Here is a 113,552-nt window from a genome sequence, read left to right on the forward strand (position 1 = left end):
CCGTTGCCGAGCCGTTGCGGCGCCACGAAGGCGTTCGACAGCGGCGACATGCCGAGATCGCAAAAGCTGGTGTGCAGCGTCGCTCCGCAGGAGCGGCAGGAGTAGCCTATCATTGCGTGACGATGTCCTGGTACCGGTCGATTTGCGCTTCGCTCAATGTGCGGGCGGTCTCACCGCGATGGTGGCCTTGATACCACTCGACCACCCAGTCGAGCGCCTGTGAAAGCGGCAGCTTCGGGGTCCATTTCAACACCTGCCGCGCCTTGCTGCAGTCGAGCCGGAGCTGGTTGGCCTCGTGAGGATTGGCGGCGTTGTCGAGGGTCCAGGCCGCGCCGTTGCCCCAGCGCGTGCGCATGTGCTCGACGATGGCGCGGACAGGCTGGGCGTCGGTCTCCTCCGGCCCGAAATTGAAGGTGGGATCGGCTTGCAGACGCTGCTTCACGATCGCCTCGGCGATCACCAGATAGCCGTGCAGCGGTTCCAGCACGTGTTGCCACGGCCGCACCGCGTCGGGATACCGGATCACGACCTGCTGCCCCGCCATGAAGCCGCGGACGATATCCGGGATCAGCCGGTCGCGCGCCCAGTCACCGCCGCCGATCACATTCCCGGCGCGCGCGCTGCCGACGACCAGCTTCTGCGCGTCGAAGAACGAACGGCGATAGGCGTCGATCGCCAGTTCGCAGCACGCCTTACTGTTGGAGTAGGGATCGAACCCGCCGAGCCTGTCGGTTTCGCGATAGCCCCAGGCCCATTCCTTGTTGTCGTACACCTTGTCGGTGGTGATCATCACCGCGGCTTCGATGCTCGGGGTGTGCCGGATCGCTTCGAGGACGTTGACGGTGCCCATCAGATTGGTCGCGTAAGTCTCGACCGGGTCGGCATAGGATTGCCGGACGATCGCCTGCGCGGCCAGATGAAACACGATTTGGGGCCGAGACGTCTCGAACACCCGGCGGAGCGCGGCGAGATCGCGGATGTCGGCCTCATGATGCGCGACGACGCTGCCGATCTCCGCCTGAGCGAACAGGCTGGGCGTGGTCGGAGGCGCGAGCGCGTAGCCGGTCACCTCGGCGCCGAGCCGCGACAGCCACAGCGTCAGCCAGCTTCCCTTGAAGCCGGTGTGGCCGGTGACGAGGATGCGCCGTCCTTTCCAGAATGCGGCGTCCATCACCAGATCTTCCAGGGGGCCTTCGTTTCCCACATGCGCTCGAGATTGATCTTGTCGCGCAGCGTGTCCATCGGCTGCCAGAAGTCGCGATGGACGAAGGCGGACAAATTACGCTCGCGCGCGAGGCGCTCCATCGGCTCGCGTTCCCAGATGGTGGCGTCGTCCTCGATGTAGTCGATCACCTTGGGCGACAGCACGAAGTATCCGCCGTTCACCCAGCCGCCTTCGCCGGCCGGCTTCTCCTGAAAGCCGATGATTCGATCGCTCTCCATGTCGAGGACGCCAAAACGTCCGGGCGGCTGCACCGCCGTCACCGTCGCGAGGCAGCCCTCCGCCTTGTGGAACGCGATCAGCGCATTGACGTCGACATTGGAGAGACCGTCGCCATAGGTGAAGCAGAACGCGTCGCCACGAATGTGGCTGCGGACGCGCTTCAACCGGCCGCCGGTCTGGGTCTCTTCACCGGTGTCGATGAAGGTGACGCGCCATGGCTCGGCGTGAACTTGGTGGACCTCGATCTTGTTGTTGGCGATGTCGAGTGTCACGTCCGACATGTGCAGGAAATAATTGGCGAAGTATTCCTTGAACATGTACCCCTTGTAGCCGAGGCAGACGATGAAGTCGTTCAGACCGAAGCAAGAGTAATATTTCATAATATGCCAAATGATCGGTCTGTTTCCGATCTCGACCATCGGCTTGGGACGTGCCGAAGTCTCCTCGGCAATGCGCGTGCCCTTACCGCCCGCAAGGATAACGACCTGCATGTTCTCTCGCCAAGCTCGGGAAGTTGCCAATAAGACACAGATTTTCGGCTTCTATCGCATCAATTCCGGCATCCTGCAATTGGATTGCCCCGATTGTCGAGCGTGCTCCACACCTCCGACCGTGCTTGGCTTCGTCGGTCTCTTGAAGGCATTTCGGCTTTAACGTAATAAAGCAGCGCGGTGGTGACATGCTGCGCCGGGACATCTCCAGACTGTCGTCGTTGGCAATCCTGAAAGGCAGATCGCTTGGAACGTATTCCGGTTTTTGCGCCGTATATCGGCGTCGACACGCTTAAGCATCTCACCGATGCGCTCGATGTCGGCTGGTTGGGCATGGGTGCCACCACCAAGGACTTCGAAGAGCGGATACAGACTTTTCTGGAGACGGATCGGATCGTCGTCGCGACCAATACGGGAACTTCGGCCCTGCATATCGCGCTGTTGGCAGCTGGTTTGCAGCCGGGCGACGAGGTGATCGTTCCCTCGTTCGATTATGTCGCCGACCATCAGGCCATCCGGCTGGCGGGCGGTGTCCCGGTGATGTGTGACATCCGCGACGACAATCTCGGAATCGATGTCGAAAAGGCGGCGAGCCTGGTGACCGACCGGACCCGCGCGATCATTCCGCTGCACTTCGCCGGCATCCCCTGCGACCAGGCGGGCGTCTATGCGCTGGCGAACAAGCATGGGCTGCGCGTCATCGAGGACGCGATGCACGGCTTCGGCACCCGGATCGACGGACGGCGGATCGGCTCCTACGGCGACATCTGCACCTACAGCTTCGATCCGGTGAAGATCGTCACCAGCATCGACGGCGGCTGCGTCGTGCTGAAAAGCGAGCAGGAGGCCGAGCACCTGCAGCGGATGCGGTTTCTCGGGGTCAACAAGGAGACCTCGCTGCGCTACAAGAACAAGCGTGCCTGGGATTATGACGTTCACTGCGACGGCTTCCGCTATCACCTGACCAACATCATGGCCAGCGTCGGCGTCTCGCAGATCAAGCGCGCGGAAGAATTCATCTCGACCCGCCAGGCGGTTTGCCGCGCCTACAGCAACGCTTTTCGGACGCTCGACGGGGTGCGTGTCCCGGCCACCGATTTCACCGACGTTTCACCGTTCATCTATTCGCTGCGCGTGCTCGACGGGCGTCGCGAGGCGCTGATCGCCCATATGGACGCGTGCGGGATCGACGTCGGCATCCACTTCATCCCGGTGCACAAGCACACGCATTTCGCGAACTGTCGCCGCAGCGACATGAGCGTCACCGACAAGGTGGTCGAGGAGGTGCTGACGCTGCCGCTGCACTCGCGCATGGCGCCGGAAGCCGTCGAGCGGGTGATCGACGGCGTCACCAGCTTCTTCGGCGCGTCGGCTGCGGTCCCGGCCTATTCCCGGCGAACCGCGGCGGTCTGATCGAATGTCGACCCTGTTACGCAAGATCAAGGCGCTGTTTCGGCCCGTCGTCGAAGAGGTGCGCGTTGCCAAGGGCACCCAGAAGCGTAGCGGCGAACTACCGGACTGGGCCGCAATCATCGCGACCAATCCGACATTGTGGGCCGATGCCAAGAAGCGCGCGGAGACCGGTCCGCGCGTGCTGATGGCGACGGCGGTCGGCGGCCATCCGCAGTTCACCGTTCTGGAAAGCGCGCTCAACATCGCCCTGACGTTGCGCGGCGTGAAAGTCGACACTCTGATCTGCGATGCGGCGTTGCCCGCCTGCCTGCGTTCCAAGATCAGCGGCATCGATCCGCAGCGGCTGGTCCGGGGCGAGTTGTCCCAGGTGTTCTGCGAAGGCTGCTACGAGCGCGGGAAGGCGGTTTTCGGCAAGACCGATCTGGAGCGCATCGAACTCGGACGTCTGCTGACCGATGAAGATCGCCAGCGCGCCCAGGAATTGTCGCGCACCGTTCCGACCGCCGAGATCGCCGACTTCCAGTTCGACGGATTGCCGGTCGGCGAGCACTGCAGCGCGGGTGCGCTTCGCTATTACGGCATCGGCGATCTTTCCGGCGAGCCGGAAGGTGACGAGGTGCTGCGCCGCTATCTCGAATCCGGACTGCTCGTAGTGCTGGCGATGCGTCGCCTGCTGCAGACGAACCGCTACGACGCCATCGTCACCAATCACGGGATCTATACCCCGCACGGCATCATCAACGCGGTGGCGCGGTCCGCGAACATTCACACCGTGGCCTGGAATCTGGCCTATCGCGCGCAATGCGCGATCTTCAGCCACAACGACACCTATCATCACACCCTGATGAACGAGCCGGTGTCGGCCTGGGAAAACATGGCGTGGTCGCCGAAGCACGAGAAGGACATCCTGACCTATCTCGACAGCCGGCGCGGCGGCAGTCGCGACTGGATCTGGTTCAATCGCGACGCCGACGAGGATATGGCGCGCTTCGCCGCGGAGGTCGGGCTCGATCTCAAGAAGCCGATCATCGGGATGCTGACCAATGTCGTCTGGGACGCGCAGCTGCATTATCCGGCGAATGCCTTCTCGGGCATGCTCGATTGGGTCGAGCAGACCGTGAAGTACTTCGCCGGCCGCCCCGATTTGCAACTGGTTGTTCGGGTGCATCCCGGCGAGCTGGCGCCGCCCGGTGGTCAGACGGTGTCGCGCCAGCCGGTCGCCGAGGCGATCATGAGCTATTGCGGCGGCAACCTGCCGCCGAATATCTTCATCATCCCTCCGGAGAGCAAGACCAGCACCTACGCCGTCGCCGACCGCTGCAATGCGGTCATCATCTACGGCACCAAGACCGGCGTCGAGCTGACCGCGCGGGGCATTCCGGTAATCGTCGCCGGCGAGGCGTGGATCCGCAACAAGGGGCTCACGATGGATGTCGAGAGCTCGGCGGCGTATTTCAGCCTGCTCGACACGTTGCCGCTGGCGAGCCGGCTGGACGAGGCGCAGACGGTGCGTGCGCGTAAATACGCGTATCACTTCTTCTTCCGACGAATGGTCCCGGTGCCGTTCCTGGTGTCGGTTCCGGATTCGTGGCCGCCGTACCGGATCGAGCTGTCGCGGCTCGACGAATTGCTGCCGACGCGGTTTCCGGGGCTGGACGTGCTCTGCGACGGCATCGTCTCGGGTGCGCCGTTCATCTACGAAGCCGAACGGCTGACTCCGCACGATCTGCACTGAACCACATGGCCGGCGATGATCGCCGCCGGCAGGAGAGGGGCACATCGTCTCTGCGGGTCCGCCGCGATCGGCGGCTAGGCCAGCATTTCCTTCAGCAGCGCAGCCTGCCTGTCGTTGAGCGGCCGTCCGGCCGCGTGCCGATACACCGTCATGAACATGTCGGCGAGTTTTGCGGGGTCGGGAAAGGCTTCCTCGACTCGGCGTGTGCCGCGCGCGGCGAGATCCCGAAGCAATTCGGGCGATTGTTCGGCCTTGGCGATCGCGTCGGCAATGCTGCGCTCGTCGAGCGCGTCGAACAGAATCGCGGCGTCGCCGACGACCTCGGGCTTGCAGGTCGCGGTCGAGGACAGCACCGGCAGGCCGTACTGGAACGCTTCGATCAGTGGAAGGCCGAGGCCTTCGAAGGTCGAGGGATGCACCAGATAGCTGGCCTTCTTGAACAGCGCGATCAGCTGCGGCAGCGGAATCGATCCAGGGAACAGGACCTGGTCCTGCAGCTTCAGCCGCTCCCATTCGGCCTTGATCTCCGGCCAGTTGGTCGTCTTGGTGCGGCCGGGACAGACCAGGTTGACGCGAAGACCGCGCTCGTCGCGCAGCAATGCGACTGCCCGCAACAGCCGAATGTGATTCTTGGTCGGCCACGTGGTCGACGGAAACAGGCCGAACCGCTCCGGCGTTCCGGGAGGAAGTTCAACCAGGGACGTATCTTCCTTGAACAGCGGCGGCTTGCGGGGAATGACGGCGATCTTGTCGGGGTCCAGGCCGTAGTGCCGGGCGAGGTCCTGTTTCACCCAGCGCGTCGCCGTCACCACCATCTTCGCCTTGCGGCAACCGTCGCCGAACAGCTCGTCCATCCATTCCGCCTCGCCCTCCGAGAACAGCTCCTTCTCGTGCAGGTGCGGCAGACCCCAGGGTTCGAACACGAACGGGACCGACGTGTCGAAGTGATGCGGATAGGGGAAGTGGATGACGTCGACACCCTGGTCTTTCAGGATTCGATCGCCGTTGCCGGGCGGAAGACTCGCAGCGCCGTAGCGTAGCCCGGCGTAGACGCGCCAGACAATCGGGGTCCAGTGTCGGAAAACGCGGTACTTCCTGGCGAGCGCGGTTACGCGGGGACTCATCGGCCGTTCCATGAAACGCCGATGGAATTGCGCGATGGTCTCTTCACCGAGCGGCAGCGCCGCTGCCAGTTTCTGGAAGCGAGGGCTGTAGCGCTTCGCCTGTGCTTCTTGCGCCACGTACCAGGTGTAGCTGACCGGCCATGGAATCGAGCGCATGCTGGGCCCAAGGAACGGGTCCAGTTCGTGCGTGCTCTTCGTCAGCCCGATCACCAAAACGGGGTCGTCCGGGCGCGTGTCCCGCAACGCCTCCAGCAGAGTGAACAGCGCAGTTTCCGTGCCGCCGGTGACCTTGGTCGACACCTGCGCGTCGATCGCAACCAGAAACGGCCGAGGGCTGGGAACGTTCAATGCGGCTTCCGAAGATCGAGGCACACGACGGCGCGCGCAGCCGCGGGCATATCTGGGTCGCGTTCCGGCTGCTTGACGAAATTATAGTAGCGAAGCCCGGCGGCGGCCTCCGGGGTGGTGACCTGCCAGCCGTTCGGCGAGGTGCTGTAGATCGTTCGGTTGGCGACTTCGCCGCCGAAGCTCTGAACGACATCGTCGACCCCGGCGCTGTCGAAGATCTGCAGCCAGTCCTGATCTTCCTTGTATCCGTAGGGCAGCGTCAGCAGCAACTGGCCACCGGGAATGAGAAGGTCGCGGAACGTCGCCAGAGCGGACCGATAGCCGAACAGATCCTTGGCCGGCTGAGGTTTGGCCAGATTCTCCGCGAACGGCGGAGACGGAATTGGCCACATCCCGACGTGCTCGAGAGTCGAAATGCACACGATCGAGTCGAACGTGCCGGATCGCAGCAGCGGCTTGCGGAAGTCGCCGTGGACGAAGGACAGATTGCGTCGCATCGGAAACTGATCGATGATCAGCGACCAGATCACCAGCTCGCGCTTGGTGAGCTTGTCGTGAGCGAGGATCCACGGCTCGTTCAGCACCGAGCCGGCGTCGATCATCGGTCTATCGGACGCTTTGAGATTGGCCAGCGACCACGGAATTTCCACGCATCGCTCGTCGATATGCGGGCCGTAGCCGTCCGGCAAAGGCGCCTGTTCGGCGAACCGCCGCATCATGTCGGCGCTGGCGATCGTGTCGATCATCAGCTGATTCTTGAACTTGGCGTATCCCGGGGACCACGGAATCCGGCCGCCCCGGATGTACTGGTCGAGAAAGCTCAATTTGCCCGACGTGGCCGCGGCGATGGTCGCCGGCGGTGCGACCTTCGAGGCGAGGCGGCGGAGAATTCGATTGAACATTGTCTGGAGTCCGTCGCTGCCGGGATGGCACTATCGTGCCGTTCGGTCGTCTGGGCACGTCTGCGAAAGGCTTGATTTGTCGTCGAGAACCGCGTCGCACGGGAAATCGGGACCGGACCGCTGCGCTTGTCGCCGGTGCTGTTAGCACACTCCATTTTGCACCGACAACCCATATTATCCGGGCGGCCCGATCTGTGGATTGTGATTGCGTGCGGCGACGTCTCGGCGGTCCGGCCAACCGTGAAATCTGCGGGCGCGGACATCGTCGGGAAGAGACTCGCCCGGCCTTGAATCCGCGCCGTTGGTTGATCGGCGCACGGCGGCGGGAGCCGTGCCGACTCGCCCGATTTCCCCGATTGTGGCCGCGGTTCCGCTCTCGCGGGAATTTGGGAGGGGGGCGTCTTTGGGGTAGATTTCCGGCCTGCAAATCCGTATCGGAGGGAGGGCGAAGCCGGGTCCGGGCGGGCGCGGCCGAGCCTGTTGGGCTGCCGTTTCGAACGGCGGCGCCGGCCTTCAAAGTGCCCGAACAGATGGCTTTCATGACAGCAAATTCGAACAGGCAGGACGACGACGGCGGCATGCAGTCGGCCGGCGGCACGATCCTGATCCGGCCGCACAGCGGATTGACCCGGCTGGGCATCCCGCAGGTGTTCGAATACAGCTATCTGCTGAAGTTCTTCGTGCTGCGCAATCTACGTGCACGCTATCGTCCGACGCTTCTCGGCTACGGCTGGATCGTGCTGCGGCCCGCGCTGCTCTGCCTGGTCTACGCCCTCGTGTTCGGCCATCTACTCGGGGTGCAGAGCCCCGGCGTACCGATGGTGCTGTTCGTGTTCTTCGGCGTGGTCGTATATCTGTTCTTCGCTTCGGCGCTGACCGAGGTCGCTAACTCGCTGTCCGGCGCCGCCGGCATCATGAGCAAGGTGTACTACCCACGGCTGATCACGCCGCTTTCGGCGCTGACCACCAATCTGGTCGATCTGGCGTCGTCGATGCTGATCATCTTCGCGATGATGGCGTTCTACGGCGTGATCCCGCCGATCCACGTGTTCTACTTTCCGTTGTTTCTCGCCGGCTTCGTGCTGGTCACGTTCGGTTTCGGCCTGATCCTCGCGTCGTACTCGGTCGAGCGTCGCGACATCATGATCGCGCTTCCTGTGGCGATGCGGGTGCTGATCTACGCGATGCCGGCGGTGTATCCGATCAGCCTGGTCTCCGAGCGCCACCAGGTGTTCTACTATCTCAATCCGCTCGCGGTGTATCTGCAGGGCATGCGGTGGTCGTTGATGAACGATCAGGCGGTGCCGCTGTGGTCGATCGCGCTCGCCGTCGTGGTGACGGTCGCCAGCGTGCTGTACGGATTGGTCCTGTTCAACCGTGTCGAACGCACCATGGTCGACAGGCTTTAGGAAAACGGTTCCCGAGATGTCGAAACCGGTCATCAGCATTGAAAAGCTGGGCAAGCAGTACAAGGTCGGCGGCAAGCCGTTCTGGGCTCTGCGCGACATCACGCTGGACGTGAAGCGCGGCGAGGTGCTCGGCATCGTCGGTCGCAACGGCGCCGGCAAGACGACGCTGCTGCGGATCCTGTCCCGGATCACCGATCCGACCCACGGCAAGGCCGTCATCCGCGGCCGGGTCAGCACGCTGCTCGAAACCGGCACCGGCTTTCACCCCGACCTCAGCGGCCGCGAAAACATCTACCTCAACGGCGCGATCCTCGGCATGAGGCCGCAGGAGGTGAAGCGGCGGATGGAGGAGATCGTCGAGTTCTCGGGCGTCGGCAAGTTCATCGACGCGGCGCTGAAGTCGTATTCCTCCGGGATGCGGTCGCGACTGACCTTCGCGGTCGCGGCCCATCTGGAAACCGAAGTGCTGATGATCGACGAAGTGCTCGCCGTCGGCGACATCGCGTTTCAGGAGAAGTGTCTCGCCAAGATCAACGATCTGACGCGCGAGGATCATCGCACGGTTCTGTTCGTCAGCCACAGCATGGGCGCCATCCAGTCGCTGTGCTCCAGTGCAATCCTGATCGAGGACGGCACCATCGTGGCAAAGGGCGAAACCGAGCACGTGGTGGCGAAGTACAACTCCCTGCTTCTCGGTCCGAAGGGCAGCACGGAGATGACCAATACGGCCGGCAGGCCCGGGTCCGGCACCGTCCGTCTGACCGGCATGCAACTCGAAGACCTCGACGGCAAACCGATCACCAGCGTCCCTGCCGGTTCGGGCGCGCGCCTGGTGTTCGATTATGTGAGCGTGCTCGACCAGGAGGTACGCGACGTCATCGTCACCGTCGTGATCGTCGGCAGCAAGGGCTTTCGGCTGTTCGGCATGCCCAGCGACATCATTCGCTCGAAACTGACGCTGAGCGCCAAGTCCGGCCAGTTCGTATGCACCTTGCCGCAGCTGCCGTTGCTGCCGGGGCACTACGACATCGTGGCCAGCGTGCTGGTGAATCGCGAGCTCGCCGACAAGATCCAGAACATGTGCCATCTGCCCGTTTCACATAATGATTATTACGGCACCGGTCGCATTCAGCAGGGCGCCATGGGCGACGGCCTGATCGATTTTTCCTGGGACGTGCGCAATGGTGGGCCGGAGCCGAGTTCATCGTCGGTGGCGTCGCGTGAATCCGCGGTCTGAGACCGCCTCGAAATTGCTGATCGAAGGATGGCGATAGCCGTGAGCACCGATCCGATGCCCGTCGACTCCTGCCCCCGCATTACCGTCGGTTTGCCAGTCTACAACGGAGCGCAATATCTGCGGCGGGCGATCGACTCGATCCTCGCTTCGCGATTTACGGACTTCGAACTGATCATCTCTGACAACGGGTCGACCGACGAGACACCGCAAATTTGCCGCGAGTATGCGGCGCGGGACAACCGGATCAAGATCATCACACAGCCGAAGAACCGGGGTGCGGTGGCCAATTTCCAAGCAGTGGTCGCGCCCGCGCGCGGAAAGTATTTCATGTGGGCCGCCGACGACGACGTCTGGCTGCCGGATTTCATGTCCCTCACGTCGGCTGAACTCGATGCTCATCCGGACGCCGCCGTCGCCATGTGCGCCGTGAAGCGGCGGGAGGGGGCTGAAGGAGATGTGATCGACGTACTCCGGTTTCCGTACGTCAATAAGGAAATGGGCGGGACCCGGTTTGGAAATTTCCGCCTGATGACCTCGTCCAGCAAGATTTCGCTGTTCGTTTATGGCCTGTTTCGCACCGAACTCATGAAAAAGTCGATCTTGCTGTTTCCCCATACCCTCGGGGGCGATCGGCAATTCATGTGCCAGTTCACCTTGAGTGGGGATTTTCGTTTTGTCGATTCCGTGCAATATGTCCGATCGATCCAGAGTTCCCACGAGTGGTCGTATCGTCGGAATTCGTCGCGACCGTCGGTGCTGCTGAAGCAGATGGCGTCATTCATCTCGCTGATGGTGAGATCGCCGATCGTCCCGGCTGCGCAGAAGGTCAAACTTCCGCTACTGGCCTATCGCTACGCGGTTTTCATAGGCCTGCACGCGGCCTCGAATCTGCGGAAGCTCATTCAAGCCGAGCTCTCGGGAGACGCGGCCGGGCGGCGAAATGGAAAGGCTTTGATGGTGGTCCAGTTGTACGTGCGTCTGAGGCAACTCGTCGCGAAGAATTTGAAGCTCGTGATGCTCGGCCTCGTCGGCGGCGGGGCGGCGCTGCTGGGCTGCGCAGTGATTCTGCTGCTGGCCGGAGAGGTCACCGTTGCTCTGCTGCTCCTGCTCGCAGGCGGCATAGCTGGCCTGGTTGCGGGCGAGATCCTGATCGCCCGGCTGGTGCGCGAGACCTTCAAGCTGGTGAAGTGGCGCGGGACGCAACAGTCCGATGCGCGAAAGAGTCTGGACGACATCCGCAACGAGGTCCGGCGTCTCACCGATCTGCAACTGGTCCAGCGCGTGGCCGATGTGGGCGTTGACGTCGCGGTCCCGACCAGCAGGTACGCGCAGAACAGGCTCGCGCTCATTCGGAAGGAAGTGACGTTCGCCCATCAGGTGGAGACGAGCCGAATCCGGGAGTTGTACCTCGGTGAGATCATGCCGGAGGCGCTGAAGGTGCCGGTGCCGCTGGGCGCGATGAACGAATTGACCGGCCATCCGAACAAGGCCGATATGATGATGGTCTGCGCGATCGCGGGCGCGATCAAAGCCAAGCGGATCTTCGAGTTCGGCACCCATGTGGGCCGCACGACGTTCCACCTCACCGCCGTGAACGAAGAGGCCGAGGTCACCACCCTCGACATCGGCGATGCGGCGGTGAACGAATACGCCCCGTATATCGGAAACTTTTTCAAGAACACCGGCAAGGACGGTCGAATTCGCCAGATCTTCGCCAACTCGTTCGAATTCGACCCGACGCCGTATCGCCAGCAGTTCGACTTCGTCTTCGTCGACGCCGATCACAGCTACGAGGCGGTGAAGAACGATACGCTCAAGGCCTTCGAGTTGCTCCGACCGGGCGGCGTTGTGATGTGGCACGATTATGCGCCCAAGAGCGCCGGCCTCGTGCAATTCATCAAAGAATATACGCTCGCTGAGCGGCCACTGTTCCGAATTCGCAACACCTGCCTGCTCTTGCATATCGACGGGGTCGACCCGCTGACCTTCCGGCCTTACCCGATGCTGTCGTCGCTCGATCTCGACGCGAAGCAGAAGGATCCTCACAAGATGGATGAGATCTACCACACCTGATCGATGGTCCGGCGCGCTCTGAATCGCGCCGACGCGAACAGGAGCGTTCAGGCAAGACGCCCCCCGTGTGCGACACGGAGGGCGAGGTTCCTCGTCTGACGTTTCGAGAGTGAGCGGCTTTACACGCGGAGCAGAAAGCCGCTGGGAGCCACAGTGATCAGCAATTGATTCTCGATCTGCTTGTCGATCTCGAACTTCATCGGAGCGCCATCCAGCGATTTCGCCTCGCTCGTCTCGAGCTGTTTGATGAAATCGTGAACCGCAATCTTAGGATTGTTCGATTTGCCCCAGGGACGATCCGGATACAGGCTCTCCGGCAGGTCGTCGATGATCGTGTCGAAAACCACGCAATAGCTGCCCTTGCTCACGAGCGGGGCGTACAGCCGCAGTTCTTCTTCGACGTGATCGCGGGTGTGATTGCTGTCGAGGCAAACCATCACCTTCTTGCGGCCCCGTGCCGCGTCCCGAGCGGCATCAGCGGTCGCCTGAGCGATGCTCGAGCCCTGGATCAGGTCGATTCGCTTCGACATCGGATGTGCGACAATCGCCGCGCGATTGTGCTCGCGAATGTCGATATCGATGCCGAGGACACGCGCATCGGCGTTGCCGCCGCACGCGGCAATCAACTCGAGGATGCTGGCGTAAAAGATCAGCGAGCCACCGCGCGCAACGCCGGTCTCGATGATGAGATCAGGCTGCACGTTCCACAACAATTGCTGCATGCCGATGACATCCTGAGGATGCTGGATGATCGGTCGACCGAGCCATTCGAAATGGTAGGAGTACTTGTGCTTAGCAGCCGTGGTCACCCATTCGAGCGTCAGCTCTTTGAGTTTCTCATCGTCCCCTTGCTGCTGAATCTCGCCGATGCACTCTCGCTTGAAGTTCGCGTGATCGTCCATATCCGTCCTTATCTGCTTCTTACGCGCTCGAAGCGGACGTGCTTTCGAGCTTCGCCCCAGCAGTGCGCGTCAAGGTGTTTGGGATGGTCGGGAAAGTGTGTCGGTCTCGCTCGTACCCGTTTGAAACTAAACGGTTATCATAGATTGACTCATCTGCCCATGCCGGGCAACCGAAAATCAGGGCTGTGCACGGCTGCGGGTCTCGATCAGCAGTGCTGTCGCCGCCGCAGCCAGCTTGTCGCGGCCGCGTGCGTTGAGGTGCTCGGTGGCGAGGTTGTTCTTGAAGAAGAACTCGCGGCCGAGTGCGGCGGAGAAGTCGACGAACCGATGTCCGCCGGTGCCGAGCGCGGGCGCCAATGCACGCGCAATCTGGTCGGCGAGAGCGGCGGCGACGTCGGGAAAGCGTCGGCCGTGGACGTCGCGTCCGGCCTCGACGTTGATCGGTGTGAGGTAACACAGCGCGGTGGCGTTCATCCGGCCGATCAACGTGATCGCATCGCGTAGCGCCAGCAGCTTGGGGTGCGATTCGTCGAACGTGTAGGCGTAGTGCCACGCGAACAATTCGCGATAGCGCACCTTCTGCTCCGCGGGATTGTCCGTCGGCATCAGCGAGATTGCGCGCAGATCTCCGTTGCGGGTCAGCGACGACAGTTGCAATCGGACCCGTGTGCGGTCGAACTGATCGAAGAACCCTTCGCCGGCTTCGACGTCGGCGATCGCCGGGATCGGGCGGCCGGGATCAGCGAGCCAGGCGCGGATCGCGGCGTGTTCCTGCTCGAGTGCCCACAAGGGGCTGCCGTGCCATTGCGGTGAAAACGCGCGCGGGTTGATCGGGAGCATCACCACGCGGGGGGATGCCGGCAGCCGTGCGAGCACCTCCATCAGGTCGCGGTAGATCGCCGGCTGATACGCCGTGTGCGAGATCGCCAGGCAGCTTTGCGCAGACCCGACCCGGTCGATCATCATCTGGTGAAGCGTGCGCCGGTCGGTGTCCTCGTTGGCGATCCGCTCGGAGACCGAGTCCCCGAGCAGCAGCAGTTCGGGAGCCGCGCCGCCGCTGCCATATTGCGCGATCAGCGCCGCCAGCGCCGGAAACGGCTGTCCGGCCGAGCCGGGAAAGATCTGCCGCAGCGTCTTGGCCTTGCCGGCAGCGATCAGGCGTCGGCGGGTGAAGTAACTGGCGAACATTTTGGCTTCTGTGAAGGACCCGGACGAGGGGAAGAGCTGCGCCGGCTTTGTATCGGCATCGGGCAGGTTGCTCAAGGCAGGCGGGCCGTCAGCGGAGCGCGCGGATGGTTCGCGCGAGGCCGGCCTCGCTGTCCTCCGGCGGTCGCCAGCCGGTTTTCGCCAGGCGGCGGCAGGAAAGCTCGAGCCGGCCGGTCAAGGTCTCCCATCGGTCGCGCTGGCCGATCGCGCCGCTCAACAGCGACATCATCCGCGGCGCCCCGATCAGCATTGCCGGTCGGCCGATCGCCCGCCGGAAGATACCGATCATCTCGCTGACATTGAGCGGTCGCGGGTCCGCGACCAGCGCGGTGAACATGTCGGTATTGCCCAACGTCAGGGCATGGCGCACCGCGGCGGCGACGTTGCGATCGCTGATGATCGAGCGGCGCGCGGTCAGCCCGTCGAGCGGTAACGGGACCGGCAGCGCCGCTAGTCGGGCGAGGGCCCGCATGTTGGCGCGTACGCCCGCGCCATGGACGACGGGCAGCCGCAGGATCACACCGCTGAGCCCGGCCCCGAGAGTCGCCGCTTCGGCGGCGAGCTTGGAACGGCCATAGGCGTTGGTCGGCACCGGGGTGTGGTCTTCTTCGACCAGCCGGTCGCAACTGCTGCCGACGATGGCGCGCAGCGACGACACATGCACCACGCGAGCAGTGCCGGCCCGCGCGGCCGCCCGCATCAGCCGCTCGGTCGCCGTCGCATTGACGGCGAACAGCCGCTGTTCCGAAACGTCCTTGCCCTGGTGGGCGAGACCGGCCACGTGAACCAGACCATCCACCCCCTCGAGCGGTTGCATCCAGTCGATCGGATCCTCCAGATCGCCGATCTGCACCCGTTCGACGCCCGGGATTGCCGTTTGATCGGGACGCCGCAGCGTCAGCCGAACCTGATGCCCCGCCGCGAGCAGCTCGTTCACCACCACCCGACCGACAAAACCCGAGCCGCCTGTGACCAGAACCTTCATCGCGCGGAAAATGGCGCGGGGGCGCCGGGAATGCAACCGAGCGTCGCGCCGTGATCAGCCCGGGCGACCGATTTCCGTATCGGGCGAAATAGCTTGTTCGGGATGGGAGTGGCGGTTAAGACCGCCCGACGCGCAATCCGGACGGGTCTCCGGGTCGGAAGCCGGTGCGCACGATCCGATGGCGGGAGCAAACGGTGGTTCGGCGATGACTGGCATCGACAAGCTCGCTGTGCGGCTTCGCCTGCGCCTACCTGCGAACATCCGCCATCTGGCCCGGGTCGCGCGATTCGCCGTGCAGTCCGGCCGGCAATCGCCGGCGCTGCCGCAAGCCCTGCTCGAGAATTGTCGGTTCTGCGCCGACCGGCTGGTGATGGTGGAACGGCTGCCGCACGGCGGGGTGGTCGCCGAGATCGGATGTCTGCGTGGTGAATTCTCGCGCGACATCCTCCGCCTCGCGTCGCCGAAACGGCTGCATCTGTTCGATATCGACTTCAGTCCGCTCGCCGCGGACGTGCGGGCCGATCATCGCGTCTCGATTCAGGAAGGCCCTTCGCCCGAAAGTCTCGCGGTGCTTCCGGACGGCTCGCTCGATTGGGCCTATATCGACGCCGACCACAGCTACGCCGCGGTGGTGCGCGATGCCGCGGCCGCGGCGCGCAAGGTCAAGCCCGGCGGCTACCTGGTGTTCAACGATTTCGCCCATGTCGATCCGTTCCTGGGGCGTTACGGCGTGCACCGGGCGGTGGTGGAGTTCGCGGTTCAGCATCGCTGGGAGGTCGCGTTCTTCGCCTACGAGACCAACGCGGTCTACGACATCGCATTGCGGCGTCCGGACGCCGCGGTGGATCCGCGGTCGTGAGCGGATCGGCGATCGGCCGCCTGCGCGGCTGGGCGGCCGCGCGTCTGCCGGCGCGCCTGATCCATCGTTACCGGATCGTCCGCCATGTCCAGTTGATGCCGTTCGAGCCGGAGCTGACGGTGCTGCCGCGGTTTCTGAACGTCGGCGAGGTCGCCATCGATGTCGGCGCTAATGTCGGCGTGTACTCCGATTGCCTCGCGCGCGGTGCCAAGCGGGTCGTCGCGCTGGAGCCGCATCCGGGCTGCGCCGCATTCCTGCGCCGGCTGGCGCTCGACCGTGTCGACCTGATCGAGGCCGCTGTGTCGGATCGCGAAGGTCGTGCCGATCTGCGCATTCCTATCGACGACAGCGGCGAAGCCTATGCGCTGTCCTCGCTGTCGGTCGCCAACGATTTCGGCGCCGCCGAACGCGCGGTGCGCATCGCTCCGGTCCGGACCGTCACGCTCGATGGTATCGCCGAGCAGCGGGTAGGGCCGCAGGAGCGGGTCGGCTTCGTCAAGATCGACGTTGAAGGCCACGAGCTGAAAGTGTTGCTCGGCGCCCGGGCGCTGCTCGCCGAGCACCGTCCGGTAATTTTGGTGGAAACCGAGTTCCGCCACGGCGGCGATCCCGAAGGCGTGCTCCGGTTCGCTGCCGAGGCGGGCTACCGCGCCAGCGCACTGGTCGACGGCGTCAACCTCGCGCCGATCGACGCCGACACGCTGCGGATGCGGCAGTCAGATTCGTTGCAGCGGGCCGGCCGGCGGGGAGGCTACCTCAACAACGTGTTTCTCCTGCCGGTGACGCACTGAACGGCGTCGGGTCTGTCGTCGGCACGCTCAGTACGCGAACCGGTCCCACAGCCGCGTCGCCCGCCGCTCTTCGAGCAGCGCCGAGCAGCCCCGCGACAGCGCCTGCAACTGCTCCGGCTGCTCCAGCACGCGCAGGATGACGGCGCGAAAGGCCGCCGCCGTCGCGGCCTTTGCCACCAGTCCGGCGCGGCCGTCGCCGACCTGATCGGGCAGCGCGCCGTTCGGCATCACCAGGCTGGGCAGGCCGAAGGTCAGGGCTTCCGCGACCACGCCCGACTGGCTCGCCTCGACGTAAGGGCAGAGCAGCGCATCGTTCGCAGTCAGCGCCTCGTCGAAGTCGGATGCGGTCAGCCAGCCGATCCTGAGCGTCACCTGCGGCCAGCCGGCGAACAGCCGGCGCACCTCCGCGGCGAGCGGCCCGTCGCCGGCGATGGTCAGCGACCAGTCGGAGCGGTCGCGCAACGGCGCCAGCGCCTCTGCCAGCGTATCGAGGCCCTTGTATTGAATCAGGCGGCCGATGAACAACAAACGCACCGGGCCAGCGCCGCGCGCGCCGCCGCCGGCGCGGCGCTGCGGCAGGAAGCTCTCCAGCGGAATCCGCCGCAACCGCGCGGCACGGCGCGGCCAGCGCCTGGCGAGCACGTCGTGGACCGCGCCCGACAGCGTCACGATCCGGTCGGCGAAGCCCAGCAGCAGCGTCTGGGTGGCGCGCTGCCAGCTCCTGGCATAGTCGCCGGGATGCGGGTCGGCGTCGTGGGCGACGAACACCACCGCGATCCCGCGCCGCTGCAGCAGGTGGATGAACGGCCAGGCCAGCGGGAAATTCATAGTGAAGACCGCGAAGTCCGGGCGGGTCTGCGCCAACTCCTCGGCGTGGCGGTCGAGGTCGCGCAGAACGCCGATCGGATTGGTCAGCAGCCTGCGGTAACTCGGGATGTCCACCAGCCGGAGCGGCAATCCGGATCGTTCGAAGTCGTCGAGCTCGGCGTTGCTGCGGCGCAACGACAGCGTGACCCGGTCGTCGCCGATCTCCTCGGCGAGCTTTGTGGCAAGCCGCAGCGTGACCAGCGAGCCGCCGCCGCGGGAGCCCCAATACACCAGCACGGTCCGGCGAATGGTAGACAGATCGGGCCGTTCTGACTCGGAAGCGGGCTGCACGATCACTCCTGCGGCGTCCGGCCGTTGCTAAGGCAGGACTACTCGTCCTCGTAGGCCGGCGGCGTGCCCCGGATGTCGCCGATCAGATCACAGATCTCGCGCACCGCGCCTTTGCCGCCCGGGCGGGTCGTGATGTAGCAGGCGAGGTCGCGGACGTGATCGTGCGCGTCGGCGACCACGATCGGCAGGCCGGCGTGCTTCAGGCAGGGCTTGTCGTTGATATCGTTGCCGACATAGCCGGTCTCGGCCAGCGACACGCCGAACCGTGCGGCCACACGGCGCAGCGCCTCGAGCTTTCGTTCGACGCCGTGCAGGCATTCCATCTGCAGCTTCTTGGCCCGCGCCGCGACGACGCCGTTGACCTCGGTCGAAATGATGAACGGCGTGATGCCGGCGCGCTCCAACCGTCTTATTCCGATACCATCAAACCGGCTGCAGCATACCGCCTCCCGGCCGTCCTCGAACACGTAGACCGAGTTGTCGGTGAAAACCCCGTCGAAATCGAACACCATCAGGCGAAGCTTGCGAATGCGGTCGGCCAGATCGTCGTCGCTCAGCAGCATCCAGTCCCTCGTCCGCAAGCCCGCCCCTTCGGTCGGATCGACCTCTCGTATCGCCCGGCCCCAGCCGCCGCAAGCGCGCCGTGCCGCGGGTCGCGAACTGGCTTGACCACCCGGCCCAAGTTGGGTAGCCCCAGCCGTCCCGCTGGCAGGGATGCGGCAAGGGTTCCACTTCGATGTCCAGGGCTCCCTCCATAGTTGCGCTGATTCCTGCGCGCTCGGGATCGAAGCGGCTCGCTCACAAGAACGTCCGGCTGCTCGGCGGCCATCCGGCGCTGGCCTATACGATCTGCGCGGCGCGCGCCTCCCAGGTGTTCGACGCCGTCGTCGTCTCCACCGATTCCGAGGTCTATGCGGACATCGCCCGTCACTACGGCGCCGAGGTCCCTTTCCTGCGTCCCGACGAAGCGTCGGGTGATCGATCGCCCGACATCGACTGGGTCGACCTCACCCTGCAGCGGCTGGACGCGGCGGGCCGCCGTTACGACGCCTTCTCGTTGCTGCGGCCGACCTCGCCGTTCCGCAAGCCCGAGACCATCGCGCGGGCATGGAAGCAATTCGTTGCGGCGGATGGGGTGGACTCGCTGCGGGCCGTCGAGCCGGTGGAGCAGCATCCCGGCAAGATGTGGGTCGTGCGCGGTCAGCGCATGACGCCGCTGCTGCCGCTGTCGCCCGCGGAAGCGCCGTGGCACAGCCAGCAGATGGCGGCACTGCCGCTGGTGCACGTTCAGAACGCCAGCCTTGAAATCGCCTGGACCCGCGTGGTCCGCGACAGCCGCACCATCGCCGGCACCGTGCTGATGCCTTTCCTGACCGAGGGCGACGAAGGCATCGACATCAATCGTCACAAGGACTGGCTCTGGGCCGAGCATCTGATCGCGTCCGGCGAGGCCAGACTTCCGGAGATCGACCGTCCGGCCTATCCGCGCGAGCGGCTGCCGGCCGGGGTGTTCTGAACCTTGGATTTCATTCTTTCATTTGCAGGAGCGCGTCTTGGGTGACCTGATCGGCGACGTTGTCGAATCCGAATTGTACTACGTGCCGGCCAGAGAGTTCGACCGGGTCCGCCAGCTCAACGCGCCGCGTCCGAAGCTGGTGTCGCTCTACGCCGACATGGCCCGGCTGAACGCGCTGTACATGATCGCGCGCGCCGGGTCGGGACATATCGGTTCGTCATTCTCGTCGCTCGATATCCTGTCGCATCTGTATCTGACCGAAATGAATCGCGACGCCGGCGACATCTTCTTTTCCTCCAAGGGCCACGACGCGCCCGCGCTGTACGCGGTGCTGATCGCCCAGGGTGTGCTGCCGGAGCAGAAGCTGCACGGGCTGCGCCGGCTCGGCGGACTGCCCGGCCATCCCGATATCGGCACGCCGGGCCTCGTCACCAACACCGGCTCGCTCGGCATGGGGATTTCGAAGGCGAAGGGGATGCTGTTCGCCAACCGCGTCACCGGAAAGGGCGGGCGGGTGTTCGTGCTCACCGGCGACGGTGAATTGCAGGAAGGCCAGATCTGGGAATCGCTGGTGTCGGCCGCCAACCACCGCGTCGGCAACCTCACGGTGATCGTCGACCACAACAAGTTCCAGTCGGACTTCTCGGTCGAGCGGACCTCGAGCCTGGGCGACCTCGACGCCAAGTTTCGCGCGTTCGGCTGGCACGTCGCGCGGATCGACGGCCACGACACCGAGCTGCTGGCCGAGACCTTCAAGGCGCTGGAGAAGATCACCGACCAGCCCAAGGTGGTGATCGCCGACACCGTCAAGGGCAAGGGCGTGTCCTTCATGGAAGGCACCTCGATCGACTCCGACGTCGAGATGTTCCGGTTTCACTCGGGTGCGCCGAAGGCCGACGAATATCTGCGCGCGGTCGAAGAGATCGAAGCGCGGATTTCCAGTCAGCTCGCCGGGCTGCACGCGACCGCGGTCGAAGTCGTTCGCGTCGACAAGCCGGTGGTGGCGCCGGCGCCGGCCGGACAGGTCAAGCTGTTCCCGGCCTATACCGAGGCGCTGCTCGTCGAAGCCGAGAAGCGCCCCGAGCTGGTCGCGCTCGATGCCGACCTCGCGCTCGACATGGGGCTGCTGCCGTTCGGCGAGAAATTCCCCGACCGCTATCTCGAATGCGGCATCGCCGAGCAGGACATGGTGAGTCAAGCCGGCGGCATGGCGCTGCGCGGCCTGCTGCCGGTGGTGCATTCGTTCTCGTGCTTCCTGTCGACGCGTCCGAACGAGCAGATCTACAACAACGCCACCGAAGACAGCCGCATCGTCTATGTCGGCGGCCTGTCCGGCGTGCTGCCGGCGGGGCCGGGGCATTCGCACCAGAGCGTGCGCGAGATTTCCGCGCTCGGCGGCATTCCAAATCTGGTGATGGTCGAACCGTGCTGTCCCGAGGAAGTGGCGCCGCTGCTGCGCTGGTGCCTCGACTATCAGGGGCCGAGCTTCCTGCGGATGATCTCGATCCCCTACGTCACCAGCGCCAAGCTGCCGGCGGACTACGTGCCACAATCCGGCCGCGGCGTGACCCTGCGCAGCGGCGGCGATGCGACCATCGTCACGTCGGGACTGCTGATGACGGCGGAAGCGTTGCGGGCTGCCGAGCTGCTGGCGCAGCGCGGCATCGCGGCGGGCGTCGTCGCGCATCCGTGGCTCAACCGCGCCGATCCGGAATTCGTGCTGGATTTGGCAGCGCGTGCGCCGGTGCTGATCACGCTCGACAATCACTTCAGGATCGGCGGGCAGGGCCAGCATCTGATCGCCGCGCTGGCCGGCTCCAATCCGCCGCGGATGCCGCGATGCCTGTCGCTCGGCCTCGAACAATGTCCGCCGTCGGGCCGCAACGATGAGGTGCTCGACGTGGTCGGACTCGACGCCGACCGGATCGCCCAGCGCATCGCCGAGTTCCTGGGGTCCGGCACCCGCAAATTATGATCGCGCCGCTTCGGTCCCTGGTACGGCGCGCTCCGGCGCTCAGATGGCTCCGGCTTCTGCGCCTGAACCGGTTTGCGCGAAAACGCGCCCACCAGGACTGGACCGGGCTGATCGAGCCGGACGGCGAGCGCTGGCGCGCGGCGCTGGCAGCGGCCGATAACGGGCCGCGCGTCGTCATCGCCACCAACTCCGGCGGCCATTTCGGCCTCGCGGCGGTCGACCGGCTGATCGCGGTCGCGCTCACCTTGCGCGGCGCCCGGGCGTCGGTCGCGTTGTGCGACGGCGTGCTGCCGGCCTGCCTGATGTGCGAATACAACATCCAGCCGACCGCGGCGCTGATCGCGCGTGGCCCCGACCGGCGGATCTGCAGTTTCTGCTATCCGCCCGCCGCCAGCGCGGTGGAGCGGCTGTGCCTGCCGCTGGAGCGACTGGGCTCGGAGATCACGCCCGCCGACATCGAGGCGGCGGAGCAGTTCGCCGCCTCCGTGCCGTTCGAGCGGATCGGCAGCGCAGTCTGGCACGACGTCGCGGTCGGACAACACGCGCTGGCCGGCGCGCTGCGCTATTTCGCCTGCGGCACGCTGGATCGCGAACCGCTCGGCGAGCCGGTGGCGCGGCGCTATCTGGCCGCGACGGTGGTGACGGCGATCGCCTATCAGCGGATGTTCGAGCGGCTGCGGCCCGAGGTCGTGGTGGTCCATCACGGCATCTACGCGCCGCAAGGCATCGTCGTCGAAGTCGCCCGCCAGCGCCGGATCAGGGTGGTGACGTGGAATCCGGCCTATCGCCGGCATTGCTTCATCTTCAGTCACGACGAGACTTATCATCATTCGCTGATGACCGAGCCCATCGGCCGATGGGCCGATCGGCCGCTGACCGCGGCGGAGAGGGCGCAGATCAGCGACTACCTCGCCAGCCGACGCGAGGCGCGCAACGACTGGATCAGCTTCCACAAGCCGCCCGACGTCGCCGTCGCCGAGCGGCTGGCGGCGGCCGGCTTCGATGCGTCGAAGCCGATCATCGTCGCTTACACCAACGTGTTCTGGGACGCGCAGCTGCACTATCCGCAGAACGCGTTCCGCAGTCAGATCGATTGGCTGACGCAGACGATCGGATACTTCGCGACGCGGCCCGATCTGCAACTGGTGATCCGCGTGCATCCTGCGGAAGTCAGCGGCGTTCCGACCTCGCGCCAGTTCGCGATCGACGAAATCGCCAAGGTGTTTCCCGAACTGCCCGCCAACGTGCTGCTGATCGCGCCGTCCGACGCGCTGTCGTCCTACGGGCTCGCGGATGTCGCCGACACGGTGCTGATCTACGCCACCAAGATGGGGGTCGAACTGACCGCGACCGGCATTCCGGTGGTGGTGGCCGGCGAGGCCTGGGTGCGGAACAAGGGATTCACCGCGGACGTCCGGTCGCCTGAACACTATCGCGAACTGCTCGATGCGTTGCCGGCCCGCAACAGGATGGCGCCCGAAGCCCGCGAGCGGGCGCTGGCCTACGCGTATCACTTCTTCTTCCGGCGGATGATTCCGCTCACGATGGTGGATTCGGTCGCCAACAGCCGGCTGTTTTCGGTGTCCGCAGGCAGCGTCGAGGAATTGGCCGGCGGCCGGAATCACGGCCTCGATGTGGTCTGCCAGGGCATCCTCGCAGGAGCGCCATTCGAGGCTTGATCGCGCCTATCCAACTTGTGTATCCACACCCCGAGCCATCCAGACCATCCCGTGTTCTCGCGGAAGGACCAGCAAATGCCTCGTATGTTCACGTTTGGTACCAAGGTCGTCACAGACGATAGTCCATCATTCGTGATCGCGGAGGTCGGGCACAATCATCAAGGCGACATGGAGAAGTGCAAGGCGATCTTCAAGGCTGCGAAGGAAGCCGGCGCCGATGCGGTCAAGATCCAGAAACGCGACAACCGCGCGCTGTTTACCGCCGAGATGTACGACTCCCACTACGACAGTGAGAACGCCTACGCGCCGACCTACGGCACGCATCGCGAGCATCTGGAGTTCAACCGCGAGCAGTATCTGGAGCTGAAAGAGTACTGCAAGCAGCTCGACATCATCTTCTTCTCGACCGCCTTCGACGAGCCGTCGGCCGATCTACTCGAGAGCATCGACATGCCCGGCTACAAGATCGCCTCCGGAGATCTGGTCAACACGCCGTTGCTGAAGAAGGTGGCTTCGTTCGGCAAGCCGATCATCGTATCCACCGGCGGCGGCACGCTGGCCGACGCCCGGATCGCCTACGAGACGATCATGCCGATCAACCGCAATCTCTGCATCATGCAGTGCACCTCGGGCTATCCGCCGCCGCACGAAGAACTCAACCTGCGGGTGATCGAGACCTTCCGGAAGGAGTTCCCCGACATCGTGATCGGGTTCTCGTCGCACGACTCGGGTGTGGCGATGCCGCTGATCGGCTATATGCTCGGGGCGCGCGTGTTCGAAAAGCACTTCACGCTGAACCGGACCTGGAAGGGCACCGATCAGGCATTCTCCCTCGAACCCGCCGGCCTTCGCCGCGTCGTGCGCGATCTCGAACGCAGCCGCGTCGCCCTGGGAGACGGCGTCAAGACTCCGTACGCGTCCGAGACCTCGCCGCTCAACAAGATGGTCAAGCGCGTGGTCGCGTCGCGGGCGCTGCCGAAGGGCCACGTCCTGACGCTCGACGACGTCGCGTTCCGGATCCCGACCGGCGCGCGCATCACGCCGCAGACGCTGCGTCCGTTCGAGGCCGAGCAGCTCGTCGGCCACGCGCTGACGCGCGATCTCGCGTTCGAAGAACCGATCACCCGCGCGGACGTCGGAATCAACTGATCATGGCCGATGTATTCGATCTCTCCGGTCGCGTCGTCGTCGTCACCGGGGGATTGGGCCAGCTCGGTCGCCGCTTCAGCGCCGATCTGATCGGCCGCGGCGCGCGCGTGGCGATTGTCGATCAGTTTCCGTGCCGCGACCGGACGCTGGGCGGGCTGGTGCCGGCCGATCACGGCGACCGGCTGATGACGTTCGTTGCCGATATCACCAGCCGCAGCGATCTCGAGGCGGCGCTCCGTGCGATCGAGACGCAATGGGGCGCGCCGTACGGGCTCGTCAACAACGCCGCGCTGGACAGCCCGCCGGATGCGCCTGCATCCGAGAACGGCCCGTTCGAGGACTATCCCGAGGATTCTTTCGATCGCATCGTCGCGGTGAATCTCAAGGGCACCTTCCTGTGCTGCCAGGTGTTCGGCGGAGCGATGGCGCGTGCCGGCCGCGGATCGATCGTCAATGTCGGATCGATCTACGGCGTCGTCGCGCCCGATCAGAATCTGTACGAGTACCGCCGCCAGGACGGCGGGACTTTCTTCAAACCGGTCGCCTATTCGGCGGCGAAGTCTGGCGTCTACAATCTGACGCGCTACCTCGCCGCGTATTGGGGCAAGCAGCAGGTGCGGGTGAACACCGTCACCTTCGCGGGCGTCTTCAATAACCAGGATCCGCGCTTCCTCGAGAAGTATCTGCCGAAGGTGCCGCTCGGGCGGATGGCGGAGCCCGCCGACTACAGCGGCGCGATGGTCTATCTGCTGTCGGATGCGTCGCGCTACATGACCGGGTCCAACATGGTGATCGACGGCGGCTTTACGTCGATCTAGAGCTCTTCCGGTTCTGATGGAATTAGAACCGGACCTCTAGTTTCTTTGTTTGACGCGTTTTCTAGACGCGATCCGGTTTCCACTTCGCTCGAAAACGTTCGAGGGGCGACAGACCGATCATGATCCTGCATCCAAGCCTCGTGCCGAACCAGATCGGCCACGACATTCCGGCTACCGCCGACACGATCGCCGTGTTCGATCCGCATACGGCGCGGGAGATCGCGAGGATTCCGCGATCCGGCAAGGCGGAGATCGATGCCGCTGTCGCCGCGGCGCGGGCGGCGCAGCCGGACTGGGACGCGACGCCCGGGGTTCGGCGCGGCGAGATCCTGCATCACATCGCCAATCTGATCGAGGCGCGCTCGGACGAGTTGTCGCGGATCGTCGCCGCCGAAGCCGGCAAGCGGCTCGCGGATGCGCGCGGCGAAACCGCCGCGGCGGTGCAATGCGCCCGGTTCTTCGCCGGCGAGGGGCAGCGGATGTTCGGCCGGACCATGCCGAGCGGCATGGCCGGACGCTGGGCGATGACGATCCGCCGGCCATGCGGAGTCGCGGGCCTGATCATCGCTGCCAATACCCCCGCGCCGAATTTCGCCTGGAAGGTGTTCCCGGCGCTGATCTGCGGCAACGGCGTCGTGCTGAAAACCGCGGAGGACACCCCAATCTCGTCGTGGCTGCTGGGCCGGCTGTGCGAAGAGGCCGGGTTGCCGAAGGGCGTCCTCAATATCGTCCACGGGCTCGGTGCCGAGGCCGGGCAGGCGTTGGTCGAGCATCCCGACGTCGATATGATCAGCTTCACCGGCTCCACCCGGGTCGGCCGTCTCATCGCCGAGACCGCCGGCCGCCAGCTCAAGAAGGTGTCGCTGGAACTCGGCGGCAAGAACGCGCTGGTGGTCTGCGACGACGCCGATCTCGATCTCGCGGTGAAGTGGACGCTGCTCGCGGCGTTCTCGAATGCCGGGCAGCGCTGCGCCGCGGGCAGCCGGATCGTGGTGTTCGACAAGGTGTATGACGCCTTCGTCGACAGGCTGCTGACCGCCACGCGGGCGCTGAAGCTCGGCACTGCGGATGATTGCGATCTCGGTCCGGTCATCAACCAGCGCCAACTCGACAACATGGTCGGCGCGATCGAGCGCGCGGTGGCGGGCGGCGCGGCGCTGCTGTGCGGCGGCGCGCCCGCGACCAGCGCCGATCTACCGGGATATTATCTGCAGCCCACCCTCATGACCGACCCCGACCCGGATTCGGAGCTCGCGCGCACCGAATTGTTCGGGCCGATCACGGCCCTGTACAGGGTGCCGGATTTCGACCACGCGGTGTCGTTGGTCAACCGTTCGCCCTACGGATTGACCGCCTCCGTCCACACCCGCGACATCGACCGCGCGCTCACCTTCGCGCGCAAGGCGCATGTCGGCGTCGCCGTCGTCAATGGCGGCACGCACGGATCGGAAGCGCATATGCCGTTCGGCGGCCTCAACGCCTCGGGCAACGGCACGCGCGAACCGGGCACCGAAGCGCTCGACGTCTACAGTGAGCTGCGTGTGGTCTATCTCAACAGCCAGCCGCCGCACTGAGTCCGGATCAACCGGTCGCGGTCGTCGTCGGCGTAGCGCCGGCGGCCTCGTCGTACAGCCGCAGAAACCGCGCCGCGACGCTGCCGATGTCGTAGCCGCCCTGCGTGACTTTCCGAAACGCGGCGTCGCCGAGTTGCCGGCGCAGGCCCGGATCGGTGATCAGCGATCCGATCGCGTCGGCGATGGTGTGAGCGTCGATGCGGGGCAGCAGCAGGCCCGTGACGCGGTCCGCAATGAAGGCGCGCACGCCGTCGACATCCCCCGCGATCAGCGCCGCCCGCGTCCCTGCGGCCTCCAGCAGGACCCTCGGCAGGCCTTCCGGATAGCGCGTCGGCAGCACGAAAATATCCGCCGACGCCATCAGTTCCGGCATCCGCTCCATCGGGACCGCGCCGAGATAGCTGACCGCGTCGCTTTGCTCCAGCATGCGTCTTTCGGTCTGGTCGAGTCCGTCCGGATCGCCATTGGTGTGCGGGCCGGCGACCAGCATGCGCACTTGCGTTCCGAACCGCTCCCGCAGCAGATCCGCTGCGGCGATGAACTCCAATACGCCTTTCGCGCGCAGCAGCCGGCCGGCGAACAGCACCGTGACCACGCTCGGATCGCGCGGGCGAGGGACGAACAGGTCGAGGTCGATGCCGGCTCCGGGCAGGACGTGCGTCCTGGCGGTGTCGATGATGCCGCTTGCGACGAAGAAGTCGCGATCGCCGGGATTTTCGAAGGTCAGGGCGGAGGCGGTGCGCCCCAGTCCGAGCGCCAGTCCATGGCGGAGCGCGGCGGATTTCCAGCCGGCGACGTCAGCGGCGAAGCCGCGGCCGATGCCGGCGACGGTGCCGATCACGCCCGACCGGTGCGGCCCGTGGATCAGTCCGGCGATCCGCGCGGCGAGGCCGCCGATCAGCAGCGGCTTCATCGTGAACAGATGTGCGGCCGCGAAACGCCGCGCATTCAGCAGCGGCACCAGTGCGGCCAGCAATCGCAGATCGTCGCGTGGCCGGAGCTGGAAACGGTCGATCGGCAGTTCCAGATGATGCAGGCCCAACTGCGCCAATTCGCTCGCGGCTGGATGCGGCGCGGTCGCGATCGTGACCTCCCAGCCGGCATCGCGCGCATAGAGCGCCACGGCCCGGCGATGGGCATTCCAATAGGGCAGGTCGTTGCAGACGTGGAGCAGGGCGCGAGGCATCACACGAGACTGATAGGTTGAGCCTGGTTCAGCCCGGCGGGCGAAGGCGTTCCGTCGCGAACAGTTGCGCGCCGCCGCTCGGCATCATAGTCGCGTGCCCTTCGCTTTGCATTATGAAAACGCCCGGCGGCGCTCCAGCCCGCCGCGGTCGGCAGGCGTCCGGTGGCTCATGCGAGCGCGACCCGTCCGCGCCACCAGAGCGGTCACAACCACCGCTTCCTCCTTTTGAAGCTCTTCAAATTCTTGAAGCTCTTCCGCTGATCCCCCGCGCCGCCGAGGTAGAATTCCTTGACGTCCTCGTTGTCGCGGAGCTCGTCGGCGGTGCCGTCGAGCACGACTTTGCCTTGCTCCATGATGTAGCCGTGGCTGGCGACCGAGAGGGCGGCGCGGGCGTTCTGTTCGACCAGCAGAATGGTAACGCCGAGGTCGCGGTTGATCTTCTGGATGATCGAGAACACCTCTTTGACCAGCAGCGGCGACAGGCCCATCGAGGGCTCGTCCATCAGGATCATCTTCGGCCGGGCCATCAGGGCTCGGCCGATCGCCAGCATCTGCTGTTCGCCGCCGGAGAGGTAACCGGCGAGGCCGGTGCGCTCCTTCAGCCGCGGGAAATAACTGTAGACCATCTCGATGTCGCGGCCGACCTCGCGGTCGCTGCGAGTGAAGGCGCCGAGCCGCAGATTCTCCAGCGACGTCATATCGGAGACGATGCGGCGGCCTTCCATCACCTGGAAGATGCCGCGGCGGACGATGCGGTCGGGGTCGACGCCGTCGATCCGCTCCCCATCGAACACGATCTCGCCGCGGGTGACTTCGCCGTCCTCGGTCTTTAAGAGGCCGGAGATCGCCTTCAGCGTGGTCGACTTGCCGGCGCCGTTGGCCCCGAGCAGAGCCACGATCGCGCCCTGCGGCACCTCGAGGCTGAGGCCGCGCAGAACGAGGATGACGTCGTCATAGACCACCTCGATGTTGCGGACGCTGAGCAGCGGGGCGGGGGCTGACGAGGCGCCGGGCTGCGGACGATGGAGTTCGGCGGCTTCGGTCATGGAGCATCCTGACGTTGTCGAACATGCTGCGTCCGGCGGGGGGACGACATCGCCCCGCACCGACGTCATCACCCGCGTATGCGGGTGATCCAGTGTTCCAGTGCACCAGACCTCGATCCCGACGCCGCGGCGTACTGGATCCCCGCCTGCGCGGGGATGACGGCCTTTGGAGCGGAGGCGTCGCGGCTCAAAGCGGATGCGGCGCCTCCAATCGCTCGCGGCTGAGAGGAGCCGCGTGCGGTTTCAGTTCACCAGCCGAACCATTCCGGCTTGCGCGGCAGGTCGACGGTCTTGACCTTTTCGAGCTTGATGGTGCCCTTGGCGATCAGGTCTTTGAGATCGCCGTCGGTCGGGCCCGACACTTTGGCGCGGTACAGGTCGATCTTCATCGTGCCGCGATGGTCCTTGGCGGTCCAGGTCGACGGGTTGCAGACGCCCTCCATCCCGGCCGGCACCCAGTCCTTCTTCTGGTAGAAGCCCTTGGCTACGTTCTCGCCGGTGGCGCCGCCGTTCTTGGCGGCCCAGTCGAGCGCCTCCTTCATGTACATCGCCGAGCACACCGCGGCGACGTAGTGCACCGGCCGATATACGTTGCCCGACGGATCGGACATCTTGGAGATCTCCTCCACGGTCTTCATGCCGGGCGCGCTGCCGCCCCAGGCCACCGCGGTGCGCAGCGGGAAGATCACGCCGTCGGCGGCGTCGCCGGCGGTCTTGGCGGCGTTCTCGTCCATGCCCCAGACGTTGCTCATGAACTGCACGTCGACGCTGGCCGCCTTGCAGGCCTTCATCACCGAGATGTTGGAGGCGGCGGTGTTGCCGAGATAGGCGTAATTGGCGCCCGAGCTCTTGAGTGACAGGCATTGCGCGCTGTAGTCACCCGGAGCCAGCGCGAACACCAAGGGTGGCAGCACCTCGAAGCCGAGGTCCTTGGCCATCGCCTCGCCGGCGGCCTTCGGTGCGTTGGGGTAGGGGTGGTTGGCGCCCATATGGACGAATTTCGGCTTGCCCGGCTTTCCCTTGGCCTTCCAGTCTTCCGCCGCCCACATCAATTCGGCGCGCACCGCGTCCGAATAGGATGGGCCGTAGAAGAAATTATAGGGCGCCGGCTTGGCTTTGCCGCTGCTGCCTTCGGGATCGGTCAGCGCCGCGGCGTAGGAGCCGGAGATGTCCGGGATCTTGTCGTTGGCGAGGAAGCCGGTCAGCGCCTCGGTGTCGGCGGTGCCCCAGCCCATGATCGCCGCGACCTTGTTGCCGCTCGACCATTTCTTGTACAGCGCGATCGCGCGCGGCACCTGGTAGCCGTAGTCGTTGGTGTCGACTTCGAGCTTCTTGCCGTCGATGCCGCCGTTCTTGTTGACCCAGGCGAAAGTGTCGGCGACCGCCTGGCCGTACGGGGTGCCGACGTCCGAGGTGCCGCCCGAATAGTCGGCGAGATGCCCGATCGCGATCTGCGCCTGTGCGCTCGCCGACGCTCCGGCGATCATCAGCGCCAGCGAGGCGGTGCCGAGCAGTGTTTTGATAGTCATCGTGTTGTCCTCCGATTCGTTTGGGCGAGGTCTTGTTGTTGCTCCCCTGCGCCAACCTCAATGCGAGAAGGGGTAGAGTTTCCAGTACGCCTTGATCTGCCGCCAGCGATGCGCCAGCCCGTCCGGTTCGAACACCAGGAAGGCGATGATGATCAGGCCGATCGCGATCTCGCGCAGGAAGGTCAGGTTGTTATTGAGCGCCAGCGCGCGGTCGATCACGCCGCCCCGCAGCGCTTCGCTCAGCCACTCCATCACCTCCGGCAGTAGCACCACGAAGGCGGTCCCCATCAGCGTGCCCGAGATCGAGCCAATGCCGCCGATGATGATCATCGCCAGGAACAGGATCGAGCGCTCGATGCCGAAGCCTTCGTTGGAGACGACGAGCTGGTAGTGGGCGTACAGCGCGCCGGCGATGCCGGCGAAGAACGCCGCCAGCGCGAACGACAGCGTGCGATATTTGGTGAGATTGATGCCCATGATCTCGGCGGAGAGATAGTGGTCGCGCACCGCCACCAGCGCCCGGCCGTCGCGGGTCCGCATCAGGTTGGTGACCAGGATGTAGCTGACCAGCACATAGGCCAGCACCACGTAGAAATATTGCTTGTCGCCCTGCAGCACCCAGCCGAACAGCGAGAACGGATTGGCCATCGCCGGCACCGAACCGCCGGAGAACCACTCGGCGCGCGAGAAGAAGTCGATCAGGATGTACTGCGCCGCCAGCGTGGCGATCACGAGGTAAAGCCCCTTCAGCCGCGCCGCCGGCAGGCCGAACAATAACCCGACCAGCGCGGTGACCAGGCCGGCGAGCGGAATCGCGAAGAACACCGGGATCGGATAGTGGTTGTTGAGATAGGCCGAGGTGTAGGCGCCGAGCAGGAAGAACGCCGCATGGCCGATCGAGATCTGGCCGGTGAAGCCGACCAGGATGTTCAGCCCGAGCGCGGCGATGCCGAAGATGCCGATCTGGATCAGGATGCTCAGCCAATAGCCCGACAGCAAATATGGCGCGAAGCAGACCGCGACGATGCCGAGGATCGCCGCATTGCGGCTGGTCCGGGTCGGAAAGATCGTGGTGTCGGCGGCGTAGGAAGTGCGGAAATCGCCGGCAGGGATCAGGGAGGTGTTGGCCATCAGATGCGCTCGATGTCCTTGGTGCCGAACAGGCCGTAGGGCTTGATCATCAGGATGATGATCAGCACGTAGAACGGCGCGATTTCGTAGAGATTGCCCCAGTGCAGATATTCGCTGTCGATGTACTGGGCGATGTTCTCCAGCAGGCCGATGATGATGCCGCCGAGCACCGCGCCGCCGATCGAATCCAGCCCGCCGAGGATCGCGGCCGGAAACACCTTGATGCCGTAGGCGGACAGGCCCGACGATACGCCGTTGACCACGGCGACGACCACGCCGGCGACCGCCGACACCGTCGCCGAGATCGCCCAGGCCATCGCGAACACGCTCTTTACCGAGATGCCGAGCGATTGCGCGACCTGCTGGTTGAACGCGGTGGCGCGCATCGCGAGGCCGTATTTCGACACTTTGAAGAACCACGCCATCCCGACCATCATCGCGACCGAAACCACCAGGCTCATCACATAGACGGTCTGGATCTGCAGCCCGCCGATCGAGATCGACTGGGTGGCGAAGATCTGCGGGAACGGCTGCGGGCTGACGCCGAAGATCCATTTCAACGCTGCCTGGAACACCGTCGACAGCGCGATCGTCACCATGATCACCGAGATGATCGGCTCGCCGATCATCGGCCGCAGCACCACGATCTGCACTGCGATGCCGAACACGAACATGAACACCAGCGTCAGCGGCATGCCGAGCCAGAACGGCACCTGATATTTCGCCAGCAGCGCCCAGCACACCCAGGCGCCGATCAGCAGCAATTCGCCCTGGGCGAAATTGACGACCTGGGTGGCCTTGTAGATCAGCACGAAACTCATCGCCACCACGCCGTACAGCGTGCCGACCACGAGGCCGTTGACGAGAAGCTGGATCAGGAGGTGCGTGTTCATGCTGATTCTCACCGCGTCATTGCCGGGCTCGACCCGGCAATCCATCCTCTTCGAACGATGGATGCGCGGGTCAAGCCCGCGCATGACGCCTTTACGAGTTGAGCTGGTGTGCGCCAGGCCGCGGCGCATGCGTTGGCTTCTCGGCTCCGCCTCTCCACGTCATGCCCGGGCTCGTCCCGGGCATCCGCGTCTCGCTGTGCTGGCGGTCGGCCGAAGGCGTAGATGACCGGGACGAGCCCGGCCATGATGACGGCGGAGAGGGCGCGTCTCATTCCGCCGCCTCCGCGTGCGCCGGTGCGTGGCCCAGATCCACCACCTTCAGCGTCGTGCGGATCCGCTGGGTGGTGCCGTCCTGGAACTGGATGGTGGTGTCGACCGGAATGTCGCGCTGGCCGTCATAGATGCCGTCGATAATCTCGGCATATTTGTCGTTGATCACGCTGCGGCGGACCTTGCGGGTGCGGGTGAGCTCGCCGTCGTCGGCGTCGAGCTCCTTGTAGAGCAGCAGGAAGCGGGCGATGCGCTGCGCCGGCGGCAGCGTGGCGTTGACGGTCTCGACCTCGCGGCGCAACAGCTCGTAGACTTCGGGGCGGGAGGCGAGGTCCGAATAGGTGGTGAAGGCGATCCGCTTCTTCTCCGCCCATTTGGAGATGATCGAGTAGCGGATGCAGATCATCGCCGCCAGCATGTCGCGGCCGGCGCCGAGAATCACCGCCTCGGCGACGTAGGGCGAGAATTTCAGCTTGTTCTCGATGTATTGCGGTGAGAACCGCTCGCCGTGCGACAGCTCGGCGAGATCCTTGATGCGGTCGATGATAACAAGCTGGCCGTTCGCGTTGAAATAGCCGGCGTCGCCGGAATGCATCCAGCCGTCCTTCATGTCGGCCTTGGACGCCTCTTCGTTCTTGTAGTAGCCGAGATACATGTTGGGGTGACGGACCACGATCTCGCCTATGCCCTGCACGTCGGGATTCAGGACCTTGATCTCGATCTCGGCGCCCATCGGCACGCCGGTGGTGTCGGGATCGACCGCATCGGCTTGGTGCAGCGTGTAGGCGCCGAGCAGTTCGGTCTGGCCGTACAGCGTACGCAGCGGCACGCCCATGGCGCGGAAGAACCGGAAGGTGTCCGGCCCGAGCGCGGCGCCGCCGGTCGCGGCCGAGCGCAGCCGGGTGAAGCCGAGCCGATCGCGCAGCGCGCGGAACAGCAGGACATCGGCGACAGCCGAATGCTGGCCGCGGTCGAGCGCCGCGAGGCCGGCTTTCATACCAAGATCGTACAGCCGCTGCTTCAGCGGCGAGGCGTCCATCACCCGCGCCCGGACGTCGGCGGCGATGCCTTCCCAGACCCGCGGCGCGAACAGCACGAAGGTCGGGGCGATCTCGCGGAAGTCGTTCATCATGGTGTCGGGCTCTTCGACGAAGTTGACCTTCATCCGGCACAGCAGCCCTTTGCCGAGCGCGTAGACCTGCTCCATGATCCACGGCAGCGGCAGCACGGAAACGTATTCGTCCTCCGGCCCTTTGGGGTCGAACGAAAGATAGGTCGCGCAGTGTTTCAGCACCCGGCCCGCCGCCAGCATCGCCAGCTTGGGATGCGCGGTGGTGCCCGAAGTGGTGCACAGGATCGCGACGTCCTCGCCCTGGGTGGCGTCGACCAGCCGGTCATACAGCCCGGGTTCGCGCCTGGCCCGGTCGCGGCCCAGCTCGGCGAGCTTGTCGGCCGGCAGCAGCCGCGGGTCATCGTATTTCCGCATCCCGCGCGGATCGGAATAGACGATGTGCTGCAGATGCGGTGCGCGATCGGCGAGCGCCAGCAGCTTGTCGACCTGCTCCTCGTCCTCGGCGAACACCAGCTTGGCTTCACCATAGTTCAGCAGGTACTCGGCCTCTTCATCCAGCACGTCGCGATAAAGGCCCAGGCTCATCGCCCCGATCGCGTGGGCGGCGACCTCGGCGGCGACCCAGTCGGGGCGATTGTCGCCGATAATGCCGATCACGTCACCGCGGCCGAGGCCGAGTTCGACCATGCCGAGTGCGAAGTCGTGGACGCGGGCCTGATAATCCGACCAGGTGAACACGCGCCATAGCCCGAGATCCTTCTCGCGCAGCGCGATCTCATCGCCGAATTGTTGTGCGTTGAGCCGCAGCAGCTTCGGAAAGGTGTCGGCTGTCGCGACGCGGCCGGCATAGTCTATCATGCCACGCGCTCCGAAGCCGCCGGCGCGTCGTCGGGATCGACCAGCACCTCGTCCTCCTCGCCGAGATAAGCGCGCCGAACGTGCGGGTCGGCCAGCACCTCGGCCGGATCGCCCTCGGCGATCTTGCGGCCGAAATCCAGCACCACCACGCGGTTGGAGATGTCCATCACCACGCCCATGTCGTGCTCGATCATCACCACCGTCATGCCGAACTCTTCATTCAGATCGACGATGTAGCGGGCCATGTCCTCCTTCTCTTCGAAGTTCATGCCGGCCATCGGCTCGTCGAGCAGGATCAGCTTGGGCTCCAGCGCCATCGCCCGCGCCAGTTCGACGCGCTTGCGCAGTCCGTAGGACAGCGTGCCGGCGGTCGCCTTGCGCACCGACTGCAGGTCGAGAAAATCGATGATCTCCTCGACCTTCTCGCGGTGGGCGAGCTCCTCGCGCCGGGCGCCGAACCAGTACAGCGCGCCGGTGAGGAAGTTGTTCTTCAACAGGTGGTGGCGGCCGACCATGATGTTGTCGAGCACGCTCATATGGTGAAACAGCGCGAGGTTCTGGAAAGTGCGTCCGATGCCCAGCGGGGCGCGGGCGTTCGGCTTCAGGCCGGTGATGTCGCGGCCGTGATAGAACAGCTGACCTTCGCTCGGCTGATAGCGGCCGGAGATGCAATTGACCACGGAGGTCTTGCCGGCGCCGTTCGGTCCGATGATGGAGAACAGTTCGCCGTGATTGACCGCAAAGCTCACCTCGCTCAGCGCGCGGACGCCGCCGAAGCGCAAGGAGACATTGCGCACTTCCAATGCGTGTTCCAAACCCGGTTTCCTCCCGACACCGGCCGGCGCGTTGCTCGCGCCTGATTCCAGATGCCGTTGCGTTCTTTAGGCGCGCCTTGTTGTCAGGCGTTGCCGTCGCCGCCCGAGCCTAGCTCAGCCGGCACGCCGACGATATTCGACTATTTGAGTTTGGGAAGAGAGACTTGACGCAAGCCTGCGGACAAAACCGTCTATCGTTACCGTAGCGGTGGACGACTGATCGGATGAGCGACCCGATGCCGCAGCGGCGCGATCTCTGTCGCACCGCAGCAATCCGTCCGATCACTCAGCGGCGGCGCCAGATCGTCGCCGTGGCGTCGCCGATCGGCAGCGCGTAGCTGGCATCGCGGACGTAGCGGGTCTGGTCGGCCATCGTATCGACAATACCGACCATCTTGGCGTGAACCCAGCCGACCGAGGGGCTCTCCTCGCGACTGCGAGGTGCGTCGATGATCAGCACGACGTCGGCGGTCGACTGCGCGATCCGGGCCGCCATCGCGTCGCGAGCGGCGGCGCGCGAGGCGACGCCGGCAAGGAAAGGATCCGGCACCAGCACGTGGCAGCGGCAGCGCTCGCGCAGCACCCAGGCGAACAGCTTGCTCATTCCGAAGGTGGTGAAGACCGCCACTTCGTGCGCGCCGTCGAGTTCGGCAATATACGGCCGAATCAGCTCCAGATCGCTCGGGCCGGTGGCGGCCTGCAAGGCGTAGACCGACGCCGCCTTCGGCATCGGCGTCAGCAGATTGACGCTCAGCAGCCCGATGGCCAGCACGGTAGCGAGCGCACCGCGTTGCAGCGGCGTCAGCCAGCGGCCGGTCAGCGACTGCAGCACGCCGGCGCCGGTGCCGGCGCAGATCCACACCGCGAACACCCAGGTGGACATGAACCGTCCCTGGTGCTGTGGATGGATGATCACGCCGATCCAGGCCAGCAGCGCGAACAGAAACACCGCGCGGGCGCCGGGGGGCAGCTTCGGAATCGCGGTCGCACCGATCAGCGCCAGCACGACGACCAGAGCTGCCAACCACGGCGCCAGGTGAAAGCCGTCGGCGAAGGTCGCCCAATAGAACTGCAGCCCCTGCCAGGGTCCGGAATTGGGATCGGTGTTGTTGGCGGGGCCGACGAACCACAGAAATTTCGACAGCCGGTGCGGCAGCAGGAACGAGATCGCGACCGGCGTCAGGTGCCAATACAGCAGCGCCCGCCCTGCGACGCCGAGAGTCCGGTCGATCGCGGTGCGGTGCCTCCACCAGGTGAGCGACCACCACGCGAACGCCAGCGCGTAGGCTGCCGTGGTCAGATTTTCGGGTGGATACAGCGACACCGAGCGGCCGAACAGCTCCAGCTCGGTCGGCCCCTGGGCGTACAGGAAAGCGACCAGGCCGGCGACCGCCGCGGCGAGAATCAGCAGCGGCGATCCGGCGGTCGCCCTCAGCACCGCCTGGCCGCGGATAGCCGCCCAGACCGGTCGCGCCGCCGCGACGATCCGCGACCAATGCTCGCTGGCATAGGCGATCGCCAGCGGTGCGATCAGCAGGCCCCAGTAATTGCCCTTGTGAAAGAACAGCAGCGTGAGGAGCAGCGCCAGCAGCCGCCAGCGCCCGCGCGAATCCGGCTTCGCCTCGGCATGCAGATAGGCCCAGAGCCCTGCCGCCGACAGGCCGGCGCCGAGCCCCTCCAACATGACGTCGGTACTGATCAGCCGGAAGGTCGGGCTGGCGGCGGTGAAGATCGTCGCGACCGCGGCGGCGAACAGGCCGCTATGCCGGTCGGTGAACAGCCGCCGCGCGATCAGCCAGACGAAGGCGATCGTCATCACCCAGCCGATCAGGCTCGGCACGATGCCGAGGCGGTGGTCGATGCCGCCGATCAGCAATACGGCACTCAGCACCAGCCCGTGCAAAGGCGGCCACACCTTGGCTTTTTCGAGCTCGCCGAAAAACCATGTCGGATCGAAGGTTCGCACCGCCAGCGCCAGATCGAGCCCAAAGCTGTAGTGCGAATTGCGGTCGTGATGAAAACCCCGCCACAGCAAGTCGGGCGCGCCGTAGTAGTCCGCGAATATCAGGCCGGCGGTCCCGATCGCCGCAGCGAGCACGATGAGGAACGCGGCGACGTCCGGCCAGGCGCGAACGGTACGGGACGATTTGTCGAGAGCCGAAGGCGCTGAATGCTGTGGACGCGGCGCTGCTGCCGGACGAGGTGTCCTGCCGTCCTCCTGCCGCCCAATATCGACCATCGAGATCCCCAGCGATGGCGGTCATCCGTGATGCCCGGCCGCCCGGCCACCCGATAGCATGTCCGGTGTGCCCGCGATAAGGCGGAGTGTTTCCCGATTTGACTGCCTGGCGTGTTCGGAAACGCTTTAATGCCGGAATGTCGGTGCGCTGGATGAGCGACTGGTCGGCTCTGTGAACAGCCGCGAGAACACCATGCCGATGAAGATCGAGATCATCGCGGCGCTGAACGCGTTCATCGAGAACAGCCCGGCGTACTCGGTCGTCTGATAACCGTGCGGCGGAGGCGGATATCGGTCGTGCAGGAAGAGATAGACGACCACCGGCAGCCCGGCCAGCGGCAGCATCAGCAATCGCTCGCTGGGACGAAACAGCACGCTGGCCAGCATCGCGCAGGGCAGCAGAAACAGTTCGACACCTGACGGGACGCCAAGCAGCCAGGTGCAGAACGCGGTGTTTCCGGTCGCGATCAGTGACAGCGCGACCCGTCCGAGCCGGGAGTGAACGCGGGCGAGCGCCGGCACCGCCAGGAAGCACGGAAACGACAGCAGCGTCAGCAACAGCCACGGCATACCGTCCGTGCCGGCCACGATGGCGACGTAGAGCGGATAGAACGGCCCGTTGCCGGCCAGAACCAGCGCCACCAGATTGCCGGTGGCAGCGAGCGGGTCGGGATTGTCGGCATAGGCGCGAAGCCGGTCAGCGGCACGCGTCAGGGCAGGAGGCAGCATCGGACTCACGATCGATCAGCGAGTGGGCCGAAATGGTAGCCTGGAAATCATCCCTCAGGAAGGTGACGCGCGAGAACATGGCACCCCGGCGTCACCGCCACCCGGCTGCTGGACCGCCTCGCGTCGTCCGCAACGGCAGGGACCGATGCTGCGGGCGGTGTCGTCCGTCGGGCGACCACGACATGATTGGGAACGATCATGCCGGGTGGTCCTGGCTCGCCGCAGCGCGGGCGGCGAACACCTCCTTGGCGGCGAACAGACCGTTCAGCGCCGCCGGGAAGCCGGCATACACCGCCATCTGCATGATGATTTCGCTGATTTCGTCGCGGCTGAGCCCGACATTCAGTCCGGCCTCGATGTGCACCTTGAGTTGCGGCGCGGCGTTGCCCATCGCAGTGAGAGCGGCGATCGTCGCGATCTCGCGTGCGCGCAGGTCTAGTCCGGGACGGCTGTAGATGTCGCCGAATGGAAACTCGACCAGATAGCGGGCGAAATCCGGCGCGATGTCGGCCAGCGAGTCGACGACCTTGTGGCCGGCCTCGCCATCAATCGCCGACAGCGCGCGCAGGCCGCGTGCGTATCTTTCTTGCTGGTCGGATAGCTGTTGCGTCATCGTCCGTCTCCACCTTGCTGGCGTCGGCCTCATAGCCGGCGATCTTGGTGTCGAGGACGGTCAGGCAGGCCTGAAGTTCGACGACATGCGCCCGCACCTTGTCGCGGTGTTGCTGCAGCAGGACGCGGCGAGCGTTCTCTGTGGCAGCTCCGCGTGCGCGCAATTCGGCGTAAGCCAGCATGTCCCGAATCGGCATCCCGGTGGTCTTGAGGCGACCGAGAAACGCGATCCAGGTCAGGATCGACGCATCGTAGTCACGCTTGCCGGATGAATCGCGAGAGGCGCGGGGCAACAGCCCGATCCGCTCGTAATAGCGCAACGTATGCGCCGTCAGCCCGGTTCGCCTGGCGAGGTCTCCGATCTTCATGGCCCGCTCTGTCCGTCACGACGCTCTGTTGCTACAAGTTAGAGCGCGCTCTAAGTCAAGCGTAAATCGTGGCGAACGGCGGCCGTCACGGCCGGCGGTTCACACCTCGAGCCATTCCTTGCGCACCGCGGCGTTGGCCTTGAGGTCGTCGGGAGTGCCTTCGAACACGATCTGGCCGTGGCCCATCACATACACCCGGTGCGAGATCCGCATCGCGATCGACAGCTTCTGCTCCACCAGCAGGATGGCGACGCCGCGGCGGGCGATTTCGGCGATCAGGTCGCCGACCTGCTGCACGATGATCGGCGCCAGCCCTTCGGTCGGCTCGTCGATCATCACCAGCTCGGGATCGCCCATCAGCGTGCGGCAGATCGTCAGCATCTGCTTCTCGCCGCCGGACAGCACGCCCGCCGGCGTGTCGGCGCGTTCCTTCAGGTTGGAGAACATGTCGAGCATGTCTTCCAGCCGCCATTTGCCCGGGTTGCGCGGGTTCTTGATGCCCAGCATCAGATTCTGCCGCACCGTCAGCCCGGGGAAGATGTCGCGATGCTCGGGCACATAGCCGAGGCCGAGATGCGCGATCTTGTAGCTCGGCAGCCCGGCGATGTCCTTGCCCTTGAACAGAATGGTGCCGTGCGGCGGCACCTCGCCCATGATCGCCTTGACGGTGGTGGAGCGGCCGACACCGTTGCGGCCGAGCAGACTGACCACCTCGCCGGCACCGATCTGCATCTCGACGCCCTGCAGGATGTGACTCTTGCCGTAGTAGGCGTGCAGGTTCCTGACCTCGAGCATGGGCATCAGGCGGCCTCCTCGCCGAGATAGGCTTCCTTGACCTTGGGGTTGCCGCGGATCTCGTCCGGCGTGCCCGAGGCGATCACCTGGCCGTATACCAGCACCGAAATGCGGTCGGCGAGGCCGAACACCACGCTCATGTCGTGCTCGACGATCAGCAGGGTCCGGCCCTCGGTGAGGCGACGGATCAGCGTCACCGCGCGCTCGGTCTCGGCGTGGCTCATGCCCGCGGTCGGCTCGTCGAGCAGGATCACGTCGGCGCCGCCCGCGACGGTGATGCCGATCTCCAGCGCCCGCTGCTCGGCGTAGGTGAGCAGCCCGGCCGGCATGTCGCGACGCGACGTCAGATGGATGTCCTCGAGGATCTGCGCGGTGCGCTCGCGCACCTCCGGCAGATTGTCGACGTTCTTCCAGAACGCGTAGCGATGTCCGGTCGACCACAGCACCGCGCAGCGCAGGTTCTCCCACACCGTCATGTTGGCGAACACGTTGGTGACCTGGAACGAGCGCGACAGCCCGCGGCGATTGATCTGGAACGGCTTCATGCCGGAGATCTCTTCGCCGCGCAGCATGATGCTGCCGGTGGTCGGGCGCATGTAACCGCTGATCAGGTTGAAAGTGGTCGACTTGCCGGCGCCGTTGGGGCCGATCAGCGCGTGGCGTTCGCCCTGAGCGATCGACAGGTTGATGTTCTGGATCACTTTGGTGACGCCGAAGCTCTTCTCGACGCCACGGAGTTCGATCGCGGTGCTCATTGGGCGTGAACCTTGGCGCGGGCGGCGGTCAGCGTGGTGTCCCAGGTCTGGGCGACCCGGTTCCAGGCCATCCGCGCCAGAATGAAGCCGACGACGATCAGCACCGCCGAAGCGGCCCAGGTCAGCGGGCTGGCGGCGTCGAACGGGATGCCGAACGCCCTGCGGAAGGAATCCTCGTGCGGATTGACGGTGTAGTGCACCGTTGTTTCGATCATCAGCATCAGGCCGATGCACAGCGCCAGCGTCGGCAGCGCCGCCATTAGATAGCTCGGCAGCATTCGCGACAGCATGCCGGCGCGCAGCAACGGCCGATGCATCATCAGAACGCCGGTGATGCCGCCCGGCGCGAACAGCACGACGATGATGAAGAACAGCCCGAAATAAAGCTGCCAGACCTGGGTCAAGTCGCTCAGCACAAGCGACAGGATGGTGACGAAAATCGCGCCGACGATCGGGCCGATGAAGAAGCCGATCCCGCCGATATAGGCCGCGAACAGCACCGTGCCCGACTGCACCGCGCCGAGATAGGCCGAGTTGGCGATCTCGAAGTTGATCGCCGCCAGCGCGCCGGCGACCCCGGCGAAGAACCCGGAGAAGCAGAACGCCAGGTAGCGCACCACGTGCGGATCGTAGCCGACGAATTGCACCCGCTCCGGATTGTCGCGCACGGCGTTGCACATCCGGCCGAGCGGCGTCCGTGTCAGGGCGTACATCGCGATGATCGCGATCAGCGTCCAGGCGGCGACCAGGTAATAGATCTGGATCTGCGGCCCGAACGACAGCCCGAACACCTTGAACAGCTTGGTGCGGTTGGCCGAGATGCCGGCCTCGCCGCCGAAGAAGGTGCGCAGGATCAGCGCCGAGGAGGCGACCAGTTCGGCGAGGCCGAGCGAGATCATCGCGAACGCGGTGCCGGAACGTTGGGTCATCACCCAGCCGATCAATGCGGCGAAGAACAGGCCGGCGAGCCCGCCGATCAGTGGCACCAGCGGCAGCGGGATCGGGAATTTGTTGCCGGCGAGGATGTTGATGACGTGGATCGCCAGGAAGCCGCCCAACCCGTAATACACCGCATGGCCGAACGACAGCATGCCGGTCTGGCCGAGCAGGATGTTGTAGGACAGCGCAAAGATGATCGAGATTCCGACCAGGCTGAACGTCGTCAGCGAGCCGCCGGAGGAAAACACCTGCGGCAACAGCAGCAACACCAGCGCGGTGACGATCCAGGTGCCGTAGAATTTGGCGCGGTCGGACAGCGTCGGCCGTGGCGGCGCGGCGCTGGAGGCGAGATCGGTCATGTTTCGCGGGTTCCCAACAGCCCCATCGGCCGGAAGATCAGGATGAGCACGAGCAGCAGATACGGCATGATCGGCGCGATCTGAGCGATGGTGACGTTCCAGATGTCGTTCAGCCACGACGTGGCGAGGTCGGGACCGAGCGGCCCGAACAGCGACGCGGGCGAGGCATTGATCGAGACTGCGAACGTCTGCAGCAGGCCGATCAGCAGCGATGCGATGAAAGCGCCGGGCAGCGAGCCGAGGCCGCCGACCACGACGACGACGAACAGGATCGGGCCGAGCATCGCGGCCATGTTCGATTGCGTCACCAGGGAAGGTCCGGCGATCACGCCGGCGACGGCGGCCAGCGCGGTGCCGACGCCGAAAACCAGCATGAAGATGCGTTCGACGTTGTGGCCGAGATGCGCCACCATATGCGGATGGGTCAGCGCCGCCTGAACAATCAGGCCGATCCGGGTTCGCTTCAGTACCAGCAGCAGGCCGACGAAGATCACGATGGACACCGCCAGCATGAACATCTTGTAGGCAGGATAGTTGGTCGAGAAGATCGTGAAGGCCGGGAAGTCGAGCAGCTCCGGGACGCGGTAGTCGACCGGAACCTTGCCCCAGATGATCGAAACCACCTCTTCGATCGCGAACGCGAGGCCGAAGGTGAACAGCAGCTCGGCGACGTGGCCGTTACGGTGGACGCGGCGAAGCCCGAAGCGCTCGACCGCGGCGCCGATGGCGCCGGCGAGCAGCGGCGCGACCACCAGCGCAGGCCAGAATCCAGTCCAGCGGCTGATCTGGAAGCCGAAGAATGCGCCGAGCATATAGAAGCTGGCATGGGCGAAGTTCAGGACGCCGAGCATGCTGAAGATGACGGTCAGACCGCTCGCCATCAGGAACAGCAGCATGCCGTACAGGACGCCGTTGAGGGTGGAGATGACGATCAGCTCGAGCATGATGATTTTTAGCCGGGTGACGACATGAATTCGTCATGGCCGGGCTCGTCCCGGCCATCCACGTCTTTTGCGTTGCCACGCCGGAAGGCGTGGATGCCCGGGACGAGCCCGGGCATGACGACGTTCGAGGCTACTACGGCCGGTCCATCTTGCAGGTGGTCGGCAGCATGGTCTGGGGGGTGTCGATCTTGGCGACCTGCTTCCAACCCCAGCCGGTCTTTTCCTCGTCGAACTGGCCGGCGGGAATGTCGCCGAACGACGAGATGTAGATCGGCTGGAAGAACTGGTGATCGTCCTTCCGCATGATGCCTTCGCCGCCGTTGAACACTTCGAACTTCATGTCCTCGAGCGCCTGGGCGACCTTGACCGGATCGAGCGACTTGGCCTTCTCGGCCGCGGCGGCGAACATCCGCATCTCGTTCACCGCGCGCGGATACCACAGGCTCAGGCCGACCTTGTCGCGGAAGGTTTTCTCGAAGTCCTGCGACTGCTTGTGCTCGACGTTGGCGAAGCCCTCGGTGACCTGAAACACCTGGTGGTTGAGGCCGGTCTGCTTGATCGCGGTCGGGCCGCCGGCGCCGCCGGCGTAATAGGTGTACCAGCTCACCTTGAGGCCGGCATCGGCGGCGGCCTTCAGCAGCAGGGCGATGTCCTGGCCCCAGTTGCCGGTGACCACGGTGTCGGCGCCCGACGCCTTGATCTTGGCGACGTAGGGGGCGAAATCGCTGATCTTCAGCAGCGGATGCAGTTCGTCGCCGACGATCTGGATGTCGGGACGCTTCTTGGACAGCATCGCGCGGGCGGTGGTGCGGACCGACTGGCCGAAGGAATAGTCCTGATTGATCAAATAGACCTTTTTGATCGACGGCTGGTCCTTCATGTAGTTGGTCAGCGCCTCCATCTTGATGTCGGAGTTCGCGTCCCAGCGGAAGTGCCAGAAGCTGCACTTCTCGTTGGTGAGCACCGGGTCGACCGCGGCATAGTTGAAGTACAGCACTTCCTTGCCGGGATTGCGCTCGTTGTATTTGGTGATGAAGTCCGACAGCGCGCCAGCGACCGAGGAGCCGTTGCCCTGGGTGACGTAGCGCACGCCGGCGTCGATCGCCTTCTGCGCCTGGATCAGGCTCTCTTGCGGATTGGTCTTGTTGTCGAGCGGAACGATCTCGACCTTCTTGCCGAGGATGCCGCCCTTGGCGTTCAGTTCGTCGGCCAGATACTGGAAGGTCTTGAGGCCGCCTTCGCCGACGCTGGCGCCACCGCCCGACAACGGATCGATGTAACCGAGCTTGACGGTGTCTTGGGCGATCGCGCCCGAACCGAGCATCGGCAGCGCGATTGCGGCCGCTAGAAGTGCTTTTCGCATGTCAGTCCTCCCTGAAATCCTTGATCGGATCGATTTTGTTGATGCGGTGTTAGCGCAGATCAGACCTGCGTTTCAACCGTCGTGTTCTGATCACTTCGAATGTGGTGAACTTCTCCGCTGCTTACTTCGCGTTGATGGCAGCGCTCACGGTGTCTGTCCGAAAGTTGGACGACGGAGGTTCCAATTTCCGCAAAACGGAATGGCGCTTCGTCCAGCAGCCTGTTTCTTACGCAACTGTCTGGGTGTCGATCTCGGATCACTTGCTCCCGCCGCTGCCGGCCGGCGCCTTCCGCCGATCATCGAATGCACTGATCATCGCGCTGATCAGGGGCTTCATGAAGAACGCGCCGTTCGGAGGTGTGATCGTCGGGGAGAAGCCGTGCGCCGCAAGTTCCTCCGTCACCACCGGGCCGACCGAGGCGATCGGCGTGTTGGATAGGCCGTCGCGCAGGCGTTGGTCGCAGCGATGCGCGCGAGCGACATCGAACAGCCTGCGCACCTGCCCGGAACTTGTCAGGGCCAGCGCATCGACGCGGCCCCCCGCCATCTGGTCGATCGCGTTGATCACGGTCTGCTCGGCGGCACCGGCGTCGTAAACGTAGGGCAGTACGGTGTCGACAGCGGCGCCCTGCGACGTGATGGCGTCGATCAGCGCCGCGTGATCGCGTTCGGGATAGAGCTGCAGGCCGACCCGGCGCCTTGTCAGGTCGCAATTCTTCAATGTCGCGGCGACACCGTCGGAGGTCGGAGCTTCGGCGGTCATGCTCGGTTCGAGGCCGATCTCACGCAGCGCGCGGCCGGGCTTGGGACCGCGGATCAAGGTCCGTGTCCGGCCGACCGCCGCGACAAACGGCTGTTCGCGGCCGGTGGCGCGAGCGAGCTTGGTCAGTCGTCGCAGGCCTTCGCCGGTCAGCAGCACCAGATCGTCGAACGGTGCGGCGATCAGCCGGTCGATCCAGGCCGAGACCGGTGCAAGGTCGGGCGCGTCCCGGATCTCGAACATCGGGCATTGCAGGACATCCGCGCCCTGATCCCGCAGAAACCGGGCAAACTGCGCCTCCTCCCGCGTCTCCAGTATTAAAATACGGGTGCCCTGGAGCCGTCCGGCCATGGAGTTCCTCGCCATTCGCCCAATGTCGAGGCATCTTGCGCCGGTCGGCGGGATTGGCGCAAGCGATGCGGCGGTGCTAGAGCATGGCACCGCAAACGAGTTCCAGCGCACTCGACGCTGCTACCAAGATCGCCATGCCCCATCATCAATACGTTCTGACCCTGTCCTGTCCGGACCGTGCCGGCATCGTTTCCGCCGTGAGTACATTCCTGTTCGAGAACGGCCAGAACATCCTCGATGCGCAGCAATATAACGATACCGAGAGCGGACACTTCTTCATGCGGGTGGTGTTCAACGCCGCCGACAAGGTGATTCCGCTAGCGGCCTTGCGTACCGGCTTCGGGGTGATCGCGGCGAAGTTCACGATGGGCTGGCACATGCGCGACCGCGAGACCCGGCGCAAGGTGATGCTGCTGGTGTCGCAGTCCGACCATTGCCTGGCCGACATTCTGTATCGCTGGCGGGTCGGCGACCTGCACATGATCCCGACCGCGATCGTCTCCAATCACCCGCGCGAGACATTCAGCGGCTTCGACTTCGGCGACATCCCGTTCTTCCACTTCCCGGTGAACAAGGACACGCGGCGGCAGCAGGAGGCGGCAATTACCGCGCTGATCGCCCAGACCCACACCGATCTGGTGGTGCTGGCGCGCTACATGCAGATCCTGTCGGATGAGATGTCGGCGCGGCTGGCGGGGCGCTGCATCAATATTCATCACTCGTTCCTGCCCGGCTTCAAGGGTGCGAAACCGTACCACCAGGCGTTCGACCGCGGCGTCAAGCTGATCGGCGCCACCGCGCACTACGTTACCAGCGCACTGGACGAGGGCCCGATCATCGATCAGGACGTCGAACGCATCAGCCATCGCGACACGCCGGCCGATCTGGTGCGCAAGGGCCGCGATATCGAGCGTCGTGTGCTCTCCCGGGCGCTGCATTATCATCTCGACGATCGGGTGATCCTCAACGGGCGCAAGACGGTGGTGTTCACCGACTGACGGCGCTCACGGCGCGGGGACGATCTGGCGGGCCCTGCACGGTGGCGCCACGGGATCGCCTTCAGCCGCCGTCTACCGCGCCGGGGCGCCCGGTGCTGGCTGTCCGGATTCGGCGGCCTTGGCCGCTTCGAGCTTTTCCCGCTCGGCCGCCGGCATCTTCCGGAGCCGTTCCTGCTCCTGCATGTAGGCGTCGTACCTGGCGGTACCGGGGCGCGGTGGGGCGTCCGGAGGCAGTCCGCCGGCCCATTGCGGGACATAGTCCGCCATGCCCGTGGTCAATGCGCTGTTGATGCTGCCGCAGCCCGTCAGCGCGCCCAACATCACCACGGCGCCGACAATCCGCACACCCCGCAACTCAAATCGCATCGATACTCGGCCTCGTTGGTCGCCGGCTCTCGGCACCGGCGCGCTGCTGTCTACCGCGTTCCGGCGATCGCACCAAACCGGGCAGCCGCTATTGGATAGCGGCATACCTGATATTGCACCATCATTTCGGTTTCCATGGCAATGATAAGGTCGAGCCGCGGAACGGCGAGAACGGAGGGGCACATCTCCGTCTCGCTAGGCACGGGACCGGGGCGAGGGCGCCTCCGCGATTGCGGGCGAGCACGGTGCGTGACGGAGGTTGTTCTCGCTTCCGCCGGTCCGCGCATGGTGCGACAGTGCGGCGCCACCTCGGCTATGGTGGATCTGCAAAGCCTCGACCAAGAGGCGCGGGATGGAAAAGGGGAACGCTCATGCTGATTGGCAGAAGAACGCTGTTGCAGGTCGCCTGCATCGCTGTAGCCGGTGCAACGACGATGACGGTGGCGCGCGCCGAGGACACCGTCAAGATCGGCCTGATCGTGCCGATGACCGGCGGACAGGCCTCGACCGGCAAGCAGATCGACAACGCCGTCAAGCTGTACATGAAGCAGAACGGCGCCACCGTCGCCGGCAAAAAGATCGAAGTGATCCTGAAGGACGACGCCGCGGTGCCGGACAACACCAAGCGGCTCGCGCAGGAGCTGATCGTCAACGACAAGGTGAGCGTCATCGCCGGCTTCGGCATCACCCCGGCCGCACTCGCGGCGGCGCCGCTGGCGACGCAGGCCAAGGTGCCCGAAGTGGTGATGGCAGCCGGCACCTCGATCATCACCGAGCGTTCGCCCTACATCGCGCGCACCTCGTTCACGCTGCCGCAGTCGTCGACCGTGATCGGCGACTGGGCGGCGAAGAACGGCATCAAGAAGGTGGTGACGCTGACCTCCGACTACGCGCCCGGCAACGACGCACTGGCGGCGTTCAAGGAGCGCTTCACCGCAGGCGGCGGCCAGATCGTCGAAGAGGTCAAGGTGCCGCTCGCCAATCCGGACTTCGCGCCGTTCCTGCAGCGAGCCAAGGACTCCAAGCCGGACGCGATGTTCGTGTTCGTGCCGGCCGGGCAGGGCGGCAACTTCATGAAGCAGTTCGCCGAGCGCGGCCTCGACAAGTCTGGCATCAAGGTGATCGGCCCCGGCGACGTGATGGACGACGACCTCTTGAACAGCATGGGTGACGCCGCGATCGGCGTGGTCACTGCGCACATCTATTCAGCGGCGCATCCGTCGGAGAAGAACAAGGCGTTCGTCGCCGCCTACAAGAAGGACTTCGGCCAGCGGCCGGGCTTCATGGCGGTCGGCGGCTACGACGGCATCCACCTGATCTATGAGGCGCTGAAGAAGACCGGCGGCAAGGCCGACGGCGATTCGCTGATCGCCGCGATGAAGGGCATGGCCTGGGAAAGCCCGCGCGGCCCGATCTCGATCGACCCCGACACACGCGACATCGTCCAGAACGTCTACATCCGCAAGGTCGAGAAGGTCGACGGCGAGCTCTACAACGTCGAGTTCGACAAGGTCGACGCGGTGAAGGATCCGGGCAAGACGAAGAAGTAAGGCGGAGCTACGCGTGCTGAGGTCGATACTCCCCGCCACCCCATCGACGTCGTGCCCGGGCTTGTCCCGGGCATCCACGGATTGCGGTGCAGGGGGCTCGTGGATGGCCAGGACGAGCCCGGCCATGACGGGCGGTGAGTTGGTGGCTCCACAAATCGCGACCGTCATCCTGAGGTGCGAGGGCGAAGCCCGAGCTTCGAAGGATGACATGCTCCGGCAGAACATCGCCGCCGCCCTTCGAGGGCCGCGAAGACGCGGCCACCTCAGGGTGACGGCGCCCACCCGATCGGCGCGCCCGTCATGACCTTCCTCACCATCCTGTTCGACGGCGTCGCCTATGGCATGCTGCTGTTCGTGCTGGCGTGCGGGCTGGCGGTGACGCTCGGGCTGATGAACTTCGTCAATCTCGCCCACGGCGCGTTCGCGATGGCGGGCGGATATGTCTGCGCCGTGCTGGTCAATCAGGCCGGCTGGCCGTTCCTCGCAGCGCTGCCGCTCGCCTTCCTCGCCAGCGCCGCGATCGGGGCCGTGCTGGAGCGGCTGCTGTACCGACATCTCTACGCCCGGTCGCATCTCGACCAGGTGCTGTTCAGCGTCGGTCTGGTGTTCATGTCGGTCGCCGCAGTCGACTACATCATGGGCTCGTCCCGGGTGTTCATGCAGCTGCCGGAGGCGCTGCAGGGCCAGATCGACCTGTTCGGCGTCGGCATCGGCCGCTACCGACTGATGATCATCGTGATCTGCGGTCTTCTGACCGTCGGCCTGCAACTGACCCTGGCGAAGACGCGGTTCGGCAGCCGGCTGCGCGCCGCGGTCGACGATCCGCGCGTCGCATCCGGCCTCGGCATCAACGTGCCGCAGGTGTTCGCGCTGACCTTCGCGTTCGGCTGCGGGCTGGCCGGCTTCGGCGGCGCGCTGAGCGCCGAAATTCTCGGGCTCGATCCGTACTTTCCGCTGAAGTTCATGATCTACTTCCTGATCGTGGTCACCGTCGGCGGTTCGTCGTCGATCACCGGCCCGTTCCTCGCATCCTTGCTGCTCGGCATCGGCGACGTCGCCGGCAAATACTATCTGCCCAAGCTCGGGCCGTTCGTGATCTACACCATCATGATCGTGATCCTGATCTGGCGTCCCAACGGCCTGTTCGGCCGCACCGCGGCGCGCTGATGACCATGTCGACCCCTCCCGAGCTCGTCGGTTTCCACGCCCGCCGCACCGCACGCTGGCACTGGGCCGAATTCGCCTTCTGGGCCGTGCTAATCGGCTGCGGGCTGCTGTTTCCGTCGCGCTATCTGATCATGACCGAGATCGTCCGGCTCGGCCTGTTCGCGCTGTCGCTCGATCTGATCCTCGGCTATGCCGGCATCGTCTCGCTCGGTCACGCGGCGTTCTTCGGCGTCGGCGCCTACAGCGCCGGCCTGCTCGCGCTGCACGGCATCGTCGGCGAGCCAGTGCTGGCGCTGCTGGTCGCCGGCCTCGTCGCTGCGGTGCTCGGCTTCGCGACCAGCTTCCTCGTCATCCGCGGCGTCGATCTCACCCGGCTGATGGTGACGCTCGGCATCGCGCTGCTGCTCGAAGCACTCGCCGAGCGGTTCTCCGACATCACCGGCGGCACCGACGGTCTGCAAGGCATCGTGATGCAACCGCTGCTCGGCATCTTCGAATTCGACCTCTTCGGCAAGGTCGGGTTCTGGTACACCGTCGCGGTGCTGTTCGTGCTGTTCCTGCTGGCGCGCCGGGTGGTGCATTCGCCGTTCGGCTTGTCCTTACGCGCGATCCGCAACAATCCGCTGCGCGCCTCGGCAGTGGGCATCCCGGTCAACACCCGACTGGTCGCGATCTACACCTTCGCGGCGTTCTACGCCGGCATCGCCGGTGCGTTGTTCACCCAGACCACCCAGCTCGCCTCGCTCGACGTGTTTTCGTTCGAACGCTCGGCCGATCTGATCCTGGTGCTGGTGCTCGGCGGCACCGGCTATCTGTATGGCGGGCTGATCGGCGCGGTGGTGTTCAAACTGCTTCAGGAGACGTTCTCGATTCTGACGCCGCAATATTGGCTGTTCTGGATCGGGCTGGTGCTGGTGGCGATCGTGATGATCGGCCGCGAACGGCTGCATCGCTGGGTGCTGTTCGTGCCGCGTGCGGTGATGCGCGCGATGCGGGGGCGCAACACCAATGCGGGGGCAGCCGAATGACGTTGGCGCTGCAGACCATCGGCCTGGAAAAGCACTTCGGCGGGCTCAATGTCACCCGCAATCTGTCGCTGAACGTCGAAGCCGGCGCGCGCCACGCGCTGATCGGCCCGAACGGCGCGGGCAAGACCACGGTGATCAACCAGCTCACCGGTGTGCTCAAGCCGAACGGCGGCCGCATCCTGCTCGAAGGCCACGACATCACCCACATGCCGGTGCACAGCCGCGTGCTGCGCGGATTGTCGCGCACCTTCCAGATCAACCAGCTCTACGCTGATCTGACGCCGCTCGAGACCATCGGTCTCGCCGTGTCGGAGCGCTCCGGCCATGGCGGCGACTGGTGGCGGCGGATGGGCACGCGCGCCGACATCAACGGCGAGATCGCCGACAATCTCGAACGCTTCAAGCTGCTCGACGTGATGAACGAGCCCACCGGTACGCTGCCCTACGGCAAGCAGCGCCTGTTGGAGATCGCGGTGGTGATCGCCACCCGGCCGCGGGTGCTGCTGCTCGACGAGCCGGCGGCCGGCGTGCCGGAGAGCGAGCGCCACGACATTCTCGCCGCGGTCGCCGGCCTGCCGCGGGAGGTGACCGTGCTGTTGATCGAACACGACATGGACCTGGTGTTTTCGTTCGCCGACCGGATCTCGGTGCTGGTGTCCGGCGCGCTGCTGACCGAAGGCACGCCGGACGAGGTGGCGCGCGACCCGCAGGTCAAGGCGGTGTATCTCGGCGAGGATGCCCATGTTTGAGTGCGTCGATGTCTGACTTGCTGGCGATCGACAAGCTCCGCGCCGGCTACGGTGAGGCGGTGGTGTTGCCGGAGATGTCGCTGCGTCTCGCCGAGGGCGAGGTGCTGGCGCTGCTCGGCCGCAATGGCACCGGCAAGACCACACTGATCAACTCGATCGTCGGCGTCACCCGCCGCTTCTCCGGCACGATTGCGGTCGGCGGCACCGACGTCACCGCGCTGCGCCCCGATCAACGGGCACGCGCCGGAATCGGTTGGGTGCCGCAGGAGCGCAACATATTCAAATCGCTGACCGTCGAGGAAAACCTGACGGCGGTGGCGCAGCCCGGGCCGTGGACGGTGGCGCGGGTCTACGAGATGTTTCCGCGGCTCGAAGAGCGCCGCGGCAATTTCGGCAACCAGCTCTCCGGCGGCGAACAGCAGATGCTGGCGATCGGGCGTGCGCTGACGCTCAATCCGAAGGTGCTGCTGCTCGACGAACCGACCGAGGGGTTGGCGCCGATCATCGTTGACGAATTGCTAACCGCGCTCGGCACCATCACCCGCTCCGGCGGCATCTGCTCGATCATGGTCGAGCAGAACGCGCGAAAAATCCTCGGGCTCGCCGATCGGGTTGTGATATTGGAACGCGGCGCGATCGTGCATGATGCGGCGAGCGCGGTGCTGAAGGACGATGCCGCGACGCTGGAGCGCTATCTGGGCGTATCCGGCGGGGCCAAGAGCTGACCTTGGGGAGTTGAAATGACGCAAAGAACCAAGCCACCGTTCCGCGCCGACGAGGTCGGCAGCCTGTTGCGGCCTGAAAAGATCAAGGAAGCCCGCGCCAAGCTGGAGAAGGGCGAGATCACTGCCGACGACCTGAGGAAGGTCGAGGACATGGAGATCGAGAAGGTCGTCCATAAGCAGTCGGCGATCGGCCTCAAGCTCGCCACCGACGGCGAATTCCGCCGCTCGTGGTGGCACTTCGATTTTCTCGCCAAGCTCACCGGCTGCGAACTCTACCATCCCGACACCGGCATCCAGTTCGCCGGCGTCCAGACCCGCAACGATTCGATCCGCGTGGTCGGCAAGCTCGACTTCCCCGACGACCATCCGATGCTCGACCACTTCCGCTTCCTCAAGAAGCACGCCGAGATCGCGCATGTCACGCCGAAGATGACGATCCCGTCACCGGCGGTGCTGCACTTCCGCGGCGGCCGCAAGGCGATCTCCACCGAGGTCTATCCCGATCTCGACGGCTTCTTCGAGGATCTCGCCAAGACCTATCGCAAGGCGGTGAAGGCATTCTACGACGCCGGCTGCCGCTATCTGCAGTTCGACGACACGGTGTGGGCGTATCTGTGCTCGCAGGACGAATTGCAGAAGGCGCGCGCCCGCGGCGACAATCCGGACAATCTGCAGCAGATCTATGCGCGGGTGATCAACTACGCGATCGCCGACCGGCCGTCCGACATGGTGATCACCACCCACGTCTGCCGCGGCAATTTCCGCTCGACCTGGATTTCGTCGGGCGGCTACGAGCCGGTCGCCGAAACGCTGCTCGCCGGCATCAACTACGACGGCTATTTCCTCGAATATGATTCCGAGCGCGCCGGCGGCTTCGAGCCGCTGCGGTTCCTGCCCAAGGGCAACAAGGTCGTGGTGGTCGGGGTCATCACCTCGAAGTTCGGCGAATTGGAGAGCAAGGACGCGATCAAGCGCCGGCTCGAAGAGGCGTCGAAATTCGCCCCGCTCGAACAGCTCGCGCTGTCGCCGCAATGCGGCTTTGCCTCGACCGAAGAGGGCAACATCCTGTCCGAGCAGGAACAGTGGGACAAGCTGCGCCTCGCGGTGGAAGTGGCGCAGGAAGTCTGGGGCAAGTAACAGCTTGGTTTGATCGATCTGGGATCTTGCGTGATGGCCGGGCTTGTCCCGGCCATTTGCGTTATCCTGGTCCACCGTCATTCCGGGGCGCTCGCGTAGCGAGCGAACCCGGAATCTAGAAGTTGCTGCAATGCCGGGTGCGCCACAACCGCGGGAGTCCGGGTTCGCGAGCTGGCGCTCGCGCTCCGGAATGACGGTGTGGGGTGGAATGAGGGCGTCCCTGATGGATCGCCTTCAGTCGATCCCGAGATACGCCGCCTTCACCTTCGGGTCGGTGAGCAGTTCCGACGCCGGCCCTGCATGCACGATGCGGCCGGTTTCGATCACGTAGCCACGGTCGGCGATTTCGAGCGCGGCGACGGCGTTCTGTTCGACCAGCAGGATGGTGATGCCGCTCTTGCGCATTGCGGTCACGGCGTCGAGGATCTGGTCGACCAGGATCGGCGACAGTCCGAGCGACGGTTCGTCGAGCAGCAGCAGCTTGGGCTTGCCCATCAGCGCGCGGCCGATCGCCAGCATCTGCTGCTGGCCGCCGGACAGGCCGCTGGCCTGCTGGTCGCGCTTGTCCTTCAGGATCGGGAACATCGCATAGACGCGCTCGCGGTCGGCCTCGATGCCGTCGTCCTTGCGCAAATAGGCGCCGAGCCGCAGATTGTCGGCGACGCTGAGCGGGCCGAAAATCTGCCGGCCCTCCGGCGACTGGGTGATGCCGAGGGCGACGCGTTTGTGCGGCGGCAGCTTGTCGATGCGCTGGCCGAGGAAGCGGATTTCGCCGCCGGAGACCGGCTGCACACCGGACAGCGCCCGCAGCAGCGTGGTCTTGCCGGCACCGTTGGAGCCGATCAGCGCCACCACCTCGCCTTCGCGCACTTCGAGCGCGATGCCCTTCAGCACGTCGATCCGGCCGTAGCCGCTTTGCAGATCCTTCACCTCAAGCACGCGCCGCCTCCCGAGCGCCGTGACGGCCGAGATAGGCTTCCGCCACCAGCGGATTGTGCCGCACCTCGTCCGGCGTGCCTTCGACCAGCATCCGGCCCTGATTCAGCACCAGGATGCGATGCGAGATCTTCATCACCAGCTTCATGTCGTGTTCGACCAGCACCACCGCGATGCCCTGGTCGGCGACGCGGCAGATCAGGCGATCGATTTCCTCGGTCTCGACCGAATTGCATCCGGCTGCCGGCTCGTCGAGCAGCAGCACCCGCGGCTCGGCAGCGAGCGCGCGGGCGATCTCCAGCCGCTTGCTGGCGCCGTAGGACAGCGATCCGGCGGCGACGTCGGCGACGTCGCGGAGGCCGACCTGATCGAGCAGCGTCAGCGCGGCTGCGCGGGTAGCGCGGTTCTGACGAGTCACCGACGGCAGCCGCAGCAGGTCGGCGAACAAGTTGCACTTCTCCTGCAGATGCCGGCCGACCATCACGTTCTCGGCGGCAGTCATGCGGTGGAAAATCTGCAGGTTCTGGAAGGTCCGCGACAGCCCGCGCGCGGCGAGTTCGTCCGGCGGCAGGCCGGTGACGTCGTTACCGTCGAGTTCGATCCGGCCGTGGTCGGCGGCGTACATCCCGGAGACGACGTTGAACAGCGTGGTCTTGCCGGCGCCGTTGGGGCCGATGATCGACAGGATTTCGCTCGGCGCCACCGAGAACCCGACGCCGTCGATCGCCTTGACGCCGCCGAACGCGATGCCGACATCGCTGACCTTCAGAAGCGTCATCGCCGCGCCCTCATGGTCAGCTTTGCCAGCATCGGCACCATGCCGTCGCGCATGAAGATCATCGACACGATGATGAGCAGGCCGAGCAGGAAATGCTCGTAGTCCTGAAACACCGTGAGCAACTGCGGCAGCACCACCAGCACTGCGGCGCCGACGATGCTGCCGACGATCGAGCCGAGCCCGCCGAGCACCACCATCGTCACCAGTTCGACCGAATGCAGGAAGCCGGCTTGATCCGGATTGACGAAGCCGTTCATCATCGCCAGCGCCGAGCCGGCGATCGAGGCGTACACCGCGGCGATGACGAACGCCTGCAGCTTGAACCGCTCGACATGCACGCCCGCGGTGCGCGCGGCGATCTCGCTGTCGTGCAGCGCGCGAAAGGCGCGCCCGGTCGGCGTGTCGTCGAGGTTGAGCGCGAACCAGGTGCCGATCAGCAACAGTCCCGCCGTGATCCAGTACCAGGTGGTCGAGCCGGAGACGCGCCAGCCGAACAGGCTGAGCTTTGGCACCGGCATGCCGTCCGGGCCGCCGGTCCAGCCGCTCTCTGTGGTGATCACCATCGCCACCAGCACGCCGAGCCCGAGCGTGGCGATGGCGAGATAGTGCCCCTTCAGCCGCAGGATCGGCCGGCCGACCAGAAATGCGAGCAGGGCGGAGATCAGCGCACCGACCAGCACCGCGAGCAGGGCATGCAGCCCGAAATGCGCCGGCGCGATCGCGACTGCATAAGCGCCGATGCCGAAGAAGCCGGCATGGCCGAGGCTGACCTGGCCGGCCTTGCCCATCAGAATGTTGAGGCCGATCGCCGCCAGCGCCGAGACCCACACCAGGGCCGCGACGCGGAAGTAGTAGCTCGATGGAAACAGCAGCGGCAGCACCGCCATCACCACGGCGAGCGCGATCAGAATGGCGGACCGGCGGCCGAGCAGGTTCAGCATCACTCAGACCCGCTCGACGGTGCGACGGCCGACCAGCCCCTGCGGCGCGACGAACAGCACAGCGAGGATGACGATGAAGGCGATGGCGTCCTTGTAGGTCGACGACACATAGCCGGCGCCGAACGACTCCAGCAGGCCGAGCAGCAGCCCGCCGATCACCGCGCCGAGCGGATTGCCCATGCCGCCGAGCATCGCGGCCGCAAAGCCTTTCAGCGCCAGCAGCGTGCCGACGTCGTAGCTGGTCAGGGTGATCGGGGTGATCAGAATGCCGGCGATCGCGCCGATCGCCGCCGAGCCGCCGAATGCCAGCGCCATCACGGTGGCGACGTTGACGCCGACCAGGCGCGCCGCCAGGCGATTGGCGGCGGTCGCGACCACCGCCTTGCCGATCAGGGTGCGCTCCATCACATAGTACAGCGTCAGCACCACCAGTGCCGCGCCGCCCAGCACCCACAGGCTCTGCGGCTGGATCACCGCGCCGAGCAGGTGGATCGGCGCATCGCCGGAGAACGCCGGCAGCTTGTGGAATTGCTTGTCGAACACGATCTGCGCCGCGCCGCGCAGCAAGATCGAAGCGCCGATGGTGATGATGATCAGCGACACTGCCGAGGCGCCGCGCGCCGGCGCGATCGCCAGCCAATACAGCAACAATCCGACCACGACCGCGACGATCACAGCCAGCAACGCCGCCAGCGGCAGCGGCACGCCGGCCGCATAGGCGAATACCGTGACCATGCCGCCGAGCATGACGAATTCGCCCTGCGCGAAATTGACGACGTCGGCAGCGTGATAGACCAGCGTGAAGCCGAGCGCGACCAGCGCATACACCGCGCCGACGGTCAGCCCCGAGATCAGGAATTGCAGCAGTTCGGACATGGCGCCGGAGTGACTTTCGGGTCGATTGAACGCGTGGCAGATCGCCAATAACACTCGTCATTCCGGGGCGCGCGTGAAACGCGCAAACCCGGAATCGAGAAGTTGTCAGGTCGAGATTCCGGTTTCGCGGGCCGGTGCCCGCGCCCCGGAAACGCTCCCGACTTGCTCAGCTTGCCGGCTGCACCAGCGTCCAATCGCCGTTCTTGACTTCCAGCATCTTGAACGCCGACAGGTCGAGGCCGAGGTGATCGGTCGGTGACATCGTGACGATGCCGCCGGTGCCGACGAAGCCCTTGGTCTTTTCGATCTCGTCGCGGACCTTCTTCGGATCGGTCGAATTCGCCCGCTGCATCGCCTCGACCAGGATGGTGAGGCCGTCATAGGCGTGGCCGCCGAAGGTCGAGACCGGCTGCTTGGTGGTGTCCTCGTAGGTCTTCTTGTACTCGGTCACGACCTTCTTCTGCGGATCGTTGTCGGGCAGCTTGTCGGCGACCAGCAATGCCGCGGCCGGCAGCCGCACGCCTTCCGCCGCCGGGCCGGCGAGCTCGATGAAGCTCTTCGAGGCGACGCCGTGGCTCTGGTACAGCGGCGTCGACGACATGCCGAGCTGGGCGTAGTTGCGGGTGACGATCGCCGGGCCCTGGCCGAAGCCGGGATTGACCACCGCTTCGACGCCGGGGGCGGCCTTGATCTTGGTGAGCTGGGCCGTCATGTCGCTGTCGCGCGGCCCGTAGGTTTCCTCGGCCACGATGCTGACGCCGTAGGCCGGGGCGACCTTCAGGCACTGCGCCCGCATCGACGAGCCGAAGCCGTCGGTGCCGGAGATCATCGCCACCTTGGTGAATTTCCGCGCCTTGATGTTCTCGAAGATCTTCTCGCACGCCATCTTGTCGGTGTGAGGGGTCTTGAATACGTATTTGCGCACCGGATCGATGATCTCGACTGCGCCGGCGAACGAAATGAACGGGATCTGCGCTTCCTCGAACACCGGGATCATCGCCATCGTGGTGCCGGTGGTGGAGCCGCCGATCATCGCCACCACCTTGTCGTCCTCGACTAGGCGGGTGGCGAAGGTGCGCGCCTTGTTGGCGTCGCCGCCGTCGTCATAGACGACGAGCTCGATCTTCTTGCCGTCGACGCCGCCCGCGGCGTTGAGCTTGTCGACGTACATTTTCAGCGTCTTGTCCTCGGGATCGCCGAGAAACGACGCCGGGCCGGTGATCGACAGCACCGAGCCGAGCTTTATGGTCGAGGCCGCCAAAGCGGTGTGCATCAGCGAAAAGCTGGACAGCGCCAGAGCCGTCGCGCCGACGGCGACGCTGCGCAGGACATGCGTATAGTGAGCCATGAATCCGTTTCCTCCGTTGCAGGCCGCGCGCTTCTTCCGAGCGTCTTCGGCCTGATCCAATCCCGGTGCCTTATACGACGCCGACCGCGCCGATCGCACCTTATGCTTTCTGCTGATCGTAAAGCTTAACCGAACGGTCGGTCAATAGTGTTGCTCAGGCGCGCGCGACCGCGGCCGCTGGTGCGGCGCGATCGGCAAGCAGGATGGAGATCGAAAGAGAGGGGGGCGTGTGGCTGCGACCGGCCTCGAAATCGGCAGCGCCGACGGCAACTACGCGTCGCCGCGGCCGACGCTGTGATAGCTGAAGCCGTGCTCGGCCATTTCGGCGGGGCGGTAGATGTTGCGCAGGTCGACGACGATCGGCTGGGCCATCGCGGCTTTCAGCCGCGACAGGTCGAGCGCGCGGAATTGTACCCATTCGGTGACGATCACCAGCGCGTCGGCGCCCTTGGCGCAGTCGTAAGCATCTTCGCAATAGGTGATGTCGGGGAGTTCGGACTTGGCGTGGTCCATGCCGGCGGGATCGAATGCTTTCACCTTGGCGCCCATGTCGGTGAGGCTGGTCACCAGTGGGATCGACGGCGCCTCGCGCATGTCGTCGGTATCCGGCTTGAAGGTGAGGCCGAGCACAGCGACGGTCTTGCCGCGCATGTTGCCGCCGAGCGCCGCCGATACCTTGCGGGCCATCGCGCGCTTGCGGTTGTCGTTGACCGCCATCACCGCCTCGACGATGCGCAGCGGCGCTTCGTAATCGAGGCCGATCTTCACCAGCGCGCGGGTGTCCTTGGGGAAGCACGAGCCGCCGAAGCCGGGGCCGGCGTGCAGGAATTTGGGGCCGATCCGGTTGTCCATGCCGATGCCGCGGGCGACGTCCTGGACGTCGGCACCGACCTTTTCGGCCAGATCCGCGATCTCGTTGATGAAGGTGATCTTGGTCGCCAGGAAAGCGTTGGCGGCGTATTTGATCAGCTCGGCGGTGCGCCGCGCGGTGTACATCAGCGGGCCCTGGTTCAGCGACAGCGGGCGGTAGATCTCGCCCAGCACCTTGCGGGCGCGCTCGTCGGCCGTGCCGATCACGATCCGGTCGGGGAACTTGAAGTCGCGGATCGCGGCGCCCTCACGCAGAAACTCGGGATTCGAGGCCACTGCCACATCGGCCGCCGGGTTGGTCTCGCGGATCAGCCGCTCGACCTCGTCGCCAGTGCCGACCGGCACCGTCGATTTCGTCACCACGACCGTGAAGCCCTGCAGGGCCGCGGCGATTTCCTTGGCGGCCGCATACACATAGGACAGGTCCGCATGGCCGTCGCCGCGCCGCGACGGGGTCCCGACGGCGATGAACACCGCATCCGCTTCGCCCACCGGGGCGGTCAGGTCGGTGGTGAAATCGAGCCGGCCAGCCTTGACGTTGGCCGCGACCAGCTCGTCAAGCCCCGGTTCGAAAATCGGAATTTCGCCCCGATGCAGGGCCGCGATCTTGCCGGCATCCTTGTCGACGCAGGTCACCCGGTGGCCGAAATCCGCAAAGCACGCCCCGGACACCAGCCCCACATACCCGGTCCCAATCATCGTGATGCGCATAGCTCGATTCCGTCCTGCGAGGCGCCCGGACCTGCCGGACTCGCGCGCGTCTTAGCAGATCGATTGTTGTTTCCCAATGACAGTTTGGCGGGTTCAAACCGAAGTTCGCAGCGAAATATCGATGGTATCGGTCTGATCGTTGCCCTTCCGGCGGTGGGAAATGCGTGCTATGAGAGCGAGCCGATCTGGAATTGCCCACCCGCCGCGACATGAACAACGACCAGCTCCTCAGCCGGATATCCGACTACTGCCGTCAGGCCGGAATGGCCGAGACGACGTTTGGGCGGCGGGCGGTGAACGACGGCAAGCTGGTGTACCGGCTGCGCGAAGGAAAACGGATTACGCTGGATACGTTGGAGCGGATCGAGGCGTTTGTTGCTGCTGGGCTGGGCGTTGCGCCGCCGCCCAGGGGGCTGGTGGTGCCGCTGGAGCGGCGCGACCCGCGCAGCAACTTCCGGTTCTTCGAGAACCGCCAGAAATATCTATTGTTCGTACACACTTGCGGGGAAAAGCGGGTGGTGGCGGACCGCGTCGCGCTGGAGCTCGCCAACATCCACCCGCGCCCGCCCGCCCTGCGCGTGTTCGATGCGGGCTGCGGCGACGGCACGGTGCTGGCGCGCGTGCTGCGCGCGATGCATGGGCGGTTTCCGCAAGTCCCGTTCTACGTCTCCGGCAAGGAGCTCAGCGTCGAGGACTTGCGGCTGACGCTCGACAAGGTCCCGGACCGATTGTTCGAGCATCCGGCCTCGGTGTTCGTGTTCACCAACATGAACTACGCCGAGGCGCCGTGGCTGACGCCGGCCTCCTCGGCCGCCGCCGCCGGGATGATCTGGCACGAGGTGGCGCTGCGCGGCGGCTCCTCGGGCGAATTCGAAACCCAGATCGCCGAGCTGGCGCCGTTCCTGCAGGACAATTGGCGCGCCAATGTCAGCCCGCGCACCGGGATGCCGGTGTACGAGCGCCCGGTCGCGATCGTGCTGTACCGCGAGGACCACCGCTTCCTGCTCGACGCGGTGATCCCGCGCGCCGGCCGCACCGAGGCCAATTTCGACCTGATCGTCGCCTCGCAGCCGTACCGGGCGAAATCATCCGTCAACTTCCGCGCCAAGCGGATCATCGCGCCGCTGGCCCGCGCGCTGCGCCCCGGCGGCCGGCTGATCGGCATTCACTCCCACGGCCACGATCCCGGATTGGAAATCGTCCAATCGATCTGGCCGGACGAGAACCCGTTCTCGGTCAGCCGCCACGAATTGTTGCGCGCGGTCAAATACGAGCTCGGCTCGGCTGGTAGAGACCTGAACTTCAACGCCTATGCCGATAACCGCTCGATCTTTCGCTACGACATGGAGGCTTTGCCCAATGAGGTCACCGGACCGATCGGCAATTCGACGGCCTTTGCAGCATGGAATGCCGCGGTGTATGTCGCGCAGATCGAGGACGACCGGATCACCGAGGTGACCCGGGACGGCCAGTACCTGGAAGCCACCAGAGAGGTTTTGCGCAAGCACAGCGGTCTCTGGTTCAACGACGAATCCTACGTCATCTCGCGCAGGCGCGACTGACATCTTCTGGATAGCTATCTTTCACGAAAACACCGCCGGGGTCCGGCGGACAAGGGGTTGGTGATGCGCGCGTCTTATATGTTCACGAGTGAGTCCGTGTCCGAAGGTCATCCGGACAAGGTCTGCGACCGGATCTCGGACGAGATCGTCGATCTGTTCTACCGCGAGGGGCCGAAGGCCGGCATCGATCCGTGGGCGATCCGTGCCGCCTGCGAAACGCTCGCCACCACCAACAAGGTGGTGATCGCCGGCGAGACCCGCGGCCCGGCCTCGGTCACCAACGAGCAGATCGAGCAGGTGGTGCGCGACGCCATCAAGGACATCGGCTACGAGCAGGACGGCTTCCACTGGAAGACCTGCGACATCGAGATCCTGCTGCATCCGCAGTCGGCCGACATCGCCCAGGGCGTCGACGCGCTGCAGCCCGGCACCAACAAGGAAGAGGGCGCCGGCGACCAGGGCATCATGTTCGGCTACGCCACCAACGAGACCCCCGATCTGATGCCGGCGCCGATCTTCTACGCCCACAAGATCCTGCGGCTGATCTCCGAAGCCCGCCACTCCGGCAAGGAGAAGGTGCTCGGCCCGGACTCCAAGAGCCAGGTGACGATCCAGTACGAAAACGGCAAGCCGCAATACGTCCGCGAGATCGTGGTGTCGCATCAGCATCTGGTCGAGGACATGAGCTCGAGCCAGGTCCGCGACTGCGTCGAGCCCTATGTGCGCCAGGCGCTGCCCGACGGCTGGATCACCGACAAGACGATCTGGCACATCAACCCGACCGGCAAGTTCTTCATCGGCGGCCCGGACGGCGACTCCGGCCTGACCGGGCGCAAGATCATCGTCGACACCTACGGCGGCGCAGCCCCGCATGGCGGCGGTGCGTTCTCCGGCAAGGACCCGACCAAGGTCGACCGCTCGGCGGCCTACGCGGCGCGCTACCTCGCCAAGAACGTGGTCGCCGCGGGCCTCGCCGACAAGTGCACCCTGCAGCTCGCCTACGCGATCGGCGTGGCGCGGCCGCTGTCGATCTACATCGACACCCACGGCACCGGGAAGGTGTCCGAGGACAAGCTCGAGACCATCGTGGCCGAGGTGATGGACCTGACCCCGCGCGGCATCCGCTCCCATCTCGACCTCAACAAGCCGATCTACGCCCGGACCTCGTCCTACGGTCATTTCGGCCGCACCCCGGACGCCGACGGCGGCTTCTCCTGGGAGAAGACCGATCTTGCCGACGCCATGAAGCGTGCGGTGTAAGTGAGAAAGTAAGCCCAAAGTCGGCGTCTTCACCTCTCCCCGCGAGCGGGGAGAGGGAGCGCAAATGCACTGCCTCAAACTGCCCGATTCAGTTCGTAGTGCTCATTTCGACTGACACAGACATCAGGAAACCCATCCGCATGACCGCCAAGTTCACCGACTACATCGTCAAGGACATCGGCCTCGCCGATTTCGGCCGCAAGGAGATCTCGCTGGCCGAGACCGAAATGCCCGGCCTGATGGCGACCCGCGAGGAATACGGCCCCAAGCAACCCTTGAAGGGCGCCCGCATCGCCGGCTCGCTGCACATGACGATCCAGACCGCGGTGCTGATCGAGACGCTGACCGCGCTCGGTGCCGAGGTGCGCTGGGTGTCGTGCAACATCTACTCGACCCAGGACCACGCCGCCGCCGCGATCGCCGCCGCCGGCATTCCGGTGTTCGCCGTCAAGGGCGAGAGCCTGACCGAGTACTGGGACTACACCGCCAGGCTGTTCGACTGGTCGGACGGCGGCACGCCGAACATGATCCTCGACGACGGCGGCGACGCCACGATGTTCGTGCATCAGGGCCTGCGCGCCGAGCAGGGCGACGCGATGTTCCTCGATCAGCACAACAGCGAGGAGGAGCAGGTGTTCTACGCGCTGATCAAGCGCATCCTCAAGGAGAAGCCGAAGGGCTACTTCGCCAAGCTCGCCGAGAACATCAAGGGCGTGTCGGAAGAGACCACCACCGGCGTGCACCGGCTGTACGACATGGAGAAGGCCGGCAAGCTGCTGTGGCCGGCGATCAACGTCAACGATTCGGTGACCAAGTCGAAGTTCGACAATCTCTATGGCTGCCGTGAATCGCTGGTCGACGGCATCCGCCGCGGCACCGACGTGATGCTGTCCGGCAAGGTCGCGATGGTCGCCGGCTTCGGCGACGTCGGCAAGGGCTCGGCCGCGAGCCTCCGCCAGGCCGGCTGCCGCGTGATGGTGTCGGAAGTCGATCCGATCTGCGCCCTGCAGGCGGCGATGGAAGGCTATCAGGTGGTGACCATGGAAGACGCGGCGCCGATCGCCGACATCTTCGTCACCGCCACCGGCAACAAGGACATCATCACCATCGACCACATGCGCGCGATGAAGGATCGCGCCATCGTCTGCAACATCGGCCACTTCGACAACGAGATCCAGGTCGCGCACCTGAAGAACCTGAAGTGGGACAACATCAAGCCGCAGGTCGACGAGATCACCTTCCCGGACGGCAAGCGGATGATCCTGCTGTCGGAAGGGCGCCTCGTGAACCTCGGCAACGCGATGGGACACCCGAGCTTCGTGATGTCGGCGTCGTTCACCAACCAGACGCTGGCGCAGATCGAGCTGTTCCAGAACCAGGGCAAGTACGACAAGAAGGTCTACGTGCTGCCCAAGACGCTGGACGAAAAGGTCGCCCGCCTGCACCTCGCCAAGATCGGCGTCAAGCTCACCGAGCTGCGCAAGGACCAGGCCGACTACATCGGCGTCAAGGTCGAAGGCCCGTTCAAGGCGGATCATTACCGGTACTGATAGTTCAAGGCGTCATGGCCGGGCTTGACCCGACCATCCATCGAGACGACGAAGCCCCGGAGCGATGCTCCGGGGCGTTTTTGCCCCTTCTTGTTTGTGCCACGATTGGGCTACTGCTGAGTGCTTGTTTGAGTAGTGTCGCGCTCGTGTGGAAGAAAGTGGCGAAATTTATCTCGTTGCATCAGTCAAAGAATTATCTTGCCGTCCGAAGGGTTGGCTGCGGCTGATTGTAAGTCCGAGATGATCTGTGCCTTAAGTGCCTTAAGCGGTCTGTGGTACCGCCCAGCTAATCGAAGCATGAAGCTCTCACTGAATGCGATGAGGCCGGATGACACCAATTCAATCCGTCTTCTAATCCGCCTTAGATCGTCTTCGGTTGCCATGGCTTCGAAGATTGTGTATTCGGGAACAATGTGGTCTCTCCATAATTCCGGTGAATTCTCGTAACGCAATTTTTGACTCGGAGGACATAGAAAAATCAACTTAACGCGTTGATGTGTGGTCTTTCTAATGCTCTGGTACATGCGCTTTGAAATGGGTGGAAATCCTGAAAAGAGAGCTATCCCGGTCTTTTTGCTATCCTGCATTTCGCGGCCAAGTACTTGCGCGAACGTGGTTTGCATTGCTCTTTTGTCTTGAAGGCACTCCTGGACTTTTTGTTGGATGCGACTGACTGTCTCGCGGTTCGATAGATAGGGGTAAACTCCGATCTCCTCGGATGAGTTATTCTGAAGAAGTGTTTCGAAGAAATGCTCTTCAATTGTTGTTGAGTTTTCTGGTCTGACATTCGATCGAGGCTTATCGAAGCCGGAGTAGAACCATACGAATCGTTGTCGTGGTACAACTGATAGTGGCCCAGAAAGATCATTATAGCGGGAGCAAAGGGCTTTAGTTATAAATCTTTGCTCGGCCGAGCTTTCATAGAAAGCCATGATTGGCGCTGTGTTATCAGTTGTGCTTCGAACGAGTTCGCTAATTGTCCAGTCGTTGTTTGCGTAATTCACAACGGCCTGCACTGCGGCGGCGCGGGCATTCGATTTTTGTACTTTAATGGTCCGTCGAGTCGACGGTTCTAGTCCTTGGTGAGTCATCACCTCTGAATGTAGGGCGCCGATAATCTTCTTGCATCGAATCTTCGACAGATCGGCGCCGCTAATTGTCGCCCCAGTCAAATCCAAAACGTCCGCTTCCAGCGTTCCAAAATCGACGTTTGTAAGATCGCAATTCCGTAGATCTTTCGCAGGATCAAGTTCGAAGTATTTCAGCAGCTTTGCAAAATTATCCTCTTCCATCGCCAACAAGGAGAATAGAGCGTTTATCGATTCATTTGTCACTGGACAATCTCCCTGTCAGTGTCGAGATCCAGCCTATGATCGAAGATGAGGCGGTCTTTTCAGGTATTTGATTTATCTCCCTGAGATGTCTCGCAAGAAGTAGCCTCGCAATAGCAATCTTGTTGGGAGACCTCTTCAGTCGATCGAAAATTGTTTGGGGGGCCTCAAGATCGACAATGACAATATCTTTTGGCTGGAAAGCAAGAGTGCCTGTTATGGTTATAGTCGGAGCAGTGACGGTCATTTTGCAAAGTGATTCATCGCCGCAATATCGTGATTGCATGTAGTTGTCGGAAGTTGCGGAGAATTGCCATCTGTTCCCCGGCATCGCTAGAACGGGTTCCTGCTGGGAATCGGATGTAAGAGTCTCTGTAGATGCCATCTTGGTATTTCGATCTATCTTTCCATCGATGCCAATTGTCGTATCTGCGGATGCAGACATGTTATTTGTGCTGGCCTTCGCGCCGAAGGCAGACTGAGCGCCTGCATGCAGTTCGCTCATTCTCTCGAGTGTCCGCTGCAATTGAGTCCTTACGGCGTGGGGCTTCTTGTCTCCGAATCTAGACGAAGATGGATCAATTTCGCATCCCTTCGTCGCAAGACCGAGGGTTGCCCTCGATAAGCCTATCTCGACCGACTGCGACCAATCTTCTGAAGACAATACCATTGTGCCGAAGCGGACGTCTGCGCCAAGGTGAAAGTCGTATTCGTGTGCTCCCTGGGGTGCGAAGAGTACTACTTCTAGTAGCTCTTCACATCCCGGTTGAGGTATTTGTTCGAGCGTAATTGCTTTGGGGGTCTTAGTCTTCAAGTCCTTAGCTCCCTTGAGAGGAACAACAAAATGGGGCCTTAGGGCGGGTAGGCCCTTAGCTCGTAGGGCGGATTAGCTCGTAGGGCGGATTAGCGAAGCGTAATCCGCCGTCGCGCCGAGACAAGCGCTGCGGCGGTTCGGCGGGTTACGTCTTAGGCTAACCTGCCCTATGAAAAATACACTATTTCAAAGTAGAGTTGCCGTAGAGAGCCCACCATCGTGGTTTTTGACTATCGTTCAGGCGTCGCTTCCATTCTGTTTGTTGCTTTTGCAGCGCTGCTTCCTCTTCGCTCGTCCAAGCGATCCAGTCCTGCTCAAGCGCAGCCTCGCAAAACATCTTCAACTCCATAGGCGTGAAATTGCTCTTCAATCGATTGGCCTTATGCGAGATGACCCAGACATTCCCCTTGATATAGCCGAGGTGAGGATCTTTGCGATCGAGCGTCGGAGAATTGTCGATGGATTGGCCTATGCCGACCTTGAATGGAACGCGACGCAGGGGGCAGACCTTCGGGATCTCGATATCCCTAACATCAATATCGAAATTTATGGAGAGCCGCCTCGCTCGCCGACGCGCGCTGTTGAGAAGCCGAGTGACCACTTCAGAGTAGTCATCGATATATTCACTGACCCAGTAATCGGATGCACTTAGCGTTTTGACCTTGTCTTCGACATTCCACCCTTTCGCCTCCCAGGACGTGGCTAGATCATGGTGCAGCTTGTGCAGGGGGCGCCATCCGCGGGTTGTGTTGATATGGTGCATTGATGACCTCGTCTCGCGCAGTCCGTATGGCGGATTAGCGCAGCGTATCCGCCGCTACGTCGACACAAGCACTGCTGATGTTTGGCGGGTTGGGCCTTCGGTGAACCTGCCCTACGATGGCACCTCTTCAAATCGAAGCGGTCAAGGCTCGCTCGTCTGCTGCTGGCGGCGGAGCCTTAAAGATGTGCCCGAATGACGCGGGGAGCCGCCCAAGTCGTTGATTCTGGATCGTGCTGCTCCAATTACGGCAATCTAGATTATTGCCACGGCGAGAGTTATCCTGATCGCAATGGAGTGAAACAGCCATGACCGACGATCTGGGCGTCGTGGACGGTGACCTGGAAACGCCGGTCACCAAGGAAGACGTTGAAAAGCGTGTCCAAGATTGGAAGAATCGCCTGAGTGACTTGTTTCGACGAGTGAGCGATTGGGCGCGAGAGAACGGATGGCAGGTTAACGATAGCGGTGAGGTCTCGATGCATGAAGAACTCATGCAGCGGTTCAATCTCCCTGCGACGGGCCAGCCGACACTCCGTTTGGACGGAGAGCGCGGTTACGCGCTGTTCAAGCCGAAGGGATTGTGGGTGATCGGTGCCAACGGTCGGATCGATCTCTACACGTCGAAGGGCATATTCATCATCGTCGATTTGGCAGAAAGCGGGACCGCTCCGCGTTGGACGATTTTTCGAACGAATTCAAAGCGTGAAGGTGAACCCTTTTCACCGGAATTATTAACGAACCTCGTTTGCGATGGACAAGCTTCCTGAAATCAAAGCCAGCTACGATTGGTTCTTCGCTTGTTACCAGGCCGAAACCGCAGAGCGAGCGAGAAGCAGTGATATTGCCGCCATCGATCGAATGGAAGTGAGGCGCGACATGTTGGAGCGCGCCGCGTTTGTGCTGATGTTCGGTCAGTTCGAGAAGGCGGTGAATTCGAAATTCGAAGAAGCGGTCGACGCGAGGATCGGCAACCCCGACTGGAATGGTCGCCGCGGTTGGGACACTCCCTCGTTGAAAGGCAATAAGGTGCCGTTCGACACAAAGCTCGCGATGGTGTTGGACAGCCGGTCCCCGTCGTTCAGGCGTATCTTGCAAACTTACGCGATACGCAATCATTGCGCTCATGGCGGAACCACCAACGCCGTCGGCTCCATCGATGCGCTCGAAGCAGAGCTCTATCGCTGGTATTCCGAGCTGCGGAGTTGAGGCCAGCAAGTGTGGGTCGGGTGAGTGAGGCGACGCCGGGGAGTCGATTGAGCGAGCTTCAGCCGTCTCGGATATCGCGCTCATCTGGGCGATTGCTTGCTCAAAATCGCGTCGCGGAATGTCATTAGTGACACCGAGATACAGCGTAACATGCTTGCCGCTCGCCATCAGATAGGCGTATTACGCCAACGCCGCACAAGGAGTATGGAGTCCGGCTCACTCGCCGCTAGTGCGGGGCGCGTCCCGGAATGGCGAACGATTGGGTCGTAAGCCGGGTTCTACAAGTCCAATATCGAGGAGCGGCCTGTGGGTAGATTCGCGGAGCGCAGTCCGGGCGCCGTGCTCAGGCCCATCTAAGCGGGCGGATTCATTTTATAGCTGATTATCTTCGAGATCGCATGTCGAAATGCTGTCGGCTTATTGATAGTATATCCCTTTTCAACCGTTCAGCGGGAGGTAACATTGGGCGGTCTCGAGGACGCAGCCAGTATCTTGTTTAGTCATCCGACCGGAATTAGCGCATTGGTCGCTGCCTTGATCGGGGCGATGACGTCCTCGATAATTGCAATTTTGCACCAGAGAGCCGTATTGCGTCGCGTGACCATGCAGGAAATCATTGATGACTTTCTCAGGCCGGAATTCCTCGTGCATAGGGCTGTCGTCAGTTCATTGAGTCGGAAAGTACGTAGACGAGACGTGGAGATCAGTGAGATAGCGCGGGGCTATTGGTACCCAGGGCCAAAGGACGGCAAGAGGTCTTATCAGGGCGACAAGATCGACAGTCTGAACGAGCATCAACATCTGGAGATATTCATCGGCTACATCAGTCGGCTCGCGCACCGCATTCGGACCGAGAAAGTTGATCGGCTTCAGCTCCGTCAGCGACTAAGGAGCGCGTATCGCTATCACGGGCCATTCATGAACAGCCTAGCAAAGGAAGTGCGAAGGCAGATGATGCTCGATGGAGAGACGGAGATTCCCAGTTGGGTTTGCGATGTGGAGCAGGTGAGGGGAGTCCTGGGCGTCGAGGACTTTATCGAGGCACACATTTGAGGTCGAAAGAGAAGCTTCATGCCGTTGCTTGTCGATGAGGCCGCGAGGCAGATCGCCATAACCCGCTGGGGGTTACCCGAGTGTATTCATGTTCCCATTGCGGCTGCTGACGAAACAGCGATCCGGGCGTATATCGGGGAGGCTCAACCGATTGGCGGGCCGCCCTATAGGGCGTTCCTCGTGATCATTCCGCACTCCACCGTGATCGATCCTCTGCTCCCGATCAGCTGTCATCCAAACGTAGGCGTTCTATTCGCGCGACGACAGCTATGGGTAAACATCTCTTACGATGGATACCGATCGGCGTATCGAAAGGCGTTCTCGGGCGAAAATATCGACGGGCGGATCTTGAGTCACGCAATGAATCGTCGGACGGCAGCGCTCAAGGGATTCGATTTCGTGCGAGTCACGCTGGCGTCGAGGGCCAACAATTCAAGTAGCAGTTTCTCCGAAAAATGGGGCGTAGAACTTCATTCGTCGGAGCGGGCCAAGGCAATCCGGGGTGTTCGCCCACCATACATCCAATACGCCGACTTGTCGGACCTGATGCTGATGCTGGACATGAGAATCGGCGGAGGAATCATGGATGCAGTGAACGAAGGACAGAAGCTGGTAGAGCCAAGGACCAACGCCGTAGGGTGCAACAACGCAGTCCGTAGTGCGGATTAGCGCAGCGTAATCCGCCATTGCGTCGAGGCAAGCCCTCCGGCTACTCGGCGGGTTACGCCTTCGGCTAACCCGCCCTACGGGCTACGGGCTGTCGTCTTCAATGTCTCGTCACCGCCCCCATCCAGCTCAACGCCGGCTTGGAACGCGGCGCAAAGCGCGCGCACGACGTTGCGCGCTAGCCGCTCGCTCGGCAGGCCCGCCGCAACGGCGGCCGCGACATGGGCTGGGTGAACGAATACGGTCACGGCATCGCGCACCACGCCGGCTGCGGCCTCGACATTGTCGATGCGCATCTCACCACGCCGGACACCGTCGGCGAGGATGCGAGCGATCAGACCGGTCATCGCCGCCGCGTAGGCTGCGATGATCTCCGGCCGCTCGTCCATGATGCGGCGGTACAGCCCGTAGACTTCAGGATCGGTCGCAAACCGCTCACGCTTGCGGGCATGCAAGGCCAGCACCATGCCTTCCAGGCGTTCGGTCACCGGCCCGTCGGTCTCGACGAAGCGGCTGGCCATTTCCTGCTCGTCCTGCATCGCCGCGACGGCGAGCGCGTCGAAGATGTCGGCCTTGGTCCGGAAGTGCCGGTAGATGGTGGTGTGCGAGGTGCCCAGCGCGCGGGCGATGTCGACCACGTTGGTCTTCGCCTCGCCGAAGCGGCGCACCTGTGTCCGTGCAGCCTCCAGGATCCGCGCGCGGAAAGCGTGTTCGTCGGGAGCAGACGGGGGATTGGACATGGCGGCCTTCGTTAACCCCAAGAAATACCGGAACGTCCTCGATCGTTCAACGACGAACAAAATATGAAATATGTTCGTTGAACTATGTTCATGCTGGTGCTATGTTGCCTCAACTGCAGAAGGAGGATGCGATGCACCCGCTGAACAGCCCGTCCGCTCGACCCCGCCTTGCGTTTGTGACCGGCGGCTCCGGCTTTGTCGGCGGCCGATTGATTGGACAGTTGCTGGACCACGGTTGGACTGTCCGCGCGCTGGCCCGCAGCGCACCGAGCGAAGCGCGGGTCCGGGCGCTCGGCGCCGCGCCGGTGAAAGGCGACCTGAATGACGAGCAGGCGCTGCGCGAGGCCATGGCGGGCTGCGAGGTCGTGTTCCACGTTGCCGCGCACTTCAAGCTCTGGGGCAAAAAGGCGTTGTTCGATCGGGCGAACATCGACGGAACGCGCAATGTCGTGAACGCGGCTGCGGCGACCGCCAGCGTCCGACGGGTGGTGGCGGTCAGCGCGGCCGCCGTGGTGATGGGCGATCCCGAGCCGATGGTCGATGTCGACGAGACGCTGCCGCTGCAGCGCCGGGCGTTTGCGCCCTACAGCTCGTCGAAGGGCGAAGCCGAGCGCGTGCTGCTCGGCGCCAACCAGGTCCGCCCCGATTTCGAGACGATCGCGCTTCGGCCGCCCTTCATCTGGGGGGATGGCATGCCGACCCTCGATGAGATGGTCGAGACCGTGCACGCCGGTCGCTGGCAATGGGTGGACGGCGGCCGGCAGGCGATGTCGAGCTGCCACGTCGACAATCTGTGCGAGGCACTGATCCTCGCCGCCGACCATGGCCGCGGCGGTGAGGCGTACTTCGTGGCCGATGCCGAAAACACCACCCTGAAAGGTTTCATCTCGGCCCTGCTCGCGACGCGCGGCGTCAGCGTGTCCGACAAAGCGGTCCCGTTCGGGCTTGCCTGGACAATGGCCGGTCTGATGGGAGCAGCGTGGCGTCTGCTGCGGCTCGAGGGCCAGCCGCCGATCACACGCCAGATGCTGCGACTGATCGGCAAGCCTTTCACCATTGCCACCGGCAAGGCCACGACCGATCTCGGCTTCGTGCCGCGCACCACGATGAGCATGGGGCTCGCCGCCATGCGGCGCGCATCCCAGCCCGCCACCAGCCCGTAGGATTGGTCCGCCGAGCGGATCAGCGCAGCGTCATCCGCCATTGCGTCGAGGCAAGCCCTGCTGCTGTGCGGCGGGTTACGCCTTCGGCTGACCCGCCCGCCGACTGAACGGATCGATCACCGTGCTGCCGCAACCGGCGAAGTCCGCGACGTTCCGCGTCGCCATCTGGACTCACGCGTTGCCTCATCCTTCGAGGCCGCCGCTTTGCGACGGCGCCGGCGGTCCGGCTGACGCGAAGCTACGACCTGAGAAACTGCGCGAACGCCTTCAGCGTGGTTTCCGAGCAGTGGTGCTCCATGCCCTCGGCGTCGGCTTCCGCGGCTTCAGGCGGGACGCCGACGGCGCGCAAGAGATCGACCACCAGCCGATGGCGGGCGTGCGATCGTTCCGCCAGCGCCTGGCCCTGCTCGGTGAGAAACACGCCGCGATAGGGGCGCGAGGTCGCCAGCCCGGCCTTCTTCAACCGCGAAATGGTCTTGATGGCGGTGGCGTGCGAGACGCCGAGGCGGCGCGCAATGTCGGTCGGCCGTGCTTCGCCGGTGCCGGCCAACAGGTCGGCGATCAGTTCGACATAGTCCTCGAGAATCGCGGTCGACTGCGCCGAGCGGGCCTTGCCGAAGCGGCGGGCCTGCACCAGCTCGGTCGGCAGATCGGCCGGGGGAGCGTCGTTGCGCTGGGCTTTCCGCGGGACGGCAGGGCTCATTGATTCACGCTCGCGATTGCTGCGATCCGGAAAGCACGAATTCTCGCCGGCGTCAAAATGTAGCCGAGGCAACAATCCGGCATTGACAGTTGCGACCCATTCTCTACGATGTAGCCAAGGCTACAATATCGGGGCCGTGCACCACCGCCGCAAGGCCGGCCGGTGCAGGATGAAACTGCGCGCCGTTTCGGCCGCGCTCGGAAGTAAAGGAACGCAGGTGAGTACTCGGATCGACGCGGCGAAGCGGTCGCCGGCTCGGACATCGTCATGGGGGCGGATGGTCGTGGCGACCGCATTCGCGGCCGGTGCCGCAGCGGAGATCTCACCGGCCGCGGCGGAGGACGCGCCGTCCTGGCTGTCGCTGCCCGCGTCGTCGCTGTCGAGCTTCGCGATGCAGCGCCCCGCGACGGTGCCGGGCACGCATCACGCCGAAGGCGTCGACACCGAGCACATCTTCGGCTTCTCGATGGGCTCCGATATCGGCCAGAAGGGCGAGATCGAGGTCGAGATGGAGAACGTCGGCGGTTTCGGCAAGCGCGATGGCCGCTACGCCACGCTGGGGACGCTGGCCCAGGTCAAGTACACGCTCACCGATCGGATTCGCATCGCACCGGGGCTGTCGTTCGGCGGCCAGCGGATCGACGGCGTATTCGGCCACGACGACCGCCATCACCTGACCTTCAACGGCGCTGCGCTCGAGTTCCGCTACAAGCTGATCGATCGCAAGGCGGCGCCGTTCGGCTTGACGCTGCACGCGCAGCCGAACTGGTCCCGCGTCGACGAGGCGACGGGCGGCCGGATCGAGCAGTACGGCGGCGAGTTCGCGGCGCTGTTCGACCGCGAGCTGATCGCCGAGCGGTTGTTCGCCGTCTTCAACGTTTGGTACGGCACCGGCGCCACCCGCGAGCGCGCGACCAATCTGTGGGGCCACGACTCCGAACTGCAGCTGCACGGCGGCCTGTCCTACGCGTTCGCGCCCGGGTTCCTCGCCGGTCTCAATGTTCGCTACCTGCGCGCCTATGACGGCGGCGGGCTCGACCGTTTCGCCGGCGACGCCGTCTATGTCGGGCCGACCTTCTCCTACAACGTCTCGCCGGCATTCGGCCTGTCGGGCACCTGGCAGTTCCAGGTCGCGGGCGGCGCCCTGGGCGACCGGCGGCCGCTCAATCTCGACCGGTTCGAGCGCCAGCAGGCGATGCTCCGGCTCAACTGGCACTTCTAGCGACGGGCGCCGCGACGAACACCCGAGCCACGGCGCGCGACTGCATCAGGATGGATACGGATGAAGCTGAATCGGATTGGCGCCGGCCGGGTGAGCGGGTTTGTCGCGGCTATCGTTGCGGGCGTGCTGCTCGCCGGCTCGTGCCAGGCGCAGGCCCGCAAGCCGTTCCGCGTGGTGACGACCTTCACGGTGATCCAGGACATCGCCCAGAATGTCGCCGGCGACAAGGCGATCGTGGAATCGATCACCAAGCCCGGCGCCGAGATCCACGACTACCAGCCGACCCCGCTCGACATCGTGCGGGCGCAGGCGGCCGATCTCGTGCTGTGGAACGGCTTCAATCTCGAACGCTGGTTCGAGCGGTTCTTCGAGAACGTGAAGGATGTTCCGAGCGTCGTGGTCACCGAAGGCATCGCGCCGATGGGAATCGCGCAGGGGCCGTACAGCGGCAAGCCCAATCCGCACGCCTGGATGTCGCCGTCCAACGCGCTGATCTATGTCGAGAACATCCGCAAGGCGCTGGTCAAATACGATCCCGCCAACGCGGCCGCCTACGATCAGAACGCCGCCGACTACGCGGCCAGGATCAAGGCGCTCGACGAGCCGCTGCGCCGCCGGCTCGCCGCGATCCCCGAAAGCCAGCGCTGGCTGGTGTCGAGCGAAGGCGCGTTCAGCTATCTGACGCGCGACTACCAGATGAAGGAGGCGTTCCTCTGGCCGATCAACGCCGACGAGCAGGGCACGCCGCAGCAGGTGCGCAAGGTGATCGACCTCGTGCGCAAGAACAACATCCCGGTGGTGTTCAGCGAGAGCACGATCTCGGATCGCGCCGCCAAGCAGGTCGCGCGTGAGAGCGGCGCGCGCTACGGCGGCGTGCTCTATGTCGATTCGCTCAGCGCCGCGGGCGGTCCGGTGCCGACCTATCTGGACCTGCTCGAGGTGACGGTCGAAACCATCGCCAAGGGGTTCGGGACATGATCCGGTTCGACCCCGCCGAGGCGCGGGGCGCAGGCGACACGGTCCCCGGCATCGCGGTGCGCGGTCTCGACGTGACCTATCCGAACGGCTACACGGCGGTGCGCGACGCCTCGTTCGCGCTCGGCGCCGGGACGATCTGCGCGCTGGTCGGCGTCAACGGCAGCGGCAAGTCGACGATCTTCAAGGCGATCATGGGGTTCGTGCGGCCGTCGGCCGGCAGCGTGGAGCTGTGCGGGATGCCGGTCGCGCGAGCGCTGAAGCGCAACATCGTCGCCTACGTCCCGCAGAGCGAGGACATCGACTGGAATTTTCCGGTGCTGGTCGAGACCGTGGTGATGATGGGCCGCTACGGCCACATGAACTTCCTGCGGATTCCGTCGCAGGCCGACCGCCGCGCGGTCGACGAAGCCCTGGAACGCGTCGGCATGACGGCCTACCGCGACCGCCAGATCGGCGAGCTCAGCGGCGGCCAGAAGAAGCGAGTGTTTCTCGCCCGCGCGCTGGCGCAGGGCGGGCGGATCGTGCTGCTCGACGAACCGTTCACCGGCGTCGACGTCAAGACCGAAACCGCGATCATCGATCTGCTGCGCGAGCTGCGCGACGCCGGCCAGCTGATCCTGGTCTCGACCCACGATCTCGGCAGCGTTCCGCAGTTCTGCGACCAGGTCGTGCTCGTCAACCGCACCGTGCTGGCGGCCGGGCCGACCGCAGAGACCTTCACCCAGCGCAATCTCGAACTCGCCTTCGGCGGCGTGCTGCGCAACTTCCAGCTCGGCGGCGCCGACCTGCACAGCGACGACGATCAGCGCCGGCTGACGGTGATCACCGACGACGAACGGCCGCTGGTGTTCTACGACGCCCGGCCCGACCAGCGGCAGGATCAGGAGAGCTGAGATGGCCGAGGGGTCGCTGCTCGCCGAACTGCTGGTGCCGTTCGCCTACGGCTACATGCTGAAGGCGATGTGGGTGAGCGCCCTGGTCGGCGGCGTGTGCGCCTTCCTGTCGGCCTATCTGATGCTGAAGGGCTGGTCGCTGATGGGCGACGCCCTCGGGCACGCGATCGTTCCGGGCGTCGCCGCCGCCTACATCCTCGGGGCGCCGTTCGCGCTCGGCGCGTTCTTCGCCGGTATCCTGGCGGCGGCCGGCATGCAGTTCGTCAAGCTGAAGTCGCGGTTGCGCGAGGACGCGGTGATCGGGCTGGTATTCACCACGTTGTTCGCGCTCGGGCTGCTGATGGCCTCGATCTGGCCGATGTCGGTGAGCGTGCAGACCATCGTGCTCGGCAACATCCTGGCGATCTCCGATGCCGACGTCGTCCAGGTCGCGATCATCTCCGCGGTGTCGCTGGCGATTCTGGCGCTGAAGTGGAAGGACCTGATGGTGACGTTCTTCGACGAGAGCCACGCCCGCAGCATCGGGCTCGATCCGCGGCGGCTCAAGATCGTGTTCTTCACCCTGCTCAGCGCCTGCACGGTCGCCGCGCTGCAGACGGTCGGCGCCTGCCTGGTGATCGCGCTGGTGGTGACGCCCGGCGCCACCGCCTATCTGCTCACCGACCGGTTCGGCCGGTTGATCCTGATCAGCGTCGCGCTCGGCGCCGTCACCAGCTTCGTCGGTGCTTATCTCAGCTATTTTCTCGACGGTGCCACCGGCGGCGTGATCGTCACGCTGCAGACCCTGCTGTTTCTGGTCGCGTTCTACTTCGCGCCGAAGCACGGCGTGATCGCGGCGCGCCGGCGGCGGCACGCGGCGGCGGGAGTGACGCCGTGAGCGAGGTCGCCGACTGGATCACCGGACCGCTGGCCTATCCGTTCATGCAGCGGGCGCTGGTCGCGTCCGTGATGGTGGCGGCGGTCTGCGCGGTGCTGTCCTGCTATCTGGTGCTGAAGGGCTGGTCGCTGATGGGCGACGCTGTCTCGCACGCGGTGCTGCCCGGCATCGTGGTCGCCTATGTGCTGAACCTGCCGCTGGCGGCCGGGGCGTTCGTGGCCGGCCTGTCCTGCGCGGTGGTCACCGGCTATCTGAAGGAGAACAGCCGGGTGAAGGAGGACACGGTGATGGGCATCGTGTTTTCCGGGATGTTCGGCTTCGGCCTGGTGCTGTTCACCAGGATCGAGACCGACCAGCACCTCAACCACATCCTGTTCGGCAACGTGCTCGGCGTCACGCCGCGCGACCTGATCGAAATCGCGGTCGTCGCCGGTGGGACGCTGCTGGCGGTGCTGCTCAAACGCCGCGACCTCTTGCTGTATTGCTTCGACCCCCACCACGCCCGATCCATCGGCCTGCCGGTGACGGCGCTGCACTACGGACTGCTGGTGCTGCTGGCGTTGACCATCGTCGCGTCGTTGAAAGCGGTCGGCATCATCCTGGTGGTCGCGATGCTGATCGCGCCCGGCGCCACCGCCTATCTGCTCACCGACAGCTTCGAGCGGATGCTGCTCGTCGCCGTGGCGGTCGCCGCCGGCTCGGCCGCGATCGGCACGCTCGTCAGCTTCCACATCGACGGCGCCACGGGCGCCTGCATCGTGCTGACCCAGGCGCTGGTGTTCTGCGCGGCGTTCCTGTTCGCGCCGAAGCGTGGATTGCTGCGCACCAACCGGGCCGCGGCAAGGGACCAGTCCGAGCCGGCGGGGTGAGGTGTGCGATCATCCGGCCGCCTGCGCTACAGCGCTTCGTATTGCTGATAGATCGCGCGGGCGATGCCGAGCAGGTGATCGCGGTCGGTCTGCGCCACCACGGCGTAGGACAGCTGGGCATCGATCCAGGAGAATGCCGCCAATTCGCCGGTGCGTTCGAACCGGAAGGCGCTCGGCTCGGCGTCGCCGCCCGGCCGCACATACACCGTGACGCGGCGGCCCTGCTGGTCCTCGTACATGAACTGCGCCGCCGGGCCGTTGGTGGCCGGCAGCAGCCGGCCGCCGATCAGCTTCAGCCCGAGCGCGTCGAGCTTCGGCGCTGTCAGTTTTCGGCCGAGCCGGCGCGACAGCCATTGCACCAGATGCGCTTCCTGGTCGGCCGCGACCTCGACCGGATGCGCGACCTCGACCGCATAGGTCCGCCACGCCACCATCGCGGCGTCGGCGACCGGGGCGGCCGCGACGACCGTGGGCGCGCGGTGCCAGCGCTCGGACGCCAGCCAGCCGCCGGCGCCGCCGATCACCAGGCACGCCAGCGCCGCCGCCACGGCGCCGAACCGCTGGCCGATCCAGGCGCGGCGCTCGCCGCGCAGATGCGCGATGCGGAGCCGTGCCGGGATCGGCTCGGAGGCCACCGCCGACAGCCGGGCGCGCAGATCGTCGCGATCGGCGATCTGCCCCGCGATGCGGCGGGCGGCCTCGGCGTCGGACTCCAGATAGGTCTCGACCTCGGCGCGCCGCGCGGCATCGAGCCGGCCGTCGACATAGGCCTGCAGATCGTCCTCGCTGAGAGGGCGACGGACGGTCATTTCACTCTCCTCAACACGGTGGTGCGGCCGGCCTCGACGCTGTGGCGCAGCGCCTCGCGGGCGCGGCTGAGCCGCGACATGATGGTGCCGACCGGTACGTCGAACACCCGCGCGGCCTGCTCGTAGCTCATTTCCTCGACGCCGATCAGCAGCAGCAGCGAGCGCTGATCTTCCGGCAGATCGTCGAGCCGCGCCAGCGCGTCGCGGGCGATCAGGCTGCGCTCCGGGCCGGCGGCGCTGTCGGGAATCGGGCCGCGCGAGTCGAGATCGACCGCGTGGCCGCGCCGAACCGCGCGGCGACGCTGATCGAGATACACATTGCGTTCGATCGCAAACAGCCAGGCGCGCAGGTCGCCGCCCGGCCGCCGCAGCCGCCAGCGCGTCAGCGCCCGCTCCAGCGTGCTCTGGACGAGATCGTCCGCAGCGTCGCGATCGTGCAGCAGCGCCCGCGCGTAGCGGCGCAGGCTTGGTATCAGCGGCTCGATCTCGGCGGCGATCTCGTCCAAAGCGGTCTCGTCGGATCAGGGCTTGGCGATGTGCCAGGCGCCGTTGAGGAAACCGTCGCCGGTGGTGTCGCCCGGCTTGGTGTCCTTGGTCCAGGCATACAGCGGCTTGCCCTTGTAGGCCCACTGCTTGGCGCCGTCGTCGCGGGTGATCACGGTCCAGTCGCCGGAGGCCTGCGCGCTCGCCGCGGCGATCAGCGGCGGCCAGTTGGTGGCGCAGGGGCCGTTGCAGGCCGACTTGCCGCCGGCGTCCTTGTCGAAGGTGTAGAGCGTCATGCCCTTGGCGTCGACCAGCGCCTTGCCTTTGGCGGTGTCGGCGACCTTGGCCGGGGCGGCGGCCTGGGCGAACGCCGCGGTGGCGGCGAGCACGAGAGCGGATGCGAGCGTGAGCGTGCGGATCATGTTTCCTCCTTCGGGGTGGGTGGATCCGCAACCAGAGACGCCACCGCGCGGCGGTTATTCCCGAAGGCGCGGTCACGAGCGCGTGAGGACGGGGAGCCTGCTATCGTCGGCTCACCGCCAGCGGCCGACCAGCGCCAGCGCACCCCACGCCCCCAGCAGGGTGGCGGCCATGGTGCCGGCGACCGCGACCGCCATCACCGGACCGCCGGCCGCCGCCAGCGAGGTCGACCCCTCGGTGAACGGCCGCAGCAGCATCGCCATCGCCATGCCGCCGAGCGGGGCGACCAGGAAAGCCCCGGCGAGCGCCACCACGATGCTGACGATCCAGCCCGGCACGCCGCGCTGCTTGGTCCTCGCCTCGTTAATGCCGACAGCCAGCGCGCCGATGAAGACCGCCAGCGCGATCGTCATCGGCCCGCCAACGCTGCTCTGCGGGATCGCGCCGGAGGCTTGCAGAAACAGGATGCCGATCACGGCCATCAGGATGATAGTGGGCATGCGGCGTTTCCCTGTTGCTGAGCGGCGCCGTCAAGCGCGCGGCGCAGCATTGGCATGATCAAGATGGCGGCACGGAGCCGCTTGCGGCGGCGCCCGTCACCTTCCCACTTTGTCCGGCAAAGGGGCTGGCAAGTTCAACGCGCTACGTCGGGATGGATCAACCGCCCTACGGCTGTTTGTCCGGCCGGATCGGCGCTCAGGCCGCGCGCCCCGACCGCGCTGCGGGAAGGTGATCGACCCGGCTGCGGTGTTGCAGCCACAGCAGCGTCGCGCCGAACAACGGGATGATGATGTCGGTGTAGAACACCACGCCGGCGTTACCCGGGGCGAAGTTGTGGTGCGTCACCATCTGATTGATGTGGCCGACGGCGGCGCCGAGCGTGAACAGGCCGGGGCCGACGATCGCAGCGAGGCGAAGATCGAAGCTGCGGAAGGCGGCGAGGAAGCCGACGACGGAGAACCCGAGACTGGCGGTGGCGACTTCGAACTGGAACGGGCTGTCGGCCCAGCCGATGAACGCCGCCGACATCTTGCCGAAGAAGCCGTGCATCACGAAGTTGTAGAAGTAGCAGACGCCGATCGACCAGAACAGGTGCCAGGCCAGCAACCTGTCGATCACGTCCGGGAATCGCAGCGGCTTCGGCGCGCGCGCGATCGCGACCAGCGCGAACAGCAGGCCGATGACGAAGAAGCTCAGGGAAAAGTTCGACAGCACGAACACGATCGTCGCCTTGATCACTTCCGCCATACCTCGTGCTCCGTTCCGTGATGATCTCCGCAGCCATGGAGCTGCAGCGGCGGGATCGGGTCGATGGTAGCACTCATTCGGACCGCAGCAATCAAGCGCAACGCCGTTGGATGATCACGGGGCGAGTGCGCGTTGCTACGCGGGGAACCGTTCGACGTGGAGTTCGGGGAAGACGATTTTTCGCAATGCGGGATTAGGTTCACACGCTGTTTTAAACGCAGTTCGATCAAGACAACCCGGCGGCTTCGTGTCTATAACCGGTGCGCGGCCGTCCGCCCCGGACGGCCGCCAACGACGCCAAGAAACGCAACCAAGAAAAGCCACGAGGAGCACGCCCGCATGCAGACGGCCTACGTCCCCCGCCAGACCCCTTACACGCTCGCGCCCGAAGACGCGCTCAACGATCTGCGGATGAGCGAAGCCGTCCGGCCGCTGTACGATCATGTGAAGAAGTTCATCGCCGAGACCGTCGAGCCGATGCAGCACGAGTTCGAGATCGCCGAGGCGAAGAATCCGAACCGCTGGTCGTTCAGCCAGGAGCAGCTCGATCTGCTCGGCAAGGCCAAGGCGAAGGCCAAGGAAGTCGGGCTGTGGAACTTCTTCCTGCCCGACGCCGAGACTGGCGAGGGCCTCAAGAATCTCGACTACGCCTATATCGCCGCCGAACTCGGCAAGGCGCCGCTCGCTTCCGAAGTGATGAACTGCTCGGCGCCCGACACCGGCAACATGGAAGTGCTGGAGCGCGTCGGCACCCCCGAGCAGAAAGAGAAGTGGCTGAAGCCGCTGCTCAACGGCGAGATCCGTTCGGCCTATGTGATGACCGAGCCGAACGTCGCTTCGTCCGACGCCAAGAACGTCTCGACCTCGGCGGTGCTCGACGGCAACGAGTGGGTGATCAACGGCGAGAAGTACTACATTTCCGGTCTCGGCGATCCGCGCTGCAAGATCATGATCGTGATGGTCAAGACTGATCCGACCGCCGCGCCCAGCAAGCAGCAGTCGCAGATCCTGGTGCCCGTCGACACCCCCGGCGTCGAAGTGCTCGGCCCGATGCACGTGTTCGGCCACGACCATGCGCCGCGCGGTCACATGCATATGCGCTTCAACAATGTCCGGGTGCCGAAGGAGAACATCCTGCTCGGCGAGGGCCGCGGCTTCGAGATCTCACAGCTCCGGCTCGGCCCGGGCCGCATCCATCACTGCATGCGCACCATCGGCAAGGCCGAGAAGGCGCTCGATCTGATGGTGGCGCGCGGCCTGACGCGCGAGGCGTTCGGCAAGAAGATCGCGCATCTCGGCGGCAATCTGCAGATCATCGCGCAGGCGCGCTGCGAGATCGAAGCGATGCGGCTGATGGTGCTGAAGGCCGCCAAAGCGATGGACGTGCTCGGCAACAAGGAAGCGCGGGTCTGGGTCAGCATGGTCAAGGCGATGGTGCCGGAGCGCGCCTGCAAGATCATCGACCAGGCGATCCAGATGCACGGCGCCACCGGCATCTCGCAGTGGACCCCGCTCGCCGAAATGTACACCGACGTCCGTCACCTCCGCTTCGCCGACGGTCCGGACGAAGTGCACTGGATGGTGGTCGGCCGCCACGAGCTGACGCTGTAAGCAATAAGTTCAGCGTGACGACATCAGGGCCGGGGGCGTCGCCTCCGGCCTTGTTACTTGCGCGATGCCCGGCCGACGCCGGCATTCGGTTCAGCGAAACTTGTTCTTCGCCTTCTTCTTGAACGGCGGGTTCTTGGCCGACGGATCGGCGCGGCGGGCCTTGCTGACATAGGCCGGCTTGTCGTCGTGCGACTTGGACTTCTTTTTGAAGCCGTCCTTCTTGAAGCCGTCCTTCTTGAAACCGTCTTTCTTGAAGCTCTCGCTCTTGTGGCCGTTCTTGGCGGGAGGGAAGCCTGCCTCCTTGAGGCGCGCTTCCTTGCTTCGCGGCGGGCGCGGATCGTCGAGTGCCGCATCGACCATCGGCGACCACGAATCCGGCCGCTTGCTGCGGCGGGTCTCGCGCTGCGACTTGGTCCCCTCGCGTGGCTTGCCCGGGGGCCGGTCATCGCGCGGCAGGATCGGCTTGGCGCCGATCAGCGGCTCGATGCGGATGTTGTCGTCGTGATCGGGCCGCTTGATCTGCGCGGCGAATGCGTCCGCGGCGGCGGACGAGATCTCGAATTCGGTGGTGGTGTCGAGGATGCGGATCGCGCCGATGTCCTGCCTCGTGATGCCGCCGCGGCGACAGATCATCGGCAGCAGCCAGCGCGCCTCGGCGTTCTTGCGCTTGCCGATCGCGGCGCGAAACCACACGCCACCGGTGATCGCGTGTTTCTCGCCGGCCTTGGCCGAGCGTGGCCGCGGTGCCTTGTCGCGCGGCTCGTGCTCGCGCGGCGCGCGCGGGGATTTGCCGGGCCGCTCGTCGCGGCCGCGGGCCGGGCGCTCGCCGGGATCGAGAATGTCCTCCGGCGCCGGCATCCGGGCCCGCACCATCCTGGCCAGCGCCACCGCGATCTGCTCGGCCGAACGTTCGGCGAGCAGCGCCTGCGCCAGCACCTGGTCTTCCGGCGTCGGCTCCTCGGTGAACAGCGGGTCCTGCAGCATGCGCTGCTGATCCAGGCTGCGGATCTCGTCGGCCTGCGGCGCGGTGCCCCAGTTCGCCTCGATGCCGGCGAGCTGCAGCAGCAGCTCGGCGCGCCGCCGCCGCGCCGGCGGAACCAGCAACACGCTGATGCCCTTGTTGCCGGCCCGCCCGGTGCGCCCCGAGCGATGCTGCATCACTTCGGCGTCGTTCGGCAGTTCGGCGTGGATGACGAGGCCGAGATTGGGCAGATCGATGCCGCGCGCCGCGACGTCGGTGGCGACGCAGACCCGGGCGCGGCCGTCGCGCAGCGCGTTGAGCGCGCCGGTGCGTTCGTTCTGGGTTAGCTCGCCGGACAGCGCCACCACCGCGAAGCCGCGCTCGAGCAGCGCGGTCTGGAGATGATTGACCGCGCTGCGGGTGTTGCAGAACACGATCGCGGTCGGGGATTCGATGTAGCGCAGCACGTTGACGACGGCGTGCTCGACGTCGCTCGGCGCGATCCGGATGGCGCGATACTCGATGTCGGCGTGGCCGCCTTCGGCGCCTTCGACCTCGATCCGCATCGCGTCGTGCTGATAGGTCTTGGCCAGCGCGATGATGCCGCGCGGCAGCGTCGCCGAGAACAGCAGGGTGCGGCGGGTCTCGGGGGTGGTTTCGAGGATGAACTCCATGTCCTCGCGGAAGCCGAGATCGAGCATCTCGTCGGCCTCGTCCAGCACCACGGCCTTGAGCTGCGAGACGTCGAGCCGGTTGCGGCGCAGATGGTCGCACAGCCGCCCCGGCGTGCCGACCACGATGTGGGCGCCCTCCGCCAGCTCGCGCTGCTCGCGCCGCGGGTCCATGCCGCCGACGCAGGAGACGATGCGGGCGCCGGCGTGGCGATACAGCCAGCTCAGCTCGCGGTGCACCTGCAGCGCCAGCTCACGGGTCGGCGCCACGATCAGCGCCAGCGGCGCGGCGGCGGGGGCGAACTGCTCGGCATCGCCGAGAAGATCGCGCGCGATTGCGAGGCCGTAGGCCACGGTCTTGCCGGAGCCGGTCTGCGCCGACACCAAAAGGTCGCGGCCGATCGTGTCCGGCGCCAGCACCGCGCTCTGCACCGGCGTCGCCTGGAGATAATTACGCTCCGCCAAAGCTCGGGCGAGCGGCGGGGGACTGGTCGGAAATGTCACGAACGACGACCTTCTGGGCGATCACGCCGAATGGGAAAATCCCGACTGGCTCTTCTGTGCGAGCCTTCGAACGATGCGCCGCCGCGCGCGGCGGGCAATGACGGGAGACCGGCACGCTTTAAGCCATGCCGGGCCAAAGCGCCAATCTTTCGTGCGGGTGGAGCCATACCGCTCCAATTGCGACGTTTACGGGGCGTTAACGACACCCCGTGATTGCCCTGGGGGCGTTCAGCAGTTGTTGCCTGTCGTCATGCAACCCATGGTGTAATTCAGTCGCTGGCGCGTCGCGGAGATCGTGACAATGCACAAGAGACGAACCGAGGAAACGGACCACAGCGCGGGATCGCCGGATCAACCGGCGGAGATCGCACGGCTGCAGCGCGAGCTGACCGAAGCCAGGCAATCGCTGGACACGTTGTATGCGGCACTCGACAACGTCGACGCCGGGCTGCTGATCCTGAATGAAGAGCTGCGCGCCGTTTACAGCAATCCGGTGCTGCACGTGATGTTCAGGGCCAACAGCGCCGAGGAGATCCGGCAGAACCGGCCGCTCTATGCCGAGATGCTGGCGGCCTCCGCGCAGGCGGTCGCGGTCGATCTCGACGATTACGTGGCGCGGCGGCTGGCCTGGGTGCAGTCCGGCGATCCGAAGCCGATGGATCTGGCGATGACCGACGGCAAAGCGCTACGCTGCCATCTCGCGGTGCTGCCCGGCGGCGGCCGGATGCTGATCTACAGCGACGTCACCGACATCGTGCGCAACGCCGAGGAGCTGGAACGGCTGGCGACCACCGACGGCATGACCGGGGTGTATAACCGCCGTCACTTCCTGACGCTGGCCGACCGCGAATGGTCGCGCGCCCGCCGCTACGGGCGGCCGATGTCGTTCCTGATGATCGACATCGATTACTTCAAAGCGATCAACGACAGCTTCGGTCATCAGGTCGGCGACGAGATGATCGTGCACCTTTCGAACCTGGCGCGCGACTGCAAGCGGGATTGCGACGTGCTGGCGCGGCTCGGCGGCGAGGAGTTCGCGCTGCTGTTGCCGGAGACCGACCTGGCGCAGGCGGAAATCGTCGCCGAACGGCTGCGCCGCGAGGTTGCCGCCAACGCCCTGGTGGTGGCGTCGCACGCGATTCCCGCCACGGTGAGCATCGGCGTCGCCACCGCACTGCCGGGGATGAAAGACGTCTCCGACCTGATGAAGGCCGCCGACCAGGCGCTGTACGACGCCAAACACGCCGGCCGCAACCGCGTGATCTGCCGCGCCTGCCACGATCCGGCGCCGAGTTTGGTACCGGGTCTCACGCCTCTGCCCACAGCGGTGGCGGTGGGGTGAGGTGGCATTAGCCACGGTTTCCGGACGAAGCCTCGGACAAACAGGTGGCGCTACTGATTGGCGGCGATCGCGATCTGGGGCTGGCTGCGCCAGCTCAGGCCGCCGGCAGTCTGGGCGCTCGCCAGAAACGCCACGGTCGCGAGGACGGCGAGAAGATATCTTCCGAATTCGGACATCATCGCGGTTCCCGGTCGGTCCCGCCGCGATATTCCCGGTTTATGGTTAATGGCCGGCTAACGTCGGCGCGTCCGGTCAGGCCGGCTGACCGATCGTCACGTTCAGCGTTCCGATCCGGTCGACGCCGCAGGCGATGGTGTCCCCGGGCGACAGCGCCGCGACGCCGGCCGGGGTGCCGGTCATGATGATGTCGCCGGCGGCGAGTTCGACCTGCGCGGACAATTTGGCGATGATCTCCGGGACGTTCCAGATCATCTCCGACAGATCGCCGGCCTGCCGCTCGGTGCCGTTGACCGACAGCCAGATCCTGCCGGTGGCCGGATGGCCGATCTCGGAGGCCGGGCGCAGGGCGCCGCACGGCGCGGAGGCGTCGAACGACTTGCCGATCTCCCAGGGCTGCTCCTTTTTGCGCGAGGCGATCTGCAGGTCGCGGCGGGTGAGGTCGACGCCGACCGCATAGCCCCAGACGTGATCCAGCGCCTTGTCCACCGGAATGTTCAGCCCGCCGCTGTTCAGCGCGACGATCAGCTCGACCTCGTGATGCAGATCCTTGGTCAGCGGCGGATACGGGATGGTGGCCCCGTCGGCCGCGACCATGTCGGGGTGCTTGGCGAAGAAGAACGGCGGCTGGCGTTCGTCATTGCCCATCTCGCGGACGTGCTCCAGATAGTTGCGGCCGACGCACCAGATCCGGCGCACCGGAAAGCGGTCGCTGGTCCCGGCGACGGCGAGGGCGGGCTGCGGCGGCGGGGCGATCACGAAACCAGCATTGCTCATGAATGTCTTTCGCAAGCTAAGGGGGCGATGAGAGAGGTGCGGTGGGATCAGGTCCGATCAGGCTAGGCGCTGGCGGCGGCCGGCGCCAGCGGTGCGGCGTGGCGCTGCTGCAGCCGGAAGAACGAGGCGTAGCGGCCGCCGCGGCGCAGCAGGTCGTCATGCCGGCCCTGTTCGACGATCTCTCCGGCCTCGACCACCAGGATGGAGTCGGCGTGCATGATGGTGTGCAGCCGGTGCGCGATCACGATGGTGGTGCGGCCGCGGGCGAGATGATCGATCGCCTCCTGCACCAGCTTTTCCGATTCCGAATCGAGCGCCGCAGTGGCTTCATCGAGCAGCACGATCGGCGCGTCGCGCAGCAGCGCGCGGGCGACCGCGATGCGCTGGCGCTGACCGCCGGACAGTTGCGCGCCATGTTCGCCGACCGGGGTGTCGTAGCCGAGCGGGAAGCTCATGATGAAGTCGTGCGCGCAGGCGGCCTTCGCGGCGGCGATGATTTCGTCCTCGGTGGCGCCGAGCTTGCCGAACGCGATGTTGGCGCGGACGGTGTCACGGAACAGATAGACGTCCTGGCCGACATAGGCGGTCTGCTGCCGCAGCGACTCGCGCGAGACGTTCGCGGTCGACTGTCCGTCGATCCGGATTTCGCCGGATTGCACTTCGTACAGCCGCAGCAGCAGCGCCAGCACTGTCGACTTGCCGCCGCCGGACGGGCCGACCAGCGCGGTCATCTTGCCGGGCTCGGCGACGAAGCTCATGCGGTTGAGCACCGGCTCGTCGGGCCGATAGGCGAACGAGACGTGATCGAATTCGACCCGCGCCTCGCTGAGCTGCAGCTCAGGTTTGTGGCCGTCGGCGGGCTCGCTCGGCGGGCTGTCGATCACCTCGAGCAGCATCCGCGCGCCGACCAGGCCGCTGTTGAGGTCGATGTTGAGCCGCGCCAGCCGCTTCGCCGGCTCGTAGGCGAGCAGGAATGCGGTCAGGAACGAGAAGAACTCGCCGGGCGTCGCGCCGGTCGCGACCACGCGATAGCCGCCATACATCAGCGACGCCGCCACCGCGAAGCCGCCGAGCGTCTCCATCAGCGGGCTGGCGCGGTTCGACACCCGCGCCATCTTGTCGGCATTGGCCTGCACCGCGGCGATGTTGGCGTCGATCCGGTCGCTCATGGTCTTTTCGAGCGAGAACGCCTTCACGGTGCGGATGCCCTGCAGCGATTCCTGCATCGTCTCGAGGATCTGGGCGTTGCCGGTGAACTGCGTCAGCGCCAGCCCCTTCACCCGCTTCACCAGCTTGCGCACCACGAACGCCGCGGGCGGTGCGATCAGGAGCCCGAACAGCGCCATGAACGGATCCTGGATCAGCATCACGGTGACCAGGCCGATCAGCGACAACAGATCGCGGCCGATCGCGTTGATCAGCAGGTTCAGCACTTCGGTGACCGAATTGGCGCCGGCGGTGAGGCGGGCGAGGAATTCCGAGGAGTGCCGCTTGGCGAAGAAGCCGATGCTCTCGTTCATCAGCTTGTGGAACATCCGCCGCTGATTGTTGGCCAGAATCGCGTTCTTGATCTGGGTGAGGATCACCGACTGGCCGTAGGTCGCCGCGCCCTTCAGGCTGAACACCACCAGGGTGACGATCGACCAGAACATGATGCCCTGCAGATCGCGATCGACATAGGCTTGGTTGATCACCTTGCCGAGCAGATAGGCGGAGCCGGAAGTCGCGGCGGCGGCGATCGCCATCAGCCCGAACGCCAGCGCATAGCGCCGCCAATAGGCTGCGGCCTGTTCCATCACCAGGCGGCGGATGAGCTGCCACGCGCCATACGGGTCGTCAGTGATCTTGCGTGGGGCTTCAGTCATTCCCGCGTTCCATCGACGGCGTCGAACCAGGGTCGCGCGCGAGGAAGGCGTGCGTCTCGGCGGAGTCCTTGCCCCCGCTGGACCGGATTTTCAAGCCAAAACGGTGGAACCAGCGCCGCAATCAGGCCGGAATGGCTTGCAATTCAAACGCTTGGCGCTGGCGCAACAGCTTTTCCTCCCACGCCAAAGCGTGCGCCGCGATGCTGTCGAGGTTGTCGTAACGCGGCGTCCAGTCCAGCGTGCGGCGGATCCGGCCGGTGTCGGCTACCATCGTCATGATGTCGCCCGGCCGGCGCGGCGCCGCGGCGACCGCGAAATTGCGGCCCGCGACGCGCTTCACCGCATCGATGGTTTCGAACACCGAATAGCCGTGGCCGTAGCCGCAGTTCAGCGTCACCGGCCCGCCGCCGGCGCGCAAGTAACCGAGCGCGGCGCCATGGGCCTCGGCGAGGTCGGCGACGTGAATGAAATCGCGGATGCAACTGCCGTCCGGCGTCGGATAGTCGGTGCCGTAGACGTCGATCCGGCTGCGCTGCCCGGTCGCGGCTTCGACCGCGATCTTGAGCAGATGCGTGGCGCCGACGGTGGCGAGCCCGAGCCGGCCCTGCGGATCGGCGCCGGCGACGTTGAAGTAGCGCAGCGCCACGTAGTTGAGGCCGTAAGCTTCCGCCGCGTCGTGCAGCATGATCTCGGTCATCAGCTTGGAGCGGCCGTAAGGAGACAGCGGCCGCGTCGGCGCGTCTTCGTCGACCGGAATGCGGTCGGGGTTGCCGTACACCGCCGCGGTCGAGGAGAAGATGAAATTCTTCACGCCGCGCCGCACGGCGGCGCTGAGCAGATTGCGCGAGGTCGAGGTGTTGTTGCGATAATAGCCGAGCGGGTCGCGCATGGAATCCGACACGACCACCGAGCCGGCGAAATGGATGATGGCGTCGACATGATGCGAGGCGATCACGCCGTCGACCAGGTTTTCGTCGCCGGCATCGCCGATGAACAGCGGCACGCCCTCGGGCACGAACTGCGAAAAGCCGGTGGAGAGATTGTCGATCACCACCACGCTTTCGCCGGCCTCGACCAGGGCCAGAACCGTGTGGCTTCCGATGTAACCGGCGCCGCCGGTGACGAGTACGGTCATCGTGATTTCCGTCCAAGCTGCTGGTTCGTCTCGCGCATTTGCGCCAGCCTGTCGACAAACAATGGAATTGCGGTATAGCGGGGCCGCTTCAGGGACGAATTGCCAGCGTTTTTGCCGGGGATTCGACTCTATGGTTGTCAATCCTGTAACGAGGACCGCGCAATTGCGGGCCTTTTGCGTCAATGTCGGACATCCTCATCATCAAGACGTCTTCGCTCGGCGACGTGGTGCACCAGATGCCCGCGATCGCCGACGCCGCGCACGCGCTGCCGGGCCTGCGCATCAGCTGGGTGGTGGAGGAGGCGTTCGCGCCGCTCGCACGGCTGCATCCGTCCGTCGCCGAGGTGATCCCGGTGGCGACGCGGCGCTGGCGGTCGCATCTGGCGAGCCGCGCCACCTGGCGTGAGATCGGCGATTTCAACACGCGATTGCGTGAGCCCGAATTCGACAAGGTGATCGACACCCAGGGCTTGATCCGTTCGGCGGTGATCGCCCGGCTCGCGCAGGGCGAGCGCCACGGTTACGACGCGCAGAGCATTCGCGAGCCCTTCGCGTCGCGGTTCTACCAGTTCCGCCACAGCGTCAGCCGCTCGCTGCACGCGGTCACGCGCAATCGAACGCTCACCGGCCTGTCGCTCGGCTATCAGCCGGCGGACGAGATCGACTACGGGCTGATCAAGCCGGCGCGCAGCGACGATGCGGCTTACGCGCTGCTGCTGCACGGCACTTCGCGGGTGTCGAAGGAATGGCGCGCCGAAGACTGGATCGAAGCCGGGCGCTGGCTGCAGGGCCGCGGGTTGCAACCGGTGCTGCCGTGGGGCACCGACACCGAGCGGCTGACGGCCGAGCGGCTGTCGAATGCGATCCCCGGCAGCCGCGTGTTGCCGCGTCAGCCGCTCGATCTGACCGCGGGCGTGATCGCCGGCGCCGCGGTGGTGATCGGCGTCGATACCGGCCTGCTGCATCTGGCCGCCGCCTATCGGGTGCCGCTGGTCGGGATCTATGTGGCGACCGATCCGGGACTGACCGGCCCGGTCGGCAGCGGTCCGCTGCGGGTGCTCGGCGGAAAGAGCGGCGGCCCGTCGGCGCAGCAGGCGATCGAGGCGGCGGAGCAACTACTCGGTTAGTTGGATGCCGCGGCGCGCTGCATCTCGATCAGCACCTGCTTGACGAAGCCGTCGATGTCTTCGCCTTCGAAACGAAAACCGGGAATGCCGGCAGCCTGCGCGGCCTCGATATCGCTTGCGCTGTCGCCGATCACGAAGCTGCGTGTCATGTCCACCGGCCAGGCCTTGGCCAGATCCAGGATCATGCCGGGCCCCGGCTTGCGGTGCTCGCAGGCCAGCCGATAGGCGTCGATCGTTCCGTCGACATGATGCGGGCAGAACCGGACGTCGTCGATCCGCGCACCCTGCGCATTCAGCTCTTCCAGCATCCAGCGATGCAGAGCGCGGACGTCGTCCTCGCCGAACATGCCGCGGGCGACGCCGGACTGGTTGGTGATGATGAAGACGTAGTAGCCGGCCGCATTGAGCTGCCGGATCGCCGCGGCGATCCCCGGCATCCAGCGCAGGCGGTCGCGCGTGCCGACATAGTGATCGTTGTAGTTGATGACGCCGTCGCGATCGAGAAAGGCGGCGGGACGGCGCGGCCCCGGCGCTGTCATGGCGACGGCGCACCGAGCGCGACCTCGATCTCGTCGCAGATCGCATGCGCGGCCATCAGATGGATCTGCTGAACCAGCGCGGTTTCGGGCCCCGGCGCGATCAGGAGATGATCGCACAGCGCGCTCATAGAGCCGCCGCTCGGGCCGGTCATGCCGACGGTAACGAGGCCGCGTTGACGCGCCACCTCGAGCGCCGCGAGGATATTCGGCGAGCGGCCGGAGGTGGTGATGCCGATGAAGACATCGCCGGGCTGGCCCAGCCCTTCGACCTGCCGGGCGAACACCCGCTCGAAGCCGTAGTCGTTGGCGATCGCAGTGAGCGCCGAGGTGTCGGTGGTCAGCGCAACCGCTGGCCAGGCCGCGCGCTCGCGCTTGTAGCGGCCGATGATCTCGGCGGCGATGTGCTGGGCGTCGGCAGCACTGCCGCCATTGCCGGCGAGCAGAATCTTGCGGCCCTGGCGCAGCGCCGTGATCGAAGCTGCGGCGATCGCACGCGATGCTTCCAGCAGCGCTGCGTCGCTGGCCGCAGCCGTCATGGCCGCAAGCGAATGCTGGAAATGGGCGGCGATCTTGTCCTGGCTCACGTCACACCTGAAGGCTGAAACTCACGGTCCTGGTAAAGCGCAGGGCCGAAGCCGGCGCAAGCCGCGCCTGTTCAGATCGCCGGGGCGATGCCCGCGGCCTGCAGCGCGCGCAACGCCGCGGTGGTGACGTCCTCGACGGCGATGTCGCGCATGCAGCGGTGGTGCTGCATCCGGCAGATCGGCTTGTGGCAGGGCCGGCAGGGGATATCCCCGGGCGCCTGGATCACGGTCTCGATCGGATTGAGCGGAGCGTAGTGCCAAGGGCTGGTCGGCCCGAAAATCCCGATGGTCCGGCTGCCGATCGCCGCCGAGACGTGGAGCAGGCCGGAATCGTTGGAAATCACCAGATCGGCCGCCGCCAGCGCCAGGATGCCGTTGCGAAGGTCGGTGCCGGTGAGGTCGCGGACCTGCGCGCCGCCGGCCGCGACGATCTCCTGCGCCTTGGCGGTTTCACCGGGACCGCCGACCACCCAGACCTCGAAGCCGCGCTCGGCCAGCGCCTTGCCGGCCTCGACATAGTAGCTCCAGCGTTTCGCCGGCCCGACGGCGCCGGGCGCGAGCGCCACCACGGTCCGGCCGTGCAGGCCGTTGGCCTGCCGCCACGCCGCAATCTCGGTCTGCGGCACCTGAAGCTGCGGCTCCGGCCAGTCCAGCGGCAGCTCGGGCAGCGGCGGCAGCGCCAGCGCGGCGCAGCGGTCGATCATCCGCGGCAGCGCCTTCTCGCCGCGCCGCCAGTCATTGAGCAGGCCGAACCGGACTTCGCCGATGAAGCCGGTGCGTTTCGGGATGCCGGCAAGCCAGGGTGCGATGGTCGATTTGAAGGTGCGCGGCATCACCACCGATGCGCCGTAGCCCTCCTGCCGCAGCCTGGCCGCCAGCGCGCGTTCCTGGGACAGCGAGATCTTGCTGCGCGGCAGATCCCAGACGATGCCCTGGCGCACCCCGGGCATATAGTCGACCAGCGGCGCGCACAGCGTCGTGGTGAGGACGTCGACCGGCCGGTTCGGCCAGCGATCCTTCAACACCCGCACCACGGTGTGGCAGCGCACGAAATCGCCGATCCACATATACGGGACCAGCAGCACCGGGCTGGTCTCTTCGCGGTCGGGCGCCGTCGTCAGGCTGACTTTGAGTGATTCGTAATTCATCGCTTGTTCTGACCTGCCGTGCCGGGCAGGGGTAATCGGCACAGCCGGTTAGCGCCTGTCGCGGTCCGCGTCCAGCCGACATTTCGCGTCTCAGAGGCGCTCCATGCACAGCGATCCCGGGTTGAAGTTGCCTGCCAGGGCGGAGTGGGGCAAAGGTGGCGGCGCAAATCGAGGCGGAGAAGTCATGCTGCTGGTCACCGGGGGCGCCGGGTTCATCGGATCGAATCTGGTCGCGGCGCTGAACGACGCCGGCCGGGCCGACGTGGCGGTGTCCGACTTTCTCGGCCATGACGGCAAATGGAAGAACCTCGCCAAGCGGCAGCTCGCCGATTTCGTGCCGCCCGCGGAACTCGCCGACTGGCTGAAAGGCCGCAAGCTCGACGCCGTGTTCCACATGGGTGCGATCTCCGCCACGACCGCCACCGACGGCGATCTGGTGATGGAAAACAACTTCCGGCTGTCGCTGCGGCTGCTCGACTGGTGCACCGAGACCGGCACGCCGCTGATCTACGCCTCGTCGGCGGCGACCTATGGCGACGGCGAACACGGCTTCGACGACGACTTCTCGCTGCCCGCGCTGAAGCAACTGCGGCCGATGAACCTGTACGGCTGGAGCAAGCATCTGTTCGACCTGGTGGTCGCCGAACGCCTCGCCAAGGGCGACAGGCTGCCGCCGCAATGGGCGGGGCTGAAGTTCTTCAACGTGTTCGGCCCGAACGAGTACCACAAGGACACGATGGCCAGCGTGCTGGCGCGGCGGTTCGACGACATCAAGTCCGGCCGGGTGGTGCAATTGTTCAAGTCGCATCGCGACGGCATCGCCGACGGCGACCAGCGCCGTGACTTCATCTATGTCGACGACGTGGTGCGGGTGATGATGTGGCTGTTCGCTTCGCCCAGCGTCAGTGGCATCTTCAATGTCGGCACCAGCCATGCCCGCAGCTTCCGCGACCTGATCCTGGCGGCTTATGCCGCGCTCGGCACGCCGGCGCAGATCGAGTACATCGATATGCCGGAGCAGATTCGCGGCAGCTATCAGTACTTCACTCAGAGCGAAGGCGACCGGCTGCGCGCGGCGGGCTATAACGGCGGCTTCACGCCGCTGGAAGAAGCGGTCGCGTCTTACGTCACTGGTTACCTCGACCGGAGCGATCGTTTCCGCTGATCGCGCGCAACCATTTGGATTTGGATGTTGAGCTTCGACGCCCTGCTGCAAGCCATCGCCCGCCAGACCGTGCTGTGCATCGGCGATCTGATGCTCGACGAATTCGTCTACGGCGAGGTGTCGCGGATCTCGCCGGAGGCGCCGGCACCGGTGATCGCGGTTCAGCGCAGCGAAACCAATATCGGCGGCGCCGGCAACGTGGCCCGCAACATCGCGGCGATCGGCGCGCGCTGCATCTTCGTCGGCCTGGTCGGTGACGATGCTACCGGTAGAATGCTTGCCGCCGAACTCGGAAGCGAGCCGAAGATCGAGCCGGTGCTGGTGCGCGATCCCTCGCGGCCGACGACCCGCAAGGTGCGGTTCGTGTCCGAGCATTTCTCCACTCACATGCTGCGCGCCGATTGGGAGATCGCAGCGGCCGCGACCGGCGAGGTCGAACAGCGGCTGCTCGATGCGATCCTGCCGCAGCTCGCACGCGCCGATATCGTGCTGCTGTCGGACTACGCCAAAGGCGTGCTGACCGCGCGAGTCATTCGCGAAACCATCGATGCCGCCAACAAACTCGGCAAGCGGGTGATCGTCGATCCGAAAAGCGCCAACTTCGCGATCTATCGCGGCGCCACGCTGCTGACGCCGAACCGCAAGGAATTCGCCGCGGCGACGCGGAGCGCCGCAGCGACCGATGACGAGATCGCCGCGGCGGCCCAGGACGCGATGACACTGGCGGAATGCGAGGCGATGCTGGTCACCAAGAGCGAGCACGGAATGACGCTGGTGCCGCGCGGGGGCGAGCCGATCCACGTCCCGGCGCTGCCGGTGAAGGTGCGCGACGTCTCCGGCGCGGGCGATACCGTCGCCGCGGTACTGGCGGTGGTGCTGGCGTCGGGCGCGGATTGGGCCGCGGCGATGCGGGCGGCCAGTGCCGCCGCGGCGGTGGCGGTCAGCAAGAGCGGCACCGCGGTGGTGACGCCGAGCGAATTGCGCCGGCGCATCCTGCCGCATGCCGAGCTTGCCGCCGAAGACAAGATCATCGCCAGCGACGCCGATCTGGATGCACGGCTCAAGGAATGGCGGCGGGAGGGCCTGCGGGTCGGCTTCACCAACGGCTGCTTCGACATCCTGCACCCCGGCCACGTCAAGGTGCTGACCGCGGCGCGCGGCGCCTGCGACCGGCTGATCGTGGGACTCAACAGCGACGCGTCGGTGCGGCGGCTGAAGGGCGAGAGCCGGCCGGTGCAGAACGAACGAGCCCGCGCCGAGGTGCTGGCCGCGCTGGAGGCGGTCGACCTGGTGGCGATCTTTGAAGAAGATACCCCGATCCGGCTGATCACCCGGATCGAGCCGAGCGTCCTGGTCAAGGGCGGCGACTACACCCGCGAGCAGGTGGTCGGCCACGAGATCGTCGCGGCGAAGGGCGGCGAAGTGCTGCTGGTTGATGTTCTGCCTGGTTTCAGTACCACCTCGCTGGTGGCGCGAGCGCGCGAGGGGCAGTCCTGATCATGCGCGGGATTGGCGACCACCGCGGGCGGGGGCAATCTTGACGCCGATCTCGTCATTCACCTACCGCAACTGGCTGATCGCGGTTCACGATCTGCTGGCCACCACGATCGCGGTGCTGCTCAGCTTCTATCTGCGGTTCGACGGCGACAATCTGCTGGACCGGCTGCCGCTGCTGCTGAAGATCCTGCCCTACTTCGTCGTCTTCAGCTTCTTCGTCTGCTACCTGTTTCAGCTCACCACCACCAAGTGGCGGTTCATTTCGGTCCCGGACCTGCTCAACATCCTGCGCGCCGCCAGCGTCCTGACGATCGCACTGCTGGTGTTGGACTACGTCTTTCTGGCGCCGAACATGTACGGGACGTTCTTCCTCGGCAAGATGACGATCGTCCTGTATTGGTTCCTGGAAGTGTTCTTTCTCGCCGGCTCGCGGCTCGCCTACCGATACTTCCGCTACACCCGCACCCGCAACAAGGCGCGCCGGATGGATGCGGCGCCGACCCTGCTGATCGGTCGTGCCGCCGACGCCGAAGTGTTTCTGCGCGGTGTCGAGAGCGGCGCGGTACAGCGGCTGTGGCCGGTGGGCATCCTGTCGCCGGCGCAGTCGGATCGCGGCCAAACCATCCGCGGCATCCCGGTGCTCGGCAGCACCGACGACCTGCACAACGTCGTCGCCGACTTCGCGCATCGAAACAGACCGATCGAACGGGCGGTGATGACGCCGTCGGCGTTCGAGGCCGATGCCCAGCCGGAAGCGGTGCTGATGCGCGCCCGCAAGCTCGGCCTGACGGTGAGCCGGCTGCCGTCGCTCGAGGAGAGCCGCGATACGCCGCGTCTGGCGCCGGTGGCGGTGGAAGACCTGCTGCTGCGGCCGAGCGTGAAGATCGACTATGGCAGGCTCGAAGGGCTGCTGACGGGCAAGTCGATCGTCGTGACCGGGGGAGGCGGTTCGATCGGCTTCGAGATGTGCGACCGGGTCTCGACCTTCGGCGCGGCACGACTGCTGGTAATCGAGAACTCGGAGCCGGCATTGTACGCGGCGATCGAGAAGCTGTCGGCCAAGGTCAGCAAGACCAGGATCGAAGGGCGGATCGCGGACATCCGCGATCGCGAGCGGATCTTCGAACTGGTCTGCGCATTCAAGCCGGACCTGGTGTTCCACGCCGCCGCGCTGAAGCATGTGCCGATCCTCGAACGTGACTGGGGCGAGGGCGTCAAGACCAATATCTTCGGCTCGGTCAACGTCGCCGACGCGGCGAAGGCCGCCGGGGCCGAGGCGATGGTGATGATCTCGACCGACAAGGCGATCGAGCCGGTGTCGATGCTCGGTCTCACCAAGCGGTTCGCCGAACTGTATTGCCAGGCGCTCGACCGCGAACTCGCCGTGTCCGCCAGCGACAAACCGCCGATGCGGCTGATCTCGGTGCGGTTCGGCAACGTGCTGGCGTCGAACGGTTCGGTGGTGCCGAAGTTCAAGGCGCAGATCGAGGCCGGGGGACCGGTGACGGTGACGCACCCGGATATGGTGCGCTACTTCATGACGATCCGCGAAGCCTGCGATCTGGTGATTACCGCCGCGACCCATGCGCTGAGTTCGCAGCATACGGACGCCTCGGTGTTCGTGCTGAGCATGGGGCAGCCGGTGCGGATCGTCGACCTCGCCGAACGGATGATCCGACTGTCCGGGCTGCAGCCGGGCTACGACATCGAAATCGTGTTCACCGGCGTCCGTCCTGGGGAGCGGCTGCACGAGATCCTGTTCGCCGAGCACGAACCGTCGAGCGAGATCGGCATTCCCGGCATCGTGGCCGCGCGCCCGCACGAGCTGCCGTTGCCGACGCTGCGGCAAGGCCTCGCCGCGCTCGATGCGGCGATCGCGGCAGGACACCATGATGAGGTGGTGGCGATCCTGAAAAGCGCCGTCCCGGAATTCCGGATCGAAGCTGCGGCTCCGGCCCCGGCGCCAGCTGCGCAGCGCAGCCTGCAATAGCCGTTCAGATACGCGGCCGGGCGAATCGTCTCAGGACGACGGCGACCAGCACGCTGCCGATACCGAGCAGCAGGATGTCGACCACCGTCGACCGCAGCGCGATCGACGCGCCCGCCAGCGCCGCGAGCGCAAGATTGAGAAGGCACACCTGTCCGACCACCTCGCGCACCGGGAAGCCGTTATCGGTCGCCCGCTGATAGAAGTGCGAGCGATGCGCCATCCAGAACCGCTCCCGCCGCAGCATTCGCCGCAGCAGCGTCAGGGTGCTGTCGGCGAGATAGTACAACGGCAGCAGCAGCGCGGCGGCGGAATGCCCTTGCAGCGCGAGCTGCAGCAGACACCAGCCGAGCAGCAGCCCGATCGGCAGGCTGCCGACATCGCCGAGAAACACCTTCGCGGCGCCCGGCCGGTTGAACGGCGCGAAACCAAGCATCGCTCCGCCGAGCGCCGCCGCAAGCAGCGCCGGTGATTCCGACAGCGCGCCGATCAGTCCGAACACCACCAGCGCGAGCGTCACCGGCAACGTCTCGGCGACCGTCATCCAATCGAGCCCGTCCATGAAATTGACGAGGTTGACGAACCAGAGCCCGCCGATCAGCAGCGCTGCGCGCTCCAGCCAAAGCGGCAGAGCCGGGATGATCTGCTGGTCCGAAGGCAGCGTCAGCACCACGGCGCCGACACACAGCGCCTGCAGAGCGAAGCGGGGCAGCACCGGGATCGGCCGGATGTCGTCGACCGCGCCGACGATCCCGATCACGATCGTTGCGGCGAACAACGGCAGCAGAGCCTGCAGCGCGGGGGCGGTCGGGCCGAGCGCACAGGTGGCGACGACCAGCGTTGCGCCGATCACGGCGATGCCGGCGCCCTGCGGGGTCGGCACCTTGTGCGACGAGCGCGCATTGGGACGGGCCAGCGCGTATCGCCGCAGCAGCGGCATCAGCGCCCAGGTCAGGAAGGCGCCGAGAATGACGGCGCTCAGCGCCGCGATCATCGATGCGAAGCCGATGGCCGGATTCATCCGCGCCAGCCCGACCGGACGGTCGCGACATCGACCATGGCTGAATTCATCAGGCTACTCCGGCACCGTGATCTCTGCGTCTCCCTTGGCCGCCTTCTCGGCGCTGAAGATCCAGACCAGGCCGCCGAACCCGCCCAAAAGGAAGTACACTGCTCCGAACAGCAACGAGACGGCGACGCCGTCACCGGCGTCGAGGCCGGCATAGCCGAACGCCAACCCCATGCTGGCCTCCCGAACGCCCCAGCCCGCGATCGAAATCGGGATCATCGTGATCAGCATGGTCGGGGGAACGAGAAACAGCAGCTGCGTGAAATCGGTCGGCGACGCGATCGCGCGCGCGACGCACCAGGCGACCACGACTGCCAGGACGTGAATCGACAGCGAGATCAGCGCCAGCCATGGACCGCTCCGGCTGCGAAACAGCAAGTCGCTGGCGATCTGCGAGCAGGTGTGGAAATGGCGGGTCGCCCAGATCCGGGTCAGCAGGTCGAACGGCAGCAGATGCAGCGCCAGAAATACCACGCCCGCGCCGAGCGCGACGGCATCGATCAGCACCAGCCCGAGCCGTCCCTCTGGATTGCCGATCAGCGTCAACGACCAAGGAAGGGTGCACATGATCAGCACCGCCAGCGCGATGAGACCGATCGCGCGGTCGACGAAGACCGAATAGGCGGCGGTCCGCCATCCGGCTCCGGCGCGGGCCACCAGCCACAGCCGCATCGCATCGCCGCCGATGGCCGATGGCAGGGTCTGGTTGAAGAACGCGCCGATCATATTGTAGCGGAACGCCTGCGGCAGACCGAGCGGTGCGCCGCTGCCCGCACTGATCGTCCGCCAACGCAACGTGCCGACGAAAACCTGAAACAGGGCAACCGCCAGGGCCAGCGCCAGCCATCCGATGCTGGCGGCGTCGATCCGGGCGGCGAGCGCGGCGAAGTCGGCTTTGCGGAGCGCGAAATACAACAGCGCCGCCGACACCAGAATTTTGGCCGCTGAGAATACAATCCGGCGCATGGGGGTCGCAGAACAGAGGTTAACAGATCGTCAAGAACGAGCGACGCGCCCGACCATCGCGAAAGCCGCCGCCTTGGTAGGGACTTGCTCTCGATCTGGCAAGAGCGTGGCGGTTCCGCTTGCCGCTGGTGTCGGGGGCTGGCTAAACAGGCGCGCGGCGGTTCGCGAAGGGTGGGCGGGAACGACATGTCAGAACAAGCGATCCTGGTCACGGGAGCGGCCGGCTTTATCGGCTATCACGTCGCCCGTGAACTGCTGGAGGCTGGCCGCTCCGTCGTCGGTCTCGACAGCCTCAACCCCTATTACGATCCCGCGTTGAAGCAGGCCCGGCTCGATCTGCTGACGCCCCGTTCTCGCTTCAGCTTCGTGCACGGCGACCTCGCCGACCGGTCGGCGACGGCGGAGCTGTTCGCGACACACCGTTTTCCAGTCGTCATTCATCTGGCCGCCCAGGCCGGGGTGCGGCATTCGCTCAGTCACCCCCACGACTATGCCGACTGCAACCTCGAGGGTTTCCTCAACGTGCTGGAAGGGTGCCGGCACCATGGCTGCGAGCACCTGATCTACGCGTCGTCGTCGTCGGTGTATGGCGCCAACACCAAGCTGCCGTTCGCGGTGGACGATCCGACCGACCATCCGATCAGCCTGTATGCGGCGACCAAGAAGGCCAACGAACTGATGGCGCACTGCTACAGCCATCTGTACCGGCTGCCGACCACCGGTCTGCGGTTCTTCACCATCTATGGACCATGGTACCGGCCGGACATGGCGCTGTATCTGTTCGCCAAGGCGATCACCGAAGGGCGCCCGATCAAGCTGTTCAACCACGGCCAGATGCGGCGGGACTTCACCTATATCGACGACGTCACCCAGGTTGTGACCCGGCTGATCGACCTGATTCCGGCCGGCCGCGCCGGCGAGGCGGGCGGGGCGCCGGCTCGGATCTACAATGTCGGCAATCACAGTCCGGAAGAGCTGATGCATGTGGTGGCGCTGCTCGAAAGCGAGCTCGGGCGCGCGGCGATCAAGGAGATGCTGCCGATGCAGCCCGGCGACGTGCCGGCGACCTTTGCGGATGTCGAGGGGCTGATGCGGGACGTCGGGTTCCGGCCCTCGACGCCGATCGCCGACGGCATCCATGCGTTTGCCGACTGGTTTCGCCGCTACCACGGGGTGTAGCTTGCTGCGTCTAACTCGCAACTCCGCGGGTTGGTGTAATCAATTGAATCAAAACGTGTTTGGGAAAGTTTCCCGAAAGTTCGCCACATCTGTGGCCGCATGGTAGGAAGCCGCACCTTCAATTTCCCAAGGCGCGATGCCATGACGTCCAGCACTGAACCGGCCAAAACCCCCTCGCTCAGGATCGGCGTGATCGGCGCCGGGGTGATGGGCACGAACCATGGTCGTGTGCTTGCTGGGCTGCCGGGCGTGACGCTGGTCGGCATCGTCGATCCGCTGCCGGAGCACCGCGACCGTGCGATCGAGCTGATCGGCTGCAAGACCTTCGCAACGCTGGATGAATTGCTGCTCGCCGGGGTCGACGCGGTGACCATCGCGGCGCCCACCCATCTGCATCACGAGGTGGCGCTGACCTGCATCGGTCGCGGTATCCATGTGCTGGTCGAGAAGCCGATCGCCTCGACGGTGGCCGAGGGCCGCGAGATCGTCGCCGCCGCCAAGAAGGCCGGCGTCACCCTGATGGTCGGCCATGTCGAACGCTTCAATCCGGCGGTCGCGGCGATCAAGCAGGCGATTCGCGACGAGGACATCCTGTCGATCGGCATCACCCGGGTCGGCCCGTTCCCGCCGCGGATGTCGAACGTCGGCGTGGTGATCGACCTCGCGGTGCACGATATCGACCTGATCCGCTGGTTCACCGATTCCGAAATCACCGAGGTGCAGCCGCAGCTCTCCAGCGCGATCGCCGAGCGCGAGGACATCGCGCTGCTGCAGTTCCGCACCGCCTCGGGTGTGCTCGCCCACATCAACACCAACTGGCTGACGCCGTTCAAGGCGCGCACCGTGACGGTCGCGACCCGCGGCAAATATGTGATGGGCGACCTGCTCACCCGCCAGGTCACCGAGTGCTTCGGCTTCAAGGCCGACGGCAGCTATTCGATGCGGCACCTGCCGGTCGGCCACGACGAGCCGCTGCGTGCCGAGCTGATCGCCTTCGTCAATGCGGTGCGCAGCAACGGCACCCCCGCCGTCAGCGGCGAGGAGGGCGTCGCCAGCCTGGAAATCGCGATCCAGTGCCTCGAACAACCCGCCCGTCCCGCAGCGAGCGCCGCCGCCGCGCCGCGTCGCGCCGCCGGCTAGGCCGCAGCAGTCCCGCTCCGCCGTCGCACAGATCTTCCATCGAACCCCGTCAGGCCCATGAACCAGCATCTTCGCAACGACCCTGTGCCCTTCATCGACGTCGGCGCGCAACGTCGCAGGTTGGGAGCCGGCATCGATGAAGCGGTCGGCAAGGTGCTGAACCACTGCCAGTTCCTCAACGGTCCGGAAGTGATCGAACTGGAGGCGAAGCTTGCCGCCTTCGCCGGCGCCCGCCACGTCGTGACCTGCTCCAGCGGCACCGACGCGCTGCTGATGGTGCTGATGGCCAAGGGCATCGGTCCCGGCGACGCCGTGCTGTGCCCCTCTTTCACCTTCTGCGCGACCGGCGAAGCGGTGGCGCTGACCGGCGCGACGCCGCTGTTCGTCGACGTCGACGAGGTTACCTTCAACATCGATATCGCGTCGCTGAAGCGGGGCATCGGCACCGCCAAGAAGCTCGGGCTGAAGCCGCGCGCGATCATTCCGGTCGACCTGTTCGGCCAGGCCGCCGACCACACTGCGGTCGGTGCCGTCGCGGCGGATGAAGGGCTGTTTGTGCTCGACGATGCGGCGCAGGGCTTCGGCGCCAGCCATCGCGGTAAGAAGCTCGGCAGCTTCGGCCTCGCCACCGCCACCAGCTTCTTCCCGGCCAAGCCGCTCGGCTGCTTCGGCGATGGCGGCGCGATCTTCACCGACGATTCCGAGTTCGCCGAGGCGCTGAAGAGCGTCCGCGTCCACGGCCAGGGCAGCGACAAATACGACAACGTCCGGCTCGGTCTCACCGGCCGGCTCGACACCATCCAGGCGGCGATCCTGCTGCAGAAGCTGACGATCTTCGAAGACGAGATCGCGGCGCGCAACGTCGTCGCCGCGCGCTATTCGGCAGCGCTCGCCGATGTCGTCACCGTTCCGCGGCTTGCCGAGGATTGCACCTCGGTGTGGGCGCAGTACACCATCCGGTTGCCGCACGGCGTCGATCGCGACGGTTTTGCGGCGGCGCTGAAGGCGCAGGGCATTCCGACCGCGATCTACTATCCGAAGTCGATGCATCAGCAGACCGCGTATCGCGGCTTCCCGGTCGCCGACGGCGGCCTGCCGGTGTGCGAGCGGCTGTCGCGCGACGTCATCAGCCTGCCAATGCACGCCTATCTCGACGCGCCGACCCAGGACCGTGTGATCCAGGCGGTACGCGGCGCGGTGGGGCGGTAACCACCGCCGTTCGTGTCGTCGGGCCACTGAGCCTCCTCGTCATTCCGGGGCGCTCGCGACAGCGAGCGAACCCGGAATCTCTGCCTTCGCCACATCGGGATTCCGGGTTCGCGCCCTGACAGGCGCGCCTCGGAATGACTCCCGTGTGAGAGGACCGCAGCCAGCCATTCCTGTTTTGCGGTGTCGCGACTTCCTGTAGAAGCGCCCCATGCTCAAGCGCATCTTCACCGTCGGCGGCTTCACTTTGCTGTCGCGTTTGACCGGTTTCGCTCGCGACATCATCCTGGCGGCGATCCTCGGCGCCGGTCCGATGGCGGATGCGTTCTTCGTCGCGCTGCGGCTGCCCAATCATTTCCGGGCGATCTTCGCCGAGGGCGCGTTCAACGCCGCCTTCGTGCCGGCCTATGCGCACGTCCACGGCGAGAAGGGCGAGGCCTCGGCGAAGCTGTTCGCCGACCGCATCTTCACGCTGCTGTTCGTTTCGCAACTGGTGCTGCTCGCCGTCGCGCTCGCCTTCATGCCGCAGATGATGAGCATCCTGGCGCCGGGCTTCACCGACGATCCGGCGCAGCGCGCGCTGGCGATCGAGCTGACGCGGATCACCTTTCCGTATCTCTTGCTGATCACGCTGGTGACGCTGTATGGCGGCATCCTCAACGTGATGCAGCGCTTCGCCTCCGCGGCAGCCGCCTCGATCTTCCTCAACATCTCGATGATGGCGACGCTGGCGCTCGCCGCGTTGTTCCCGAGCGCCGGCCATGCCGCCGCCTGGGGCGTACTGATTTCCGGTGTGCTGCAGTACTTCCTGCTTGCCGGCGACCTGTCGCTGCACGGCGGCCTGCCGCGGTTCGCCAGGCCGAAGCTCGACGAGGACGTTCGCGGGTTCTTCCGCGCGCTCGGCCCGGCGACGGTCGGCTCGATGGGCACCCAGATCGCGATGTTCGCCGATACCATCATCGCCACGTTCCTGCCGGTCGGAGCGCTGTCGGCGCTGTACTACGCCGACCGGCTGTACCAGTTGCCGATCGGCGTGATCGGCATCGCAATCGGCACCGTGCTGCTGCCGGAGATGTCGCGGCAGCTCACCGCCGGCGACGATGCTGGGGCGAGGGCGTCGCAGCGCCGCGCCTTCGAATTCGCGCTGCTGTTCTCGGTGCCGTTCGTCGCGGCGTTCCTGACGGTACCGGACGTGATCATGCGGGCGCTGTTCGCCCGCGGCGCATTCTCCAGCGCCGATGCGCTGGCGGCCGGCGCGACGCTGGCGGCCTATGCGGCGGCGCTGGTCCCCGCGGTGATGATCCGCAGCGCGGTGGCGCCGTTCTACGCCCGCAAGGACACCGCGACGCCGGTCAAGGCGGCGCTGATCGGCATCGGCGTCAACGTGGTGCTGAAATTCCTGCTGATGGGCCCGCTCGCTCAGGTCGGCCTCGCGCTCGCCACCGCCGCCGGCACCTGGATCAATCTGCTGCTGGTGCTCGGCTTCTCGGTCCGCGCCGGCTATTTCGCGTTCGATCGCGAGCTGGTCCGCGCCGTGGTCAAATTCGCCGTCACCGGCCTCGTGCTCGCCGCCGGGCTGTGGCTGGCCGCGTGGTTCTCCGCCCCCTATCTGGCGCAGCTCCCGGCGCTGCGCAGCGAGGCGGCGCTGGGGCTGCTGATCGGTGTCGGCGCCGTCTCCTACGGCGCCGCATTGCTGGTCCTGTTCGGGCCGCGAGCGATCAAGCGGCTGCTGCGCGGCTGATCACGCCGCGGTGGTCGATCGCACCAGATTGGTGACGTCGGAATACACCTGCAGCACCGGATTGATGAAGCGGTGCGCCTTGTTCTTCGACACGATGGTGTCGTGCATCACCAGATGGTCGATCCCCGTCGTGAGGAAGCAGGCCATCGCGTCGCGCGGCGTCTCGACGATCGGCTCGCCCTTGATGTTGAACGAGGTGTTGACCAGCACCGGCACGCCGGTCAGCGCTTCGAACTCCTTCAGGATGTAGTACAAGTCGGGCGCGGTCTCCTCGTCCACCGTCTGCACCCGCGCCGAGCCGTCGACGTGGACCACCGCCGGAATCTTGTCGCGCCACGCCGGCGCCACTGGTTTAGCCATCAGCATGAACGGCGAGTCGCCCTTGCCCTCGAAGATCTCGTCGGCGCGCTCCTTCAGCACGATCGGCGCGAACGGGCGGAACGGCTGGCGGTGCTTCACCCGGCTGTTGAGGATGTCCTTCATCTCGGCTTTGCGCGGGTCGGCGAGCAGGCTGCGGTGGCCGAGCGCGCGCGGGCCGAATTCGGAGCGGCTCTGGAACCAGCCGATCACCTTCTGGTCGGCGAGCAGCCGTGCAGTCTGCTTGTAGACCTCGCTGCTCCGTACGACGTTGACCTGCGGCTTGACGAAGAACCGCTTGGTGGCGTCCTCGACCTCGGCGTCCGAATACGGCCGGCCGATGTAAGCGTGCTTCATCTCGAAGCCGCGCGGCTTCTGCTGGATCACCAGATGGCCGTAATAGGCACAGCCGATCGCGATGCCGTCGTCACCGGCGGCCGGCTGGATCCAGACGTTGTCGAAGCCGGCTTCGCGTGCGATCCGGCCGTTGGCGACGCAGTTCAGCGCCACGCCGCCGGCGATGCACAGGTTCTTGGCGCCGGTGGTCTCGCGCAGCCAGCGGGCGCGCTCCAGCAGCACGCGCTCGGTATCGTCCTGCACCCGCCAGGCGAGGTCTTCCCAATGCCGCATCGAGGGGTTGTCTTCCCACTTGCCGGCGCTGTCCATGATGTAGGGCTGGTTCAGCTCGGGCGTCCAGCGCGGCACGGTGAGCTTGTTGTTCTCGAATTGCAGCATCGGCGGCATCGCGCCGGGGCGGCCGTATGGTGCCAGTCCCATCAGCTCGCCGCATTTGTTCCAGTCGCCGAACACGTAGGTCGAGGCGCGGCTGTAATACGCGCCCAGGCCCGGCATGTTGTAGAACTCGTCGCTGAGGAAGCCGCGCTCCGGCTCCATCCAGACCTTCTTCAGGCATTCCAGCTTGGTGCCGCTGAACTTGTAGTAGCTCTCGGATTCACGCGCGAGCGGCGAGCCCTGGTCGCCGGGGAACTGTTCGTCGACATCGGCCCGATAGCTGCCGACGCCGTCGACGATCATCACCACGCCTTCCTCGAACGGACACGGCGCGAACGCGCTGTAGGCGTGCGCGAGGTGGTGCGAGATCGTCGCGACCTTGTTGGTGTGGTTGCGGAACAGCGGATGTTTGGTGGCTTCGCCGCGTTCGTACTCCGGCAGGAACCCAGGCATGTCCTGGAAGATCAGTCGATCCTCCATCTCCGGCACCGGCAGGATGTAGCAATTGCGCACCACCAGATCGACGTCGGCCATGGTGATGCCTTCGGCGTTCAGGCAGTAGTCGACCACTTCCTTGTAGAAGCCCGACGCGTGCTTCTCGCGGGTGATGCGCTCTTTGGCGATGCCGAAGGCGATCTCGCCGTCACGGAGCAGACAGGCGCTGACGTCGTGATCATAGGTGTTGAGGCCGAGGATGTAGGTGTGCTGACGGGGCATGGGCTGCTTTTCTGAACGCGCGGCGGAGCCGCGGACAAGGCGAGGGCGTCTCATCTGACAGTCGGTCCGCATCGGGATGCGGTTCATCTGAATCCAGTATAGCCTGCGCGTCGAAGTTGGACATTGCCGAGGCACTCCCGCGCGACATTGCGCAGCATCTGCAAGAATCGGCTCGTGCCGCACTGCACTCTGCCGGGAGTGCACCGTTCGGCCATGGGAGGAACAACTTTCACTCCTACTGGTTGGCTCGGTCGAGCCGCATCCGATCTGCTCGCGGCTTGACCAAAACCGCTGCCTGATCATAAGCTTGGCAGTGCAATCCACTCACTCGGCACAATCTGCCCTGAGCATTTGAACCGTCAGCGCGACGTGGGGCACCAACAACCGGGCATGACGGTAAGTGCCAACGACTGGGAGAAACTCAATGGCTCAGACTGCTTCCAAGCCACGCAAGGGACTGACGCGCGTTCTCGCCGCTGCGACGTTGATGGCCATCTACGGCTTCAGCCTCGTCGGCACCTCGGCGTTGTTCCTCACCGCCAGCACCAGCAAGGCCGAGGCCCAACGCGGGCGTGGCCGCGGCCGCGGCCGTGGGCGCGGCTACTATCGGGGCCGCGGTCGTGGTCGTGGCTACTATCGTGGCCGTGGGCGCGGCTTCTACGGCGGCTGCGTGTTCAATCCGGTCTATGGCCGGGTGATCTGCTACTGAGCTCGATTTGGTCGGGCGGCAACGCCTGACGCAGTTCGGCAAGTGGCGGCACGTGCAATTCGACAGGCGCATCGGGTGACCGATGCGCCTGTTTTTTTGGCGGCTTTTTGTTGGCGGCCTCGCTCCGGCTGCCCGCCTTGGTCGCGCGGCGAGCCGGATGGCGCTGTCCGGCAGATGAGTAGGGCGGCTCCGACCGCGTCATATTCCGGTGTTTCAACGCGATCCGCCCGCCGGCGCGTTGCTCCCGTCACCGATCCACTGCAAGATGGCGTCCGATCGCATCGGAGGTGACGACCCATGGTTCCAACCAAGTTGGCTCCCACCAAGTTCGGCGTCGGCCAGAGCGTGCTGCGCAAGGAAGACGATCCCTTGATCCGCGGCAAAGGCCGTTACACCGACGACTACGCACCGCAGTCCTCGGTGCACGCTCTGGTGCTGCGCTCGCCGCACGCCCATGCCACCTTCAAGTTGGATGTCACCGCGGCAAGCGCGCTCCCCGGCGTGCTGACGATCCTGACGGCGGACGACGTCGCCGATCTCGGCGGCCTGCCGTGCCTGTTCAATCTGCCCGACAAGCCGTTCAAGGGGCCGGACTATCCGATCCTGGCGCGCGACGAGGTTCGTCATGTCGGCGACGCGGTTGCGTTCGTGGTCGCCGACACGATCGCCCATGCCCGCGATGCGCTGGAGGCGATCGCGGTGGAGTGGTCGCCGCTGCCGGCGGCGATCGGGGCCGCGCGGGCCGTCGAGCCCGGTGCGCCGCAGGTGTGGCCCGATCACGCCGGCAATGTGCTGTTCGACGCCGGCATCGGCGACAAGAAAGCGACCGACGAGGCGTTCGCGAAAGCGCATGCGGTCGCCGAGATCCGGATCGTCAATCCGCGCATCGTCACCAACTACATGGAGACCCGCGCGGCGGTCTGCGAATACGATGCCAAGCGCGATCACTTCACGCTGACGGTCGGCAGCCAGGGCAGTCACCGGCTGCGCGACATCCTGTGCCAGACCGTGCTGAAGATTCCGGTCGAGAACATGCGGGTGGTCTGTCCGGATGTCGGCGGCGGCTTCGGCACCAAACTGTTTCCGTATCGCGAATACGCGCTGCTCGCGGTGGCGGCGAAGAAACTGCGCAGGACCGTGAGGTGGACCGCCGATCGCGGCGATCACTTCATCGGCGACTCGCAAGGCCGCGACAACGTCACCACCGCGCGGATGGCGCTGGCCGAGGATGGCAGGTTTCTCGGCATGGACGTCGATCTGATCGGCGACGTCGGCGCCTATCTGTCGACCTTCGGCCCGTACATCCCTTACGGCGGCGCCGGCATGCTGCCGGGGCTGTACGACATCCAGGCGTTCCACTGCCGTATCCGGACCGTGTTCACCCACACCGTCCCGGTCGATGCCTATCGCGGCGCGGGTCGGCCTGAGGCGGCTTACGTGGTCGAACGTCTGGTCGATGCCTGCGCGCGCAAACTGTCGATGTCGCCGGATGCGATCCGGCGCAAGAATTTCATCCCGCCGCGCAAGCTCCCCTACAAGACCGCGACCGGCAAGGTGTACGATTCCGGTGACTTCGCCGCGCATCTGAAGCGCGCGATGGAGATCGGCGACTGGAAGGAGTTCGGCAAGCGCGCCAAGGCCGCCAAGAAGCAGGGGCTGGTTCGCGGCATCGGGCTCGCATCCTATGTCGAGGTCTGCGGCACCATGGGCGAGGAAACCGCCAAGGTGGTGCTCGATCCGGACGGCGACATCACCGTGCTGATCGGCACGCAGTCGAGCGGGCAGGGCCATCAGACCGCCTACGCGCAGATCGTCGCCGAGCAGTTCGGCGTGCCGCAGGAGCGGGTGCGCGTGGTGCAGGGCGACACCGACCGGATCGCGACCGGGCTCGGCACCGGCGGTTCGGCCTCGATCCCGTCCGGCGGCGTCAGCGTGCAGCGCGCCACCCATCGGCTCGGTGAGCAGCTTCGCGAGATCGCGGCCGATGCGCTCGAGACCAGCGCCGGCGATCTCGAAATCAGCGACGGCACGATACGCATCGCCGGTACCGATCGCGCGATCAGCTTCGCCGATCTCGCCAAGCGGCCCGACGTCGATCCGGCCAAGCTCAACGCCAGCGCTGCGTTCGCCAGCGCCGACGGCACCTATCCGAACGGCACGCATCTGGTCGAGATCGAGCTCGATCCGGCGACCGGCAAGATCAGGATCGTCAACTACGTGATCGTCGACGATTTCGGCGTGACGCTCAACCCTCTGCTGCTCGCCGGCCAGGTCCACGGCGGCACCATCCAGGGCATCGGCCAGGCCCTGATGGAGCAGGCGGTGTACAATGCCGAAGACGGCCAGCTCGTCACCGGCTCGTTCATGGACTACGCACTGCCGCGCGCCGCCGACGCCACGCCGATCACGTTCGAGACCCACAACGTGCCGTGCGCCACCAATCCGATGGGCGTGAAGGGAGCCGGCGAGGCCGGCGCGATCGGCTCCTGCCCGGCGGTGATGAACGCGATCCTCGACGCGCTGTGGCGGGAGTACCGGATCGACCACATCGACATGCCGGCAACGCCGGAGCGGGTGTGGATGGCGATCCGCGAACACGAGCGCCGGCACCGGCTGTGAGCCGGTCGGAACTCCAATCCAATCGACAAGAGCGGCGTCAAGCCGCCGAAGCAACGGGACGCTGAACCGGCGGCCCGTCACCGAGTTGACAACCAAGCGGGAGGATATCGTGATGTTGCGAACTGTGATCGTGGCCGGAGCGCTGGTGCTGACGGCGAGCGCCGTGATGGCGCAGCAGGATCTGGTCGACAAGACCCAGAAACTGATGAAGGACAACGGCCGGAACATGATGGTCCTCGGCGCCATGGCCAAGGGCGACAAGCCCTACGACCAGGCCGCGGTCGACGCCGCGCTGAAGCAGTTCGACGAGACTGCGAAGGAACTTCCCAAGCTGTTTCCGGACAGCGCCAAGGGCCTGAAGCCGTTCGACAGCAAGTACAGCTCGTCGCCGAAGATCTGGACCGAGCGCGCCAAGTTCGACGCCGAGATCGCCGACTTCGCCAAGGCGGTCGACGGCGCCAAGGCCAAGATCAAGGACGTCGACACGCTGAAGGCGGCGATGCAGCCGATCGGCAAGGCGTGCGGAAGCTGTCACGAGAACTTCCGCGAGAAGGAAGGCTAATCGCGCGGCGCTCGAGCGCCGCCGGCAGCGGAGATCGCCGTGGCCAGGACAATCGGAGCCGTGATTCTGATCGCGGCGATCATTGGCGTTGCCGCCTTCTGGCTGCTGACGATGCCGAGCACGATATCGGCCGACCGGCTGCCGCAGCGCACCGCCAATCTGGAGAACGGCCGCACCGTGTTCTACGCCGGCGGCTGCGCCGAATGCCACGCCACGCCGAAGCAGGATGATCGCACCCGGCTCGGCGGGGGCCTGGCACTGACCTCCGAGTTCGGCACGTTCCACGTGCCGAACATCTCGCCCGATCCGAACGACGGCATCGGCGCATGGAGCGAGGCCGAATTCGTCAGCGCGGTGCTGCGCGGCACCGCGCCCGGCGGCGTGCATCTCTATCCGGCCTTTCCGTATCCGTCCTATGCGCATGCGCGGCTCGACGACGTCCGCGACCTGTTCGCCTTCATCAAGACGCTGCCCGCGGTGGCCGGCCGGGCGCCGCCGAACGAGCTGGCGTTTCCGTTCAACATTCGCCGAGCAGTCGGGCTGTGGAAGCTGCTGTTCTTCGACGACGCGACGTTCACGCCGGACCCGGCGCAATCGGCGCAGTGGAATCGCGGGGCGTATCTGGTGAACAGCTTCGGCCATTGTGCGGAGTGCCACAGCCCGCGGAATGTGCTCGGCGGCATCGTGGCGTCGCAGCGCTTCGCCGGCGGCCCCAATCCGGAAGGCAAGGGCTGGGTGCCGAACATCACCCAGAAGGGCCTTTCCGACTGGAGCGAGAGCGATCTGGCCTACTTCCTCGAGACCGGCCTGACACCCGAAGGCGACAGCGCCGGCGGCTCGATGGCGCAGGTGATCCGCAACACCTCGCAGCTCGGCAAGGCGGATCGCGAGGCGATCGCGGTCTATATCAAGTCGCTGCCTGCCGTGCAGGGACCGGCGCGACCGCCGCGCAAGGCGAAGGCCGAGTGACCCGCGATCACTTCGGGCCGAACGCCTTGAAGGTGATGATGGTGTGGGTGTCCTTGATGCCGGGGATCACCTGGACCTTGTCGGCGACGAAATGGCCGATGTCGGTGGAACGGTCGACGTAGAATTTCACCAGCAGGTCGTAGTCGCCGGCCGTGGAATAGATTTCCGACGCGATCTCGGCTTCGGCGATCGCGTTGGCGACGGCATAGGACTGGCCGAGCTGGCATTTGATCTGGACGAAAAACGGCACCATCGCGAGTCTCTCCGGCAGCTTGCTTTGCGCCATCAAGCCCAAAACACCCTGTCGGCGCAAGCTCTTGCCGCTGCGGTGCGGGCGCGCTACGACCGCACCAGGGCTGCCGGGCCGCCCACAATCAAATCGAGCACGTTGATGGCCATTCCGATCGCACTCACCATCGCCGGCTCCGACTCGGGAGGCGGCGCCGGCATTCAGGCCGATCTCAAATCGTTCTCGGCGAACCGGGTCTACGGCGCCTCGGTGATCACTGCGCTGACCGCGCAGAACACCCGCGGCGTCACCGCCATCCATGACGTGCCGGCCGATTTCGTCACCGCGCAGATCGACGCGGTGTTCAGCGATCTCGCTGTGGCCGCCACCAAGATCGGCATGGTGGCGCAGCGCGGCGTGATCGCGGCGATCGCCGAGGGGCTCGACCGCTGGCACGCCGCCAATGTGGTGCTCGATCCGGTGATGGTCGCGACCTCGGGCGACCGCCTGATCGCCGACGACTGCGTCGAGGCACTGCGCACCGCGCTGATCCCGCGCGCGCGGATCATCACGCCGAACCTGCCCGAAGCCGCCGCGCTGCTCGACGAACCGGTCGCCGCCGAGCCTGCGGCGATCGAACACCAGGGCCGGCGCCTGCTCGCGCTCGGCTGCGAAGCGGTGCTGATTAAAGGGGGGCATGGGACCGGGCCGACCAGCACCGATTACCTGTTTGTTGGAACCGAGGTGCAGGCGCTCGCCGCCCCGCGGATCTCGACCAACAACACGCATGGTACCGGCTGCTCGCTGTCCTCAGCGATCGCCGCCAATCTCGCCAAAGGCCAGTCATTGCAGGCCGCTGTGGCCGATGCCAAGCAATGGGTCAGCGCCGCGATCGCCGCGGCCGATCGGCTGTCGGTCGGGCACGGTCACGGCCCGATCCATCATTTCCACGGCTTCGACTAAGGCCCTAACCGGCCCGGCGTGCGCTGTCGTCCAGTCGTCGTACTCGGCTGATAATCCGAATTCGTAAGTAATTTACGATTCGAACGGAACCGATGACGCCCGATCTCGACAAGTCCCTGATTGAAACCGCCTACGCCCGCTGGGCTCCGATCTACGACGCAGTGTGCGGACCGGTGATGGTAAAGGGACGGCGCGCTGCGGCTGCAGAAGCGCGTGCGCTCGGCGGAAAAATTCTCGAAGTCGGTGTCGGCACCGGATTGTCGTTCGACGATTACGACGCCTCGACCGAGATCACCGGTATCGATTTGTGCGAACCGATGCTTGAGAAGGCGCGCGCCAAGATGGCGTCCGGTCGCTATCCGTGGGTCAAGGACGTGCGCCAGATGGATGCGCACGCGATGGAATTCGACGACGCGACGTTCGACTGCGTCGTGGCGCAGTTCGTCATCACGCTGGTCGCCAATCCCGAGCGGGTGCTGTCGGAGTGCCATCGCGTGGTGAAGCCGGGCGGGCGCATCATCCTGGTCAATCATTTGTACTCTGAAGTCGGCGTTGCGGCTGCGGTCGAGCGCTGGGCGGCGCAGAAGACCCGCGCGCTGGGTCTGCGTCCGGAGTTTCCGTTCGCGCGGCTGCAGGCCTGGGCACAGGCCACCTCCGACGCGATCCTGGTCGAGCGGCGCAAGCTGAAGCCGTTCGGCATCTACACGCTGGT

Annotated in this window: 105 protein-coding genes (2 of these 105 only partly in view); 49 read left to right on the top strand and 56 right to left on the bottom strand. The window is 65.3% G+C overall.

Translation table 11 applies throughout. The features are described from left to right. The 3 genes in view from DWA33_RS05635 to rfbF are tightly spaced (each overlapping or abutting the next) and all read right to left on the bottom strand, a layout consistent with a single transcriptional unit that may run on beyond the window. Window positions 1-113, bottom strand: partial view of a class I SAM-dependent methyltransferase gene (locus DWA33_RS05635; RefSeq protein WP_114357122.1) — the 5' portion only. It extends 1,114 nt beyond the left edge of the window; 113 of the gene's 1,227 nt are visible here — the first part of the coding sequence; it begins with the start codon at window positions 111-113; its stop codon lies beyond the left edge, outside the window. Next, entirely contained in the window at window positions 110-1,171 is a 1,062-nt protein-coding gene (gene rfbG, locus DWA33_RS05640) for a CDP-glucose 4,6-dehydratase (protein WP_114357123.1), read from the bottom strand. The genes DWA33_RS05635 and rfbG overlap by 4 nt, the downstream gene beginning before the upstream one ends. Next, window positions 1,171-1,935, bottom strand: a complete 765-nt coding sequence (gene rfbF / locus DWA33_RS05645) for a glucose-1-phosphate cytidylyltransferase (RefSeq protein ID WP_114357124.1) — start codon at window positions 1,933-1,935, stop codon at window positions 1,171-1,173. Before rfbF ends, rfbG begins: the two co-directional genes overlap by 1 nt. A 246-nt stretch (window positions 1,936-2,181) precedes the next feature. Here rfbF and DWA33_RS05650 point away from each other — a divergent pair, with 246 nt between their 5' ends. Both DWA33_RS05650 and DWA33_RS05655 read left to right on the top strand, forming a co-directional pair. Further along, window positions 2,182-3,348, top strand: coding sequence for a DegT/DnrJ/EryC1/StrS family aminotransferase (locus DWA33_RS05650; protein ID WP_114357125.1), 1,167 nt, complete (start codon window positions 2,182-2,184; stop codon window positions 3,346-3,348). A gap of 4 nt (window positions 3,349-3,352) precedes the next feature. Further along, a complete protein-coding gene (locus tag DWA33_RS05655; protein WP_114357126.1) occupies window positions 3,353-5,083 on the top strand; it encodes a capsular biosynthesis protein in 1,731 nt (576 codons plus the stop codon). 74 nt (window positions 5,084-5,157) lie between these two features. Here DWA33_RS05655 and DWA33_RS05660 read toward each other — a convergent pair whose 3' ends face one another. Together DWA33_RS05660 and DWA33_RS05665 are read right to left on the bottom strand one after the other, a co-directional pair. Then, entirely contained in the window at window positions 5,158-6,555 is a 1,398-nt protein-coding gene (locus DWA33_RS05660) for a glycosyltransferase family 4 protein (RefSeq protein WP_114357127.1), read from the bottom strand. Beyond that, window positions 6,552-7,457 carry a class I SAM-dependent methyltransferase gene (locus DWA33_RS05665; RefSeq protein WP_114357128.1) on the bottom strand — a complete coding sequence of 302 codons (906 nt, stop codon included), beginning with the start codon at window positions 7,455-7,457 and terminating at the stop codon, window positions 6,552-6,554. Before DWA33_RS05665 ends, DWA33_RS05660 begins: the two co-directional genes overlap by 4 nt. Window positions 7,458-7,996: 539 nt before the next feature. Between DWA33_RS05665 and DWA33_RS05670 the strand changes: the two genes are divergently transcribed. Genes DWA33_RS05670 through DWA33_RS25095 form a run of 3 tightly spaced genes read left to right on the top strand, consistent with a single transcriptional unit; the run spans window position 7,997 to window position 12,176 of the window. Then, window positions 7,997-8,866 carry an ABC transporter permease gene (locus tag DWA33_RS05670; protein WP_167443128.1) on the top strand — a complete coding sequence of 290 codons (870 nt, stop codon included), beginning with the start codon at window positions 7,997-7,999 and terminating at the stop codon, window positions 8,864-8,866. 16 nt (window positions 8,867-8,882) lie between these two features. Continuing rightward, complete coding sequence (locus tag DWA33_RS25090) at window positions 8,883-10,103, top strand: ABC transporter ATP-binding protein (RefSeq protein WP_167443129.1); 1,221 nt, start codon at window positions 8,883-8,885, stop codon at window positions 10,101-10,103. A 39-nt stretch (window positions 10,104-10,142) separates the two neighbouring features. Further along, on the top strand, window positions 10,143-12,176 hold the full coding sequence (locus tag DWA33_RS25095; RefSeq protein WP_167443130.1) for a glycosyltransferase: 2,034 nt from the start codon (window positions 10,143-10,145) through the stop codon (window positions 12,174-12,176). A 119-nt stretch (window positions 12,177-12,295) separates the two neighbouring features. On the opposite strand, the gene DWA33_RS05685 is transcribed toward DWA33_RS25095, so the two are convergent. From DWA33_RS05685 to DWA33_RS05695, 3 genes are all read right to left on the bottom strand, one after another. Continuing rightward, window positions 12,296-13,078: a cephalosporin hydroxylase family protein gene (locus DWA33_RS05685; RefSeq protein WP_114357130.1), complete on the bottom strand. Its 783-nt coding sequence runs from the start codon at window positions 13,076-13,078 to the stop codon at window positions 12,296-12,298. 177 nt (window positions 13,079-13,255) lie between these two features. Continuing rightward, window positions 13,256-14,266, bottom strand: coding sequence for a hypothetical protein (locus DWA33_RS05690; protein ID WP_114357131.1), 1,011 nt, complete (start codon window positions 14,264-14,266; stop codon window positions 13,256-13,258). 88 nt (window positions 14,267-14,354) lie between these two features. Beyond that, window positions 14,355-15,269 carry an NAD-dependent epimerase/dehydratase family protein gene (locus tag DWA33_RS05695; protein WP_114357132.1) on the bottom strand — a complete coding sequence of 305 codons (915 nt, stop codon included), beginning with the start codon at window positions 15,267-15,269 and terminating at the stop codon, window positions 14,355-14,357. A 205-nt stretch (window positions 15,270-15,474) separates the two neighbouring features. Between DWA33_RS05695 and DWA33_RS05700 the strand changes: the two genes are divergently transcribed. Together DWA33_RS05700 and DWA33_RS05705 are read left to right on the top strand one after the other, a co-directional pair. Then, window positions 15,475-16,128, top strand: a complete 654-nt coding sequence (locus DWA33_RS05700; RefSeq protein WP_167443131.1) for a class I SAM-dependent methyltransferase — start codon at window positions 15,475-15,477, stop codon at window positions 16,126-16,128. Further along, the gene (locus DWA33_RS05705) at window positions 16,125-16,919 is read left to right on the top strand and encodes an FkbM family methyltransferase (RefSeq protein WP_114357134.1); all 795 of its coding nucleotides are present in this window, start codon (window positions 16,125-16,127) and stop codon (window positions 16,917-16,919) included. Before DWA33_RS05700 ends, DWA33_RS05705 begins: the two co-directional genes overlap by 4 nt. Window positions 16,920-16,946: 27 nt before the next feature. Here DWA33_RS05705 and DWA33_RS05710 read toward each other — a convergent pair whose 3' ends face one another. Next, window positions 16,947-18,077, bottom strand: a complete 1,131-nt coding sequence (locus tag DWA33_RS05710) for a glycosyltransferase family 4 protein (RefSeq protein ID WP_167443132.1) — start codon at window positions 18,075-18,077, stop codon at window positions 16,947-16,949. A 38-nt stretch (window positions 18,078-18,115) separates the two neighbouring features. Further along, window positions 18,116-18,640 (bottom strand): KdsC family phosphatase, encoded by a 525-nt coding sequence (locus tag DWA33_RS05715; RefSeq protein ID WP_114357136.1) that lies wholly within the window; start codon window positions 18,638-18,640, stop codon window positions 18,116-18,118. 173 nt (window positions 18,641-18,813) lie between these two features. Between DWA33_RS05715 and DWA33_RS05720 the strand changes: the two genes are divergently transcribed. The 6 genes from DWA33_RS05720 (at window position 18,814) to DWA33_RS05745 (ending at window position 26,788) form a co-directional block, all read left to right on the top strand. Next, the gene (locus DWA33_RS05720) at window positions 18,814-19,593 is read left to right on the top strand and encodes an acylneuraminate cytidylyltransferase family protein (protein ID WP_114357137.1); all 780 of its coding nucleotides are present in this window, start codon (window positions 18,814-18,816) and stop codon (window positions 19,591-19,593) included. Window positions 19,594-19,630: 37 nt separating this feature from the next. Continuing rightward, the gene (locus DWA33_RS05725; protein ID WP_114357138.1) at window positions 19,631-21,568 is read left to right on the top strand and encodes a transketolase C-terminal domain-containing protein; all 1,938 of its coding nucleotides are present in this window, start codon (window positions 19,631-19,633) and stop codon (window positions 21,566-21,568) included. Then, entirely contained in the window at window positions 21,565-23,247 is a 1,683-nt protein-coding gene (locus DWA33_RS05730) for a capsular polysaccharide export protein, LipB/KpsS family (RefSeq protein ID WP_114357139.1), read from the top strand. Before DWA33_RS05725 ends, DWA33_RS05730 begins: the two co-directional genes overlap by 4 nt. Before the next feature lie 75 nt (window positions 23,248-23,322). After that, window positions 23,323-24,396: an N-acetylneuraminate synthase family protein gene (locus DWA33_RS05735; protein ID WP_114357140.1), complete on the top strand. Its 1,074-nt coding sequence runs from the start codon at window positions 23,323-23,325 to the stop codon at window positions 24,394-24,396. 2 nt (window positions 24,397-24,398) lie between these two features. Beyond that, window positions 24,399-25,214 (top strand): SDR family oxidoreductase, encoded by an 816-nt coding sequence (locus tag DWA33_RS05740; RefSeq protein WP_114357141.1) that lies wholly within the window; start codon window positions 24,399-24,401, stop codon window positions 25,212-25,214. A gap of 119 nt (window positions 25,215-25,333) precedes the next feature. Next, entirely contained in the window at window positions 25,334-26,788 is a 1,455-nt protein-coding gene (locus DWA33_RS05745; protein WP_114357142.1) for an aldehyde dehydrogenase family protein, read from the top strand. 7 nt (window positions 26,789-26,795) lie between these two features. Here the strand turns inward: DWA33_RS05745 and DWA33_RS05750 are convergent, their stop codons facing one another. The 17 genes from DWA33_RS05750 to DWA33_RS05830 form a co-directional block, all read right to left on the bottom strand. Then, window positions 26,796-27,974, bottom strand: coding sequence for a glycosyltransferase family 4 protein (locus DWA33_RS05750; RefSeq protein WP_114357143.1), 1,179 nt, complete (start codon window positions 27,972-27,974; stop codon window positions 26,796-26,798). Window positions 27,975-28,177: 203 nt separating this feature from the next. Further along, a complete protein-coding gene (locus DWA33_RS05755; RefSeq protein WP_114357144.1) occupies window positions 28,178-29,020 on the bottom strand; it encodes an ABC transporter ATP-binding protein in 843 nt (280 codons plus the stop codon). Window positions 29,021-29,268: 248 nt separating this feature from the next. After that, window positions 29,269-30,549 carry an ABC transporter substrate-binding protein gene (locus DWA33_RS05760; RefSeq protein WP_114357145.1) on the bottom strand — a complete coding sequence of 427 codons (1,281 nt, stop codon included), beginning with the start codon at window positions 30,547-30,549 and terminating at the stop codon, window positions 29,269-29,271. Window positions 30,550-30,606: 57 nt separating this feature from the next. Beyond that, window positions 30,607-31,680 (bottom strand): branched-chain amino acid ABC transporter permease, encoded by a 1,074-nt coding sequence (locus DWA33_RS05765; protein WP_114357146.1) that lies wholly within the window; start codon window positions 31,678-31,680, stop codon window positions 30,607-30,609. After that, window positions 31,680-32,573 carry a branched-chain amino acid ABC transporter permease gene (locus tag DWA33_RS05770; protein WP_114357279.1) on the bottom strand — a complete coding sequence of 298 codons (894 nt, stop codon included), beginning with the start codon at window positions 32,571-32,573 and terminating at the stop codon, window positions 31,680-31,682. The genes DWA33_RS05765 and DWA33_RS05770 overlap by 1 nt, the downstream gene beginning before the upstream one ends. Window positions 32,574-32,841: 268 nt before the next feature. Further along, entirely contained in the window at window positions 32,842-34,773 is a 1,932-nt protein-coding gene (locus DWA33_RS05775; protein ID WP_114357147.1) for a long-chain fatty acid--CoA ligase, read from the bottom strand. Beyond that, a complete protein-coding gene (locus DWA33_RS05780; protein ID WP_114357148.1) occupies window positions 34,770-35,588 on the bottom strand; it encodes an ABC transporter ATP-binding protein in 819 nt (272 codons plus the stop codon). Before DWA33_RS05780 ends, DWA33_RS05775 begins: the two co-directional genes overlap by 4 nt. A 286-nt stretch (window positions 35,589-35,874) precedes the next feature. Then, a complete protein-coding gene (locus tag DWA33_RS05785; protein ID WP_114357149.1) occupies window positions 35,875-37,827 on the bottom strand; it encodes a glycosyltransferase family 39 protein in 1,953 nt (650 codons plus the stop codon). Between the two features lie 126 nt (window positions 37,828-37,953). Then, complete coding sequence (locus DWA33_RS05790) at window positions 37,954-38,556, bottom strand: hypothetical protein (RefSeq protein ID WP_114357150.1); 603 nt, start codon at window positions 38,554-38,556, stop codon at window positions 37,954-37,956. 196 nt (window positions 38,557-38,752) lie between these two features. Next, complete coding sequence (locus tag DWA33_RS05795) at window positions 38,753-39,169, bottom strand: carboxymuconolactone decarboxylase family protein (protein WP_114357151.1); 417 nt, start codon at window positions 39,167-39,169, stop codon at window positions 38,753-38,755. After that, on the bottom strand, window positions 39,102-39,536 hold the full coding sequence (locus DWA33_RS05800) for a MerR family transcriptional regulator (protein ID WP_114357152.1): 435 nt from the start codon (window positions 39,534-39,536) through the stop codon (window positions 39,102-39,104). The genes DWA33_RS05795 and DWA33_RS05800 overlap by 68 nt, the downstream gene beginning before the upstream one ends. Before the next feature lie 99 nt (window positions 39,537-39,635). Further along, window positions 39,636-40,331 carry an ABC transporter ATP-binding protein gene (locus DWA33_RS05805; RefSeq protein WP_114357280.1) on the bottom strand — a complete coding sequence of 232 codons (696 nt, stop codon included), beginning with the start codon at window positions 40,329-40,331 and terminating at the stop codon, window positions 39,636-39,638. A 5-nt stretch (window positions 40,332-40,336) separates the two neighbouring features. Then, window positions 40,337-41,086 carry an ABC transporter ATP-binding protein gene (locus DWA33_RS05810; protein ID WP_114357153.1) on the bottom strand — a complete coding sequence of 250 codons (750 nt, stop codon included), beginning with the start codon at window positions 41,084-41,086 and terminating at the stop codon, window positions 40,337-40,339. Then, window positions 41,083-42,384, bottom strand: a complete 1,302-nt coding sequence (locus DWA33_RS05815) for a branched-chain amino acid ABC transporter permease (protein WP_114357154.1) — start codon at window positions 42,382-42,384, stop codon at window positions 41,083-41,085. Before DWA33_RS05815 ends, DWA33_RS05810 begins: the two co-directional genes overlap by 4 nt. Further along, the gene (locus tag DWA33_RS05820; protein ID WP_114357155.1) at window positions 42,381-43,328 is read right to left on the bottom strand and encodes a branched-chain amino acid ABC transporter permease; all 948 of its coding nucleotides are present in this window, start codon (window positions 43,326-43,328) and stop codon (window positions 42,381-42,383) included. The genes DWA33_RS05815 and DWA33_RS05820 overlap by 4 nt, the downstream gene beginning before the upstream one ends. A 133-nt stretch (window positions 43,329-43,461) precedes the next feature. After that, complete coding sequence (locus DWA33_RS05825) at window positions 43,462-44,691, bottom strand: branched-chain amino acid ABC transporter substrate-binding protein (protein WP_114357156.1); 1,230 nt, start codon at window positions 44,689-44,691, stop codon at window positions 43,462-43,464. Between the two features lie 256 nt (window positions 44,692-44,947). After that, window positions 44,948-45,802, bottom strand: coding sequence for a uroporphyrinogen-III synthase (locus DWA33_RS05830; protein WP_114357157.1), 855 nt, complete (start codon window positions 45,800-45,802; stop codon window positions 44,948-44,950). A gap of 134 nt (window positions 45,803-45,936) precedes the next feature. Between DWA33_RS05830 and purU the strand changes: the two genes are divergently transcribed. Then, window positions 45,937-46,800 carry a formyltetrahydrofolate deformylase gene (purU, locus tag DWA33_RS05835; RefSeq protein ID WP_114357158.1) on the top strand — a complete coding sequence of 288 codons (864 nt, stop codon included), beginning with the start codon at window positions 45,937-45,939 and terminating at the stop codon, window positions 46,798-46,800. Between the two features lie 72 nt (window positions 46,801-46,872). Here purU and DWA33_RS05840 read toward each other — a convergent pair whose 3' ends face one another. Continuing rightward, the gene (locus DWA33_RS05840) at window positions 46,873-47,166 is read right to left on the bottom strand and encodes a hypothetical protein (RefSeq protein WP_114357159.1); all 294 of its coding nucleotides are present in this window, start codon (window positions 47,164-47,166) and stop codon (window positions 46,873-46,875) included. Window positions 47,167-47,537: 371 nt separating this feature from the next. Here DWA33_RS05840 and DWA33_RS05845 point away from each other — a divergent pair, with 371 nt between their 5' ends. The 6 genes from DWA33_RS05845 (at window position 47,538) to DWA33_RS05870 (ending at window position 53,522) form a co-directional block, all read left to right on the top strand. Continuing rightward, window positions 47,538-48,716, top strand: a complete 1,179-nt coding sequence (locus DWA33_RS05845) for an ABC transporter substrate-binding protein (protein ID WP_114357160.1) — start codon at window positions 47,538-47,540, stop codon at window positions 48,714-48,716. Between the two features lie 300 nt (window positions 48,717-49,016). Beyond that, the gene (locus tag DWA33_RS05850) at window positions 49,017-49,883 is read left to right on the top strand and encodes a branched-chain amino acid ABC transporter permease (RefSeq protein WP_114357161.1); all 867 of its coding nucleotides are present in this window, start codon (window positions 49,017-49,019) and stop codon (window positions 49,881-49,883) included. Continuing rightward, window positions 49,883-50,911 (top strand): branched-chain amino acid ABC transporter permease, encoded by a 1,029-nt coding sequence (locus DWA33_RS05855; protein ID WP_167443133.1) that lies wholly within the window; start codon window positions 49,883-49,885, stop codon window positions 50,909-50,911. The genes DWA33_RS05850 and DWA33_RS05855 overlap by 1 nt, the downstream gene beginning before the upstream one ends. Next, window positions 50,908-51,660 (top strand): ABC transporter ATP-binding protein, encoded by a 753-nt coding sequence (locus tag DWA33_RS05860; RefSeq protein WP_114357162.1) that lies wholly within the window; start codon window positions 50,908-50,910, stop codon window positions 51,658-51,660. The genes DWA33_RS05855 and DWA33_RS05860 overlap by 4 nt, the downstream gene beginning before the upstream one ends. Window positions 51,661-51,668: 8 nt before the next feature. Next, window positions 51,669-52,385 carry an ABC transporter ATP-binding protein gene (locus tag DWA33_RS05865; RefSeq protein ID WP_114357163.1) on the top strand — a complete coding sequence of 239 codons (717 nt, stop codon included), beginning with the start codon at window positions 51,669-51,671 and terminating at the stop codon, window positions 52,383-52,385. Window positions 52,386-52,400: 15 nt separating this feature from the next. Beyond that, the gene (locus tag DWA33_RS05870) at window positions 52,401-53,522 is read left to right on the top strand and encodes a cobalamin-independent methionine synthase II family protein (RefSeq protein ID WP_114357164.1); all 1,122 of its coding nucleotides are present in this window, start codon (window positions 52,401-52,403) and stop codon (window positions 53,520-53,522) included. Between the two features lie 234 nt (window positions 53,523-53,756). Here the strand turns inward: DWA33_RS05870 and DWA33_RS05875 are convergent, their stop codons facing one another. The 6 genes from DWA33_RS05875 to DWA33_RS05900 form a co-directional block, all read right to left on the bottom strand. Next, window positions 53,757-54,461 carry an ABC transporter ATP-binding protein gene (locus DWA33_RS05875; RefSeq protein WP_114357165.1) on the bottom strand — a complete coding sequence of 235 codons (705 nt, stop codon included), beginning with the start codon at window positions 54,459-54,461 and terminating at the stop codon, window positions 53,757-53,759. Next, window positions 54,454-55,236: an ABC transporter ATP-binding protein gene (locus DWA33_RS05880; RefSeq protein WP_114357166.1), complete on the bottom strand. Its 783-nt coding sequence runs from the start codon at window positions 55,234-55,236 to the stop codon at window positions 54,454-54,456. Before DWA33_RS05880 ends, DWA33_RS05875 begins: the two co-directional genes overlap by 8 nt. Further along, the gene (locus DWA33_RS05885; protein ID WP_114357167.1) at window positions 55,233-56,177 is read right to left on the bottom strand and encodes a branched-chain amino acid ABC transporter permease; all 945 of its coding nucleotides are present in this window, start codon (window positions 56,175-56,177) and stop codon (window positions 55,233-55,235) included. The genes DWA33_RS05880 and DWA33_RS05885 overlap by 4 nt, the downstream gene beginning before the upstream one ends. Window positions 56,178-56,180: 3 nt before the next feature. Then, a complete protein-coding gene (locus DWA33_RS05890) occupies window positions 56,181-57,053 on the bottom strand; it encodes a branched-chain amino acid ABC transporter permease (RefSeq protein ID WP_013503936.1) in 873 nt (290 codons plus the stop codon). A gap of 166 nt (window positions 57,054-57,219) precedes the next feature. Beyond that, window positions 57,220-58,401 (bottom strand): ABC transporter substrate-binding protein, encoded by a 1,182-nt coding sequence (locus DWA33_RS05895; RefSeq protein ID WP_114357282.1) that lies wholly within the window; start codon window positions 58,399-58,401, stop codon window positions 57,220-57,222. A gap of 270 nt (window positions 58,402-58,671) precedes the next feature. After that, a complete protein-coding gene (locus DWA33_RS05900) occupies window positions 58,672-59,982 on the bottom strand; it encodes a UDP-glucose dehydrogenase family protein (RefSeq protein ID WP_114357168.1) in 1,311 nt (436 codons plus the stop codon). 209 nt (window positions 59,983-60,191) lie between these two features. Here DWA33_RS05900 and DWA33_RS05905 point away from each other — a divergent pair, with 209 nt between their 5' ends. From DWA33_RS05905 to ahcY, 3 genes are all read left to right on the top strand, one after another. Further along, window positions 60,192-61,544 (top strand): hypothetical protein, encoded by a 1,353-nt coding sequence (locus DWA33_RS05905; protein ID WP_114357169.1) that lies wholly within the window; start codon window positions 60,192-60,194, stop codon window positions 61,542-61,544. A 63-nt stretch (window positions 61,545-61,607) separates the two neighbouring features. After that, complete coding sequence (gene metK / locus DWA33_RS05910; RefSeq protein WP_114357283.1) at window positions 61,608-62,804, top strand: methionine adenosyltransferase; 1,197 nt, start codon at window positions 61,608-61,610, stop codon at window positions 62,802-62,804. 140 nt (window positions 62,805-62,944) lie between these two features. Then, window positions 62,945-64,354, top strand: coding sequence for an adenosylhomocysteinase (gene ahcY / locus DWA33_RS05915; protein ID WP_114357170.1), 1,410 nt, complete (start codon window positions 62,945-62,947; stop codon window positions 64,352-64,354). A gap of 185 nt (window positions 64,355-64,539) precedes the next feature. Here ahcY and DWA33_RS24885 read toward each other — a convergent pair whose 3' ends face one another. The 3 genes from DWA33_RS24885 to DWA33_RS05920 form a co-directional block, all read right to left on the bottom strand. Continuing rightward, window positions 64,540-65,688 (bottom strand): pentapeptide repeat-containing protein, encoded by a 1,149-nt coding sequence (locus DWA33_RS24885; protein ID WP_147270223.1) that lies wholly within the window; start codon window positions 65,686-65,688, stop codon window positions 64,540-64,542. Next, on the bottom strand, window positions 65,678-66,499 hold the full coding sequence (locus tag DWA33_RS24890; RefSeq protein ID WP_147270224.1) for a hypothetical protein: 822 nt from the start codon (window positions 66,497-66,499) through the stop codon (window positions 65,678-65,680). Before DWA33_RS24890 ends, DWA33_RS24885 begins: the two co-directional genes overlap by 11 nt. Window positions 66,500-66,680: 181 nt before the next feature. Next, complete coding sequence (locus tag DWA33_RS05920; protein ID WP_114357171.1) at window positions 66,681-67,262, bottom strand: hypothetical protein; 582 nt, start codon at window positions 67,260-67,262, stop codon at window positions 66,681-66,683. A gap of 305 nt (window positions 67,263-67,567) precedes the next feature. Between DWA33_RS05920 and DWA33_RS25100 the strand changes: the two genes are divergently transcribed. The 4 genes from DWA33_RS25100 (at window position 67,568) to DWA33_RS05935 (ending at window position 70,190) form a co-directional block, all read left to right on the top strand. Then, entirely contained in the window at window positions 67,568-68,029 is a 462-nt protein-coding gene (locus DWA33_RS25100) for a hypothetical protein (protein ID WP_167443125.1), read from the top strand. Further along, on the top strand, window positions 68,013-68,468 hold the full coding sequence (locus tag DWA33_RS25105; RefSeq protein ID WP_167443126.1) for a hypothetical protein: 456 nt from the start codon (window positions 68,013-68,015) through the stop codon (window positions 68,466-68,468). Before DWA33_RS25100 ends, DWA33_RS25105 begins: the two co-directional genes overlap by 17 nt. 462 nt (window positions 68,469-68,930) lie before the next feature. Next, entirely contained in the window at window positions 68,931-69,521 is a 591-nt protein-coding gene (locus DWA33_RS05930) for a hypothetical protein (protein WP_116080196.1), read from the top strand. Window positions 69,522-69,539: 18 nt separating this feature from the next. Beyond that, window positions 69,540-70,190 (top strand): hypothetical protein, encoded by a 651-nt coding sequence (locus DWA33_RS05935; protein ID WP_114357173.1) that lies wholly within the window; start codon window positions 69,540-69,542, stop codon window positions 70,188-70,190. A gap of 74 nt (window positions 70,191-70,264) precedes the next feature. Here DWA33_RS05935 and DWA33_RS05940 read toward each other — a convergent pair whose 3' ends face one another. Continuing rightward, a complete protein-coding gene (locus DWA33_RS05940; protein ID WP_114357174.1) occupies window positions 70,265-70,927 on the bottom strand; it encodes a TetR/AcrR family transcriptional regulator in 663 nt (220 codons plus the stop codon). A 131-nt stretch (window positions 70,928-71,058) separates the two neighbouring features. On the opposite strand from DWA33_RS05940, the gene DWA33_RS05945 reads away from it, so the two are divergent. After that, window positions 71,059-72,090: an NAD-dependent epimerase/dehydratase family protein gene (locus tag DWA33_RS05945; protein WP_114357284.1), complete on the top strand. Its 1,032-nt coding sequence runs from the start codon at window positions 71,059-71,061 to the stop codon at window positions 72,088-72,090. A gap of 238 nt (window positions 72,091-72,328) precedes the next feature. Here DWA33_RS05945 and mntR read toward each other — a convergent pair whose 3' ends face one another. Beyond that, window positions 72,329-72,793: a manganese-binding transcriptional regulator MntR gene (gene mntR / locus DWA33_RS05950; RefSeq protein ID WP_013503925.1), complete on the bottom strand. Its 465-nt coding sequence runs from the start codon at window positions 72,791-72,793 to the stop codon at window positions 72,329-72,331. 277 nt (window positions 72,794-73,070) lie between these two features. On the opposite strand from mntR, the gene DWA33_RS05955 reads away from it, so the two are divergent. Genes DWA33_RS05955 through DWA33_RS05975 form a run of 5 tightly spaced genes read left to right on the top strand, consistent with a single transcriptional unit; the run spans window position 73,071 to window position 77,632 of the window. Then, a complete protein-coding gene (locus DWA33_RS05955) occupies window positions 73,071-74,015 on the top strand; it encodes a DUF6662 family protein (RefSeq protein WP_114357175.1) in 945 nt (314 codons plus the stop codon). Between the two features lie 60 nt (window positions 74,016-74,075). Continuing rightward, window positions 74,076-74,993: a metal ABC transporter substrate-binding protein gene (locus tag DWA33_RS05960; RefSeq protein ID WP_114357176.1), complete on the top strand. Its 918-nt coding sequence runs from the start codon at window positions 74,076-74,078 to the stop codon at window positions 74,991-74,993. After that, a complete protein-coding gene (locus tag DWA33_RS05965; RefSeq protein WP_114357177.1) occupies window positions 74,990-75,886 on the top strand; it encodes a manganese/iron ABC transporter ATP-binding protein in 897 nt (298 codons plus the stop codon). The genes DWA33_RS05960 and DWA33_RS05965 overlap by 4 nt, the downstream gene beginning before the upstream one ends. Before the next feature lies 1 nt (window position 75,887). Continuing rightward, a complete protein-coding gene (locus tag DWA33_RS05970) occupies window positions 75,888-76,763 on the top strand; it encodes a metal ABC transporter permease (RefSeq protein ID WP_114357178.1) in 876 nt (291 codons plus the stop codon). Then, window positions 76,760-77,632 carry a metal ABC transporter permease gene (locus DWA33_RS05975; protein ID WP_147270225.1) on the top strand — a complete coding sequence of 291 codons (873 nt, stop codon included), beginning with the start codon at window positions 76,760-76,762 and terminating at the stop codon, window positions 77,630-77,632. Before DWA33_RS05970 ends, DWA33_RS05975 begins: the two co-directional genes overlap by 4 nt. Window positions 77,633-77,658: 26 nt before the next feature. Here the strand turns inward: DWA33_RS05975 and DWA33_RS05980 are convergent, their stop codons facing one another. The 5 genes from DWA33_RS05980 to DWA33_RS06000 form a co-directional block, all read right to left on the bottom strand. Then, on the bottom strand, window positions 77,659-78,441 hold the full coding sequence (locus tag DWA33_RS05980; RefSeq protein WP_114357179.1) for an anti-sigma factor family protein: 783 nt from the start codon (window positions 78,439-78,441) through the stop codon (window positions 77,659-77,661). Continuing rightward, window positions 78,438-78,947 (bottom strand): RNA polymerase sigma factor, encoded by a 510-nt coding sequence (locus tag DWA33_RS05985; protein ID WP_114357180.1) that lies wholly within the window; start codon window positions 78,945-78,947, stop codon window positions 78,438-78,440. Before DWA33_RS05985 ends, DWA33_RS05980 begins: the two co-directional genes overlap by 4 nt. A 15-nt stretch (window positions 78,948-78,962) precedes the next feature. Beyond that, the gene (locus tag DWA33_RS05990; RefSeq protein ID WP_114357181.1) at window positions 78,963-79,346 is read right to left on the bottom strand and encodes a COG4315 family predicted lipoprotein; all 384 of its coding nucleotides are present in this window, start codon (window positions 79,344-79,346) and stop codon (window positions 78,963-78,965) included. Between the two features lie 111 nt (window positions 79,347-79,457). Continuing rightward, window positions 79,458-79,844 (bottom strand): hypothetical protein, encoded by a 387-nt coding sequence (locus DWA33_RS05995; RefSeq protein ID WP_114357182.1) that lies wholly within the window; start codon window positions 79,842-79,844, stop codon window positions 79,458-79,460. Window positions 79,845-80,040: 196 nt separating this feature from the next. Next, the gene (locus DWA33_RS06000; protein ID WP_114357183.1) at window positions 80,041-80,592 is read right to left on the bottom strand and encodes a DUF6790 family protein; all 552 of its coding nucleotides are present in this window, start codon (window positions 80,590-80,592) and stop codon (window positions 80,041-80,043) included. Window positions 80,593-80,931: 339 nt separating this feature from the next. Here DWA33_RS06000 and DWA33_RS06005 point away from each other — a divergent pair, with 339 nt between their 5' ends. Next, a complete protein-coding gene (locus DWA33_RS06005) occupies window positions 80,932-82,203 on the top strand; it encodes an acyl-CoA dehydrogenase family protein (protein ID WP_114357184.1) in 1,272 nt (423 codons plus the stop codon). Window positions 82,204-82,293: 90 nt separating this feature from the next. Here the strand turns inward: DWA33_RS06005 and DWA33_RS06010 are convergent, their stop codons facing one another. Next, the gene (locus tag DWA33_RS06010; RefSeq protein WP_114357185.1) at window positions 82,294-84,339 is read right to left on the bottom strand and encodes a DEAD/DEAH box helicase; all 2,046 of its coding nucleotides are present in this window, start codon (window positions 84,337-84,339) and stop codon (window positions 82,294-82,296) included. A gap of 301 nt (window positions 84,340-84,640) precedes the next feature. Between DWA33_RS06010 and DWA33_RS06015 the strand changes: the two genes are divergently transcribed. Next, the gene (locus tag DWA33_RS06015) at window positions 84,641-85,681 is read left to right on the top strand and encodes a sensor domain-containing diguanylate cyclase (protein WP_114357186.1); all 1,041 of its coding nucleotides are present in this window, start codon (window positions 84,641-84,643) and stop codon (window positions 85,679-85,681) included. 50 nt (window positions 85,682-85,731) lie between these two features. On the opposite strand, the gene DWA33_RS25580 is transcribed toward DWA33_RS06015, so the two are convergent. From DWA33_RS25580 to galE, 4 genes are all read right to left on the bottom strand, one after another. Further along, entirely contained in the window at window positions 85,732-85,860 is a 129-nt protein-coding gene (locus tag DWA33_RS25580) for a hypothetical protein (RefSeq protein ID WP_283808599.1), read from the bottom strand. Window positions 85,861-85,933: 73 nt separating this feature from the next. Beyond that, a complete protein-coding gene (locus DWA33_RS06020; RefSeq protein ID WP_114357187.1) occupies window positions 85,934-86,635 on the bottom strand; it encodes a fumarylacetoacetate hydrolase family protein in 702 nt (233 codons plus the stop codon). A gap of 62 nt (window positions 86,636-86,697) precedes the next feature. Then, a complete protein-coding gene (locus tag DWA33_RS06025) occupies window positions 86,698-88,500 on the bottom strand; it encodes an ABC transporter ATP-binding protein (protein ID WP_114357188.1) in 1,803 nt (600 codons plus the stop codon). A 121-nt stretch (window positions 88,501-88,621) separates the two neighbouring features. After that, entirely contained in the window at window positions 88,622-89,635 is a 1,014-nt protein-coding gene (galE, locus tag DWA33_RS06030) for a UDP-glucose 4-epimerase GalE (protein ID WP_114357189.1), read from the bottom strand. Window positions 89,636-89,817: 182 nt separating this feature from the next. Here galE and waaC point away from each other — a divergent pair, with 182 nt between their 5' ends. Continuing rightward, window positions 89,818-90,762, top strand: a complete 945-nt coding sequence (waaC, locus tag DWA33_RS06035; RefSeq protein ID WP_114357190.1) for a lipopolysaccharide heptosyltransferase I — start codon at window positions 89,818-89,820, stop codon at window positions 90,760-90,762. On the opposite strand, the gene DWA33_RS06040 is transcribed toward waaC, so the two are convergent. The 3 genes from DWA33_RS06040 to waaF all read right to left on the bottom strand — a co-directional run bounded on the left by DWA33_RS06040 (window position 90,759) and on the right by waaF (window position 93,033). Beyond that, window positions 90,759-91,301, bottom strand: a complete 543-nt coding sequence (locus DWA33_RS06040) for an HAD family hydrolase (RefSeq protein WP_114357191.1) — start codon at window positions 91,299-91,301, stop codon at window positions 90,759-90,761. The genes waaC and DWA33_RS06040 overlap by 4 nt on opposite strands. Continuing rightward, the gene (locus DWA33_RS06045) at window positions 91,298-91,885 is read right to left on the bottom strand and encodes a D-sedoheptulose 7-phosphate isomerase (RefSeq protein WP_114357192.1); all 588 of its coding nucleotides are present in this window, start codon (window positions 91,883-91,885) and stop codon (window positions 91,298-91,300) included. Before DWA33_RS06045 ends, DWA33_RS06040 begins: the two co-directional genes overlap by 4 nt. Window positions 91,886-91,956: 71 nt before the next feature. Further along, window positions 91,957-93,033: a lipopolysaccharide heptosyltransferase II gene (waaF, locus tag DWA33_RS06050; protein WP_114357193.1), complete on the bottom strand. Its 1,077-nt coding sequence runs from the start codon at window positions 93,031-93,033 to the stop codon at window positions 91,957-91,959. Window positions 93,034-93,217: 184 nt separating this feature from the next. Here waaF and rfaD point away from each other — a divergent pair, with 184 nt between their 5' ends. Genes rfaD through DWA33_RS06065 form a run of 3 tightly spaced genes read left to right on the top strand, consistent with a single transcriptional unit; the run spans window position 93,218 to window position 97,685 of the window. Further along, the gene (gene rfaD / locus DWA33_RS06055) at window positions 93,218-94,198 is read left to right on the top strand and encodes an ADP-glyceromanno-heptose 6-epimerase (protein WP_114357194.1); all 981 of its coding nucleotides are present in this window, start codon (window positions 93,218-93,220) and stop codon (window positions 94,196-94,198) included. 24 nt (window positions 94,199-94,222) lie between these two features. Then, a complete protein-coding gene (gene rfaE1, locus DWA33_RS06060) occupies window positions 94,223-95,695 on the top strand; it encodes a D-glycero-beta-D-manno-heptose-7-phosphate kinase (RefSeq protein WP_114357195.1) in 1,473 nt (490 codons plus the stop codon). A gap of 37 nt (window positions 95,696-95,732) precedes the next feature. Then, the gene (locus DWA33_RS06065; RefSeq protein ID WP_114357286.1) at window positions 95,733-97,685 is read left to right on the top strand and encodes a nucleoside-diphosphate sugar epimerase/dehydratase; all 1,953 of its coding nucleotides are present in this window, start codon (window positions 95,733-95,735) and stop codon (window positions 97,683-97,685) included. Between the two features lie 4 nt (window positions 97,686-97,689). Here the strand turns inward: DWA33_RS06065 and DWA33_RS06070 are convergent, their stop codons facing one another. Together DWA33_RS06070 and DWA33_RS06075 are read right to left on the bottom strand one after the other, a co-directional pair. After that, window positions 97,690-98,703 (bottom strand): MraY family glycosyltransferase, encoded by a 1,014-nt coding sequence (locus DWA33_RS06070; RefSeq protein WP_114357196.1) that lies wholly within the window; start codon window positions 98,701-98,703, stop codon window positions 97,690-97,692. 54 nt (window positions 98,704-98,757) lie between these two features. Next, entirely contained in the window at window positions 98,758-99,717 is a 960-nt protein-coding gene (locus DWA33_RS06075) for a lysylphosphatidylglycerol synthase transmembrane domain-containing protein (protein WP_114357197.1), read from the bottom strand. Between the two features lie 186 nt (window positions 99,718-99,903). On the opposite strand from DWA33_RS06075, the gene DWA33_RS06080 reads away from it, so the two are divergent. The 4 genes from DWA33_RS06080 to murJ all read left to right on the top strand — a co-directional run bounded on the left by DWA33_RS06080 (window position 99,904) and on the right by murJ (window position 104,983). Next, the gene (locus DWA33_RS06080; protein ID WP_114357198.1) at window positions 99,904-100,896 is read left to right on the top strand and encodes an SDR family NAD(P)-dependent oxidoreductase; all 993 of its coding nucleotides are present in this window, start codon (window positions 99,904-99,906) and stop codon (window positions 100,894-100,896) included. Window positions 100,897-101,037: 141 nt separating this feature from the next. Continuing rightward, a complete protein-coding gene (locus tag DWA33_RS06085; RefSeq protein ID WP_114357199.1) occupies window positions 101,038-102,036 on the top strand; it encodes a Gfo/Idh/MocA family protein in 999 nt (332 codons plus the stop codon). 57 nt (window positions 102,037-102,093) lie between these two features. Then, on the top strand, window positions 102,094-103,245 hold the full coding sequence (locus DWA33_RS06090; RefSeq protein ID WP_114357200.1) for a DegT/DnrJ/EryC1/StrS family aminotransferase: 1,152 nt from the start codon (window positions 102,094-102,096) through the stop codon (window positions 103,243-103,245). A 208-nt stretch (window positions 103,246-103,453) separates the two neighbouring features. Beyond that, a complete protein-coding gene (gene murJ, locus DWA33_RS06095; RefSeq protein ID WP_114357201.1) occupies window positions 103,454-104,983 on the top strand; it encodes a murein biosynthesis integral membrane protein MurJ in 1,530 nt (509 codons plus the stop codon). On the opposite strand, the gene DWA33_RS06100 is transcribed toward murJ, so the two are convergent. Next, window positions 104,984-106,789 (bottom strand): carbamoyltransferase family protein, encoded by a 1,806-nt coding sequence (locus tag DWA33_RS06100; protein WP_114357202.1) that lies wholly within the window; start codon window positions 106,787-106,789, stop codon window positions 104,984-104,986. A 424-nt stretch (window positions 106,790-107,213) separates the two neighbouring features. On the opposite strand from DWA33_RS06100, the gene DWA33_RS06105 reads away from it, so the two are divergent. The 4 genes from DWA33_RS06105 (at window position 107,214) to DWA33_RS06120 (ending at window position 111,648) form a co-directional block, all read left to right on the top strand. Then, window positions 107,214-107,498, top strand: coding sequence for a hypothetical protein (locus DWA33_RS06105; protein ID WP_114357203.1), 285 nt, complete (start codon window positions 107,214-107,216; stop codon window positions 107,496-107,498). Window positions 107,499-107,795: 297 nt separating this feature from the next. Continuing rightward, window positions 107,796-110,117, top strand: a complete 2,322-nt coding sequence (locus DWA33_RS06110; protein ID WP_114357204.1) for a xanthine dehydrogenase family protein molybdopterin-binding subunit — start codon at window positions 107,796-107,798, stop codon at window positions 110,115-110,117. A gap of 112 nt (window positions 110,118-110,229) precedes the next feature. Further along, on the top strand, window positions 110,230-110,679 hold the full coding sequence (locus DWA33_RS06115; protein WP_114357205.1) for a c-type cytochrome: 450 nt from the start codon (window positions 110,230-110,232) through the stop codon (window positions 110,677-110,679). A 39-nt stretch (window positions 110,680-110,718) separates the two neighbouring features. Next, on the top strand, window positions 110,719-111,648 hold the full coding sequence (locus DWA33_RS06120; RefSeq protein ID WP_114357206.1) for a c-type cytochrome: 930 nt from the start codon (window positions 110,719-110,721) through the stop codon (window positions 111,646-111,648). A gap of 7 nt (window positions 111,649-111,655) precedes the next feature. Here the strand turns inward: DWA33_RS06120 and DWA33_RS06125 are convergent, their stop codons facing one another. Further along, complete coding sequence (locus DWA33_RS06125) at window positions 111,656-111,901, bottom strand: Lrp/AsnC ligand binding domain-containing protein (RefSeq protein ID WP_107345664.1); 246 nt, start codon at window positions 111,899-111,901, stop codon at window positions 111,656-111,658. 138 nt (window positions 111,902-112,039) lie between these two features. On the opposite strand from DWA33_RS06125, the gene thiD reads away from it, so the two are divergent. Both thiD and DWA33_RS06135 read left to right on the top strand, forming a co-directional pair. After that, complete coding sequence (thiD, locus tag DWA33_RS06130) at window positions 112,040-112,840, top strand: bifunctional hydroxymethylpyrimidine kinase/phosphomethylpyrimidine kinase (RefSeq protein ID WP_114357207.1); 801 nt, start codon at window positions 112,040-112,042, stop codon at window positions 112,838-112,840. A gap of 92 nt (window positions 112,841-112,932) precedes the next feature. Further along, a protein-coding gene (locus DWA33_RS06135) for a class I SAM-dependent methyltransferase (protein WP_114357208.1) crosses the window boundary here: on the top strand, window positions 112,933-113,552 show its 5' portion. 37 nt of this gene lie beyond the right edge of the window; 620 of the gene's 657 nt are visible here — the first part of the coding sequence; the start codon lies at window positions 112,933-112,935; the stop codon falls past the right edge of the window.

This window comes from Rhodopseudomonas pentothenatexigens (genome assembly GCF_900218015.1).
GTDB classification, from domain to species: domain Bacteria; phylum Pseudomonadota; class Alphaproteobacteria; order Rhizobiales; family Xanthobacteraceae; genus Rhodopseudomonas; species Rhodopseudomonas pentothenatexigens.

Coding starts and splice junctions, on each gene's coding strand:
- DWA33_RS05860 (WP_114357162.1), top strand. CDS start 50,908: ATGACGTTGGCGCTGCAGACCATCGGCCTGGAAAAGCACTTCGGCGGG.
- metK (WP_114357283.1), top strand. CDS start 61,608: ATGCGCGCGTCTTATATGTTCACGAGTGAGTCCGTGTCCGAAGGTCAT.
- DWA33_RS06080 (WP_114357198.1), top strand. CDS start 99,904: ATGTCAGAACAAGCGATCCTGGTCACGGGAGCGGCCGGCTTTATCGGC.
- DWA33_RS25105 (WP_167443126.1), top strand. CDS start 68,013: ATGGACAAGCTTCCTGAAATCAAAGCCAGCTACGATTGGTTCTTCGCT.
- DWA33_RS05940 (WP_114357174.1), bottom strand. CDS start 70,927: ATGTCCAATCCCCCGTCTGCTCCCGACGAACACGCTTTCCGCGCGCGG.
- DWA33_RS05960 (WP_114357176.1), top strand. CDS start 74,076: ATGAAGCTGAATCGGATTGGCGCCGGCCGGGTGAGCGGGTTTGTCGCG.
- DWA33_RS06020 (WP_114357187.1), bottom strand. CDS start 86,635: ATGAGCAATGCTGGTTTCGTGATCGCCCCGCCGCCGCAGCCCGCCCTC.
- DWA33_RS06125 (WP_107345664.1), bottom strand. CDS start 111,901: ATGGTGCCGTTTTTCGTCCAGATCAAATGCCAGCTCGGCCAGTCCTAT.
- DWA33_RS06005 (WP_114357184.1), top strand. CDS start 80,932: ATGCAGACGGCCTACGTCCCCCGCCAGACCCCTTACACGCTCGCGCCC.
- DWA33_RS05760 (WP_114357145.1), bottom strand. CDS start 30,549: ATGACTATCAAAACACTGCTCGGCACCGCCTCGCTGGCGCTGATGATC.
- DWA33_RS05665 (WP_114357128.1), bottom strand. CDS start 7,457: ATGTTCAATCGAATTCTCCGCCGCCTCGCCTCGAAGGTCGCACCGCCG.
- DWA33_RS05795 (WP_114357151.1), bottom strand. CDS start 39,169: ATGACGCAACAGCTATCCGACCAGCAAGAAAGATACGCACGCGGCCTG.
- DWA33_RS05715 (WP_114357136.1), bottom strand. CDS start 18,640: ATGCTGCTGAGCGACGACGATCTGGCCGACCGCATTCGCAAGCTTCGC.
- DWA33_RS05750 (WP_114357143.1), bottom strand. CDS start 27,974: ATGCCTCGCGCCCTGCTCCACGTCTGCAACGACCTGCCCTATTGGAAT.
- DWA33_RS05995 (WP_114357182.1), bottom strand. CDS start 79,844: ATGCCCACTATCATCCTGATGGCCGTGATCGGCATCCTGTTTCTGCAA.
- DWA33_RS05695 (WP_114357132.1), bottom strand. CDS start 15,269: ATGAAGGTTCTGGTCACAGGCGGCTCGGGTTTTGTCGGTCGGGTGGTG.
- DWA33_RS05880 (WP_114357166.1), bottom strand. CDS start 55,236: ATGACGCTTCTGAAGGTCAGCGATGTCGGCATCGCGTTCGGCGGCGTC.
- DWA33_RS05740 (WP_114357141.1), top strand. CDS start 24,399: ATGGCCGATGTATTCGATCTCTCCGGTCGCGTCGTCGTCGTCACCGGG.
- DWA33_RS05805 (WP_114357280.1), bottom strand. CDS start 40,331: ATGCTCGAGGTCAGGAACCTGCACGCCTACTACGGCAAGAGTCACATC.
- DWA33_RS05745 (WP_114357142.1), top strand. CDS start 25,334: ATGATCCTGCATCCAAGCCTCGTGCCGAACCAGATCGGCCACGACATT.
- DWA33_RS05895 (WP_114357282.1), bottom strand. CDS start 58,401: ATGGCTCACTATACGCATGTCCTGCGCAGCGTCGCCGTCGGCGCGACG.
- DWA33_RS05765 (WP_114357146.1), bottom strand. CDS start 31,680: ATGGCCAACACCTCCCTGATCCCTGCCGGCGATTTCCGCACTTCCTAC.
- DWA33_RS05790 (WP_114357150.1), bottom strand. CDS start 38,556: ATGCTGCCTCCTGCCCTGACGCGTGCCGCTGACCGGCTTCGCGCCTAT.
- rfaE1 (WP_114357195.1), top strand. CDS start 94,223: ATGTTGAGCTTCGACGCCCTGCTGCAAGCCATCGCCCGCCAGACCGTG.
- DWA33_RS05785 (WP_114357149.1), bottom strand. CDS start 37,827: ATGGTCGATATTGGGCGGCAGGAGGACGGCAGGACACCTCGTCCGGCA.
- DWA33_RS25580 (WP_283808599.1), bottom strand. CDS start 85,860: ATGATGTCCGAATTCGGAAGATATCTTCTCGCCGTCCTCGCGACCGTG.
- DWA33_RS05990 (WP_114357181.1), bottom strand. CDS start 79,346: ATGATCCGCACGCTCACGCTCGCATCCGCTCTCGTGCTCGCCGCCACC.
- DWA33_RS05905 (WP_114357169.1), top strand. CDS start 60,192: ATGAACAACGACCAGCTCCTCAGCCGGATATCCGACTACTGCCGTCAG.
- DWA33_RS05815 (WP_114357154.1), bottom strand. CDS start 42,384: ATGACCGATCTCGCCTCCAGCGCCGCGCCGCCACGGCCGACGCTGTCC.
- DWA33_RS05730 (WP_114357139.1), top strand. CDS start 21,565: ATGATCGCGCCGCTTCGGTCCCTGGTACGGCGCGCTCCGGCGCTCAGA.
- thiD (WP_114357207.1), top strand. CDS start 112,040: ATGGCCATTCCGATCGCACTCACCATCGCCGGCTCCGACTCGGGAGGC.
- DWA33_RS05690 (WP_114357131.1), bottom strand. CDS start 14,266: ATGTTCGCCAGTTACTTCACCCGCCGACGCCTGATCGCTGCCGGCAAG.
- DWA33_RS05855 (WP_167443133.1), top strand. CDS start 49,883: ATGACCATGTCGACCCCTCCCGAGCTCGTCGGTTTCCACGCCCGCCGC.
- waaC (WP_114357190.1), top strand. CDS start 89,818: ATGTCGGACATCCTCATCATCAAGACGTCTTCGCTCGGCGACGTGGTG.
- DWA33_RS06025 (WP_114357188.1), bottom strand. CDS start 88,500: ATGACTGAAGCCCCACGCAAGATCACTGACGACCCGTATGGCGCGTGG.
- DWA33_RS05945 (WP_114357284.1), top strand. CDS start 71,059: ATGCACCCGCTGAACAGCCCGTCCGCTCGACCCCGCCTTGCGTTTGTG.
- ahcY (WP_114357170.1), top strand. CDS start 62,945: ATGACCGCCAAGTTCACCGACTACATCGTCAAGGACATCGGCCTCGCC.
- murJ (WP_114357201.1), top strand. CDS start 103,454: ATGCTCAAGCGCATCTTCACCGTCGGCGGCTTCACTTTGCTGTCGCGT.
- mntR (WP_013503925.1), bottom strand. CDS start 72,793: ATGAGCCCTGCCGTCCCGCGGAAAGCCCAGCGCAACGACGCTCCCCCG.
- DWA33_RS06085 (WP_114357199.1), top strand. CDS start 101,038: ATGACGTCCAGCACTGAACCGGCCAAAACCCCCTCGCTCAGGATCGGC.
- DWA33_RS05825 (WP_114357156.1), bottom strand. CDS start 44,691: ATGCGAAAAGCACTTCTAGCGGCCGCAATCGCGCTGCCGATGCTCGGT.
- DWA33_RS05920 (WP_114357171.1), bottom strand. CDS start 67,262: ATGCACCATATCAACACAACCCGCGGATGGCGCCCCCTGCACAAGCTG.
- DWA33_RS05955 (WP_114357175.1), top strand. CDS start 73,071: ATGGTCGTGGCGACCGCATTCGCGGCCGGTGCCGCAGCGGAGATCTCA.
- purU (WP_114357158.1), top strand. CDS start 45,937: ATGCCCCATCATCAATACGTTCTGACCCTGTCCTGTCCGGACCGTGCC.
- DWA33_RS05685 (WP_114357130.1), bottom strand. CDS start 13,078: ATGGACGATCACGCGAACTTCAAGCGAGAGTGCATCGGCGAGATTCAG.
- DWA33_RS05890 (WP_013503936.1), bottom strand. CDS start 57,053: ATGTCCGAACTGCTGCAATTCCTGATCTCGGGGCTGACCGTCGGCGCG.
- DWA33_RS05800 (WP_114357152.1), bottom strand. CDS start 39,536: ATGAAGATCGGAGACCTCGCCAGGCGAACCGGGCTGACGGCGCATACG.
- DWA33_RS05845 (WP_114357160.1), top strand. CDS start 47,538: ATGCTGATTGGCAGAAGAACGCTGTTGCAGGTCGCCTGCATCGCTGTA.
- DWA33_RS05735 (WP_114357140.1), top strand. CDS start 23,323: ATGCCTCGTATGTTCACGTTTGGTACCAAGGTCGTCACAGACGATAGT.
- DWA33_RS05865 (WP_114357163.1), top strand. CDS start 51,669: ATGTCTGACTTGCTGGCGATCGACAAGCTCCGCGCCGGCTACGGTGAG.
- DWA33_RS05720 (WP_114357137.1), top strand. CDS start 18,814: ATGTCCAGGGCTCCCTCCATAGTTGCGCTGATTCCTGCGCGCTCGGGA.
- DWA33_RS05970 (WP_114357178.1), top strand. CDS start 75,888: ATGGCCGAGGGGTCGCTGCTCGCCGAACTGCTGGTGCCGTTCGCCTAC.
- DWA33_RS06105 (WP_114357203.1), top strand. CDS start 107,214: ATGGCTCAGACTGCTTCCAAGCCACGCAAGGGACTGACGCGCGTTCTC.
- DWA33_RS05655 (WP_114357126.1), top strand. CDS start 3,353: ATGTCGACCCTGTTACGCAAGATCAAGGCGCTGTTTCGGCCCGTCGTC.
- DWA33_RS06100 (WP_114357202.1), bottom strand. CDS start 106,789: ATGCCCCGTCAGCACACCTACATCCTCGGCCTCAACACCTATGATCAC.
- DWA33_RS05885 (WP_114357167.1), bottom strand. CDS start 56,177: ATGCTGAACCTGCTCGGCCGCCGGTCCGCCATTCTGATCGCGCTCGCC.
- DWA33_RS05775 (WP_114357147.1), bottom strand. CDS start 34,773: ATGATAGACTATGCCGGCCGCGTCGCGACAGCCGACACCTTTCCGAAG.
- galE (WP_114357189.1), bottom strand. CDS start 89,635: ATGACCGTACTCGTCACCGGCGGCGCCGGTTACATCGGAAGCCACACG.
- DWA33_RS05755 (WP_114357144.1), bottom strand. CDS start 29,020: ATGACCGAAGCCGCCGAACTCCATCGTCCGCAGCCCGGCGCCTCGTCA.
- DWA33_RS06070 (WP_114357196.1), bottom strand. CDS start 98,703: ATGAATCCGGCCATCGGCTTCGCATCGATGATCGCGGCGCTGAGCGCC.
- rfaD (WP_114357194.1), top strand. CDS start 93,218: ATGCTGCTGGTCACCGGGGGCGCCGGGTTCATCGGATCGAATCTGGTC.
- DWA33_RS05770 (WP_114357279.1), bottom strand. CDS start 32,573: ATGAACACGCACCTCCTGATCCAGCTTCTCGTCAACGGCCTCGTGGTC.
- DWA33_RS06110 (WP_114357204.1), top strand. CDS start 107,796: ATGGTTCCAACCAAGTTGGCTCCCACCAAGTTCGGCGTCGGCCAGAGC.
- DWA33_RS05870 (WP_114357164.1), top strand. CDS start 52,401: ATGACGCAAAGAACCAAGCCACCGTTCCGCGCCGACGAGGTCGGCAGC.
- DWA33_RS05810 (WP_114357153.1), bottom strand. CDS start 41,086: ATGAGCACCGCGATCGAACTCCGTGGCGTCGAGAAGAGCTTCGGCGTC.
- DWA33_RS05935 (WP_114357173.1), top strand. CDS start 69,540: ATGCCGTTGCTTGTCGATGAGGCCGCGAGGCAGATCGCCATAACCCGC.
- DWA33_RS05670 (WP_167443128.1), top strand. CDS start 7,997: ATGACAGCAAATTCGAACAGGCAGGACGACGACGGCGGCATGCAGTCG.
- DWA33_RS05965 (WP_114357177.1), top strand. CDS start 74,990: ATGATCCGGTTCGACCCCGCCGAGGCGCGGGGCGCAGGCGACACGGTC.
- DWA33_RS06000 (WP_114357183.1), bottom strand. CDS start 80,592: ATGGCGGAAGTGATCAAGGCGACGATCGTGTTCGTGCTGTCGAACTTT.
- DWA33_RS06090 (WP_114357200.1), top strand. CDS start 102,094: ATGAACCAGCATCTTCGCAACGACCCTGTGCCCTTCATCGACGTCGGC.
- DWA33_RS05850 (WP_114357161.1), top strand. CDS start 49,017: ATGACCTTCCTCACCATCCTGTTCGACGGCGTCGCCTATGGCATGCTG.
- DWA33_RS25090 (WP_167443129.1), top strand. CDS start 8,883: ATGTCGAAACCGGTCATCAGCATTGAAAAGCTGGGCAAGCAGTACAAG.
- DWA33_RS05700 (WP_167443131.1), top strand. CDS start 15,475: ATGACTGGCATCGACAAGCTCGCTGTGCGGCTTCGCCTGCGCCTACCT.
- DWA33_RS05980 (WP_114357179.1), bottom strand. CDS start 78,441: ATGACCGTCCGTCGCCCTCTCAGCGAGGACGATCTGCAGGCCTATGTC.
- DWA33_RS06115 (WP_114357205.1), top strand. CDS start 110,230: ATGTTGCGAACTGTGATCGTGGCCGGAGCGCTGGTGCTGACGGCGAGC.
- waaF (WP_114357193.1), bottom strand. CDS start 93,033: ATGAATTACGAATCACTCAAAGTCAGCCTGACGACGGCGCCCGACCGC.
- rfbG (WP_114357123.1), bottom strand. CDS start 1,171: ATGGACGCCGCATTCTGGAAAGGACGGCGCATCCTCGTCACCGGCCAC.
- DWA33_RS06075 (WP_114357197.1), bottom strand. CDS start 99,717: ATGCGCCGGATTGTATTCTCAGCGGCCAAAATTCTGGTGTCGGCGGCG.
- DWA33_RS05840 (WP_114357159.1), bottom strand. CDS start 47,166: ATGCGATTTGAGTTGCGGGGTGTGCGGATTGTCGGCGCCGTGGTGATG.
- rfbF (WP_114357124.1), bottom strand. CDS start 1,935: ATGCAGGTCGTTATCCTTGCGGGCGGTAAGGGCACGCGCATTGCCGAG.
- DWA33_RS25100 (WP_167443125.1), top strand. CDS start 67,568: ATGACCGACGATCTGGGCGTCGTGGACGGTGACCTGGAAACGCCGGTC.
- DWA33_RS06040 (WP_114357191.1), bottom strand. CDS start 91,301: ATGACAGCGCCGGGGCCGCGCCGTCCCGCCGCCTTTCTCGATCGCGAC.
- DWA33_RS06015 (WP_114357186.1), top strand. CDS start 84,641: ATGCACAAGAGACGAACCGAGGAAACGGACCACAGCGCGGGATCGCCG.
- DWA33_RS05820 (WP_114357155.1), bottom strand. CDS start 43,328: ATGCTCGAGCTGATCGTCATCTCCACCCTCAACGGCGTCCTGTACGGC.
- DWA33_RS05900 (WP_114357168.1), bottom strand. CDS start 59,982: ATGCGCATCACGATGATTGGGACCGGGTATGTGGGGCTGGTGTCCGGG.
- DWA33_RS05830 (WP_114357157.1), bottom strand. CDS start 45,802: ATGGCCGGACGGCTCCAGGGCACCCGTATTTTAATACTGGAGACGCGG.